This is a genomic window from Nostoc sp. LEGE 12447, from assembly GCF_015206985.1.
In the GTDB taxonomy this organism is placed as follows: domain Bacteria; phylum Cyanobacteriota; class Cyanobacteriia; order Cyanobacteriales; family Nostocaceae; genus Nostoc.
In genome coordinates this window covers 1-95,124 of record NZ_JADEXT010000031.1, presented here as the reverse complement: position 1 = coordinate 95,124, position 95,124 = coordinate 1, and the positions used below count along the sequence as shown (strand labels likewise).

The 95,124-nt window shown below is 41.7% G+C and carries 92 protein-coding genes and 3 pseudogenes; 42 read left to right on the top strand and 53 right to left on the bottom strand.

Features of this window, described 5'->3' with window-relative positions:
* Positions 1 to 61: 61 nt before the first annotated feature.
* The 3 genes and pseudogenes from IQ274_RS25770 to IQ274_RS25760 all read right to left on the bottom strand — a co-directional run bounded on the left by IQ274_RS25770 (position 62) and on the right by IQ274_RS25760 (position 3,573).
* Positions 62 to 289, bottom strand: a complete 228-nt coding sequence (locus tag IQ274_RS25770; protein ID WP_194143879.1) for a hypothetical protein — start codon at positions 287 to 289, stop codon at positions 62 to 64.
* A gap of 263 nt (positions 290 to 552) precedes the next feature.
* A pseudogene (locus IQ274_RS25765) lies at positions 553 to 3,105 on the bottom strand (CHAT domain-containing protein).
* 303 nt (positions 3,106 to 3,408) lie between these two features.
* Positions 3,409 to 3,573: a hypothetical protein gene (locus IQ274_RS25760; protein ID WP_194143877.1), complete on the bottom strand. Its 165-nt coding sequence runs from the start codon at positions 3,571 to 3,573 to the stop codon at positions 3,409 to 3,411.
* A 199-nt stretch (positions 3,574 to 3,772) separates the two neighbouring features.
* Here IQ274_RS25760 and IQ274_RS25755 point away from each other — a divergent pair, with 199 nt between their 5' ends.
* Positions 3,773 to 4,051 (top strand): hypothetical protein, encoded by a 279-nt coding sequence (locus IQ274_RS25755; protein WP_194143876.1) that lies wholly within the window; start codon positions 3,773 to 3,775, stop codon positions 4,049 to 4,051.
* Between the two features lie 190 nt (positions 4,052 to 4,241).
* On the opposite strand, the gene IQ274_RS38090 is transcribed toward IQ274_RS25755, so the two are convergent.
* The gene (locus tag IQ274_RS38090; RefSeq protein WP_202985788.1) at positions 4,242 to 4,451 is read right to left on the bottom strand and encodes a DUF547 domain-containing protein; all 210 of its coding nucleotides are present in this window, start codon (positions 4,449 to 4,451) and stop codon (positions 4,242 to 4,244) included.
* Positions 4,452 to 4,816: 365 nt separating this feature from the next.
* On the opposite strand from IQ274_RS38090, the gene IQ274_RS25745 reads away from it, so the two are divergent.
* From IQ274_RS25745 to IQ274_RS25730, 4 genes are all read left to right on the top strand, one after another.
* The gene (locus tag IQ274_RS25745) at positions 4,817 to 6,430 is read left to right on the top strand and encodes an NAD(P)H-quinone oxidoreductase subunit 4 (protein ID WP_194143875.1); all 1,614 of its coding nucleotides are present in this window, start codon (positions 4,817 to 4,819) and stop codon (positions 6,428 to 6,430) included.
* Between the two features lie 131 nt (positions 6,431 to 6,561).
* A complete protein-coding gene (locus IQ274_RS25740) occupies positions 6,562 to 7,167 on the top strand; it encodes a Uma2 family endonuclease (RefSeq protein WP_194143874.1) in 606 nt (201 codons plus the stop codon).
* A 46-nt stretch (positions 7,168 to 7,213) separates the two neighbouring features.
* The gene (locus IQ274_RS25735; RefSeq protein ID WP_100899418.1) at positions 7,214 to 7,630 is read left to right on the top strand and encodes a XisH family protein; all 417 of its coding nucleotides are present in this window, start codon (positions 7,214 to 7,216) and stop codon (positions 7,628 to 7,630) included.
* Complete coding sequence (locus IQ274_RS25730) at positions 7,618 to 7,953, top strand: XisI protein (protein WP_190913376.1); 336 nt, start codon at positions 7,618 to 7,620, stop codon at positions 7,951 to 7,953. The genes IQ274_RS25735 and IQ274_RS25730 overlap by 13 nt, the downstream gene beginning before the upstream one ends.
* Positions 7,954 to 7,967: 14 nt before the next feature.
* Here the strand turns inward: IQ274_RS25730 and IQ274_RS25725 are convergent, their stop codons facing one another.
* The 4 genes from IQ274_RS25725 to IQ274_RS25710 all read right to left on the bottom strand — a co-directional run bounded on the left by IQ274_RS25725 (position 7,968) and on the right by IQ274_RS25710 (position 11,142).
* On the bottom strand, positions 7,968 to 8,528 hold the full coding sequence (locus tag IQ274_RS25725; RefSeq protein WP_041565145.1) for an antibiotic biosynthesis monooxygenase: 561 nt from the start codon (positions 8,526 to 8,528) through the stop codon (positions 7,968 to 7,970).
* A gap of 143 nt (positions 8,529 to 8,671) precedes the next feature.
* Positions 8,672 to 9,610 carry an SMP-30/gluconolactonase/LRE family protein gene (locus tag IQ274_RS25720; protein WP_194143873.1) on the bottom strand — a complete coding sequence of 313 codons (939 nt, stop codon included), beginning with the start codon at positions 9,608 to 9,610 and terminating at the stop codon, positions 8,672 to 8,674.
* A gap of 6 nt (positions 9,611 to 9,616) precedes the next feature.
* Complete coding sequence (locus IQ274_RS25715) at positions 9,617 to 10,363, bottom strand: SDR family oxidoreductase (RefSeq protein ID WP_194143872.1); 747 nt, start codon at positions 10,361 to 10,363, stop codon at positions 9,617 to 9,619.
* Between the two features lie 98 nt (positions 10,364 to 10,461).
* Entirely contained in the window at positions 10,462 to 11,142 is a 681-nt protein-coding gene (locus tag IQ274_RS25710; RefSeq protein ID WP_194143871.1) for an NADPH-dependent F420 reductase, read from the bottom strand.
* A gap of 73 nt (positions 11,143 to 11,215) precedes the next feature.
* Here IQ274_RS25710 and IQ274_RS25705 point away from each other — a divergent pair.
* Positions 11,216 to 11,809 (top strand): annotated as a pseudogene (locus IQ274_RS25705) (Uma2 family endonuclease).
* A 94-nt stretch (positions 11,810 to 11,903) separates the two neighbouring features.
* Entirely contained in the window at positions 11,904 to 14,447 is a 2,544-nt protein-coding gene (locus IQ274_RS25700; protein ID WP_228058365.1) for a DEAD/DEAH box helicase family protein, read from the top strand.
* A gap of 140 nt (positions 14,448 to 14,587) precedes the next feature.
* On the opposite strand, the gene IQ274_RS25695 is transcribed toward IQ274_RS25700, so the two are convergent.
* The 4 genes from IQ274_RS25695 to IQ274_RS25680 all read right to left on the bottom strand — a co-directional run bounded on the left by IQ274_RS25695 (position 14,588) and on the right by IQ274_RS25680 (position 18,077).
* Positions 14,588 to 14,938, bottom strand: a complete 351-nt coding sequence (locus IQ274_RS25695; protein ID WP_012407317.1) for a DUF1257 domain-containing protein — start codon at positions 14,936 to 14,938, stop codon at positions 14,588 to 14,590.
* A 142-nt stretch (positions 14,939 to 15,080) separates the two neighbouring features.
* Complete coding sequence (locus tag IQ274_RS25690) at positions 15,081 to 16,592, bottom strand: AAA family ATPase (RefSeq protein WP_012407316.1); 1,512 nt, start codon at positions 16,590 to 16,592, stop codon at positions 15,081 to 15,083.
* Between the two features lie 96 nt (positions 16,593 to 16,688).
* Positions 16,689 to 17,042 carry a hypothetical protein gene (locus IQ274_RS25685; protein ID WP_163928726.1) on the bottom strand — a complete coding sequence of 118 codons (354 nt, stop codon included), beginning with the start codon at positions 17,040 to 17,042 and terminating at the stop codon, positions 16,689 to 16,691.
* 246 nt (positions 17,043 to 17,288) lie between these two features.
* Positions 17,289 to 18,077 carry an FHA domain-containing protein gene (locus tag IQ274_RS25680; RefSeq protein WP_194143870.1) on the bottom strand — a complete coding sequence of 263 codons (789 nt, stop codon included), beginning with the start codon at positions 18,075 to 18,077 and terminating at the stop codon, positions 17,289 to 17,291.
* Between the two features lie 174 nt (positions 18,078 to 18,251).
* Between IQ274_RS25680 and IQ274_RS25675 the strand changes: the two genes are divergently transcribed.
* From IQ274_RS25675 to IQ274_RS25645, 7 genes are all read left to right on the top strand, one after another.
* A complete protein-coding gene (locus IQ274_RS25675; protein WP_194143869.1) occupies positions 18,252 to 18,782 on the top strand; it encodes a hypothetical protein in 531 nt (176 codons plus the stop codon).
* 133 nt (positions 18,783 to 18,915) lie between these two features.
* Entirely contained in the window at positions 18,916 to 20,490 is a 1,575-nt protein-coding gene (locus IQ274_RS25670; RefSeq protein WP_194143868.1) for a CPBP family intramembrane glutamic endopeptidase, read from the top strand.
* A gap of 606 nt (positions 20,491 to 21,096) precedes the next feature.
* The gene (locus IQ274_RS25665; protein WP_114084755.1) at positions 21,097 to 21,372 is read left to right on the top strand and encodes a TM2 domain-containing protein; all 276 of its coding nucleotides are present in this window, start codon (positions 21,097 to 21,099) and stop codon (positions 21,370 to 21,372) included.
* A gap of 408 nt (positions 21,373 to 21,780) precedes the next feature.
* Positions 21,781 to 21,873, top strand: a complete 93-nt coding sequence (locus IQ274_RS37480) for a hypothetical protein (protein ID WP_322745331.1) — start codon at positions 21,781 to 21,783, stop codon at positions 21,871 to 21,873.
* A 74-nt stretch (positions 21,874 to 21,947) separates the two neighbouring features.
* The gene (locus IQ274_RS25655; protein WP_228058364.1) at positions 21,948 to 22,142 is read left to right on the top strand and encodes a hypothetical protein; all 195 of its coding nucleotides are present in this window, start codon (positions 21,948 to 21,950) and stop codon (positions 22,140 to 22,142) included.
* Between the two features lie 135 nt (positions 22,143 to 22,277).
* A complete protein-coding gene (locus IQ274_RS25650) occupies positions 22,278 to 24,737 on the top strand; it encodes a heavy metal translocating P-type ATPase (protein ID WP_194143867.1) in 2,460 nt (819 codons plus the stop codon).
* 325 nt (positions 24,738 to 25,062) lie between these two features.
* Positions 25,063 to 25,560, top strand: a complete 498-nt coding sequence (locus IQ274_RS25645; protein WP_163928721.1) for an FHA domain-containing protein — start codon at positions 25,063 to 25,065, stop codon at positions 25,558 to 25,560.
* 72 nt (positions 25,561 to 25,632) lie between these two features.
* Here IQ274_RS25645 and IQ274_RS25640 read toward each other — a convergent pair whose 3' ends face one another.
* Positions 25,633 to 25,980, bottom strand: coding sequence for a hypothetical protein (locus IQ274_RS25640; RefSeq protein ID WP_012407307.1), 348 nt, complete (start codon positions 25,978 to 25,980; stop codon positions 25,633 to 25,635).
* Positions 25,981 to 26,280: 300 nt separating this feature from the next.
* Here IQ274_RS25640 and IQ274_RS25635 point away from each other — a divergent pair, with 300 nt between their 5' ends.
* Positions 26,281 to 27,201 carry a TIGR01777 family oxidoreductase gene (locus IQ274_RS25635; protein ID WP_163928720.1) on the top strand — a complete coding sequence of 307 codons (921 nt, stop codon included), beginning with the start codon at positions 26,281 to 26,283 and terminating at the stop codon, positions 27,199 to 27,201.
* A 110-nt stretch (positions 27,202 to 27,311) separates the two neighbouring features.
* Here the strand turns inward: IQ274_RS25635 and IQ274_RS25630 are convergent, their stop codons facing one another.
* From IQ274_RS25630 to IQ274_RS25620, 3 genes are all read right to left on the bottom strand, one after another.
* Positions 27,312 to 27,560: a hypothetical protein gene (locus tag IQ274_RS25630; protein WP_012407305.1), complete on the bottom strand. Its 249-nt coding sequence runs from the start codon at positions 27,558 to 27,560 to the stop codon at positions 27,312 to 27,314.
* 138 nt (positions 27,561 to 27,698) lie between these two features.
* Positions 27,699 to 28,121, bottom strand: coding sequence for a tetratricopeptide repeat protein (locus IQ274_RS25625; protein ID WP_163928719.1), 423 nt, complete (start codon positions 28,119 to 28,121; stop codon positions 27,699 to 27,701).
* Positions 28,122 to 28,274: 153 nt separating this feature from the next.
* Complete coding sequence (locus IQ274_RS25620) at positions 28,275 to 28,631, bottom strand: iron-sulfur cluster assembly accessory protein (RefSeq protein WP_012407303.1); 357 nt, start codon at positions 28,629 to 28,631, stop codon at positions 28,275 to 28,277.
* A 325-nt stretch (positions 28,632 to 28,956) separates the two neighbouring features.
* Between IQ274_RS25620 and IQ274_RS25615 the strand changes: the two genes are divergently transcribed.
* The 4 genes from IQ274_RS25615 (at position 28,957) to IQ274_RS25600 (ending at position 34,710) form a co-directional block, all read left to right on the top strand.
* A complete protein-coding gene (locus IQ274_RS25615) occupies positions 28,957 to 30,600 on the top strand; it encodes a DUF6930 domain-containing protein (RefSeq protein ID WP_194143866.1) in 1,644 nt (547 codons plus the stop codon).
* 1,685 nt (positions 30,601 to 32,285) lie between these two features.
* Complete coding sequence (locus IQ274_RS25610) at positions 32,286 to 32,462, top strand: CopG family transcriptional regulator (protein WP_174710394.1); 177 nt, start codon at positions 32,286 to 32,288, stop codon at positions 32,460 to 32,462.
* 274 nt (positions 32,463 to 32,736) lie between these two features.
* Positions 32,737 to 34,176: a 9,9'-di-cis-zeta-carotene desaturase gene (gene zds, locus IQ274_RS25605; protein WP_194143865.1), complete on the top strand. Its 1,440-nt coding sequence runs from the start codon at positions 32,737 to 32,739 to the stop codon at positions 34,174 to 34,176.
* 90 nt (positions 34,177 to 34,266) lie between these two features.
* Positions 34,267 to 34,710, top strand: coding sequence for an SRPBCC family protein (locus tag IQ274_RS25600; protein ID WP_163938433.1), 444 nt, complete (start codon positions 34,267 to 34,269; stop codon positions 34,708 to 34,710).
* Positions 34,711 to 34,837: 127 nt separating this feature from the next.
* On the opposite strand, the gene IQ274_RS25595 is transcribed toward IQ274_RS25600, so the two are convergent.
* From IQ274_RS25595 to IQ274_RS25585, 3 genes are all read right to left on the bottom strand, one after another.
* Positions 34,838 to 35,074 (bottom strand): 2Fe-2S iron-sulfur cluster-binding protein, encoded by a 237-nt coding sequence (locus tag IQ274_RS25595; RefSeq protein ID WP_194143864.1) that lies wholly within the window; start codon positions 35,072 to 35,074, stop codon positions 34,838 to 34,840.
* Positions 35,075 to 35,295: 221 nt separating this feature from the next.
* Positions 35,296 to 36,780, bottom strand: coding sequence for a cobyric acid synthase CobQ (gene cobQ / locus IQ274_RS25590; protein ID WP_012407297.1), 1,485 nt, complete (start codon positions 36,778 to 36,780; stop codon positions 35,296 to 35,298).
* 233 nt (positions 36,781 to 37,013) lie between these two features.
* Positions 37,014 to 37,418 carry an Npun_F0494 family protein gene (locus IQ274_RS25585; RefSeq protein WP_114084742.1) on the bottom strand — a complete coding sequence of 135 codons (405 nt, stop codon included), beginning with the start codon at positions 37,416 to 37,418 and terminating at the stop codon, positions 37,014 to 37,016.
* 194 nt (positions 37,419 to 37,612) lie between these two features.
* On the opposite strand from IQ274_RS25585, the gene IQ274_RS25580 reads away from it, so the two are divergent.
* Positions 37,613 to 38,050: a peroxiredoxin gene (locus tag IQ274_RS25580; protein ID WP_114084741.1), complete on the top strand. Its 438-nt coding sequence runs from the start codon at positions 37,613 to 37,615 to the stop codon at positions 38,048 to 38,050.
* Positions 38,051 to 38,128: 78 nt separating this feature from the next.
* Here the strand turns inward: IQ274_RS25580 and IQ274_RS25575 are convergent, their stop codons facing one another.
* The 4 genes from IQ274_RS25575 to IQ274_RS25560 all read right to left on the bottom strand — a co-directional run bounded on the left by IQ274_RS25575 (position 38,129) and on the right by IQ274_RS25560 (position 42,290).
* Entirely contained in the window at positions 38,129 to 38,527 is a 399-nt protein-coding gene (locus IQ274_RS25575; RefSeq protein ID WP_194143863.1) for a hypothetical protein, read from the bottom strand.
* Positions 38,528 to 38,563: 36 nt separating this feature from the next.
* Positions 38,564 to 39,451: an ABC transporter permease gene (locus tag IQ274_RS25570; RefSeq protein ID WP_194143862.1), complete on the bottom strand. Its 888-nt coding sequence runs from the start codon at positions 39,449 to 39,451 to the stop codon at positions 38,564 to 38,566.
* A 144-nt stretch (positions 39,452 to 39,595) separates the two neighbouring features.
* Positions 39,596 to 40,615, bottom strand: coding sequence for an ABC transporter ATP-binding protein (locus IQ274_RS25565; RefSeq protein ID WP_163927024.1), 1,020 nt, complete (start codon positions 40,613 to 40,615; stop codon positions 39,596 to 39,598).
* A gap of 187 nt (positions 40,616 to 40,802) precedes the next feature.
* Entirely contained in the window at positions 40,803 to 42,290 is a 1,488-nt protein-coding gene (locus tag IQ274_RS25560) for an aminotransferase class I/II-fold pyridoxal phosphate-dependent enzyme (RefSeq protein WP_194143861.1), read from the bottom strand.
* Positions 42,291 to 42,353: 63 nt separating this feature from the next.
* On the opposite strand from IQ274_RS25560, the gene IQ274_RS25555 reads away from it, so the two are divergent.
* The 3 genes from IQ274_RS25555 (at position 42,354) to IQ274_RS25545 (ending at position 43,873) form a co-directional block, all read left to right on the top strand.
* On the top strand, positions 42,354 to 42,698 hold the full coding sequence (locus IQ274_RS25555; RefSeq protein WP_194143860.1) for a DUF6883 domain-containing protein: 345 nt from the start codon (positions 42,354 to 42,356) through the stop codon (positions 42,696 to 42,698).
* Positions 42,685 to 42,945: a DUF4926 domain-containing protein gene (locus IQ274_RS25550; protein WP_163927021.1), complete on the top strand. Its 261-nt coding sequence runs from the start codon at positions 42,685 to 42,687 to the stop codon at positions 42,943 to 42,945. The genes IQ274_RS25555 and IQ274_RS25550 overlap by 14 nt, the downstream gene beginning before the upstream one ends.
* 220 nt (positions 42,946 to 43,165) lie before the next feature.
* A complete protein-coding gene (locus IQ274_RS25545) occupies positions 43,166 to 43,873 on the top strand; it encodes a M15 family metallopeptidase (RefSeq protein ID WP_194143859.1) in 708 nt (235 codons plus the stop codon).
* A 5-nt stretch (positions 43,874 to 43,878) separates the two neighbouring features.
* Here IQ274_RS25545 and IQ274_RS25540 read toward each other — a convergent pair whose 3' ends face one another.
* Positions 43,879 to 44,352: a TspO/MBR family protein gene (locus IQ274_RS25540; RefSeq protein WP_163927019.1), complete on the bottom strand. Its 474-nt coding sequence runs from the start codon at positions 44,350 to 44,352 to the stop codon at positions 43,879 to 43,881.
* A 90-nt stretch (positions 44,353 to 44,442) separates the two neighbouring features.
* Positions 44,443 to 44,916, bottom strand: coding sequence for a TspO/MBR family protein (locus tag IQ274_RS25535; protein WP_012407288.1), 474 nt, complete (start codon positions 44,914 to 44,916; stop codon positions 44,443 to 44,445).
* A 292-nt stretch (positions 44,917 to 45,208) separates the two neighbouring features.
* Here IQ274_RS25535 and IQ274_RS25530 point away from each other — a divergent pair, with 292 nt between their 5' ends.
* Complete coding sequence (locus IQ274_RS25530; RefSeq protein WP_194143858.1) at positions 45,209 to 45,778, top strand: DUF3611 family protein; 570 nt, start codon at positions 45,209 to 45,211, stop codon at positions 45,776 to 45,778.
* A gap of 881 nt (positions 45,779 to 46,659) precedes the next feature.
* Here the strand turns inward: IQ274_RS25530 and IQ274_RS25525 are convergent.
* Both IQ274_RS25525 and era read right to left on the bottom strand, forming a co-directional pair.
* Positions 46,660 to 47,337, bottom strand: coding sequence for a response regulator (locus tag IQ274_RS25525; protein WP_114084732.1), 678 nt, complete (start codon positions 47,335 to 47,337; stop codon positions 46,660 to 46,662).
* A gap of 187 nt (positions 47,338 to 47,524) precedes the next feature.
* Positions 47,525 to 48,499 carry a GTPase Era gene (gene era, locus IQ274_RS25520; RefSeq protein ID WP_194143857.1) on the bottom strand — a complete coding sequence of 325 codons (975 nt, stop codon included), beginning with the start codon at positions 48,497 to 48,499 and terminating at the stop codon, positions 47,525 to 47,527.
* Positions 48,500 to 48,780: 281 nt separating this feature from the next.
* On the opposite strand from era, the gene IQ274_RS25515 reads away from it, so the two are divergent.
* Positions 48,781 to 49,863: an ATP-dependent 6-phosphofructokinase gene (locus IQ274_RS25515; RefSeq protein WP_163927016.1), complete on the top strand. Its 1,083-nt coding sequence runs from the start codon at positions 48,781 to 48,783 to the stop codon at positions 49,861 to 49,863.
* A gap of 173 nt (positions 49,864 to 50,036) precedes the next feature.
* Here IQ274_RS25515 and IQ274_RS25510 read toward each other — a convergent pair whose 3' ends face one another.
* The 7 genes from IQ274_RS25510 to IQ274_RS25480 form a co-directional block, all read right to left on the bottom strand.
* A complete protein-coding gene (locus IQ274_RS25510) occupies positions 50,037 to 51,164 on the bottom strand; it encodes a succinylglutamate desuccinylase/aspartoacylase family protein (RefSeq protein ID WP_194143856.1) in 1,128 nt (375 codons plus the stop codon).
* A 283-nt stretch (positions 51,165 to 51,447) separates the two neighbouring features.
* The gene (locus IQ274_RS25505; protein ID WP_194143855.1) at positions 51,448 to 52,086 is read right to left on the bottom strand and encodes a histidine phosphatase family protein; all 639 of its coding nucleotides are present in this window, start codon (positions 52,084 to 52,086) and stop codon (positions 51,448 to 51,450) included.
* Between the two features lie 258 nt (positions 52,087 to 52,344).
* Entirely contained in the window at positions 52,345 to 53,031 is a 687-nt protein-coding gene (locus IQ274_RS25500; RefSeq protein ID WP_194143854.1) for a PEP-CTERM sorting domain-containing protein, read from the bottom strand.
* 476 nt (positions 53,032 to 53,507) lie between these two features.
* Positions 53,508 to 54,029: a hypothetical protein gene (locus tag IQ274_RS25495; RefSeq protein WP_163927012.1), complete on the bottom strand. Its 522-nt coding sequence runs from the start codon at positions 54,027 to 54,029 to the stop codon at positions 53,508 to 53,510.
* Between the two features lie 112 nt (positions 54,030 to 54,141).
* Positions 54,142 to 54,585, bottom strand: coding sequence for a hypothetical protein (locus IQ274_RS25490; protein ID WP_163927011.1), 444 nt, complete (start codon positions 54,583 to 54,585; stop codon positions 54,142 to 54,144).
* A gap of 332 nt (positions 54,586 to 54,917) precedes the next feature.
* Entirely contained in the window at positions 54,918 to 55,100 is a 183-nt protein-coding gene (locus IQ274_RS25485) for a CsbD family protein (protein ID WP_069070399.1), read from the bottom strand.
* Positions 55,101 to 55,450: 350 nt separating this feature from the next.
* On the bottom strand, positions 55,451 to 55,915 hold the full coding sequence (locus IQ274_RS25480; RefSeq protein WP_190932692.1) for a hypothetical protein: 465 nt from the start codon (positions 55,913 to 55,915) through the stop codon (positions 55,451 to 55,453).
* 253 nt (positions 55,916 to 56,168) lie between these two features.
* On the opposite strand from IQ274_RS25480, the gene uvrB reads away from it, so the two are divergent.
* Positions 56,169 to 58,166, top strand: coding sequence for an excinuclease ABC subunit UvrB (gene uvrB / locus IQ274_RS25475; protein ID WP_194143853.1), 1,998 nt, complete (start codon positions 56,169 to 56,171; stop codon positions 58,164 to 58,166).
* A gap of 10 nt (positions 58,167 to 58,176) precedes the next feature.
* Positions 58,177 to 58,737, top strand: a complete 561-nt coding sequence (locus tag IQ274_RS25470; protein WP_194143852.1) for a Uma2 family endonuclease — start codon at positions 58,177 to 58,179, stop codon at positions 58,735 to 58,737.
* A gap of 124 nt (positions 58,738 to 58,861) precedes the next feature.
* Here the strand turns inward: IQ274_RS25470 and IQ274_RS25465 are convergent, their stop codons facing one another.
* The 3 genes from IQ274_RS25465 to IQ274_RS25455 form a co-directional block, all read right to left on the bottom strand.
* A complete protein-coding gene (locus IQ274_RS25465; protein ID WP_194143851.1) occupies positions 58,862 to 60,337 on the bottom strand; it encodes an ABC transporter ATP-binding protein/permease in 1,476 nt (491 codons plus the stop codon).
* Positions 60,338 to 60,373: 36 nt separating this feature from the next.
* Positions 60,374 to 60,802, bottom strand: a complete 429-nt coding sequence (locus IQ274_RS25460) for a hypothetical protein (protein WP_194143850.1) — start codon at positions 60,800 to 60,802, stop codon at positions 60,374 to 60,376.
* Positions 60,803 to 60,865: 63 nt separating this feature from the next.
* Positions 60,866 to 61,378: a hypothetical protein gene (locus tag IQ274_RS25455; RefSeq protein ID WP_194143849.1), complete on the bottom strand. Its 513-nt coding sequence runs from the start codon at positions 61,376 to 61,378 to the stop codon at positions 60,866 to 60,868.
* Positions 61,379 to 61,674: 296 nt separating this feature from the next.
* On the opposite strand from IQ274_RS25455, the gene IQ274_RS25450 reads away from it, so the two are divergent.
* Positions 61,675 to 62,277 (top strand): Uma2 family endonuclease, encoded by a 603-nt coding sequence (locus tag IQ274_RS25450; RefSeq protein WP_194143848.1) that lies wholly within the window; start codon positions 61,675 to 61,677, stop codon positions 62,275 to 62,277.
* 13 nt (positions 62,278 to 62,290) lie between these two features.
* Here IQ274_RS25450 and IQ274_RS25445 read toward each other — a convergent pair.
* Positions 62,291 to 62,911: pseudogene (locus IQ274_RS25445) on the bottom strand (tetratricopeptide repeat protein).
* Positions 62,912 to 63,063: 152 nt separating this feature from the next.
* Between IQ274_RS25445 and IQ274_RS25440 the strand changes: the two are divergent.
* The 3 genes from IQ274_RS25440 to IQ274_RS25430 all read left to right on the top strand — a co-directional run bounded on the left by IQ274_RS25440 (position 63,064) and on the right by IQ274_RS25430 (position 65,457).
* Positions 63,064 to 63,852 carry an SDR family oxidoreductase gene (locus IQ274_RS25440; protein WP_194143847.1) on the top strand — a complete coding sequence of 263 codons (789 nt, stop codon included), beginning with the start codon at positions 63,064 to 63,066 and terminating at the stop codon, positions 63,850 to 63,852.
* A gap of 94 nt (positions 63,853 to 63,946) precedes the next feature.
* On the top strand, positions 63,947 to 64,666 hold the full coding sequence (locus IQ274_RS25435) for a rhomboid family intramembrane serine protease (RefSeq protein WP_194143846.1): 720 nt from the start codon (positions 63,947 to 63,949) through the stop codon (positions 64,664 to 64,666).
* Positions 64,667 to 64,785: 119 nt separating this feature from the next.
* Positions 64,786 to 65,457 (top strand): rhomboid family intramembrane serine protease, encoded by a 672-nt coding sequence (locus IQ274_RS25430; protein ID WP_163927034.1) that lies wholly within the window; start codon positions 64,786 to 64,788, stop codon positions 65,455 to 65,457.
* A 172-nt stretch (positions 65,458 to 65,629) separates the two neighbouring features.
* Here the strand turns inward: IQ274_RS25430 and IQ274_RS25425 are convergent, their stop codons facing one another.
* The 5 genes from IQ274_RS25425 to IQ274_RS25405 form a co-directional block, all read right to left on the bottom strand.
* Positions 65,630 to 67,804 carry a GumC family protein gene (locus tag IQ274_RS25425; RefSeq protein ID WP_163927002.1) on the bottom strand — a complete coding sequence of 725 codons (2,175 nt, stop codon included), beginning with the start codon at positions 67,802 to 67,804 and terminating at the stop codon, positions 65,630 to 65,632.
* Positions 67,805 to 68,015: 211 nt separating this feature from the next.
* Positions 68,016 to 69,380 (bottom strand): polysaccharide biosynthesis/export family protein, encoded by a 1,365-nt coding sequence (locus IQ274_RS25420; protein WP_194143845.1) that lies wholly within the window; start codon positions 69,378 to 69,380, stop codon positions 68,016 to 68,018.
* Positions 69,381 to 69,740: 360 nt separating this feature from the next.
* Positions 69,741 to 70,466 (bottom strand): cyanoexosortase B system-associated protein, encoded by a 726-nt coding sequence (locus IQ274_RS25415; protein WP_194143844.1) that lies wholly within the window; start codon positions 70,464 to 70,466, stop codon positions 69,741 to 69,743.
* Between the two features lie 198 nt (positions 70,467 to 70,664).
* On the bottom strand, positions 70,665 to 71,558 hold the full coding sequence (gene crtB / locus IQ274_RS25410) for a cyanoexosortase B (protein WP_194143843.1): 894 nt from the start codon (positions 71,556 to 71,558) through the stop codon (positions 70,665 to 70,667).
* Between the two features lie 90 nt (positions 71,559 to 71,648).
* Entirely contained in the window at positions 71,649 to 72,833 is a 1,185-nt protein-coding gene (locus IQ274_RS25405) for a DegT/DnrJ/EryC1/StrS family aminotransferase (protein WP_416209852.1), read from the bottom strand.
* Between the two features lie 561 nt (positions 72,834 to 73,394).
* Between IQ274_RS25405 and IQ274_RS25400 the strand changes: the two genes are divergently transcribed.
* Both IQ274_RS25400 and IQ274_RS25395 read left to right on the top strand, forming a co-directional pair.
* Positions 73,395 to 74,948, top strand: a complete 1,554-nt coding sequence (locus IQ274_RS25400; protein ID WP_194143841.1) for a GAF domain-containing sensor histidine kinase — start codon at positions 73,395 to 73,397, stop codon at positions 74,946 to 74,948.
* 195 nt (positions 74,949 to 75,143) lie between these two features.
* Positions 75,144 to 76,562, top strand: a complete 1,419-nt coding sequence (locus tag IQ274_RS25395) for an IctB family putative bicarbonate transporter (RefSeq protein ID WP_163926998.1) — start codon at positions 75,144 to 75,146, stop codon at positions 76,560 to 76,562.
* Between the two features lie 63 nt (positions 76,563 to 76,625).
* Here IQ274_RS25395 and IQ274_RS25390 read toward each other — a convergent pair whose 3' ends face one another.
* Positions 76,626 to 76,904: a WGxxGxxG family protein gene (locus tag IQ274_RS25390; RefSeq protein WP_163926997.1), complete on the bottom strand. Its 279-nt coding sequence runs from the start codon at positions 76,902 to 76,904 to the stop codon at positions 76,626 to 76,628.
* Between the two features lie 182 nt (positions 76,905 to 77,086).
* Complete coding sequence (gene smpB / locus IQ274_RS25385; protein WP_012407256.1) at positions 77,087 to 77,554, bottom strand: SsrA-binding protein SmpB; 468 nt, start codon at positions 77,552 to 77,554, stop codon at positions 77,087 to 77,089.
* A 692-nt stretch (positions 77,555 to 78,246) separates the two neighbouring features.
* Between smpB and IQ274_RS25380 the strand changes: the two genes are divergently transcribed.
* A complete protein-coding gene (locus IQ274_RS25380; protein WP_163926996.1) occupies positions 78,247 to 78,930 on the top strand; it encodes a response regulator transcription factor in 684 nt (227 codons plus the stop codon).
* Positions 78,931 to 78,956: 26 nt separating this feature from the next.
* Here IQ274_RS25380 and IQ274_RS25375 read toward each other — a convergent pair whose 3' ends face one another.
* The 4 genes from IQ274_RS25375 to murC form a co-directional block, all read right to left on the bottom strand.
* The gene (locus IQ274_RS25375) at positions 78,957 to 79,436 is read right to left on the bottom strand and encodes a low molecular weight protein-tyrosine-phosphatase (RefSeq protein WP_083782455.1); all 480 of its coding nucleotides are present in this window, start codon (positions 79,434 to 79,436) and stop codon (positions 78,957 to 78,959) included.
* A 175-nt stretch (positions 79,437 to 79,611) separates the two neighbouring features.
* Positions 79,612 to 79,959, bottom strand: coding sequence for a YbaB/EbfC family nucleoid-associated protein (locus IQ274_RS25370; protein ID WP_163926995.1), 348 nt, complete (start codon positions 79,957 to 79,959; stop codon positions 79,612 to 79,614).
* Positions 79,960 to 80,138: 179 nt separating this feature from the next.
* The gene (gene murB / locus IQ274_RS25365) at positions 80,139 to 81,137 is read right to left on the bottom strand and encodes a UDP-N-acetylmuramate dehydrogenase (protein ID WP_114083710.1); all 999 of its coding nucleotides are present in this window, start codon (positions 81,135 to 81,137) and stop codon (positions 80,139 to 80,141) included.
* Between the two features lie 124 nt (positions 81,138 to 81,261).
* Positions 81,262 to 82,707 carry a UDP-N-acetylmuramate--L-alanine ligase gene (murC, locus tag IQ274_RS25360; protein WP_194143840.1) on the bottom strand — a complete coding sequence of 482 codons (1,446 nt, stop codon included), beginning with the start codon at positions 82,705 to 82,707 and terminating at the stop codon, positions 81,262 to 81,264.
* Positions 82,708 to 83,110: 403 nt separating this feature from the next.
* On the opposite strand from murC, the gene nadD reads away from it, so the two are divergent.
* Together nadD and IQ274_RS25350 are read left to right on the top strand one after the other, a co-directional pair.
* Complete coding sequence (gene nadD / locus IQ274_RS25355; protein ID WP_194143839.1) at positions 83,111 to 83,737, top strand: nicotinate (nicotinamide) nucleotide adenylyltransferase; 627 nt, start codon at positions 83,111 to 83,113, stop codon at positions 83,735 to 83,737.
* Between the two features lie 116 nt (positions 83,738 to 83,853).
* Positions 83,854 to 84,867, top strand: a complete 1,014-nt coding sequence (locus IQ274_RS25350; RefSeq protein ID WP_163926992.1) for a type I glyceraldehyde-3-phosphate dehydrogenase — start codon at positions 83,854 to 83,856, stop codon at positions 84,865 to 84,867.
* A 46-nt stretch (positions 84,868 to 84,913) separates the two neighbouring features.
* Here the strand turns inward: IQ274_RS25350 and thiL are convergent, their stop codons facing one another.
* Positions 84,914 to 85,936, bottom strand: coding sequence for a thiamine-phosphate kinase (gene thiL / locus IQ274_RS25345; RefSeq protein ID WP_194143838.1), 1,023 nt, complete (start codon positions 85,934 to 85,936; stop codon positions 84,914 to 84,916).
* Between the two features lie 89 nt (positions 85,937 to 86,025).
* Between thiL and IQ274_RS25340 the strand changes: the two genes are divergently transcribed.
* Positions 86,026 to 86,607, top strand: coding sequence for a Uma2 family endonuclease (locus IQ274_RS25340; protein WP_163926990.1), 582 nt, complete (start codon positions 86,026 to 86,028; stop codon positions 86,605 to 86,607).
* Positions 86,608 to 86,661: 54 nt separating this feature from the next.
* On the opposite strand, the gene IQ274_RS25335 is transcribed toward IQ274_RS25340, so the two are convergent.
* On the bottom strand, positions 86,662 to 87,768 hold the full coding sequence (locus IQ274_RS25335; RefSeq protein WP_163926989.1) for a peptidylprolyl isomerase: 1,107 nt from the start codon (positions 87,766 to 87,768) through the stop codon (positions 86,662 to 86,664).
* Between the two features lie 249 nt (positions 87,769 to 88,017).
* Between IQ274_RS25335 and efp the strand changes: the two genes are divergently transcribed.
* The 3 genes from efp (at position 88,018) to IQ274_RS25320 (ending at position 89,665) form a co-directional block, all read left to right on the top strand.
* Complete coding sequence (efp, locus tag IQ274_RS25330; protein ID WP_114083704.1) at positions 88,018 to 88,575, top strand: elongation factor P; 558 nt, start codon at positions 88,018 to 88,020, stop codon at positions 88,573 to 88,575.
* 109 nt (positions 88,576 to 88,684) lie between these two features.
* Positions 88,685 to 89,242 (top strand): acetyl-CoA carboxylase biotin carboxyl carrier protein, encoded by a 558-nt coding sequence (gene accB, locus IQ274_RS25325; protein WP_114083703.1) that lies wholly within the window; start codon positions 88,685 to 88,687, stop codon positions 89,240 to 89,242.
* A 75-nt stretch (positions 89,243 to 89,317) separates the two neighbouring features.
* Positions 89,318 to 89,665: an ArsR/SmtB family transcription factor gene (locus IQ274_RS25320; protein WP_012407243.1), complete on the top strand. Its 348-nt coding sequence runs from the start codon at positions 89,318 to 89,320 to the stop codon at positions 89,663 to 89,665.
* A gap of 71 nt (positions 89,666 to 89,736) precedes the next feature.
* Here IQ274_RS25320 and IQ274_RS25315 read toward each other — a convergent pair whose 3' ends face one another.
* Both IQ274_RS25315 and IQ274_RS25310 read right to left on the bottom strand, forming a co-directional pair.
* On the bottom strand, positions 89,737 to 90,348 hold the full coding sequence (locus tag IQ274_RS25315; protein ID WP_163926988.1) for a GerMN domain-containing protein: 612 nt from the start codon (positions 90,346 to 90,348) through the stop codon (positions 89,737 to 89,739).
* A 352-nt stretch (positions 90,349 to 90,700) separates the two neighbouring features.
* Positions 90,701 to 92,515, bottom strand: a complete 1,815-nt coding sequence (locus IQ274_RS25310) for a proline--tRNA ligase (RefSeq protein ID WP_163926987.1) — start codon at positions 92,513 to 92,515, stop codon at positions 90,701 to 90,703.
* Between the two features lie 215 nt (positions 92,516 to 92,730).
* Here IQ274_RS25310 and IQ274_RS25305 point away from each other — a divergent pair, with 215 nt between their 5' ends.
* Both IQ274_RS25305 and IQ274_RS25300 read left to right on the top strand, forming a co-directional pair.
* Entirely contained in the window at positions 92,731 to 93,300 is a 570-nt protein-coding gene (locus IQ274_RS25305) for a Uma2 family endonuclease (RefSeq protein WP_163926986.1), read from the top strand.
* A gap of 273 nt (positions 93,301 to 93,573) precedes the next feature.
* Positions 93,574 to 94,956, top strand: coding sequence for a 1-acyl-sn-glycerol-3-phosphate acyltransferase (locus tag IQ274_RS25300; protein ID WP_194143837.1), 1,383 nt, complete (start codon positions 93,574 to 93,576; stop codon positions 94,954 to 94,956).
* Positions 94,957 to 95,124 lie beyond the last annotated feature (168 nt).

The window sequence follows — 95,124 nt, the reverse complement described above, 5'->3', positions numbered from 1 at the left end:
CAAGCGTCATTATTTAAATTACTACAAAAGGGGAATGAAGGGGCTGCCGACGGCAGCCCCTTCATTCCCCTCTAAAATGATTATCATTATTGGTGATGGAATAGTTTATTTTCTGGAAGTCCCTAGAAGCAGGGATAAAGAAATTACCACGGGAAGCTCCTCCGGTTGCTTGGTTGGGAGCGCCATTGTTGATTGGTGGGGTAAATGTAACAGCATTGGCACTATTCAATGTAGTACTGGTGAATAGAGCGATGACGCTTAATGCACTAGCTAAATATCGACGTTTCATGATGTAGTACCTCATTTGAGAAAAGTAATACTAAATACATTGATTCTGATTGTGGGAGAAAGCTGGATAAATCTTTTCGGCTGAAATTTAAAGGTTTCAATACCTATTAAAAACATAAACGAAACCTAACTTTTATACCGTCAAAGTTTGTACAAATTACTAAAATTTGACTCAGTAAAGTTACTTAGCCCAAAATAAATGCAGAAAGTACAGCGAAGCTTGCGGTTTAAATCCCTCACTAAATCTCCTTCCTGCTACCTTCTTTACAGCCAGTTACCAACCAAGACAAAGGCAGACCAAAAGAAAGGATCGTGGAAATCAGTTTGACGGATTAAGTTGATTTGGGCTTGTCGCAGTGCTTAGGCTTTGGTAATTTTGGGCTGTCGCAATTGCTCATAAAAGCGCGTCATCAGCATCTCGGCTACTTTATCTTTGACGGGCCAGAGAGTGGCTATGGTTGAGCGGGCACCAGATTTTACAGCCAAGCCTGCTAGTCCAAGAACGGCGCGATCATCACCTGCTGCCGTATCGCAGGCACTCAGTACTAGCAACTCAATTGCTTTCGATGATTCACCGCCCCGATTTTTGAGAAGTTCTGACAATTCCTTAACGTTGACTTCTCCATCCCAAGTCAGTAGGAAGGTATCTTCAAGGCGGGAGCTAAATTGTCCGTGGGTTGCCAGATGGACAATATCGGCGCTACTAGATTTGACGCGACTGGCAAGGGCTTGACTAGTGAATTGCTGGTTGAGCAACATCGAAGATCGGACTGCCTTCGAGATTTGCTTAACTTCTAATTCTACAGCAGGCAAAGCACTGAAACCATTACGAGATTGGCTGATACCGCCGACGATCGCATTAATCTGATTTCCTTGGAGCGATCGCGCACTCATTAATTGCATTCCCGGTGAAAGGGCAACAGCATACTTTTCGATCAGATATTGCTTTCCGTCATACAAAGCTGATATGGGAATATTACGTAATCGACCATCCAAAACAAATACTAGTGTTTGGGTATCTTTAAAAGCTTGATCCATTTCGGCAGGACGAATTAACCAACTATAAATTTCTTGGGACAAGCGATCGCGCTCTTTGGAGTTGGAGACAGGATTTAGGGCAACTAATAATTTTTCTAGAGTTTGTTCGATGTCGGCAATAGATTTTTGTGTCACATAATAACGCAAGGGTTGTCCGGTTTTGGAAAGGATTACCGCTAGGCGATCTGGCAAGATAATCGGATAAACAACGGTTGCATTGGGATCAATTTGGTCAATCTGCTGAGATATATCTAAGCAAGCTTCCCGGAAAAAGTTATCGAGTTCTGCAACTTGGAGTGCCTCAATCAAGTCACGAGCTTCCATTAGTTCTGCTTGACTGGGTTGCTGATCTAGGAGTAAACCTACAAGTTCTCGGTAAACAGGCTCCACACTTTCACGAAAGGAGAACTGAACATCGGGGTTGACTGAAACTAAATCTCCCCTGATTGACTTTAAAGCTTTGACTGCTTCAGTATAAGCAGTAATTGCTTCTGGGCGATCGCCCTGTTCTTTATACAACTGTCCCACTTGCCAAGCAGATTGAGCAATGATATCCTCAGCTTGGAGTTGACGTGCAATGTTGAGAGATTTCTGAGTTAACTCCTGCGCTTGTGATAACTGCTGTGTACGACGATAGAGTTTTCCCCACTGATGCAGTGCGTAAGCTTCTGCTTGAGCATCCTGGAGCTGCTGTGCAGACTTGACTGTGACTGCCATGAGTTGCGCCAAGTCTTTCATCGGTATGATTTGGCTAGAAGTTGACTGCCGATTCAGTGAGGCAACAAAATTAATAGCTGCGTAAAGAGAGGTATGACTGGGGGGCAGCTCTGTGAGTTGTTTTAGTAATTGAGGCGCGAGTGGGGTAGCCAATTCAGGCTTGTCATAGTCGAGGAAAAGTTTGAAATGCCCTAAACGTGCCTGTAAGCGATCGCCTGGATTTGTTGCTACCTGTTCTGCTTGTTCAAAGTAATCCAATGCCGTCTTTGGATCTTTTAAGTCTACGGCGGTTTTTCCTAAGCTTAGTAGGATGGAACTCAACTGAGGTGTAGTTTCAATTTTACGAGCGATCGCTAAACTTTGCTCTAACACCTGTTGGCTCTTGCCAGAGTCACCAATCATCAACAGAGCTAAACCCAGCGATCTTAGCCCACTAACTTTAATTTCCGAATCTGGCATTGCTCCTAGCTTTTGATTTAGCTCTTCCAACTGCTGTTTAGAACGGCGATAAAATCCCAAACTTTGTAAAGCTTGTGCCTGGTTAATTTGACTACCCAAGCTGCCCATTTTATCGCCTGCTAGATCATAATATTTTTGAGCTTGTTGCCAACTTTCGAGAGCAGTTTCGGCTTTGCCATTGTGCAATTGCAAATTTGCTTTGGTATTGAGTGCCTGTGCCCAAAGAATCGCATCAGCAGAGGGAATAGAGGTTTGTAAGAGTTTTAAGCTTTGCTCAATAGACTCTTCGGCTGCTTTCCATTGGTTAAGTTCCTGTTGTGCCAGTGAAAGGTAACTTAAGCTTAGGGCTTCGTTAAGGCGATCGCCTTGAGTATGGTAATTTTGTGCTGCCGTTTGCCAAATCATCACGGCTTCTGCAAAGCGTCCTGAACGGTAGAGGTTTCGTCCCTGTTCTATCTGGTTAGTAGATGCTGGGACATTCAGAGTAGATTTTGCTGATACTTGCACAGATGCCTTAACAGGAGTAATAGTCACTGCCAAAGACAAGCTTAAAATACTCAGACAAATATATAGCCAACGACGTTCTTTGATTGGGAAAGCCATAAATAATTACTAATACTTTAAAGGATAGTCACACCAGTCACTTAAATATTGCCCAACAGATCGTGAAATCTATCACTTCTAGCTTTCACGGAACGTTATTTGTTGAGCGATAGCATAAAACTTAAATACTGTACTGTATCATTTTGAACGGAAATCGCCGCGTTCTTCAGACCTAAAAAAGCCGTGCTGTAATAGCTAGCATAAATTCAGCTATCATGTCAATTAACTAGACAAGTAGGGGCAATTCATGCATTGCTCCTACTTTGCAATTTCTTTGTTTTTATCTAAGGTCGAAATCTCTGACTAATCTGATTTTGCGATCGCTAGCGACAAGCTATTAGCCACGTGAATTAAACGTTTAACGACTCCGTAATCTGTTCTATCGTCACCATTACCTGCGGTATCTCGTACTTCCAAATAATCATGATGTGAGCATCCATAATCTTCACTGCTCCAAATTGCATTCATTCTTACGACAGATATCTTGTTAGTGTGATTATGTCTATTAACATAGTCATCATCTCAGCAATTAGATGCTTGGAAAAAGATTTCTCTACATGATTTAATATGATTAAGGTATTTACAACTCAATGTAATCCTATTCTCAATAGACCATGCAATAGTTTCTGTAAGTTAATCATTTGTAACTAGGTAGGAATTTTAAATAATGGAAAATACATTAATTGATAAAACCTTTCGTGATAGCGAGGGCAAAATTGTTTTAGCTCAGATGCCAAACCTACCACTGATTGTTTGGATAGTAACCACTTTACTCGCTCTAATTTTTACAAGTGGTAAAATCAATACAGTTTTAGACGTGGTAGCAAATGGCTCTTTGTTTACTTGGGCGTGGCTGGAATTATTTCAAGGAGTCAATTATTTTCGTAGAGCGTTAGGTCTTGCTGTATTGATTGGGATTATTACATTAAAAATTCAGTATTCATAACGGACTCAGCAATTTAAGATTTAGGACTTACGCAAAAATTGCCAAAAAGCTTAATTTCTCAGAGAGAAGAGAAGAATTAGTAGAGTGTGCGTAAGTCCTAATAATTAAGCAAAATTATGGTTCTTCAGTACGCTATTTCAGCTCAACTGAAACTTTCCCCAAACATATAATAAAGCCGACGTTGGAAGAATCACAAAAAAGCTAGCCAGTTGGAAATCCCTAAAATTCGCGGACGAATCGACTCTATCGGGTATCTCTCCAAAATTGTCGAAATGGTGAACGCATTGTAAAGGTTTATCCAGAATGCCAGTTGCTCGAAATTGTTGCAATTATATTTAAAAGCCAGATTTTTCCCCTCGAAAACCAATCTGCAACTGCTTAGGGCTGCTCTTTTTTCCACGCAACATAGTTTACACAACCCTGTTCATCAATATACTGACGCAGCTATAATCCTAGGTTTTGCAACTTGGCACTGTAGCTGCGTCGATATTTTATGTCAACCGACAATTAAATTTAACTAGAAAATGTAACCGTATTGTAACGGTGGCTTTAGTTGACGTTGCAAAAGTTTACATTTAGAATGGAAAGCGGCAAAATACGATAAGTATTTATTCTTATTTATCCTGATGATTTGAGATTCAATGAGTATATATTCCTGTAAATAGTTAAGATTAAATCTTCTAGAGTTCAAGATAGTTTACAAAAGTATAGATTCCTTAATATAATGAAATCAAAAGTGAGAAGCCAAATTGATTGTCAGAAGTGATGAATGCTATTGAATTTCCCTGGCTAACAGCCATAATCCTCTTACCCTTGGTGGCTGCCTTAGCCATCCCCCTGATCCCAGACAAAGAAGGTAGAACTGTGCGTTGGTATGGTCTGGGAGTTGCGATCGCTGACTTTGCACTGATGATTTATGCCTTTTGGTATAAATACGACTTTCAGAGTTCAAGACTCCAACTTGTAGAAAACTATCCTTGGATACCGCAATTAGGTTTGCATTGGGCTGTGGGGGTTGATGGTTTATCGATGCCCTTACTGCTTCTAACAGGCTTAATAAATACTCTCGCAATATTCGCGGCTTGGAAAGTAACTACCAAGCCGCGATTATTTTATGGTTTGATGCTAGCGATGTACAGCGCCCAGCTTGGCGTATTCGTCGCCCAAGACTTGCTGCTGTTCTTCCTAATGTGGGAAATCGAGTTAGTGCCGGTTTACCTGCTGATTTCCATCTGGGGAGGACAAAATCGCCGTTATGCGGCGACCAAATTCATTCTTTACACAGCCGCCGCATCAATATTTATCTTGATTGCTGGTTTTGCAATGGCATTCTCTGGAGATAACGTCACCTTCGATATGGCGACTCTGGGAATGAAAGAATACCCTAAAACCTTGGAATTGTTGGTTTATGCAGGTTTCTTGATTGCCTTCGGTGTGAAGTTACCAATTTTCCCTTTACACACTTGGCTACCTGATGCCCACGGTGAAGCATCTGCACCCGGTTCGATGATTTTGGCTGGTGTGTTGTTAAAAATGGGTGGTTATGCTCTGATCCGCTTCAATGTGGAAATATTGCCCAATGCCCATGTAACCTTTGCCCCAGTGTTAGCAATTTTGGGTGTAGTAAATATTGTCTACGGTGCTTGTTGTGCCTTTGCCCAAACCAATCTCAAACGCCGCTTGGCTTACTCTTCAATTGCCCACATGGGATTTGTGCTGATTGGGATTGCCTCCTACACAGAACTGGGTATAAGCGGTGCAGTGCTACAGATGGTTTCCCACGGATTGATTGCTGCTAGCTTGTTCTTCCTGTCTGGCGTAACTTACGATCGCACCCACACCTTGATGATGGATAAAATGGGTGGTATGGCCAAGGTAATGCCCAAAACCTTTGCTCTGTTTACCATTGGTTCAATGGCTTCTCTCGCCTTACCAGGAATGAGTGGCTTTGTGGGTGAGTTGATGGTATTTCTGGGTATCGCCACCAGTGATGTTTACAGTTCCAGCTTCAAAATTGTAGTCGTCCTGCTGTCAGCAGTTGGCGTGATTTTGACACCAATTTATTTACTGTCGATGCTGCGTCAAGTGTTCTACGGCGATCAAAGTCAAGAGTTGCACTTGGATGCGGTAATATCTGATGTCAAACCCCGCGAAATCTTTATTACCGCTTGTTTGTTGCTACCAATCATCGGTATTGGTTTTTATCCGAAATTAGCAACGCAGACTTATGATGTAAAGGCAATAGAATTAGCTGCTCATGCTCGTCAAGTTCTACCAGTCGTTGCTCATCAACAACCATCAAATCTGTACTCCCGGATTTTTACAGCACCAACATTGGCTACTTCTAAAGTTGAAAGTTCGATTAACATTTCTGAGTAAATTAACTTCCCATTAAGGGGACTGCAAGTAAATTCTAAATTATTAGGGCAATAAAGGGGTGGTTACGAAACCACCCTTAAAATTTTGCCAAGATATATCCTAAAGACAGGTGAAGCCCCAAAATATGAATTATGACCATTAACTTACCTATAGCCACAGAAATTATACCAATGGTCTTGCAATTGCAACCTGCGATCGCACTAACCGAAGATCAGTTTTACGAATTTTGTCAGCTAAACCGTGATTTTCGCATCGAACGCAATGCTGTGGGAGAATTAGTGATTATGCCCCCTACTGGTTCCGAAACTGATGAACGCAACTTTGACGTTATTGTTCAGTTGGGTATTTGGGTAAAGCAAGATGGTACAGGTGTAGGGTTTGGTTCCAGTGGTGGATTTACTTTGCCTAATGGTGCAGTGCGATCGCCAGATGCAGCGTGGATAAAACGCGATCGCTGGGAAGCTATACCAGCAGAACTGCGAAAAAAATTTGCACCGATTTGTCCTGAGTTTGTGATTGAATTGCGTTCTGAGAGCGATAACTTACGAATTTTGCAAGACAAGATGCAAGAGTATATTGATAATGGGACACAACTTGGTTGGTTAATTGATAGAAAACAGCGCCGAGTTTTTATTTATCGCCCTAATATAGCGGTTGAGGTATTAGATAATCCTAAGACACTTTCTGGTGAACCGTTGCTACCTGGGTTTGTTTTAGATTTAAGTCAGGTTTGGTAAAGAGTAAGCTAGTTTTATAGTACCGAAATCAAAATTCTAGGAATCTATGGCGGCGAAAGACATATTCCATGATGCAGTAAAACGCGCTTTGGAGAAAGAGGGCTGGCTCATCACTAATGACCCGCTTTTCCTGCGTTTTGGTGGTTTGGATATGTACATCGACCTTGGTGCAGAGAAAGTTTTAGCAGCTGAACGAAATCAAGAAAAAATTGCGGTTGAAGTTAAAAGCTTTGTTGCTCCATCTACTACAACTGAATTTAGTACTGCTTTAGGACAGTATCTCAAATATCAATTAGCACTTGAAGAAGAACAACCTGAGAGACTTCTATATTTAGCAGTTCCCTTAGACACCTATCGTTCTTTTTTTACTTTAGAACTGCCAGGCTTATTAATCCAACGTTACCAAGTTCGGTTGATTGTTTTCGATCCAGAAGAGGAGGCGATCATAAAATGGCAAAAGTAGAACAGTACCGTCAACTTATTCAAGAACTGCTGCTAGCTTATAGCGAAATCAAAGCCAGCAACGAAGAAGTCGAAGCAGAAGTTATTTTTGATAGAGAACGCGATCGCTACCAAGTTGTTCATGCGGGGTGGTCAAATAAGCGCCGTGTATATGGCTGTGTTTTACATTTAGATATTAAAAACGAAAAAATTTGGATTCAACACGATGGTACAGAAGGAGGTATTGCCAATGAACTTATTAGTCGAGGTATACCCAAAAAAGACATCGTTTTGGCTTTTCATTCACCCTTTAAACGACAATTTACCGAGTTTGCTGTTGGTTAAAGTAATTTAAATGGCTAAACTTTTCGTGATTTAGGATATAGCCAAAAGCTAAACAAACGGCTAACTCTAGGCATGACAATATATGTCAATAGCAAAACCATAGTAATCGTAACGATCAACGAAATAATCAAGGGTGGTAAACCACGAAGCAGGGGGACTATAAACGTACTCAACAAATTAATTAACACATATACGGCTCCCCAAGTTAGCAATGCTATTTTGTAGCGCGGTGGAGTTTTCAGTGGTTGACCGGGAAGAGAAAACCAAGCTTCTAATCCACAGATTTGTTGAACATAAGGATCAGATTCCACCAAATGCTTACCTTGATTCAGCCAATATTCGCGATCGCGCGATGTCATCCACACCTTTAAATTTTCATAACCGTCAAACCGGAAGATGATCGCATATTCATTTCGCACGCCAAGTTGGGGACGAATCACATTTGTTCCCAGATGACCTATATAGGTTCTGGAAACCCTGGTAATTTCTTTCAACCAAGCCTCGTAAGCACTTTCGCATCCTGGCTTTACAACTTGTGTAATGACCACGGTTACAAATTGATCGTCCTGTTCCATCTCCATTCGTTATGCCAATCAATTTTGGATTTTAGATTTTTTACGTAGCTTGATTTTTGCAGAGCAAGTATAAATTTGCTTGTTCTGAAACATTTTTCTTTCAATTGGGGATTTTCAATTGAAAATCACCAATTTGGTCATTCTCAACCCAAGGGATATCCAGGTTTTCCAACTTCAAGCCGAACAACATTAGCAGGAACAACACCTGTGGGTGGAGGTAAAAACATTCCACCATTCGTTACAACATAAATCGCAGTGCGATCACCCTTACTTTGACCAAAAGCCACTGCTGTGCTACCAATTACACCTGACTCGGCTTGAGCAATAATAGTAGTACTACCATCGGGTGCAATTCGTACCACACTGTTGTAAATGTGCGTTGCTCCATAAAGGTTGCCTTCTACATCAAAGGCAAAGTCATCAATATTGGTCTGCTCAACAAAAATTTCCGGCTCACCTGGTTTATCTGTGCTATCAACGGGAATCCGCAACAGCAACATTCTTTCTGTATTTGAAACGTAGAGGAAATCACCAAAACGCTTCAAGCCATTTGCAGCAGGAAACACGCTCTCCGAATTGCTACGAGCAAGCATTGGATGTTCTAGCCAAATTGATCCACTGGGTTGAGCAACATCAATCAGCCAGATTGCACCACGATAGGAATCTGCTGTCAAATACTGAGTGTCGGAAAGTGGTGTGATACCATTGAGAAACATTGCGTCTGGCAGTGTCAGCAACGTTTCCACCGTGCCATCACTATTAACTAGAGAAACCACAGGTATAGAATCAGCATTCCAGCCTGTTGCTACTAGATCGCCGTTGGTAGTGAAAGCAAGACCACTTACTTTGCCTTCAACAGTAGCATGAATTTGCTGATTGCCATTTGGGGTAATGCGAACAATCTTACCGACCTCATGATTGCTTACAAAAATTGTGCCATCTGGTGCGTAGGCGTAGCCCGCCGCAGGTATCGCTAGATTTTCCAAAAAAGTATTAACTGGGAACGAGGTAATAATTTTAGCAGGTGCTAATTTAATCGGCTTATCTGCGTAAATAGGCGGTAAACCTGCGGAATTTCCCATATTAACCTACCATTGTAATTGAATGGGGCCACCAAACTTTCGCATCTCTGCAAAAAACAGTCCTTGCGCTCCTCCATCGGGAAGTGTTGCTAAATAGACAGCAGTTTCGGCTCCTTCTTCTGCCGTGAACGGCGCATCATCTCCCCCCATATCTGTCTTCATCCAACCTGGAGAATAAGCATTTACGAGAATATTAGTACCTTGGAGTTCCTTGGCGAGAAGCACAGTTAGTCCATTTACTCCCACCTTCGAGAGCCGATAGGATGGTGCTAAAGGGTAGTAGTCAGTGGGAACTGATGTTAGAGATGCCATTTCCGTTGAGATATTGACAATGCGGCCGTAATTTTGCACCTTCATCAACGGAATTAATGCTTGAGAAATTCTGAGTACTGCTAGAACATTAGTTTCAAAGGTTGATCGCATCGTTTCCAGTTGCACAGTCAGTAAGCTGGACTCTTCCGGCTTAGTTGTGGGATTTACGCCTGCATTATTGACCAGAATATCTACTTTGCCGTAAGTTTCACGCAGCCACTCGGTAAACTGTTGCACACTCGCATCATTGGTGACATCCAGGGTGTGATAGTCAACATCAAACCCTTGATTGATAAGCTGGCCTTTAGCAGCAAGACCATCTGTTTCATTACGACTCGTCAGAATTACGCGGTTGCCAATTTGGGATAATTGACGGGAAATAGCATATCCTAGCCCTCGATTACTGCCTGTCACCACAGCAATCCTTTTTTGAGTCGTCATTTTTATGACCTTGAAACTGCTTTTGATTTTACTGTACTGAGATGCAATAAATTAAGCAAGTCGATTGCAGCAATGTATTCAATCAATGATCTGACTTCTTACTTCAAACTCGAAGCTTGCCGTCCACCTAAGCGTTGTCCTGACGCTGTAGGTAAGACATTGACAGAGATAGTTGCATAAACACCTTGTTTTTGACCACCTATAATCAGGCGAATAAAATCTCCCAAGCCTTCTATCAATCGAGCATTACGTAAAACACCAGAATCTACTGCTAAAAATCCGATTTCTTCAGCAAGCCCCATAACTGTTTTTCTGGCGTGTTCATCATCTCCTGCAACAAAAACAGAAACTCCATAATGCTTTAGTGGTTCAGGTGCTAATTCAAAGACTTCCTGCGCCATCGTATTAAAAGCTTTTACCACCCGCGCTTGAGGTACATCTTGAGCAAGCTTTTCAGCTAGAGATTCTACTATTGGTGGATAAGCAAATCCTTCAGGAATATCCTGATTATTACAATCAATAATAATTTTACTGTCGAGAACTTCAGGATCACAAAGCAACTCTTTTGGCATAATGTTGCGTACCGTCCACAAAATTACATCAGCAAACGCCGCCGCCTGATCATTTGTTCCACCTTGCGTTCCGCGTCCTGCGAACTCTGCCGTTGCTTTTCCTTTTTCGGCATCACGAGAGACAAAAAATACTTTATGCCCTTGCTCTGCCCAGAGTATACCTAGAGAGCGCCCCATGTTTCCACTGCCAATAATTCCAATCTTCATGAGTTAATCTTCATTTCACCGTAGATTGTGAAAAGATTAGAGTTAAAGCAGGTGAAGTAGCCACAAAGCAATTATGACCACCAACTTACCTGTAGCCACAGAAATTATACCAATGGTTTTGCAATTGCAACCTGCGATCGCACTAACCGAAGATCAGTTTTATGAGTTTTGTCAGCTAAACCGTGATTTTCGCATCAAACGCAATGCTGCTGGAGAATTAGTGATTATGCCCCCTACTGGTTCCGAAACTGATGAACGCATTTAGCAGTTGTGGGTATGAACAAAGCAAGATGGTACAGGTGTAGGGTTTGGTTCCAGTGGTGGATTTACTTTGCCGAATGGTGCAGTGCGATCACCAGATGCGGCGTGGATAAAACGCGATCGCTGGGAAGCGATACCAGCAGAACTGCGAAAAAAGTTTGCACCGATTTGTCCTGAGTTTGTAATTGAATTGCGTTCTGAAACTGATAACTTGCGAATTTTGCAAGACAAGATGCAAGAATATATTGATAATGGCACACAGCTTGGTTGGTTAATTGATAGAAAACAACGCCGAGTTTTTATTTATCGTCTTAATATTGCGGTTGAGATATTAGATAACCCTAAAACCCTTTATGGTGAAGCATTGCTACCTGGGTTTGTTTTAGATTTAAGTCAGATTTGGTAGAAAAAAATTTAAAGGCATGAGAGTTTGAAGCATACATTATGGGCAAACTAACCTAGTGTTCAAATAGTCTCTACATCACTAGGAAAATACTATAATGCACGAACCCATCAATTACAAATCTATCAATCTTGAGCAATTAAGAGATCAATCTACTAACCACCACTCTAAAATACCCTTCCAGCATCAAATTGAGGCATTTGAAGCTCTCAGTAAAACATTTAAATTTGGCAGTGAAAAACCGGGTAGTGGAATTTTAGTACTTCCTACAGGTGCTGGCAAGACATTTACGGCTACCAGATGGTTATCTGACCATGTAATCCCTAAAAATATTAAGATCCTTTGGTTAGCTCCTTCATTTTACCTGTTGGATCAAGCATTCGCTACCTTTTATAATAGTGCTAGGGATATTCCAGAGCCGAAGAAAACGTTAAATATTCGGTGCGTTTCTAGTAATCCTTCTCATGCCAAAGCCTCATCTATACAACTGACTGATGATATTGTCATAATGACAATACAAACAGCCATCAATAATTTACATACTAATGCTCTAGACAACTCTGGTAAAAACTTTGAGACAGCTTTCAGAAAATTTATTGATAGTTGTAGAGAAACAGGACTTTTTGTAGTAGTTGATGAAGCTCACCATTCACCAGCCTATGGTTGCAGAAACTTATTAATTGGTGAAAAAGATTCTGCTTTAGGACTTCGAGGTTTATTTCCACAATTAAATCTGCTTGGTCTAACAGCTACACCGACGTATAACGATAAAGCTAGGAGAGGTTGGCTTTGGAAAATATTTGAGAATGAAATTATTTATGAAGCTAAAAAAGAAAGTTTGATATCACAAGGAGTTTTGGCTAGACCTAACTATATTGAAGTGGCAACTGGAAAAGAATTAGAAGTTGATGATAAATTATACGATCGGCTAGTTAAGCAACATCAAGACCTCCCAGAATCAATTATTGAAAAACTTGCGAGTGATAAACAGAGAAACAATTTTATTGTACACACTTATGTATCAAATAAAGATACTTATGGGAAAACCATTATCTTTGCTGATCGTTGGTTTCAATGCGTCTATATCAAAGATAAGCTTCTTGAAAAGGGTATTAAAGTAGACGCAATTTATTCACATATAGATGCCGATCCCGGCTCTGCTGACGCACGAAACAAACGTACTCAAAGTGATAATCAAAGGATTCTGGATGAATTTAAGAATGGTAAGCTTGATGTTTTAATCAATGTAAGAATGTTAACAGAAGGGGCTGACGTTCCTAGCGTTCAGACTGTATTTATTACTCGCCAAACAACAAGCTCTATCTTGATGACTCAAATGATTGGTAGAGCATTACGGGGCGAAAAAGTAGGAGGTAGTGCTGAGGCGAATGTTGTTCTATTCTTCGATGACTGGAAACGTTTAGTTGATTGGGCTAACCCAAAAGATGGCGATACTATAGATAAACCAAAACTCTGTGTAAAAGGATATCATCCATTTGAATATATTTCTATTCGTCTAGTTGAGGAATTATCAAAGTCAATTGAGAGTGGTGGAGATTATCAAATAGTATTCTCAAAAATATGCCCTATTGGTTGGTATAAAACTGAAATTGTGTATGCTGACGTTGACAATAAACATGAATCAATGGAATCATTTACTGAATTTGTCATGGTATATGAACATACAAAATCAAAATTTGATTCATTTATTCTCTTTATTCGTTCTACAAACTTATTAGATGAATGGTCTAAAGAATATCTTGATGATAAATGGATGCAGTCTCAAGTCCAACAATGGATAAGTGACGGGTTTGAACGCAAAACTGACAATATTGGTGAAAAGCTTGATTCAGATTTAATTAAGATCGTTCGCCACATTGCTCAAAATCAATCTGTACCTATATACCATCCATTTGAGGAAAGAGAACTGTATGACTTAGATAAAATTGCTTATAAAGTAATTGATCTTCCATCTCGCTTAAAATACGAATATTTAAGCAAGGAGTTTTCTCAACCAGAAACATTGTGGAAAGTTTTTTACAAAAGCTTGATTCGATTTGAAACAGCCGTTGACGCAGCAATTAGAAACATTATTAATCCTAAGCCTGAAGGTGAAACAACTTCACATGTGATTCTTACACTAGAAAGAGGAGTCAAAGAACTAAACGAAGTAGAAAAAGAAGAAGTTAAAAAACGAGACGGGTATGCTTGTCTCTGTTGTGGAGTCAATACCAAAGGTAAATTACAAATCGATCATATTAAACCGTTTTCTATGGGTGGTGAAACATCTAAAGAAAACTCACAAACTCTGTGTGTTACTTGCAATAGATGTAAAGGCCAGAATGAAATTGATTTTCGGTGTAATACAACAAAATTGATTAATCCAAAAAATCTTGATTTATCATTTACATCAGAAGGTGAAAAGGCTATAAAAGCTCTAACAAGAGTAGTTAACTTCTTTTACCATTGCAAAGCAGTTTCCAAAATTGATTGGGAGGTATATACTTACACTTACAATATATATTTGTACCCTAGTAACAATCCTGAATGGTTGCTTCCACATAAAGCAGAACTTCTTAAATTAATTAAAAATAAGCTTGGTTGTCATGCTGAATACATCAATATTAGTACGATGAAATAAAATTACTAATTTGAAATTAGTATTGACTAGACTCATCAAAAATCGGGACTGAGATTTATTTCTCAGTCCCGATAAAAAAGCGGGCTAACCGCTATTTATATGGTTAACCCGTGCAGCTTTGGGAACGCGCAGAGAAATTGTTATTGCAATACCAACTTCACGTTGGCGTTTTGCAGACCGCGCTGTTTTACTTCAGCCAAAGTTTTGTTAACGGCATACTTTTGGTTGATTGAGTTGATCAACTCGGTTTGGTTGTGCTTCTTAGCAACGCCCCACAGGTCAGCAATTAGGTCAAAGGAACCATCGCTGTTGCGAGACCAGCCGAGGTCATATTCGCCATCTAACATAGCAACGATGTCAGAACGGACGCGCTGACCGTTATAACCACGGACATCAGCTTCAGTCTTTACGCTGATACCGAGGTCGCGCAAAGAAGCTTTGAGGATTTCGGCATCGGTGATCTTGGTACGCAGGGTGCTAAAGTGAGACATTTGGGTTTCCTCCAATGAGAAGATTGAGAAAAACGACAACGGTTTGTTTCGGGCGAAGCCGCTCTTAGCAGGATGCGGCTTTTTCTTATAACTGCTAGCATTCAGAGCTAGCCTTTCCCCCTGGGATGGCAGAGGAAAGCTTTTAAAACTCCATTCGCTGATATTCAGCTACGGAGGATGCTGCGGGGCGTGCGCGCTGTCTGGCCCAATCTCTCAGAGCCGTTACTTGTTCTTGCATCGTTCGAGACAGCGGCAATGTTGCCTTCAGTGCAGCAATAATATCTAGTTGGGTGAACTCCCGATCTTGGGCAAAAGCTTCATACATTGCCGCAACGATCGCTTGCTCAACTTCTGCCCCAGAAAAGCCATCAGACATCTTGGCTAGTTGCTCAAGATCGAATCTAGAGATGTCTTCACGGCGCTTGGTCAGATGAATATTAAAAATGTGTTGCCGTTCTTCCGGTGTTGGCAGATCGACAAAGAAAATTTCATCAAAGCGTCCTTTCCTCAAGAACTCCCCAGGTAAGCGTTCTACTCTGTTGGCAGTTGCCATCACGAACACTGGTGATTTCTTATCTTGCATCCATGTGAGGAAAGAGCCGAAGATTCTGCTTGATGTTCCCCCATCAGAATCAGAAGAACCTCCACTACCAGCAAAGGATTTATCCAATTCATCGATAAACAAAATCGCTGGGGAAATAGATTCTGCTGTTTTTAGGGCGTTCCGCAAGTTTGCTTCACTTCGTCCCACCATTGAGCCGTCGTAGACTCGGCCCATATCTAACCGCAGCAGTGGTAAACCCCACAGCCGGGAGGTAGTTTTAGCAATCAATGACTTACCGCAACCGGGAACACCGAGAATTAACATCCCCTTTGGTTGAGGCAAACCATACTCTCTTGCTCTTTCTGTGAAAGCGTTAGAGCGTTGCTTGAGCCATCTTTTTAACTCTTCTAAGCCACCTACTGCATCAATGGTTTCATCTTCTTCAATGTATTCTAAGATTCCATTGCGCCGAATTAGTTGCTTTTTCTCAGATAAAACGATATCTACTTCATCTTCCGTCAAACGACCTGTAGTTACCTGCGCCTTTCGGTAGACTTTCTCAGCTTCATCTTTAGTTAGACCTAAAGCTGCTCTGAGGAGCTTTTCTCTAGCCTCTGTTGTCAACCGCCGACCACGATTTTGGTCTACGTGCTGAGTCAGTACTTTATTTAACTCTGCCATATCTGGCAGTGTAAAATCTATAACAACAACTTCTTTTTCCAACTCTATAGGCACTTGTTGCATCGGGGACATCAAAATGATGTTCTTTTGCGTACCTTTAAAGCTAGCGATCGCATCACGTAACGATCTATTTGTTGCAGGCGCATCAATAAAGGGGTGTAAATCTTTAAGAATAAATATACTCGGTTCTTTCTGCCGGATTATCCACTCAATCGCCGCCTCTGGAGAAACGGTATTATGTTGGGTGACATTCCGGGGTTGACCATATTCCACAATCCCGTGGGTCACTGTCCAAACAAATACTCGGCGCTGGGGCTTCAACAACTGGGCGATTGTGGAAACTGCTTGCTCGGCCCGCTCTTCCTCGGAGGTCACAAGGTAGATTAAAGGGTATTGAGCTTGAATTAGGATATTGAGCTCTTCTTTCATACTTCGACCTACTTGAGACCTTATAGAGACAGTAGAGACATTGCTTCTGGTAAAGACAACCGAATCATGAATGAATAATCCATAATTCCTATCTATCTAGCAAGGAACTAACTCTTCCTCACCCTTGGGGTTGGTTTCATCTCCATCAATATCATCAATGGAAAGATGCTCTTGACCGACTACTCCTGGTTGATTGCCCAAAGTAACCAGTTCCCCATCACGTAAGACTAGCGAGCTATCACAAGTTGGGCATGAATAAACTCTATGAGTCCGCCCATAAGAAGAATCTTCTAACTCGTCAACCAATTCTTGATTAGATAGGTAAAAACCAAGGGCACGTTCGGCAAGTTCTGACATTGGTTCGGAATCAACTGCTGAACGAATCTTCAGTTTTCTGTGCAACTCTGGCGATAAATACAAAGTAACCTTTTGCTTAGTTTGCGTTTGCATATAACTCTTTAACGGTCTTACCCGGGTATGTATATCAACTTATCGGTTCTTCTATTGGTTGTCAAGACAGCAAAACGTTTTGACGCTACTTTTGTTACATTTATTCACATTAGGAGCTGAAATGCTATTTATTGAGTGATAAATCCCTCACGACAAACCTCTTCGAAGTTAATCATGGCTTAGGATTCAAATCCTGAAACCTCAATGGAAATTAGCGATCGCTAATTAATGATTCCCTAACTTGGCCTATTTTTTAACTATTTGGAGTGTAAGCGGATTAAAGTTGAACACCTTTCCGGTTGTAAACAACTGATATCCACAGGAGATGCCAGCGAATGACACTAGCATAGAGAAAAGAGACACAGAGCCGATTACAACACCACTGGCGATGAATAGAGCAATTCCGATTCCAATCAAAACCCATCCTAGCTTCCGATTATCGTGCCCACCCCAATTTAGAGCTACTACACCTCCCATACACAGCAAAATTCCAGGTGTGCTGCGTAAGTAAACGCTCACATAAATACTTGTACTTAAAAATGTAATGCCTGCTAGGATTAGCCCTAAGCCGATAAGCTTACTAGCAAAGATTACTTGTTCCTCTTCTTTGCCGATGTTAGGCGCTGTAATTTTCGTCGGCGCGGAATTTGGTGTAGGATTTTTTGCGGTAGATGCAGAGTGTTGCTGCACCCTAAGCATAAAAGTTATTTTGTCTCCCTGCCCAAAGGAAACTCTGTCTCCTACATGCAGTGGGCAAAAAACTTGAGGTTTAAGTTTCGCACCGTTAATGTATGTACCATTAGAACTGCCCAAATCGGTAATATGGTATTCGTCCCCATTCACCCAAATTTGTGCGTGGATGCGAGATGCCACATCCGAATCTGGTAAACCAGAGATATCAATATCTGGTATTTTTTGGTCGTTTGGCTTACCAATGCAAATTACAGAAAGATTTGGTGGAAATTGCAAAGATGTGTTGGTTTGGAAGTGAAAAAGCTCCAAAGTTAGCTCGGCTGTCTGAGATGCACTGTACATAAATTGTGTGATAAAGCACTCTTTATAAGCTTCTCTACCGAGGAGTCAAAAGAGAATGGTAAATATCCTGAAAGAATATTTAATTTTTAATGAGCGCTCTTTCAGTGCAAGGTATTGATCTGAGTTTCTGGTATTTCTATAAAATCAGTGACTTTGGCAAAATATGTAATGTAAATGGCTACTGCGAATAAAATCTGTAGTTTGGGACGAAGAATTTATCGGTTTGCTGCCAGCGTTAGCGGGGTTATTGCCCTGTTAATAATTTTGTGGGGTTGTACTGCAAACGATTTTAACGCTGGAGCGATCGCATGGAAAACTTATAGCAACTCCCGTTATGGCTTTGAATTTCCATATCCGAGTAACTGGAATTCTTCAGCAGGCCCAGCAAATGGTGATGGAATTGCCTTTATTTCGCCCCAAAACAAAACTGTGGAAATTCGAGGGTGGGCAAGTCAGCAGTTACTGAATTCGATTGTTGCAGAGCAAGAGCCAGTGAAAAAGATCAAACCCAACTTTCAAACCGCCCAAGGAGTATCTGGGGTGCTAGTTGTAGAAGTTGATCAAAGAGTAGGTTCTATGACACTGACACTAACTCAGGATCAAGTAAAATACTGTTGGCAGGGACGAAGCAAAAGCCAAGAATTTCAAGATTACTATCGTTTGTTTTATTACATTGCCCAGCAGTATCGAATTTCAAAGTCTTGAGTTAAGACTAGAGTTTCTTTAGCAATGGGAAACTTAAAACCTTTATATTGATGATATTTATCCACCTCTCACTTTTTCTTGCGATAATTCCCAAGGGGGACGCGCTCTCCACTGGTTAGTCAAAGGGGGATAGATGACATTCAAGCGGTTGGTTTTAATTTTTGTGCTAACGCCGATAGCAGTTCTGTTGGCAGTTTCGGCTTTATTTGGTAGTTGGCAAGAACCCCAGTTCCAAAGTCGCCTGGAACTGTACCAAACCAATATTGCTTTGCAGGCCCAAGCTTGGCAATCAGAAGATAGCGGTGATGATAATCTTCAAGGGATTCGGGAAGCGATACTTGGTGAGCAACCCCTAGAAAGCGCCACAAAGCAATATCAGGAGGCACGTCAGTCAGTTCAAGCGAATTTGGACAAAATTAACAATAAGCTTGCACAATTACGCTCTCAATCTGAAATAACTCCCACACCTCCTAAACCTCTACCTGAAGTTCCTCCGACTACTAAAACCTCTAAACAAGGAAAGCAACAGTTACAGCAGTCCCTAAAGCAATTACAAAAATTACTGGCTGAATTAGACCTGCGCCTGGGAATTTTACAAGCACAGCAAGGACAGACGGATACAGCCCTGAAAACTTGGAGCGAATTACAAAAACGCTCAGATGTCAATCCAGAGTTTGGAGAAACCGCAGCTGTATTGAGTGGACTGTGGAGCAATCCTCCCCGTCTGCTCCAAAATGCTCAAGAACGGATTCAAAAGAATTTAGAAGGTTGGTTTCGCTCTAGTGCTTTGGTTCAGCTATACCAACTCCAACAACGACAAGATGCTTTATTAGCAGTAAAAGCTGCACAAAAAGAAACTGCTGCTCAAGCGGTGTTGAAATTAGCGGTTATTGGTACTATTCCTACCTTGGCGGCTTTAATTGGTCTAATATTGCTGATTTTATTATTTGCTCAACGCTTGTTGAAAGGAAAAGCCTCGTTAGTAGCTCAAAATGCTGATATTCCTTGGTCAACGCCTTGGGATGGTGAAACGGTTTTGCAGGTTTTTATTGTCGGCTTTTTCTTTATGGGGCAAATTTTTGTGCCCTTGGTGATATCGGTGTTACCCATCCCGCGCCCTATTGTTGATGTGCGACTTCAGGCTTTTTCTGTTTTGGTTAGTTACCTATTGGTAGCATTCGGTGCGCTGTTAGTGCTGTATTTCTCTCTCAAGCCATTTTTTCCGTTACCGGAATTTTGGTTCCGCTTCCGTCTTAAAAATAACTGGTTTCTGTGGGGACTGGGCGGCTATTGTACGGCTTTACCTATAGTTGTGATGGTATCTTTAATCAATCAACAGCTATGGCAAGGGCAGGGTGGTAGTAACCCCCTGCTGCAACTGGCCCTAGAAAGCCAAGATGGGGTAGCACTTGGTATATTTTTCTTTACAGCAGCGATCGCTGCTCCATTTTTTGAAGAAATTCTGTTTCGCGGCTTTTTGTTACCTTCTCTAACTCGTTACTTACCCGTATGGGGATCGATTATAATCAGTAGTTTATTGTTTGCGATCGCTCACCTCAGCTTATCGGAAATTCTTCCCCTGACAGCATTAGGGATCGTTTTAGGGGTAGTTTACACGCGATCGCGCAACCTCCTTGCTCCTATGCTCTTACACAGCCTTTGGAATAGTGGTACATTATTAAGCCTATTTGTTTTAGGTAGTAATTAATACTTAAATATACTGTTGTCAAAAATGTAAATATCTGATTTTATCTCCTTATGTAAGAACAATTTACTGGTTATAATTGGCTTCAAGCATAAATACTAGCTGAAAAGCCAATTCAGATAATGCTGTTAACATAGACAACCAAATATCTAGTTAAGCATTTATTCTTATCCGGGTGATTTTAGCCAATAACTGAATTTTGTCATTGGTGCAATGGCGTTTTACTACCAGTAGAAGCGATCATAAAAAAACCCGGAAATAATACTGATGGACTTGTAAAAAGTGGTATTGCAGTTTTTGATGATTATTGAGATTTATTCTTCTCAAGACCAAATGTCTTACTTGAAAAGCTGCAAAACTTCTGCAACAGAGTTTGCAGTCATCCAATCCACCAAACCAAAATTTATTAAGGAGCGCTAGATTTTCAAGCTATGCCGTAAGATATTTTAGCGTCTCCTCTAAAATAGAAGCACGCTGATTTTAGTCATTTTGGGGCTTACTTGTACTGAAAAAATTAAAAATGTATTTATTAAGCAAGTAAATGTATTTGCTTTGATTACAATAAAGACTTTATTTTTATATCTTACTTATCAAGGAGCAGCATTTAATATGTCAAATCTCAACCCCAGTCACCCTACCAAACAACTTCTAGCTGGTTACTGTGGAATTATCCTTGGAGGATTTGGGGTTCATAAATTTATTCTAGGATACGCTCCAGAAGGCTTTATCATGTTGGTGGTTTCTGTAGTAGCGGGTTCTTTTACCTACGGTATTGCCTTGTTAATTATGCAACTTGTAGGTTTAATCGAAGGCATGATCTATTTGAATAAGTCCCCTGAAGAATTTGTAAATACCTACTTTGTGAATAAGCAGGGCTGGTTCTAAAAACTTAGATTTCCCATTTGGGTTGCTCTGTAAAGTTATATATCTTGAGTGTATCTTGGGAATAAGTTAGTGCTGACGCAAAACTACAAGTTTTAGGGGCAATACTCTGTAGGAAAAGTTTTGCATCTACATGAAAACAAGGGTTTCGGCTAATGTTTGCGTAAGTTATGTAAGTTTGTTAATACTGGATTTTCGAATTTGTTTCCAGTAACACTTAGTGCTTATTTATCTTCTGAACTAGATTAAATCTGATAATTTTGTCATACGAAGGGAAATTAGTTCGGTGGGGTTTACTAGGATTCTCCTGTACACCTACTTGGTACTTATTTTTATCACCAAGGTTATAGAGTAGGATTCTTAGTTTGTCCTATCCAGCATTTAACTGGAATTCCATTTCCAACTTGTGGGATGACTCGCTCTATGGCTATTTCCCAAGGCAATTTGGTTGCAGCACTGGCAGAAAATTTATTAACTCCCCCCTTGGGTAAACTTCTTTCTTGAGTAACTATTCATGAAAGCTATTGTGTATTCTGTGTAGATTTATAGGTATAACTAGAGCTTTTTGTTAAAAAATTATGAATCCTACTGCTATGCTAACCATCAAACGTAAACAGCTGATCTGGATACTGTTCTTGTTGTTGGGCTTTGGCTATTTTAGCGCCATGTCTAATTTGGAAATTCACAATTTTTGGAAAAGCCTGATTGTCCTCATGCCAATGCAGGTTGTAGCTATCATTTATGTGACTTATCTACGCTGGAGTCGTCAGTGACCCTTAGCGAAGTACGATAAATTAAGAAATTTAATAGGGTTGACATACAGTCGTAGTTCCATATTTAGCCTACGCTCAAATTAGAGACGCTTTTAGTCAGGCGTTGAATTTCTGTAGCGAATCTAAACACTTGCCATGCAACTTGTCCCAAAAACTAAGCTAGCCCCAGAACTTGACCCAATCTTAGAGAAAATTATTCTCGATGTTGGAGGTATGAAGTGTGCTGGGTGTGTGAACGCGGTAGAACGACAGCTAACCCAACATCCAGGAGTCAAGAGTGCCTGTGTGAACCTGGCCACAGAGGTAGCAGTTGTAGAGTCAGAAACTGGTGCGGTAGATGCAGATGCACTAGCAGAGAGATTAACAGCCGTTGGATTTCCAACTCAACCCCGAAAAGCTAGGGGCACAGTCGCAGGTGAAATATCTACCTTACCAGACCCAGCAGAACGACAACGCCGAGAAATGCGGTCTTCTGTTAGGCAGTTGGCGATCGCTGCAATGTTGCTGTTATTGTCGGGAAGTGGACATTTTGGTAATCTTGGTAGCTCAGTGCTGCCACTGTTAAATAACATCTGGTTTCACTGTGGATTGGCTACAGTGGCGCTATTAATTCCCGGTCGCTCGATTTTAGTAGATGGGTGGCTAGGCTGGCGGCGAAATGCGCCTAACATGAACACCCTGATAGGATTGGGAACGCTGACAGCCTACATTGCTAGTTTAGTAGCACTACTCTTTCCCCAAATGGGTTGGGAGTGCTTCTTTGACGAACCAGTCATGATGCTGGGCTTTATTCTTTTGGGAAGAACATTAGAGCAACAAGCTAGAGGTCGCGCTGCTGCTGCATTTAGGAAATTGCTAGCACTCCAGCCACAGGTAGCGCGATTGATTGCCAACCCAGAAAAAGGAGGAGTGGGATCTTCTAGTGTAGAGATTCCTGCCGAACAGGTGCGGGTTGGTGAATGGTTACAGGTGCTGCCAGGTGATAAAATCCCTGTCGATGGTGAAGTGGTGCTTGGTCAAACAACGGTCGATGAATCCATGTTGACTGGGGAAGCAGTGCCAGTAATTAAGCAACCGGGAGATTCGGTGACAGGGGGTACACTAAACCAGTCAGGAGCGATCGCTATTCAGACAACCCGGACTGGAAGTGATACAACTCTAGCTCAAATTGTTGCTTTAGTAGAAGCCGCACAAACTCGGAAAGCCCCAGTACAAAAATTAGCCGATACAGTAGCTGGTTACTTTACCTACGGAGTATTAACAGCATCTTTATTAACATTTGTCTTTTGGTACTTTTTCGGTACTCATCTTTGGACTGATATCACCATGTCTGGTGAGATGGAGATGATGAGCCACGCTACACATCAAGCTCCCCACTCCCCTTTATTAATTAGTTTAAAACTAGCGATCGCAGTTATGGTAGTCGCCTGTCCCTGTGCTTTAGGACTTGCTACCCCAACAGCTATTCTTGTTGGGACTGCTATGGGCGCAGAACGGGGTTTGTTAATCAAAGGCGGCGACGTTTTAGAAAAAGTACACCAGTTAGATACCGTGGTATTTGATAAAACTGGCACTCTGACCACAGGTCATCCCATCGTTACAGATTGTCTGTTAATCGAGCAATTGGGAACTGGGGAAGAGGCAGAGAATAACAGCCCAATTCTCAATGCCCAATCCTTAATTCAACTAGCAACAGCCGTAGAAAGCGGTACTCACCACCCCCTAGCAAAAGCGATTCAGCAAGAAGCACTGCGGCAACAGTTATCTATTCCAGAAGCTGTGGACTTTCACACGGAGCCAGGATTAGGAGTGTCTGCTGTGGTAGAGGACACAGTTGTACTTTTGGGTAACTGGGACTGGTTGAGTTGGCACGGTATTGCAATTAGTGAAACTGCACAACAGGTAGCACAGGATTTGGCAACAGATGGTAAAACAGTTGTTTGCGTAGCAGTTGGGGGAACTCTAGCCGGACTAATTGCTGTTTCTGATACCCTCAGACCAGATGCCCAATCCACTGTAGACAAATTGCGTCAGATGGGATTACGGGTAATGTTGCTCAGTGGCGATCGCCCAGAAGCAGCTAGCGCCATAGCCAAACAATTAGGATTAGATAGTGCTGATGTCATAGCAGGTGTTCCCCCAGCGAAAAAAGCAGCTGCAATCAAGTCTTTACAACAAGCAGGGACGACAAAAGGAACTCCTAACTCCTCACTCCTCACTCAGCACTCGGTAGTGGCAATGGTCGGAGATGGAATCAATGATGCTCCAGCTTTATCCCAAGCAGATGTAGGAATTGCTTTACACTCCGGGACAGATGTAGCGATGGAAACGGCTGAAATTGTCCTAATGCGCGATCGCTTAAACGATGTAGTCGAATCTATTCAGCTTAGTCGCGCCACCTTCAACAAAATCCGCCAAAATTTATTCTGGGCTTTTGCATATAATACAGTTGGCATTCCTTTAGCAGCAGGTGTTTTGTTCCCTAGTCTGGGTTTTGTCCTTAACCCATCTGGTGCTGCTGCATTAATGGCTTTTAGCTCTGTTAGCGTCGTCACAAACTCAATATTATTAAGGCGATTAGCTCGTCACTCGTAGAATACTTTGTTGAACCTAAAATTTCCCATAACAAATCTTAGTCATTCCCATCTCAACTTAACAATTTTTAATTCGTAATTACTAATGACGTTCTCTACGAGACGCTGTGCGTAGCTTGCTTCTTGTAGAGAACGTCATTACGAATTCGTAATTATTTGTTACACTGAGCCGATATTCAGGTTTTACGCAGATCGCAAAGCCTGTTAAGACACCTACAAAAGCTATCATAGCTACTGGAGTAGAACGACCAAGTTCTACTCTTTCAAGGTATTATGCAATTTTAAAGCTTATTTAGATTAGCACCACAGACTGACGGTGCCCGAAAATGGCAAAGTACGATACGAAACAAATCTTGTTAAACCACAGTTCCACCGATTTGTCAATGGCAGCAGAAACCAATGAAAACCATCTACTGATTATTGAAGACGATCAAGGTCGCAAAGAATTTTCTCTGGAGCAACCCGTCTACTCTATCGGTAGAGACCGCGAGTGTAATATCCGTTTGATGTCGCAGTTTGTCTCCCGCCGCCATGCCACATTAGTGAGATTGCCACGAGAGCATAATAGTCATAGCTACTATTACCGGATTGTGGATGGCGATGCCAAAGGTAAAGCTAGTTCCAACGGTTTGATGATTAATGGACGTAAAATACCAAACCACGATCTCAGAAATGAAGACGAGATCGTTTTTGGTCCTCAAGTCCGTGCCATTTATTACCTTTTAAAAAACACTCAGCGTTTGGGACAAACGGATTCGAGCGAGTACGACATTACACTAATAAACCCCGGTATGGCCGAGGATTTAGAGGATCTGGGAGATTGAATTATAACTACCAACCACAATTTGACACTCTCACGGCTTAAAGCCGTGGGATTGTCAATTCAATTACCAAAGCTATCCTGCAATACTTTCAATCAAATGCCAATGGCGGCTACTTTCAATAGCCTGCTTGATAAATTCAAACATTTGTCGGCAGTAATTATCTAGTTGGAGAGGTAGTTCTTCATTTTTAATCACAATACTCATCCGGGTTTCTGTTTCAGTAGATTTTGATTTATCAACCAGTACTTCTACTGTGATCAATTTAGGAAAAGGAACATTACCAGGAGTCTGACGAGCGATAATGTAATCGCCCGTATGGTATTGAATATCCAACTGACAGTCCTGTAGAAGTTCTACAAGTAACGGCAACAGATGGTCACTAGCAACAGAAACAATAAACGAACAGGTATAGCGAGCCATAATAGCCCCACGCCTTGCAACACTCCGTCCATCCTATAATACCGAAGCATCTAAACGGAAAGTCATTCAAAAAGCAAAGTTTTTGAGTTTTGAGATTAGGCATCACCAGATATACATCTGACTTACGCAAAACTACACGCTGTAAGCGTAATTAATGAATTGCCGCTACTTTAGAATCAGGGTTTTGGCTATTATTTGCATCTGATACAGTTGCATCTGTTCTATCCACAAAGAAAGTGCTGTCGGCTGAAAGGTCGATCAAAAACTTTACAATAAGAGTTTGGCTGAGGTAGAAAATGAATGAAAGTAGCAATTACTGGAGCAACAGGATTTGTCGGTAGTCTTTTGGTACAACAACTCCACGGAAAAGGTCATAAAATAGTAGTATTAACTCGGAACACCACTTTTGCTCAAAAGGTTTTTCCATCTGAGGCTTTCCCCAATGTAGAAATTGTTGCCTATACACCAAATACATCTGGTACTTGGCAAAGTGTCATAGCTAGTTGTGATGGCGTAGTTAATCTGGCAGGAGAACCTATTGGTGAAGGGCGTTGGACACCAGAACGCAAACAAGAAATCCTCAATAGCCGAAAGTTAGGCACACAAAAAATAGTTGAAGCAATAGCCAACGTTAACCCCAAGCCAACTGTGTTAATTAATGCTTCAGCTATTGGCTACTACGGCACTAGTGAAACGGCAAACTTTGATGAAACAAGCCAATCTGGTAACGATTTTCTTGCCCAGGTCTGCCAAGCCTGGGAAGCAGAGGCGACAAAGGTAAAAGATGCTGGTGTACGACTGGTAATTCTGCGTTTTGGGATTGTTCTGGGCAATGGTGGGGCTTTAGGTAAAATGATTCCGCCTTTCAAACTCTTCGCTGGTGGCCCCATTGGCAGTGGTCGGCAGTGGTTCTCATGGATTCACATAGACGATTTAGTTAACTTGATTATGCAAGCTTTAACTAAACCGGAAATAGAAGGCATATACAATGCTACTACCCCTAACCCAGTCCGAATGGCAGATTTAAGCCAAACTTTGGGACAAGTGATGAATCGCCCTTCTTGGTTGCCCGTTCCGGCTTTTGCGATCGAAGCTCTTTTAGGAGACGGGGCTATAGTAGTTTTAGAAGGTCAGAAAGTCCTTCCTAAGCGCACTGTGGAAACAGGATTTGAGTACAAATATCCTAATTTAGAGTCAGCACTAAGACAAATTCTTGCGTAGAGTCAAGGGGAATGGGGAAGAGGCAAGGGAGTAGGGAGCAAGGGAGAATAGTTTTCCCCTCAGTAAGAGCAGCACCCTGCCCCTCTGTCTCTTTTCAATCCCCAATTGCTTTATTCTTGACTAGAGAGAAATTTTTTGGAAACCCAACTGATAATACCACTGAGAATTGCACCGCCCATGAGGATGCCGATCGCTGGGTTAAATACGGGTTGCCAAAGTTGATGCCACAAATCTAAACCCAAATTTACTCCCACAGAATCACCGATCGCAGCGATCGCTAACCAGACAAAGCCAAACAAAACTAAAAAAACATCTGCGACTAAAACTGTGTTTAGCCAATTTAACAATTTATCTTTCATCTACCCTGTTGTCTAATTGCCCAAAATTTTATGACTGCTAACTAAGCTACGGATAAGTTAGAAGTGAGAGTTATCGACTTAAATTTAACTCCTCACTCCTCTACAGACGCGATTGCTCGCATCTGTATTCTTAACTTCTCACTCCTCCAACAGCCAATTTTTGACTTTTGTCAAACTCTGCCAATCTGGTTTTCTAGTTAAACCGTCTTCGATACTGCTTTTTATTTCATCGCGCCATTCTGGGTTGACAAAAATTAGCTGCTGTGCAATGTCAATATGTTCTCGTAAACCTTTTTGACCTGTTTCCAGCATTGCTAAAGCGATATTGACTCTAGCCTGTGGGTCTTGTGGATTTAACTTGACAGCCTTCTGTGCAGCTTTGTAAGCCAAGTTGGGCTTGTTATCGAGTAGATACAACCACGCCAAACAGATCCAAGCGGCACTCGTTTTAGGAGCGCGATCGCACACTTCTTTAAATACAGGGATTAAAGAATCTACTGCCTCTCCTGCTTTATAGCGTTCTAAACCTGTATCAAACAGGGATTCAACTGTTTGAGTCATAGTAAGTTTGTCAATAATCATTAGTTAATAGTCATTAGCCATGATTCAATAGTCATAGGCCAATAGTCAAGAGTTAGAAAACCTTGACTCTTGACTATTGAAGGCGAGTTCAATCAATATTGGAAAACCTCGCACGTGATCGGCTCCTCTTGGCTAAACCCCAAATGACTTGCCACAACCGCAAGTTTGGTTGGCATTGGGGTTAGTAAATTGAAAGCCACCGCCAATCATGGCATCGCTGTAATCGAGCATTAAACCGTAGAGATATAAGAGACTCTTGCGATCGCTGACAATTTTGAAGCCATCATAGTCAAAAACTTCATCCTGCGGGGTGATCTTGCTAGTGTCTTCAAAGTCCATCATGTAAGACATCCCAGAACAGCCACCCTGACGGACTCCTACCCGTAAGCAGAAGTCTGTGCCTTGCTTGTCCCGGAGGGATTTTACCTGGTGCAATGCGGCTTCACTCAACAGAATCCCGCGTTGTTGAGACTGAATTGCTTGTGTCATCTGCTTTTTTCACTCCTTAATTAGTCTAAGCTTTACCCGATATCGGCTTGTTAATGCCTCTGGGTTTCCCTTGGTGTTTTTGTATTCATTCTAGCGGCTTAGATGTCGTTAGATGCCAAATTGTAAACACTCCGTTAAAAGCAGCCAAAGGTTTTTATTCTAGAATTGAGAGACTCAGTGTGTTTAGAGATTCGGTATTTTTGGAGTTCAAGCATGGCTTGTCTGAGAAGCAACTATCTTTCAGGTGCAGCCATAAAAACCTAATCCGAGGCTAGCTATCCCCCAAAGTTTACTTTCAAATTGCTTCTTTTGATTAACTTACTCTATGACAAGTTTTAATCGCTCTACCAGTCGTCGCTTGAAGAAATTAACTCAAATTCCTTCTGTATGGGAGGGCGATCGCCGTCCGTTGTCATCACCAAACCAGCACTCAGACTCTGAGGAAAAGGGAGAATGCATTCTTTGGGTAGATTACTCCCAAGGTGTTGTCCGAGGAATGGACGTGGTAGCCTCAGATGTTGGACCAGAAGCAATCGTTCGTACCTTAATGCGAGCAATGGAGCATCCCCACAGTCCGGCAAGACCTGCTAGGCCCCAAAGAATTGTAGTCAAAGACCGCGAGATCCAATTTTACCTGCGGGGAGTGCTGCAAGATTTGGATATCGCCATTGACTACGCACCAGAACTGCCTTTAATTGACGAACTATTTCGCGGGTTCGCTGACATCCTCGATAGTCAAACCCCTGACTTACCCCCACAGTATGCACAAATCTTGCGAGAGAAAGCATTTGCAATTTGGCAAGCAGCACCTTGGGAATTTTTGGAAGAACAGCAAATTTTGTCAATCGAGATTAATAAGTGGGATGTTGGCACACTCTACGCCTCAGTCATGGGAATGCTGGGAATGGAGTATGGGATTTTGTTTTATCGCTCAGAAGAGTCTTTAAAACAGTTTCGCACCGCAGTTTTACAAGATGAAGACTCAACAGAGCATCTAGAAGAAGCGTTTCTCAAGCAAGATTGTCTGTTTCTTACCTTTGAGAGTGCTGATGAAGACGAAAATGAAGACGATGATGAAGAAAGTGATTTGGCGGATCTGCCATTATCAGAAATTGACCCTACTTTCGGTAATATCCACCCCTTAGAAGGACTGCGGTCTGTTTTGTATGACGAAGAAGCACTGGTAATCTTCGTTGCGATCGAAAGTCTGATCCGCTTTATTCGCGATCACCGCCGCCATTTGCATGAGGATATCTTCCCTACCCTCAGCCGTCGCTATCGCATATCTCTGCCGCAGTCGGAAGAATCAACTAAATCTGTTGCTGTGACAGTCTCTACAATGCCGCAGTTAGCAGCAGAATTAGAGGAAATGGCAGGCTTTGGTGAAGATGATCAGGAAATTGATAACCTTAACTCCTCAAACTTCCAATCATTGCAAGATGACTTGATACCGGAAGACTCCTTTCTCAGCTTAGGCGTAGTGTCCTGGGAAATGTTGGATCACCTCCGTAAGGGGGTAATCTACCATAAGGCTGGTGAAATTAAACAAGTGGGTGACGGTTTGCCGGTGATTTTAATTCAAACTTCTCGCCCCAAGGCTAAAACTGTAATTGAAAGAATTGAAGCAGCTGGTGGGCTGAGAGCAATTTGCTTTAATCCAGGTGCCGATCCTTTCGATGGCGATCGCTACGATCTGGGTTTATTGCAAACTCAAAATGGTGAATTGTTCCTATTTGGTGAATTTTTAGATGAAGATCCTATTCATGTAGAAGCTCGAAAAAAATGGAATCAGAGGTGTAAAAATACTAAGGGCTACTGTGGCTTAATCATTGCTAAAGGATTAACAGGAGCTTCCCGTGGCAATCCTCAGTTACGAGACATGATGGCTTTGTTTGAAACGCGATCGCTTTCACCGAAAGATTTAGGTATTGGCACTCTCCAACTCATGCCCCAACTCAAATTGGAATAGTTGCATTCATAGCTGTAATCTGACATTCAGGATTACGGCTATAAGAAATTAAGTTGAGATATATTTGATTTGCGTATTAACCAGATTCAGCGCTGAGAAGTTAGGGGTATTACTGAGTACTAAATAAACTAAAGAGTACATAGATTTGATGCACCTATTACGGCAATGCGGAAATTTATCTAACTTTGAAAAGAGGATTAATTTTTCTCCAAGTCTTGTTAATTGAGGTGTTAGGTGTATTTCTGCGAAGGTTTACTAGTAAATATCCCAGGATGACAGCTAACTTTACCTAAATTTCATGAAGTATCTATATTCTCATAGTTTTTCAGTAATTTTATTTGGATATTTATCAGTATAAAGAAGTACAAACTACTATTTAATCATTTACCAAGTTGGGTTTAATCAAATTTAGCCGACGCACTTCAATCTCAGAATCTTTTTTTTACAACTTTTTGAGCTTTAAAGGTTGTTATATATCAATATCATTAAGCAAAAGCTTATATTTATCTCTTTTTCTTTGTAATTTTTTTATAAAGTGTAAATATGAGTTGTTTTAGTGACTAAATAAAGTTTATTTAAAGGCCATAAATCATGGCTATAATGAATACACCAAACAAAAATATTGAAGTAAAAAATTGCTTTTATGCTTACATTTACTAATCAATAGGGATTTTAATGCAAGACTTTTTTAGCTGTAGTTTTTCTCTTAGCTTAGATATTAATAAGCAAGTTTTTTAGCGTATTAATTGGCTAAAAATAACTTTCATAACCTCGAAATAGGTGAATGCAAGGAATTGAAACAATACTGACTTTCAAACAAATTATATCGCTAGGGGGAAGAGAAAAAATATCTAGAATTTCATCATATATTTCCGGGGACTTAGTGTAAAAACATGAAACAAAAGTAAAATATTGTTATCGATGACAGTCAAGTAACATTCACGTCTATTTTTGGTTAATTTTTCTGGGTAAAATTACAGTCAATCTGTTAAATTTTACCAAAAGATTTGGTTTTTTATACCCAGTGAGCTTAATCTTATACCCTTGTTTATGACTACAACATTAGCACGGTGAAGTAATCATTTTAATTGCAGTGAGCCAAAAGCCTTAACTATTTAAGTCGCTCTTAGCTTATTGATTACAGCAATGGATACAGATGGATGTTTGCTCTAGAGCTATCGCTTATTTGCCTATTTGCCTACTTTTAAGTGATTATTTCCAAGCTGTATATCTCACCTGAAGCCGCCTGTAAGACGCAATTTTAGCCTGACAATGATTCTAAAGCTTTATTTTCATCTGTTATACCAGATGTTCTCACCAAGTGGGTTTGGCAAACTTGATTAAGATATATGGTCAAATTATTTCGATAGAGAATAATTTTGCAAATCTTGATTGAGTCAACATTCGGTATCTCAAATTTATTTATAGAAGTTCATTGCCAGGCTTTACTGATGCTGTTAGTAGGGTTATCCTCTTTAGAAGGAACTATGTGCTGTTTTTGCTGTCAAAATAGTAACAAATAAAGTGTAGTTTTTTGATTTCTTTAGAAAATTATGAATCCTTTGACAAAACGACAATTTTTAATATTAATGGTATTACTTGTTTCCTGAGACAAATTCTGATAATCTTATCGGTTCCCTCTTTAATTTAGACTCTTTCGACAATCTAGATATACAGCAGATAGCATGATAATGACAAATAAAAAATGGGCCGTTAAACGCATAACAGTTAATCTCGCAACGCAGGAAGCGGAAAAACTAGAAAAATATTGTCAACAAACAGGTAGACCCGCAACCGATGTGATTCGCGAACTGATTAGAAGTTTGCCTGTCTCCGACGATGGCAAAGATGTAAACAAGTAAGAACATACTTTCACTACTTACTAGATAACTGCTTTGCCACCAACAAAATAGCTCTGATACTTTTTTGGGTGCGCCGCAATGGACAATAATTTGTCTAGCTGATACAGGCGCGTTTTGCTCGCGTCTGGTCAATTACGGGGACTAAAAGAAGTAATTAAAGAGGTTTGAGTATCGACATTGCTTGCCTTAATATACTGGTAGAGTTGATATTAAGTAGCAAATTCCGACACCAACCCAGTTACAATCTGTAAAGAAACTGAAAAGGAACGACGGAATGCGTGTTGCAATCGTAGGTGCGGGACTTGCTGGACTAGCAACCGCAGTGGATCTAGCTGATGCTGGTTGTGAAATAGAGATTTTTGAGTCTCGTCCGTTTGTGGGTGGTAAAGTCGGCAGTTGGGTTGATGGGGATGGCAACCATCTAGAAATGGGGTTGCATGTATTTTTCGGGTGCTACTACCAACTATTTGACTTGATGAAGAAAGTGGGGGTGTTAGAGAACTTACGCCTCAAGGAACATACCCACACTTTTATTAATAAAGGGGGGCGCACTGGTGGTTTGGATTTTCGCTTCTTTACAGGTGCGCCTTTCAATGGCTTAAAGGCATTTTTCACGACTTCCCAACTATCGTTGCAGGATAAATTGCAAAATGCGATCGCTTTGGGTACTAGTCCCATAGTTCGCGGATTGGTAGACTTTAACGGGGCGATGAAAACCATCCGTAACTTGGATAAAATTAGCTTTGCCGATTGGTTTCGCAGTCATGGTGGGAGTAATGGCAGCATTAAGCGGTTATGGAACCCCATTGCTTACGCATTGGGATTTATTGATTGCGAAAATATGTCTGCCCGTTGTATGTTAACCATATTCCAGTTATTTGCAGTTAGAACTGAAGCTTCAGTTTTGCGAATGCTGGAAGGTTCTCCATCTGAATATTTGCACAAGCCCATTTTGGAATATTTAGAAGCCAGAGGCACTAAAGTTTATACGCGTCGGCAAGTGCGAGAAATTCAGTTTATAGAGTCAAACGAACAAACCCGTGTCACTGGTATAGCAGTTGCCCAAGGTGATGCAGTCGAAACTATTACTGCTGATGCTTACGTTTTTGCCTGTGATGTTCCAGGAATTCAACGTATCCTACCCCAGGAATGGCGTAAGTGGTCAGAATTTGACAATATTTACAAACTGGATGCAGTACCAGTGGCTACAGTGCAGTTACGCTTCGATGGTTGGGTAACAGAACTCAACGATAAAGAGCAACGTAAACAGCTAAATCACGCGGCTGGAATTGATAATTTACTGTACACAGCCGATGCTGATTTTTCGTGTTTTGCGGATTTAGCGTTAACTAGCCCTGCTGATTATTATCGCCCAGGACAGGGATCTTTGTTACAACTAGTGCTGACACCGGGAGATCCGTTTATTGCACAGGGTAATGAAGCGATCGCACAGCATGTCCTCAAGCAAGTCCATGAACTGTTTCCCTCGTCGCGGGAGCTAAATATGACTTGGTATAGTGTAGTAAAACTTGCTCAGTCTCTCTACCGAGAAGCGCCAGGGATGGATGCCTATCGTCCCAATCAAAAAACACCAGTAGATAATTTCTTCCTTGCAGGGAGTTATACTCAGCAAGATTATATTGACAGCATGGAAGGTGCTACTATTTCTGGACGGCGGGCGGCAAAAGTGATTTTGGAGAATTTAAAGAGATAACGTAGACACGCAGTGGCTTGCCGCAGGCTACCGCCAAGGACGCATTCGCATAGCGTCTCGTAGAGAAGAACGCAAAGGAAGAAGAGAGAAATGTCAGATTGGTTAGAGCATACTGTGCAGGTAGAAGTAGAGGCTCCCATAGATTTAGTATGGAGCCTCTGGTCTGATTTGGAGCAAATGCCCCGGTGGATGAAGTGGATTGATTCGGTGAAAATTCCGCCAGATAATCCAGATATATCTCTTTGGAAATTAAAAACCGGTAGTCTAGAATTTAATTGGCAATCCCGAATTCTCAAAGTTATTCCCAACCAAATTATCCAATGGGAATCGATTGATGGTTTGCCTAATCAGGGAGCGATTCGCTTTTACGATCGCCACAATAGTAGCATTGTTAAAATGAGTATTTCTTATGCTATCCCCGGCATTATTGGCAAAATTATGGATAACTTGTTTTTGGGACGGATAGTTGAATCGACGATTCAAGCTGATCTGGAAAGGTTTAAAGAATACGCGCTGAATGTTAAAGCTAATTGATATAGATAGTAAAAATAGGCAGTAGGGAACAATATGTGCGATCGCTCATATTATTCAACATTATTTACCACCTAGTAAATTTCTTCTCTACTTTTTATCTGAATTCTAAACTTAGAGGGTTAAAAAATTACCAAGTGGGATCGCTAAACAAATTAATCGTCAATTTCTCGCGTGGCGGTACTGCGGTGATACAAGCGCGGATGATCTCTCCATCCTCTAATTCGACGGTGCAAGCGTGACAAGACCCCATTAGACAACCGGTGGGAATAAATACTCCAGCCCGGTCTGCTACATCCAAAATGGCTTCTCCCACTTCGGCATCTACCGTCACATTATCTGGTAAAAAGTGGACACGAACAATCATGAATATTACGCTTTTGATTTGAAATTGATTCGTAAGAGTTGTTATTTGTCATTTGCCTTTTGTCTTTACAAATGACAAATAACCATCTTAACGAAAAAAAGTGCAATTTCTTTTATGCAACTTATATCAATTTGAAACATGATTGTGACAAATGAATTCACTACACCTAGATTTAGAAAGCTATTCTCAATCCAAAATCTAAAATTAAAAATGGTATCAGCTTAAGACAAAAATGGAGTTAAGTCTAAATGGCTTTCTACTTCAGTGGCTAAGGAATCCAAAATCTGCTCTCGCTGTTCTCGGTAGTTAGCAACACCAGTAGGCAAAGATTTTAAACCGCGCTGTTGACGGAGGCGATTTAACCAAGCGCGTCGCCAAGGACCGTTATCAAAAAGCCCGTGGAGGTAACTTCCCCATACCGATTGACAACTATCCACTAATCCTAAATTAATATCGTCAAATAGGGCATGGTAGGATTGAGGGTCTATTCCTTGCTGCTCGATGCGCGATCGCCCTTGATGAATTTCAAAGCCATTGACTGGCAAGCCCTGTTGTGGATAATTTGAGCTAACTTGGCGCTGGCGAGCGATTTTTTGTCCGGTAATTACGGTTCTAATTGGTAAAAGATTTAACCCTTGAAATCTGCCAGCTTGCCCTTCTATCCCTTCTGGATCGGCGATAATTTGACCGAGCATTTGATAGCCACCGCAGATACCTAAAACGGTTCCACCAGAAGCAGCATAGTGTTGAATAGCTTCTGCCATACCGCTTTTTTGCAGCAGTAGTAAATCAGCGATTGTGGTCTTTGTACCTGGGATAATTACGGCATCAGGATGTCCTAAATCTTGCTTGGGGCTTAAGTATTTTACTGAAACTGTGCTTTCTGATTCCAGTGGGTCAAAGTCGGTGAAATTGGCAATTCTGGGTAAGCGGATAACGGCAATGTTGAGGTCTGTTTGGGCTTTACTTGACGACGATTGACGCTCTAGCAAATCCAGGGAGTCTTCGGTTGAAAACACTTCTTGCAGGTAGGGTATAACACCGATAACAGGAATACCTGTACGTTCTTCTAACCATTTTATCCCCGGATCTAAGAGCGATCGCTGCCCTCGAAATTTGTTAATTACTACACCCTTAATTAGAGCGCGTTCATCTGGTTCCAATAACTCTAAGGTTCCTACCACATGGGCAAAAGCACCACCCCGATCGATATCAACTACTAACATCGTTGGTGCATTCAAATATTTTGCCACCCGCATATTAGTTAAATCGCGGTGTTTGAGGTTAATCTCTGCTGGACTACCGGCACCTTCACAAACCAGTAAGTCAAATTCTGTTCCTAAATGTTGTAGCGATTCTTCAATTGTCCGCCACCCCAGTTCAAAATATTGCTCGTAATAATCTGAGGCACTTACTTTCCCTACAGACCTACCTTTGATAATTACTTGAGAAGTCATATCCCCTTGAGGTTTGAGTAAAATTGGGTTCATTTCTACCCAAGGCACGACTCCCGCAGCCCAAGCTTGCACTGCTTGGGCATAGCCAATTTCTCCACCACTGGCAGTAACATAAGCATTTAAAGCCATATTTTGACCTTTAAAGGGAGCCACCCGCCAGCCACGCCGCGACAGAATGCGACAAATAGCTGTGGTTAAAAGTGATTTCCCTGCGTGGGATGTTGTCCCCACCACCATAATTGATTTCATAGTTGCTATTAGTTAGTTTTTCAAGATACTGAGTGAATTTTTAGGAGCGAACAATAAGCGAGCAGGAAGACATGAGGGAGTAGGGGAAGAAATAATACACCATACCCCACACCCACCATTAGCATCACAAATTTCAATTAGATGATTATGGTAAAGACTTCATGAATAAATGTGATGTTTCCGTATATATTATTCCCTTTGATTGCCTAATGCTAACTCTTTGGTTTTTTATTCTAAAAGGGTATCCGTAACCAACGAATCACAGCATCGAATAAACGATCGCGCCATGAAGGTGTCCGCCAGTTTTTTCCGTGGTATTGTTCCACCAACTGGCGACCCAAGGGAGTGAGGCGAAAACTATCTGTAATTCCCTGCCCATCGACTTCTCGCCGCAATACACCCACTTGGATTAGCCAGCCCAAGGCGTTATCACAGGCTAATTCTGATAAAGGGCGCTTAGTATAGCCCTGTTTGAGTCCATTTTCCAGAGCGATCGCAGTTACTGAAACACTCTGGTGTCCCATGACTTCAAATAAAGATAAATTGAAGGGCGAACACACTAGCGATCGCTCGGCTCTTTCTACTGTGCTTTGAGGATAGACAAAAATATTTGGGTTTTGGGAGTCAGCAGCAGCCATTTTGTTGGGGGTGAAATTTTTCTTCTGATAAAGATTAATTTAAGAATATATTTTTTCTTGTACTATATACCTCATTTAACCAAAATTAGTTACCTGAAGTATAGTTATGCTATTTTTTAGTAATTATATTTAATGATTATAAATTAATGTAAAATTTCAAGTGCATCAACAATCTGAAACAGGAAAGGTTAATTATGCCTCTAGCAGTTGGTACGGATGCACCTGCATTTACCGCCAAAGATACAAACGGCAACACAATCTCGTTATCTAATTTGAGGGGAAAGACAGTTGTTTTGTATTTTTACCCCAAAGATGACACGCCAGGCTGCACCAAACAAGCCTGTAGTTTTCGAGATGCCCAGGCTCAATATCAAGGTAAAGATATTGTAATCTTGGGAGTCAGTGCAGATGATGAAGTCTCCCATCAGGCATTCACCCAAAAATATAATTTGAATTTTCCTCTATTGGCTGACAGCGACAAATCCCTCATCAAAGCTTTCGATGTGGATGGTGGTGGTTATGCCAAGCGCGTCACCTACGTAATTGACCCCAACGGCAAAATTACCCATGTTGACACTAGTGTAAATACCACCACCCATGCTAGCGATGTTTTGGCTGTGCTTGGGCTGTAGTTTTTTACCTGATAACTAAGGATTTTTTAAATAGTCTCAGCCCCGAGCCTCTAGAGGCTCGGGGTTCTTTGCTTGAATTCAGTTACCTGATTGTGGTGTAACCGATGGCGGCGTAGCTGATGGTAGTGTAAACGATGGCAAACTGGGACTTGCTTGCTGTTGTTCACCTCGAATTAGTTTTTGTTGCCTTGCTTTAAAGGCTGCTGCGGCTGAGTCTAGTTGTTCGTTCTGTTGGTCAGAATTCCAGTTGAGAGTCCCAAAATTTGCCCGATGAATCAGGTCAAACATATTGAAATTATCTGCGTTTGTCCGGGAAAATGGATCGGTATTTTGGTCTGTTGTACTATTACTGGGAAAAGCATCGGTTGGGCTGACTTGTTGAGCCGAACTGGGTTGAGCCATGAGCAAGGAAGCAAAGCTAATGCCTGCTACGGTAGCTACAAAGAGTCTAGGAATTTGTAAAAATGATTTTTTCATGGGATTTTGACCCTAAAACTGCTCTATTTTATCTCTTTAAGCAAGAGTCCGCCGTAGTTGGGGTTGAATGCTCAGTAAGGCGACAACGGCAAAGCCAAACAATACCAGCAAGGCTCCCCCAAAGGTAACATCACCCCAAGGAGCCTGCATAACTACACTACCTAGTCCCCAACTACTGTGGAGATATAGATAGCGAATGGGTTCGATCGCATAGCTAAGAGGATTCAGGGTAGCGATAACCTGTAACCACTGAGGCATGAACGATAGAGGAGCCAAAGCAGTACTAGCGAACAATAATGGTAGATTAGTGACAAAAATCACTGCAATCAGTTCAATGTGCCCAGGTAGAGCGAAAGCTAAACCGAGGGAGATGGCTGTTACGCCTAAAGCTAATAAGAGGACAATTAGAGCGATCGCACTTAAACCAACTGCATCGGGTAGTCCAGCGCCTAAAAATGCTGCCGCCGCTACAATCACGGCTGCTTGCAGCAAACTTTGGCTGATGATAAAGATTGCTGAAGCAAAGACTATGGAAAACCGCGATGCTAACGGTGCTACCAGCAAACGATTCAAAAAGCCGAACTCACGGTCAAACATTACGGGTAAACCAGCATTCAGCGCCCCAGCAAAGGCTGTAAACACAATTATGCCGGCAGCTAAAAATTGTCCGTAATTTGTTGTATTACCAAATATCCCCTTGGGGGCATTTTGGAACAAAGCACCAAACAATATCAACCACATAACTGGCTGAATAATTCCGGCAACCAAAGATGAGGGACGGCGTTGCAACTGAATAAATAAGCGACGAGTTAAAGCCAACGTCTCTTGTACTAATTCACCGAAAAAGCTAGGTGCAGCATTAACATCTGCCGGTGGCGATGCTAATGACTGCCAATTGATATCAGATTTAGGAGTAACGCTCATAAATGGGGATTGGGGATTGGGGATTGGGGGTTGGGGATTGGGGATTGGGGGTTGGGGATTGGGGATTGGGGGTTGGGGATTGGGAATTGGGGATTAGCAAAACTCTTTCCCAGTAACCAGTCCCCAGTACCCAGTCCCCAGCGCCTATCTCATAAGCTGCTTTTTCTCAGCTTTTGGATCGCGAGTGGCAACGGCTGCCAGTTCTGCATCCATCAGGGTGCGTCCTGTAGCGGCGAGATAAACGTCATCGAGGCTGGGGCGAGATTGGGCAATACCAAATATGGGCAAGCCAGCAGTATTCAGCGCTTGCTGTATGTTAATGAGAACATCGTTTTGAGGTGTCACCACTAAGTTGAGGGAATTACCTTGAGCGCTGTTGATAATGACTTCTTGCACAAAGGGCAAAGATTGCAAGAGGTTTTTGGCAATTTCTGCTTCCTCACTGGGGGAAAACTCGCGGATTCGCAAGGTGATGCGATCGCCCCCGACTTGATCTTTTAATTGTGAAGGTGTCCCAGAGGCAATTACCACGCCCCGATCTATAATTGCCACGCGATCGGCTAAAGCGTCAATTTCTTCTAGGTAATGGCTGGTAATTACTACCGTCGTCCCAGAGGCGCGTAATTTTCGCAGGAAATCCCATACCACAAAGCGGGTTTCTATATCAAGTCCTACAGTTGGCTCATCCAATACCAGAACATCTGGTGCATGGAGCAACCCAGCAGCCAAGTCTAGGCGCTTGCGTAAACCGCCAGAATAGGTTCCTGTCTTTTTATTGGCGTATTCTTGCAAACCGAGTAAATCTAATACTATCTCAATGCGCTGTTTGGCTACTGCACGTGGAAGGTGATAAAGTGCTGCTTGCAATTGCAGCAGTTCTTTTCCAGTTAGCACCTTATCTATAGCTACTTCCTGAGCAACATAGCCTAGTCGTTGCCTTGCCACCCTCGGATTATCTAACACAGAGATGCCAGATACTTCGATTTTGCCAGCATCCGGTGTGGTCAACGTACACAAGGCACGCAAGGTAGTAGTTTTCCCAGCACCGTTGGGGCCAAGTAAACCAAAGATTTCTCCCGGCTCTACCTGAAATGAAACATCCTGGACGGCAACCACTGTACCGTAACGTTTTTGCAGATTCTGAATTAAAACGGCGGGAGCCATGACAGCTTTTCCCCAACTATACAAATCTCAATAAAGTCTATCCTTATTGTAGAAGCTAGAGAGCAAGGAAATAACAGATGAGCGAAAATCTCTAAACAAGTTCGCGTCATGCGCTATGCTGTCAAAAACTTCTGATTATTTCAGACAAGTTGCTTGATTGCGTTTGTGGCGAATTAATATTAGAACGTTATTTCACAACTTTCAAAGTTTTGAGGCTAGAGTCATTGCAACCACTGATAAATCCCCCCATTGCTTGGACTTGTTGCAGGTAATCAAGGACGGGTTTGGTGATGATTTCTCCCGGCATTAACACAGGAATTCCTGGGGGATAGGGACAGATAATTTCGGCACAGATGCGATCGCTTGTTTGTGCTAAAGGCAATGTTTCACTGACAGCAAAAAAGGCTTCACGGGGAGAAAAATGTAAAGCATGACCCTGTGTAGTTAAAAGATTCTGCAAATTAGGATTTGTAACATTCAAGTTGGTTCGGCGATATTCTTTAGCAAGAGTAGTAAAACCTTGCACTAATTGCTTGATATCGTCTGGGGTGTTGCCCAAACTAATGATAAAGGTAATATGTTGCAGTGAAGCGAATTCAGCAGTGACAGCAAACTTTTCATCTAGAATTTCATCTGCTTCAAATCCGGTTAAGCCTAAACCAGAAACAGTGACAGTTAGCCGTGTTTCGTCTAAAGCTACAAAGCCAGGAGATCCCCCCAACCCCCCTTGATAAGAGGGGCTAAGAATCTGTAAGACAGATAATCCAGGAATTTGACTTATTTTTGTTCTAGCTTCATTGGCAAGTTGCAATGTGCGAGACATCAGCATTTTTCCGTGGAGTGCCATTTGCTGACGCGCTGCATCTAAAGAAGCTAAAAGTAAATAACTAGGACTGGTAGATTGTACAAGTTGTAAAGCTTTACTGATGCGATCGCAATCTATCCTGTCTCCTTGAACGTGCAGCATTGATGCTTGTGTCATCGCACCGAGTACTTTGTGGATGGATTGTACAGTTAAATCTGCACCTGCGGCTAAAGCGGAAGTGGGTAATTCGGGATGAAAGGCAAAGTGTGCGCCGTGTGCCTCATCTACGAGTAAAGGGATATTGTATTGATGGGTAATATTGGCGATCGCACTCAAATCTCCACATACGCCGTAATATGTTGGATAAACTGTCAACACTGCTTTAGCGTCGGGATGTTGTTGGAGTGCAGATTCTACAGCATTGGGCGTGATGCTGTGGGCAATATCTAAAACTGGATCGTATTCAGGATTGAGAAAAATTGGTATTGCACCAGAGAGAATTAAACCAGCGATCGCAGAAGAATGCACATTCCGAGGCAAAATGATTTTATCGCCTGTACCACAGGTAGCGAGAATTGCCGCTTCAACACCACAGGTAGAACCATTGACAAGGAACCATGTTTGCGAAGCGCCATAAGCCTCAGCAGCTAGTTGTTGTGCTTCTTGAATAACGCCTTGGGGTGCAAAGAGATTATCTAAATCTGCTAATTCAGTTAAATCAGCGCGAAATACAGCTTTACCAAGTAAGTCAGCCAAAGGTTGATAAATTCCCTCACCTTGTTTATGTCCTGGGGTGTAAAAAGGTGTATGAGGTCTTGCTGCATTGGCTTTTAACGCATCTAATAATGGTGTTTGATTTTGATTGAGCATTTTGGAGAAACAATGAACCGTTAATGATAGAATATTGAGTCTGTTAGGGCATATTCATAGACAATGAAATTACCCAACGGCGAGCAAGCAGAAATTTCTACGCAAAAGCTCATAGGTTATTGTCTAAACCCAGAACATCCGAGTGGGAAACATAAAGCTAGAGTTTTCGCATCAATTCTAGGAATCACGCCAGAAAATCCCGATGTTTTGCGTGAATTGATTCAAACAGCAGCTGTTGCAGGTGAAGTTGTTCAGCAAAGTACTACACAATTTGGTGAACAGTTTAAGGTAGATTGGATAGTACCTGATACAGACGGAATCAGGCTGCGGACAATCTGGGAAACTACTGCTAATAATCCCTATCCACGTTTGATTACTGCATTTCTGAAGTTAAATGAAAAAAGTTAAACTTTTGGATACTATTGCTACACTCAAGCCTATTCCCACTGAGAGATTACAACTATTGGAAGAAGATTATACTTCTATCGAAAGCTTACCCAGTGGGCAAGTTGGAACAATTGTAGAAGTGTATGAGCAAGAAGAAGAATATCATTATTTAGTCGAGTTTGCTGATACCCAAGGCTGTGAATATGCAATGGCGACTTTGAGAGCAGATGAAATCTTAGTTTTACATTATGATTTGGCAGTTGCCTAAATTTTTACTCCCACAGGTAAAATACGAATTTTTGGCGTTGCTGATTGCGTTATTTCAAAATCCTTGTAGAGACGTTGCATTGCAACGTCTCTACATCCAAATTCATACCTCGATTCAACAACACCGAATTTTTTTAAGGGGGTTGGGGAATCTCTTCTGCGTAAGTCCTAAGAATGTTATGCTTGCGTTGAAATCCGTAATTTTTTGTGTGGCTGACTAGATGAGACCTTATCATCAAATCCCAATTTTCGAGTGTGGTGAACCGCTAATTGAGATTCCTTTAGAATTGTTTGCGGTAGAATCTCCTCATCCTTATGAAAAATTAGGTGCGCCCTATGGCGAACACTCTCCTTATTATCTCCGTCAAAGCGTTATTAAAAATTTGAGGCAAGCGCAAAATTATCTTGAATTGCTGCATCCTAATTGGCGGATTCAAATCTTTGATGCTTATCGCCCGATCGCAGTTCAGCAGTTTATGGTAGATTACAGCTTCACTCAAGCAGTGCAGGATAGGGGATTAACTAACGTGGAGTTATCCCCAAACCAACGTCAAGAAGTTTGGGAAGCGGTTTATGCAATTTGGGCTGCACCAAGTTTGGATGAAAAAACTCCGCCTCCTCACAGTACAGGTGCGGCGGTGGATGTGACGCTAGTAGATGATATTGGGCAAATAGTAAATATGGGTTCGGCGATTGATGAAATGTCAGAGCGATCGCATCCCGATTATTATGCCAATAATGACGACCCAGAAGCACAAAAGTATCATGCTAACCGCCAGCTATTACAAGATGTAATGTTAAAAGCAGGGTTTCAACGCAATCCCAGAGAGTGGTGGCATTTTTCTGTTGGCGATCAAATGTGGGCTTGGCTGAATAATCAATCCAATCCAGCCAATCCTGTCACAGCACGTTATGGCCGTATTGCATAGATGCGTTATGCATCTTGAGGATTCAGTTCCTTTAACTCGTCGGTAGTGTAAGTACCAATGGGAGTCCAAATTAGATAGGGAAGGAGTAACAGCGCCGCCATTAGAGAAATCGGCAAAACGCAGATTGCGAGGACAACGCCTGAAATCAAACCAACTAGCCCAAGAATTTCCCCAGCTTTGAGACTGCGAAACCTCAGCATTATAGGTATGTAGGCAACGGTGATAATTTCCACCAAAAGGTACAAAGCCATTATTAACCAAGTAATTGGGCTTCCGGGATTTTTTTCCCACACAACATAAGCTGAAGCTGCACCGCAAATAAAAATCACAGTCCAGATGAGTGGAATCAGAGGCTCAAAAACTAGCCAGCGAGGGCGACTTAATAGTGCAAACCATTTAACATCATGCGGCGTAATCAAGAAACTTCCAAGAGCGATTAAGAAAGTTACAGCCCCAATTATTAGCCAAGATGGAATCATAATGACCTCAAGCTTTGTGTATTTTGTCAAGTTATACACTGCAAGTTTGACAATTTAGGGCATAGCTTTAATCATTCGTTGGTGCGAATTTTAGGCATCTTGAGGATTGAGACCGATCATCTGCCAAGTGGTATAAGTACCAATGGGACTCCAAAGCAAATAAGGAACTAGTAGCAATGCTGCCCAACCAGAAATACCTAAGACCGCAAGTATCAATAAAGCACCAATGATAAAACCTGTGCCTCCAAGAATTGTACCCACTTTCAGACTGCGAAGCCTAAACATTACAGGCGTATAGGCGATAGTAATTATTTCTAACAGCAGATATAAACCCATGATTAACCAGGTTGAGGTGCTTCCTGGATCTTTTTCCCAGACAATATAAGCCGACCAAGCACCGCAAATAAATATTACAGTCCAGATAATTGGAATCGCGCCCTCAAAAGTTAGCCATCTTGGTCGTTGTAAGCGCTTGAACCATTGGCGATCGCTAGGCGTAATCACGTTAGCGGCTAAAGCAACCAAGAAAGCCACGCCCCCAATCACCATCCAAGATTTAATCATGCCCGTTAGTCCTTTACAAGCGCTATCTATCGCTTAATATCACTCTTTATAGTGTGATTTTGTCAATTTAATTGCTAATTCTTCATCGTCCCTGAGTTTGAAACCTTGATATCGTTTGGCTGGACTTTAAATTATGGTATTGCGAAGAGGCAGAAGGGAAAGAGGTAATTTTTCTCCCCCTTACTCCCCGCCTCATTTATTCCCCAGGATGTTGAAGTGATTATGTCTAAAGATGGGGGTATGGCGCGAACCGAGGAAATATTCTTGGCAGTAGGGGATTAAGGTAATTTTTATGCAAACAGAATCAGAAGTGCGCTCGCTACCGCCAGAGACTAGAGGAATTGGTAATACTATTCGCCTTACAGGTTGGATTTCTTTCTGGCTGCAATTGGCAATTGGAGTGGTTTCTGTCTTAGCTTTGTTGTTTGCCTTGACTGGTCGTGAATTTGTTCAGCAACAGAATGCTGGTCTTGGAATTGGCATATTTTGGGCTGTATGCGGAATTGTAGTGTTGTTATTTAGTCTCTATTGGGATTTTCGTTATACTCGCATAGGCAAAGCTCTAGAAAATTCCAATCCTGCTTTACATCCGAGTAAGCCAGATACAACTAAAATTCTCCGATTGGGAATAGTTATGAGTTTGCTGGGGATGTTATTAACTCTTTTTGGTGCTGGATCAACGGTGTTAGTGCTAGTGGCAAAATCTATATCGCAACCTCCAGGAGTGGCAATCACCAATCCCTATAATATTATTCGAGCAATGGATGTTTTTGTAGCTGTAGCAGACATCACTGGGATTGCTGCTCACTATGTGGGGACTGTCGCTTCGTTATGGTTGCTGGAGCGAGTGCATCAACACTAATGCAAGAAGGCACAAGGGAAGAAAGCCAATCTTAGTAACGACTACAGTAAAGGTGTTGACACACAATAAGTAGCTATGGCTGCGCCAACGTCTTCTCTACGAGACGCTACGCGAACGACGAACGCAATTTTGCACTAACTTCGCTAAACATTTGTTTCTCTGCGGTTATGAAGTCAGTTCTAATTATTCTAACGTTTACCTAAAGATGCAATTTAAAGGCAAATTCTTATTACTTATGATAGTTACTTTAAATCATCTTGATAGGTGAAAGTAAATATACTTAATAACTGAGGTTCAAAGCATGGACTCAACAGGTAAGGTTCAAACTGTGGACTCGTCCTGGTCTCTTCCAATGCCGTTGAAAGAGTATGCAATGAGCCGAGTAACTGTCTACTTTTTTAGCGACAGATGGGTTCCAATTAAATATTGTTCTTTGGAAAAGGCAATTTTGCTTTACCACAGGGCAAATTTAGAAGGCAAGGAAATTTTATTATTTCCTACTAATTTAGACCCTAATCAATTCTCAAACTCTTTTAACTAAAATGTATTGAGGTAGGCCATTTTTGAAAATATGAATTGGATATAGAGGCGTACATATATTTATATGTACGCCTCTACTTTTGATTGGGATTTAAATATTTACTCAAGTAATATTTTTGGATACATCAGTATTATTATCTTTGCTAACGTTTATTTCTCTATTTTGCTGCATTGGTCGGTTACTGCTTAGTACTACGATTACTAAGTTCTAATGTATACATAATAATTAGGGAGCGCTACTTACCCTCGATTACTAAGTTCTAATGTATACATAATAATTTGGGAGCGCTACTTACCCTTATCCAGATATTCAGTAGTAAAGATTTGAATGTATTCTGACATCAAACCAAACCTGAACGCAATGCAACGACTGCTGCTTGCACACGATCGTCAACTGCTAATTTATTCATAATCCCTCGGACGTGGGTTTTAATGGTGTTGGGACTGAGATAGAGTTTTTCGGCAATCTCTGGGTTACTCAACCCGTCTACCATGAGTTTCAACACTTCTAATTCACGCCCAGATAAATTGGCGTTGTTGCTGGTAGGTGTAGGTGGTTTGAGATTATCAATTACTCGCCGCGCAATTTGGGGATCGAGATAGGCTGCACCATCAACTGCGGCTGCGATCGCACTTAACAATCGTTCCACACTTGCACCTTTAATACAATATGCATCTGCACCGCTAGATAATGCGGCAATAATTTCTGTCTCCGTTTGATGAGATGTCAGCATCACTACATGAGTTGCTGGCAACGCCGCCTTAATTTGCTGTGTCGCTGCAATGCCATCCAATCTTGGCAACCCAATATCCATAACCACCAAATCAGGTTTCAGTTGCAGTGCGGCTTGAACTCCCAAATACCCATCTTCTGCTTGTCCAACAATTTCCAACTGAGGATGAGCCATTAATGATTGCTCTAATCCGAGTTGCATCATCGGATCGTCTTCGACAATTAACACCCGCAATGGCGGAGCATTGGCTGGCAAATTTAAGGGATAGCGAGTATCTAAAGACATTATTTATTTATTAAGAGTCATTTGTCATTTGTCCTTTATCCTTTGTCATTAGTCATTTGTCCTTTGCCTTTTTAACTTCTCTACGAGAGGGTGCGCCGTAAGCGTAGCTATGCCGCAGGCTTTACGACTACGCGGTAGTTGAGCGCAGTCGAAACTCAGTATAAGTGACCAATGACTAATGACTAATTTATTCTTCCACGCGATAGCCTAACTCTGCTAAACTAATGCGCGACTGTCGCCATTTTGGTTGGACTTTGACAAACAATTCCAGGTAAACTTTGCCAGCGATTAACTTTTGGATTTGTTCGCGGGCTTCACTACCAATTGCTTTGAGCATTGCTCCGCCTTTGCCAATGAGTATGCCTTTTTGAGAATCACGCTCAACGTTGATAGTAGCAAGTACACGAGTAATGCTGGGAGTTTCTTCTACTAAGTCAATAGCGATCGCTACTGAATGGGGTACTTCTTCACGAGTCAATAATAAAATTTGTTCTCGGATTAATTCGCCCATAATAAAGCGTTCTGGCTGGTCTGTTACCAAATCTGGCGGGTAGTATAACGGCCCAATTTCTAAATGTTCAATTAATAACTCTTGAAGTTGCGGTAATCCTGCACTCGTCTTGGCAGAAAATTTCACGATTTCCCATTCATGTAACTGGGCCATCTGAGCATAACTATCATCTAGATACTGAGAATCAGACGGTTGTTGGTCGCTTTTGTTCACGCCCAGAATCACCGGGGTTTTGCTACGACTGAGCAATTCGGCAATATAGCGATCGCCCGATCCACAAGCTACTGCTCCATCTACTACAAATAGGACTACATCTACCGATTCAATGGCAATTTTGGCATTTTGCACCAATACTTCGCCCAATTGATGATGGGGCTTATGAATTCCTGGCGTATCTACAAAAATTAATTGCGCCTCTGGCGTAGTTAATATACCGCGCAAACGGTTACGTGTAGTTTGTGCTATCGGTGAGGTAATGGCAATTTTTTGTCCTACTAATTGATTCATCAAAGTAGATTTACCGACATTTGGACGACCAACAATGCCGATAAAACCTGATTTAAAATCAGGAGGAGCCTGTGGGATTGTTACTTCTCCTGAAAAAGAGAAGTTGTAATTATCAATACTAGTCACCTTTGGCTCCACCCTCATATTTTACAGCTGGGATAACTTGGTTTTTTCTTAGACACAAAACAAGCATAAAATTACCCTGGCATTTTTAGGGATTGCTTTTGCCGAGGTTTAATCTACTACTGGCTCTACACCTATATTTTACAGCTGAGATAACTTTGTTTTGTTTTTAGATACAAAACAAACATAAAATTACTTTGGCATTACAAGGAGCGTATTAAATTAGGTTTAATCTGTTGCTAACTTTGGCTTAAGTTTCATCGACTACTCAATATATTTGGATCAAAATGTCAATAAAAAATATGGAAGAACCCAAACGCATTGGAATTCTTACCAGTGGAGGTGATTGTTCTGGCTTAAATGCTGTGATTAGGGCTGTAGTAAATTGTGCTGTGGATACTTACGGCTGGGAAGTTTTGGGAATTCGTCAAGCGACTCTAGGATTAATGGCACGTCCACAACAATTCACAAAACTGGAAGTTGATCAAGTTGACTCGCTGTTAACTGCGGGTGGCACAATGTTGGGGACAACCAATAAAGGCGACCCCTTTGCTTTTCCAATGGCGGATGGAAGTGTAAGCGATCGCTCCGAAGAAATCATTGCAGGTTATCATGAGCTAGGTTTAGACGCTTTGATAGGTATTGGCGGCGATGGTAGTTTGGCAATTCTCCGCCGCCTCGCTCAACAAGGTGGGATTAATTTAGTAGGTATTCCCAAAACCATCGATAACGATATTGGCGTTACTGAACACGCTATCGGTTTTGATACAGCAGTCAATATTGCCACGGAAGCATTAGATAGATTACATTTTACTGCTGCAAGTCATAGCCGAGTCATGATTTTAGAAGTAATGGGGCGTGATGCCGGACACATAGCAATAGCTGCGGGAATTGCGGGGGGAGCAAATGTAATTTTAATTCCCGAAATCCCTTACACCGTTGAGCATATTTGCCACAAAATCAAAGAACGCCAAGAGAAAGGCAAAAACTATTGTTTGATAATTGTTTCCGAAGCGGTTCGTACCCACGATGGGGAAAATGTGACGATTACAAATCGCTTAGGTCAATCTCGATATGGCGGAATTGGTGAATATTTGGCAGATAAAATTATTGAACACATCGGTGTAGAAACACGAGTTACAGTTTTAGGACACATTCAACGGGGTGGAACTGCTTCACCACTAGATAGATTAGTTGCAACAGCCTTTGGCGTAGCGGCGGTTAATCTTATTGCAGAGGGTAAATACGATCGCATGGTGACATGGCAAAATCGCCAAGTATTAAGTGTACCAATTACAGAAGCGATCGCTCAATATAGCGCTGTAGATCCCAATGGTACTTTAGTTAAAACCGCTCGTGGTATGGGTATTTATTTAGGCGACTAAACTCAATACTCTTCGGTTAAGGCAAGAGACGCGATGAATCGCCGTCTCTACAATAATTAGTCTTTTGTAGAGACGGCGATTTATCGCGTCTTTGTGATGATTTAGGGAAAAAAATTTTCATGTTTAGTATGTGATGAAAATTACATAAATATCTATGCCCAATGCCCCATGTCTTAACTAATAATCCCCAATACAAACTCGCCTTCATTTACAGCCTGATTGGTTGCGACATCATAAACTAATCCATCATGTTGAGCGCAGACATCAATTACAGTAGGTAGTTGACCTTCTTTATTAAAACTGAGAATCTGATACAGCTGTTCTCCAGTTTTGACTTTGCTACCTAATGCTATTCTCGATTGAATCATGCCACCTGCGATCGCATAATATTTTTCCCGGTTACTGCTAGATGCAAAAGTCATCTCATGAGTTTTGGTGTCTTCTGATAAATTAGAAACTTGTATTACACCTTTTTGCGCTAAATAGTTTTTCACACCCTGTATACCTTTGGCGACTGAATCAGAATTCATTTGCATTCCTGAGCCTAATTCCAGTGTCCAAGCTTCCACATCAAACTTGATTTCTCTACCAAACTCTTTAAAACAAGCTTCCAGTGCTAACCAAGGTTTGATAAAAGCTTCATCAAAAGCATCACCATCATATTTATTAAGTAAGATTCCGAAATCGAGTAGAAAGTATTTTGCACTGTCTTCTCGATTTTGGAAGTAATAAATATAGTCTAATGCTTGATTTGTAGAACTGTGTAAATCAATTAAGTAGTCTGCATCTAAACTCAAGTTTTGTAGCTTGTAGGCAAAAAGCTCAGTGTAGGGAACACCATTAGAAGAATTAATTTTTTCTAAAATTGTCGCAAAATTTTGCTTAATTATAGTTAGATAATTTTGTCGAACGACCTCTAGATCACTATGAAGTTGAGATTTAGTAAAAGCTACTAAATCATCAGCTTCTTTCTCGTAGTCCCAAAATATGCGATTCCAGTCTTTGGCTTCATAAATGCAGTATCGTCCAGGAGAGAAATGATGAGCGCGTTCATTTGTTCCCATTGGATTACATACGGGAACCAGCCAAATTTCCCCAGTTAAATCTGTATCATTTATTGTTAATAAAAACTCAATTAGCTGGTGAATAACGGCATTACCAGCAATTTCTGCACCGTGCAGATTAGATTGAATGTATACCTTTTTACCAGGTTTAGCGCCAATGAATTTGTATAATTGTAAGTATAGGCGATCGCCCGAAGCCATTTGACGTAATACAATGCTTTCAATAACTGGCAGCATGAAACAACTCGGTGATGATTTGAGTAAATTATCGCTGTATCTGTACTGAATTAAAATAGGACTTACACAAATTATCTCTCAAACTCTGATTTCTCCGTGCCCTCTGTGCCTCTGTGGTAGCTTGCGGCAAGCCACTTCTCTACGAGACGCTACGCGAACGTGTCTACGTTATTCCGTAACTCATGCGTAAGTCCGAAAAAGCTCTAACCCAATAGTGAGGCAGAGTAAGTCAAAAATAATATTATTGTACAGACGCGATTAATCGCCTCTCTCCTAACTCCTCTCATGAACCCGGTAAATTTCGCAACTGCTCATCCAAATGACTATGGTCTGCCAAAACCTTTAAGAGCGGTCCATGTGAGCTAAATTCTACAATACTGACCGAAGCAACAGGGCATCCCAAACGAAAACGGAAGCGTCCTACATCAATCCCTAATAAACTACACAGAATAATTCTGATAGTTGCCTTGTGTGAAACAACTAAAACATTACCACTACTGTAATTTTGTTTAATTTCTTCAATTACCTGCAAGGCGCGAGAAGCAATTGTAACCGCCATTTCTCCACCAGTTGGAGCATTCCAAGCGGGATCTGCTGACCAGCGAATATAATCATCGTGATATTCACGACTAATTACTTCTGGTGTTTTTCCTTCCCACTTACCATAGTTTATTTCCTTTAAACCATCTCTGAGTTGTGATTCTATATTTATTGCTTCACATAAAGGTTTTGCTGTCAATACAGTTCGTTGCATTGGACTACAAAATATTGCTGTCCAATCCATAGAACTATATGCGTCAGCAAAAGCCTTTGCCATCTCCAAACCTTCTGGGGTAAGCTCTGAATTTATTGAACCGCAAAAGGAATTATTGCGACTGCATTCTGTTTGTCCGTGACGGAGAAAATAAAGAGTTAGGCTCACGATATATTCTCATCGATTGTGAATTTAAGAGCGCTAACAATCAGATGTAGCTGAAGATAGTTAATGCCTGTGGTATATTACTACAATTTTTTGAGATTTGAAATAGTTTTCAGGACAGAGTTGCAGCAGCTACGCCCGTCTTAGAGATTGCTAAATCCATTAAACATAATTATAAAAATGGAGTTAAAATTTCATAACTCCACAATTAATACACTCTTTTTATCTGAATGCAATTATCTATTGGTTGAGTTTGTTAGCCTAAACTTTACTAGTGGCTTTTTGTTGCCACTTTTGTTTGCGGCTCAAAGCTATACCAAAACTAGTGACTGTCAATAAACCCAAGATAGTTGTAGGTTCGGGAACGGTCTTAGAATTATAGGTGAAGTTATCTAAAACAATTTGTGTGCCACTACCTCCATATCCTACATCAATGCCACCAGAGGAGGTAAATTTTAAACTGTCAATGTCAAGAAAGTCAAAGTTAAACTGGGTAGGGGATGTAGTATCAACAGTTACTGTCGTTGCATACTTAGTTATTCCATCTGAGAAGCCCTCTACTAGAATATCTAAGCCATTGCTCCAAGCGGCTGTGAGATAAGCACTGTTAAAGTCAAACTGACCATCGTCAATACTTACACTGCTTACCGTGCCAGGCTCACCAAATGAATTGTAAGCAACATTTGGTGATGAAACTGTTCCAAAGGTATAACCAGATGGGTTAACTTGGTAGGTTGGAGTAGTAAGATAATAAAAATTATCCCAATTTAATCCGCCATAGCCGTTTGGAATTTGATTGCCGTCAAATTCACTAGTCGCATCAAGATCATCAAACGTCAAAACAAGCCCTTGCGCCTCTCCTGTACTCAGTGCTCCTGCTGCAATAGTACTAAATACTGCTATGCTACAAACCTTCAGCAACTCTTTTCTGACAACTAATATGGTCATTAAACTAATTCCTGTGAAAAGGTAAGTGGTTAATGCTTGCGAGAACTCAATCAAAGAACACACAACTGACAAATAATTGCTCACCCTGTGGCAATTAAAAACAGCTATCAATATAACTTCAGTGTTAAATATCGCTTGCGTATTCGATATGCTAGGAATAATTACTTGTTTTCCGCAAAATCCACAGTGAATATAGCTGAACAAAAAAACATTTTCAACAAATCATTACCTAGATTTATGAAAACTTTAAGATATATTTTTTGATAAAAATCTTTTAAAAAGCAGTCAAAAGCAAGAAATAATCTAGTTGTTATTCACCTAAATCAAAAAAATATATAAGATTTATGTGAATTTTATTTAGCTAAAAATAATTTTTTCGTATTCTTAAATACATATTTTTTTGTTGAGAAGAAGCAAAAAATAAAGGTGAGCTATGCTCACCTGACTTTGTTACTTATACACTCAAAATTCAGAAATTACTTGCGACTACCCAACCACTTAGCCGCTGCAATGCCAAGAATACCTGCTACTACAGGATTACTGAGAAACTTGATAATCCCTGGTTGCTCTGCCAGCACTTCGCGGAAAATATCGGGGTGGTTATGATATGCGAAAGACGCGAGTTTGCTAACATCATCAGCAGTCATGCGGCTGGCGTGGTGTGTAGAAAGCCCCAACTGTTGCTCTAGATGCTTCTCGTCAAGCTTTCTTTCCTTCAAGTGTTTGAAAAAGGCTCTTGCTACATCATCCCGTTCATTGGGTTTAATTTGTGCGATCGCATTCTGTAATTCTGGCTCCATCTGGCTGGTTGGAATCCGATCTGGATGTAAAGATCGACCAAATAACTGCCGACGTTGATCTGGTGTTGTGCGTTGAGCGAAATCATCAAAATTTTGATATTCCGCCGTTGATTCGGCTGTAGTATCATCTAAAGATTCAACATCACCCTGAGCCAAATCTTTCATTATTTGACGTTTATACTGTTCGCTACTTGCCACTTTACTTATCTCCTTTTTTCGTCAAATTATTTTGATGGCTGGTATTTCCAAGCCATAACTCTAAATCCCAATTCATCAAACTCTCTTCAAGTTTTCATTGCAAATACAGCAATTAGCTATACTTAACTTGATTAGTCTGAACATCATACTCAGTAGTCAAAATCAATTTCTTATCAGGCGCATAAACCAAAACCTTTAAGTCTTGGTTGGGAAAGTTCTTCCGAAAACCTTGAACTAAGGATTTTGCTAGTGGTCGCACTTCGTTAGGACTAACTTTAGGGGAAATCACAACACCTAGTTTGTTGTTATCACGAACATAAGCGTCCTGAACTAATCCTTGAGATGTTTGCACAACCCAGTTACCAAAGGTTTGTCCGCTTGGAGTATTGCCTCGCTCCAACTCTGCATAAGTTACATCTCGGCCAATTGCTGAGGGAGTTGTTGGGCGGTCAACTTGTGACACAGTACCACCACCACCACAAGCGGTAGTTATCATCAATACTCCAATTAAAAGGAAAGTCGCCAATATTTTGCGACTTTGTTGAAGCAGAATCATTTTTTTACCTCCTGAAAAAACACTTTAAACAACAGATAGAATAAGTTGTACGTTTAAACTAATTGCTTACATTTAGCTGACATTTATAAAATTAGAATTTATAGAGGTTATTCCTCTGAATTAATAAAATTACTTTGTAATGCAGAGGAGTAATAAATTACGCCTCTGCAAAATTTATGCAAATCAAGCTAGTCCTTTATCTGTTCATGTTTGCTAAGATGAGAAGAAAGGTACATAGCATTGAATGAATCTTGAACACTTCACATTTTCTTGCAAAAATGGAATCCACCCCATTGATATCCCTAGAGTTTCTGCAAAAAAATTATGAATTGTTAGTCAATATTTTTCTTCACATTATCTTTTACATCTTCAATCCCGTGACGGACTTCGCTTTCAGCTTGTTTTGCTTTACCTTTGGCTTTATCTTCTGGATCTCCAGTGATATTTCCTAATGCTTCTTGGGCCTTACCTTCAACATTTTTAGCAGCAGCTTTAGCGCGATCTTCAATACTCATTTTGTACTCCTGATTTTGTAAAAAATTCTTTTCAAAGCTATAACTAAACTTTGAAATCTTTTGTGATTACTTTTACACAGTAGCTTAAAGTTTTTGCTAAAGCCTTCCACCACAAGACATATTAAAAAAATCGTAATTCCTAATGCTTATTTCGTAATTAAGAAAGGTAGTCATAGTAAGCGTTCTGGCTGTTGACTGAATGTAAATTAAAGCAATAACAGTTTAGTTACCTATGCTAAAAGACATAGAACAAGGGCGAATATCGTAATTTCTACTTTTGACTATTTAAATAAAAAACCCAGATTCGTATAGAAACTGGGTTAATAAAGTTATGGGGATATTTCTTTTGTCTAATCTAGAAAACCCATCAGGCTTTCAGAATTGTCAATCTCATTTGATGCTATTGGACGATTACCGAAGGTGGAATAGCTTTCATCAATTACCAATAAACTTGAGCCAATTGGACGAATCCCAGAGAGATTGATACTTTCAACAACTTGGAATGTATTAGCGCCAATTGGACGAATACCCATTGAGTTGTAGGTTTCAACTACTTCTAATGTACTGGTGCTAATAGGACGCACCCCAGCAATTGAAAGTTTTTCAGCAACTTCTAAGTCGCTAGGGCCTATGGGACGAATTCCAGAAATTGCAAGTGTTCCAGAAGCTCCCACTGGCAGTTCATTAACTTCCTCGACTTTATCTGCATTCAAGCTCTGGTCTGGTTGATTTTCAACTTCCTCTGTTGTTTCCCCTGGAGACTTAGCATTGTTTTGCCGAGAACTGATTGCTTTGCCAGCGTTGCTAATAGCCATAAACGAACACCTCTGGTTTGTTAATTGAATTTTACAATAATTAAGGAAAGATGAAATTTTTTCCCATATACTTTAGAGTTTAACCTTAAAAAACCTCACATAGATATAAGAATCTTTAAAACTGATACATAAGTAAATTTTAATTAATAAGTTTTGTAATAAATTATTACAATTTATTTAGTCTAATAAGCCAGCTACAATGGATACAGGGCGAAATCGTCACCATGAGATAGGGTATTTCCAGCAAAACTGTATGACAGAATTTTGTCTTCAAGCTCCCTTTAGTCCCACAGGCGATCAACCACAAGCGATCGCACAACTTACTGCTAATATCCAATCAGGTAATCGCTACCAAACTTTACTAGGAGCCACTGGAACTGGTAAGACATTTTCGGTAGCAGCAGTTATTGAGAAAATTGGCAAGCCAACCTTAGTTTTGGCGCATAACAAAACCTTGGCTGCACAGCTTTGTAACGAGTTGCGGGATTTCTTCCCCAACAACGCAGTCGAGTACTTTGTCAGCTACTACGATTATTATCAGCCAGAAGCGTATATTCCCGTTACCGATACTTATATTGAAAAAACGGCAGCGATTAATGATGAAATAGATATGTTGCGGCATTCAGCGACGCGATCACTGTTTGAACGCCGTGATGTCATTGTCGTTGCTTCCATCAGCTGCATCTACGGTTTGGGAATGCCAGCAGAATATCTCAAAGCTGCCATCCCTCTCCAAATAGGTATGGAAGTAAATCAACGCCAAATTTTACGGGATTTGGCAAATGTTCAATATAGCCGCAACGACATAGAAATGGGCCGAGGAAAATTTCGTGTCCGTGGTGATGTCTTAGAAATTGGCCCAGCCTATGAAGACCGAATTATCCGCGTCGAATTCTTTGGTGATGAAATTGACGCGATTCGCTATATTGACCCAGTGACAGGTGAAATTCTCAAGAGCTTAGAAGCGGTGAATATCTACCCAGCGCGTCACTTTGTCACCCCAGAAGAACGGTTAGAAGTAGCTTGTCATGACATTGCAGCAGAATTAAAACAGCAAAAACTGGACTTAGAACAAGCTGGGAAACTATTAGAAGCACAACGTATAGATCAACGTACACGCTATGACCTAGAAATGCTACGCGAAGTAGGTTACTGCAACGGCGTTGAAAACTATTCCCGTCACTTAGCAGGAAGACAAGCTGGAGATCCACCAGAATGTTTAATTGATTATTTTCCGAAAGATTGGCTATTAATTATCGATGAATCTCACGTTACCGTACCCCAAATTCGCGGTATGTATAACGGCGACCAAGCGAGAAAAAAAGTTTTAATTGAACATGGATTTCGGCTTCCTAGTGCTGCTGATAACCGTCCTTTGAAAGCAGAAGAATTTTGGCAAAAGGTTAATCAGTGTATTTTTGTTTCCGCCACTCCCGGAACTTGGGAAATAGAAGTTTCTGAAGACCATGTAGTTGAGCAAGTGATTAGACCAACTGGGGTGGTTGATCCAGAAATTTCTGTGCGTCCTACAGAAGGACAAATTGATGATTTGTTAGGCGAAATTAAAGATAGAGCTGACCGCCATGAACGAGTGTTAATTACCACATTAACCAAGCGGATGGCTGAAGACTTAACCGAATATTTGCAAGACCGCAGTATAAGGGTACGGTATTTACATTCCGAGATTACTTCTATTGAGCGCATTGAGATTTTGCAGAACTTGCGCGAGGGGAAATTTGATGTTTTGGTTGGGGTGAATTTGCTTCGGGAAGGCTTGGATTTACCTGAAGTTTCCTTAGTAGCAATTATGGATGCAGATAAAGAAGGTTTCTTACGAACCGAGCGTTCCTTAATTCAAACTATTGGTAGAGCCGCGCGTCACGTCCAGGGACAAGCGATTTTGTATGCCGATAATATGACAGGTAGCATGATTAAAGCTATTGATGAAACAGACAGGCGGCGTGGTATTCAAACAGCACATAATCGACTTCATGGAATTACACCACAACCAATTGTCAAAAAATCAAGTAATGCGATTTTGGCTTTTTTAGATGTATCTCGGCGGTTAAATGCAACTGATTTGAAAATTGTAGATGAACATATAGATGAACTGCCATTAGAACAGATTCCAGGGTTGATTACTCTTTTAGAAGCGCAGATGAAAGAGGCGGCGAAAAAACTGGAATTTGAAGAGGCGGGTAAATTGCGCGATCGCATTAAACATTTGCGGGATAAAATGCTAGGACGTTAACGTGAATCTTATGCTGACCAATATTCGCCTAATTAGCGTTCACGAATATCACAAAATGGCGGAAACGGGAATTTTTCATCCTGAAGAACGCTTAGAATTAATTGCGGGACAAATCATCAGAATGTCAGCAAAAGGAACTGCTCACGAATCAGCAATTACCCGCACAGAAAGGTTATTACGTCAACGTTTGGGTGACAAAGTTTTATTAAGAATTCAGTCACCAGTACAACTTGATGATTACTCGGAACCAGAGCCAGATATTTCAGTGGTGAAGCTAAATCCATTAGATTATGAGGATCACCATCCCAATGCTTCCGAAGTGTTTTTACTGATTGAAATAGCTGATTCTAGCCTCAAATATGATCGAGAAGTAAAAGCGATCGCATACTCTAAGTCAGGTATTATTGAGTACTGGATTTTAGATGTGAATGGACGCAAGTTGTATATGTATCGTCTCCCTAGTCCAGACGGATATCACAGTGAGAGCATACTTGCAGAGGATGTGACAATTTCACCTTTAGCTTTTCCTGATTGTGCGATCGCTATTCGGGAATTATTGCGAAAAATCTGAGAGGCGATCGCATTAAACATCTGCGGGATAAAATGCTAAGACGTTAACGTGAATATCATACTGACCAAATATTAGCCTAAATTGAAATAGCTGATTCCAGTCTCAAGTATGTCTGTTGAAGCTACTAAACGGTGCGATCGCGCTGATAAGACCAAGCCGCCAATAAACCAAAAGCACCACAAGCCCAAAGTAGCCAAAGTAAATGCAGAATTAGGTGGTTATCGTAGTTCAAGTTAACTGCCGATAGAATTAATTGCCGAAAGTGGTAGAACGGCGAGAATGCAATTAAATCTTGGAAGATTTGCGGTACTGGAAGTGGAATTGAACCACAAGCAACAGGAATAACAATTAGCGATAGGCTAAGAATAGAATCAGCACTTTTGGGGTTTAGCAAGTACCCCAATGCAAGACCGAGAATCGCAAAAGGTATAATTCCTAAAATTAGGCTTGATATCAGAGCTAACCCTTGAGTCAAATCCATTCTCATCTCAAGTTGCCAGCTTCCTAATCCGAAGATTAATAAAAGGCTAACTGTACAAATGAGAAGCGAGGTAGCAATCTTAGCCGCCATATATACTGCTGGTGGTAAAGGTGTGGCTCTCAAAAGCTTCAGCCATTTTTCCGCTCGCTCAACTGCAATTCTTTTACCCAGTCGGTCGATGACAATCGTGAAAAGTATGATACCAGAGAGGTAAACGACTGTTTCTGTTGCTCCTTCTCCTTTCAATCCTTGCAATTTTAACAACGGCACGAATCCCACCATTGCGAGTGTTGCAATTAAAAAGACTGGAGTGCGAAGTAGTTGAAGGATTTCAAACCAGAACTGTTGTTGAAAAATGTGTTGGATGTTCTGAGAAGAAGTTTCAGGTAAATTCTCTGTCTTTATAGTATTTTCCGGCTGATATAATAAAGCGTTATCTTCTAAATTTATTAGCTCCTCAGTTAACTGTCCTTCAGGGGGACTTTCAGTAATTTTATGGATAGTGACAAAGCGAGTTGCTAAGGTATTTAATCTATCCCAATCTGGTTTATAATGCGTCACCATTACAATAGTGACTCCTCGTTGACGGCAGAGTTTTATTTCCTGCCAAAATTTTTCATATCCTTTTTCATCTAGACCCATAGTTGGTTCATCAAGGACGAGCAGTTCGGGATTATCTGCTAGAGCAAGGGCAAAATTAAGCCTCTGTTGATGCCCACCATTTAATTTAATTGCCCAATCGTTTTCTTCATTTTTAAGATTAACTTTGTTCAATATTTCTTCAGTTGAAAGTGGATTAGGGTAGTAGCTTCTAAACAATTCAACAAGTTCCTTTACCTTAACATTTGTTGGAAACTGTACATCTTGGAAAGCTACTCCAACATGGATTTTTGAGTTAGCATTCTGTGGTGAAAGCCCCATTAGCTCAACTTCTCCACTACTGGGTTTGAGTAACCCTAAAATCAGATTCAGTAGAGTAGTCTTGCCAGCCCCATTTTCCCCGCGTAACCAGATGAATTCGCCTCGCTGCACAATCAGATTGATATCCTGTAAGATAGTTTTTTGCTGGAATCCTTCGGGAACTACTTTGGAAACGTGCTTGAGTTCGATAATGTTCATAGCTTGTCTGAGAGAAAATATAGATGAGATTTAGAGTTAATGGAGTGTCATTTGCATTAGAAACCAAACCGCAAAGGAAGCGGCAACAGCAGGCATTAACGAGACACCGAAAAAAGTGGTTAAAATTACGAGTGCTGCTGTTCCTCCTGCAAATCCCCAAAAGTTGATAGCAAGTGAGTTGCTAGAATCAATTGGTGGTATACAAGTGCTAAATAAGCAAAATTCACTTCCTTTCGTTATCAGAAAGAATGTGGCAAGCATTGCAACTCCTAAAACTCCTAAAACAACCCATTTATTCAGGTGTAATGAAAATCCTGAACCGAGAATTTTTAAGGAAACGGCTGGAGTTTCTATAGGATTGGAATGAGATTCTATTTGTCCATCTGAACTTGGAACGACTTGCGGGTTGTTGGAGGAGGATTGCACAAGGTCGGGAGATTGTTGAGGGTTGTTAGAAGGTTGCATTTTGGTTGATTACTCCTTTATTTCGTGAAATATTCGACAAAGTTGGAAATTAAGATAGTTTTGCTAAAGCACTGTCTTAATTGCAAGCCATACTACTGCACCAATTCCGACGGCCACAGCTAGGGGAACACCGCCAATAACAGCCATAAAACTTGCAACTCCAATTCCAATAACACCACCTGTGATGTCTGAATGCTCTTTTGCTATTTTGAGAACATCTTCTGTCTCTGGTGATTGAGATGGTGGAGATATGCTAGGTATTTGACGTTGAGGAGTGGACGAGGGTTTAGGTGATGGACTACGATCGCTCTTTGCTATTTGTTTTTGTTCTTGAGAGCGATCGCGCCGAGTTTTAGGTTTTTTAGATGAACTAGAATTAAGTTGCAGCGCTTTAGGTTGGCACTCTGCCGGCAGCGTACCAGACCAGTGAATCATGGGATGACAAGAATGTTGAATCTGCAAAGTTTCTATAACTAAAAGCGGTGTCCAAAGTAAAAAACATACAACTAAGATTGTTTGGAATTCATAGCGAAGCCATCGGTCGATTAAACTGGGAAAGTTTGTGAAATTTTGCATGATGTAATTTGCGATGTTTTGCTTAAAGTGCATTATTTAACTGCTCTACTGAAATATGCGATCGCATATCTTCTGTCTCACCTTTTTTATCTCTCCAGTTTCCTATATCTCCCTCTTCCTCAGTTGATTAAGAAATCTCAAGAGCCATATTTGTAGAATTCCCGAAAAACCTATCGAAGTAACAGTGTCAGATTCAAAATCAGATTAGTTCAGAGGATCGTGGGAATAGTTATACCAAAAGAGAACGCCCTTTTTTCGCTATCCTAAATCAAGTGAATCATTAAGAGATCGCGCCAATGGTTGCTTTACCCGACAACATTTTGATGAGTGCAGAAGAATATCTGGTTTGGGAACCTACCCAAGAGCAACGCTACGAGTATTGGGATGGCGAAGTTGTGGCCATGAGCGGTGGTACACGCAACCATAATCGGGTTTGTCTCAATTTCTTTAAGCTCTTAGATGATGCCTTAGCCGATGTCTACGACGGGCTACGCCTACGCACCTGTGAAGTGTACATTGTAGATGTAAAGGTGCAGATAGAACCGGAGCAAAAGTATTTTTATCCAGATGTGGTGGTGACTTGCGATGAGCGAGATACTGATCCACAATTAGTACAATTTCCCTGCTTAATTATCGAAGTGCTATCACCTTCAACAGAAGCAGCCGATAGGGGGAAAAAATTTGCTAAATATCGCCAATCTCCAAGCTTGCAAGAATATGTCCTAGTACAAGTAGCTCAACCGATTGTAGAAGTGTTTCGGCGCAACGAACAGGGGAAATGGGTGCTATCGGAGTATAATTTGGATGAAATATTACGGCTAGAATCGGTGGATGTAGAAATTGCGATAATCGATTTGTACAGACAAGTGCAGTTTGAAAGCGAAGCCACTGAAAATTGAGATCAACACTTTACTATATCCATCCTCGCAGTATTTTATGTACCTGCGCTAAATACCACATATAATCATCAATTTTGTAATTATCAGCAGCTTTAACTATATATTCCTGAGCTAAACCAATATTATTCTCGACTTCGTAATATAATCCCAAGTAAAGATGACTGTAAAAATTTCCCTTTATACCTTCTGATTGACCAACAGTTAAAACATCATCTGGTGTACAATCTCCCGCATATAAATCATATACGCGCTGCATAATGCGTCGAGGGTCATTTTTCACAGTTAGTAAAGATTTACGTGCCTCTTCAACACCTAATGAACGAGCTATGCAGAGATATCGCCATACTGTCTCTTCTACATCTTGAGCGTTTACAGTTAAATCTATTTCAAATTGTTCAGCGCCCTCAGCAAATCTTTCTGCGTAATAGTACGATCATCCCCGTTGCCAGAGGTAGGGTTTAATACTAGCATCCAATTGCTCTGCTATGTCAAAATCTTGAATAGATTCATCAATTTTTGCCAGTTGGAAGTTAATCATACCCCGGCGAACGTAAGTATTAGGATTTTTCGGCTGATTGCGAATGGTTTCGTTCCAGCGCTGGAGTTGATTTTCCAGAGAATTTGAAAAAAACATGAGTTTGATCAGCTACTGAATTGGAATCAGATGTTGTGAATGGTTTAAAGATTGCGATCGCCTACATTACTATAAAAAGCGATCGCATTGGGCACTTACAATATAAACTCTTAAATTGATACCTTGAAAATTAAAAATCCGCAAAATTACAAATGAGTGATGCCTACGGCGGGCTACGTCTACGCTGGACACTGACAGGAAAGAAAGCACTGATTACAGGTGCTACCAAAGGCATTGGACTAGCTATTGCCAATGAGTTCTTATCTCTAGGTGCAGAAGTCATAATTGTGGCACGGAATTCTCAAGATGTTGACCAACAACTAATTATCTGGCGAGAATTAGGATTACCTGCTTATGGAATTACGGCAGATGTTGCAACTGCTGAGGGGCGACAAGCCATTTTTGAGCAGGTTAGCAAAACCTGGGATAAATTAGACATCCTGGTTAATAATGTGGGAACCAATATCAGCAAAAAAGTACTAGACTACACAGCTGCTGAATATCAGTTCATCATCCAGACAAACCAGATATCAATTTTTGAGATGTGCCGTCTATTTTACCCTCTACTGCAAAATGGGGAAAATAGCAGCATTGTGAATATAAGTTCTGTGGCGGGTTTAGTCTCGAACCGTACAGGCGCTCCTTATGGTATGACTAAAGCGGCTATAAATCAACTGACGCGATCGCTATCAGTTGAATGGGCTTGCGATCATATTAGGGTAAATACCGTAGCACCTTGGGCTATTCGCACGCCTCTAACCGAGTCTGTACTCGATAACCAAGATTTTCTCAAATTAGTTCTGTCCCAAACACCTATGGGAAGAGTTGGTCAACCAGAAGAAGTAGCGGGTTTAGTAGCATTTCTTTGTATGCCTGCGGCATCTTTCATCACTGGACAATGTATCACTGTCGATGGTGGTTTTTTAGCTTTCGGTTTTTAAGTCTCAAAGCAAGATCCATCCACGAGGTAGAAGAAACTACTTACAAAATTCCGTATTGTAGAATTGCTGTCTTAAAATCAGGATAAAAACGCCCGTGGTTCCAATTAGCGATAATAATCCCACAAAAATCACACCTTATGTAACTTATGGGTTGATTGCTGCCAATGTCCTCGCTTTTCTTTATGAAGCAAGTCTTCCCCCACAAACATTAAATGGATTTTTACACCTTGCGGCTGTAGTTCCACGAGAACTCACCCTCAGCTTTGGTGGTATCTCTGTACATCAACCAGTACCAGAATGGGCAACTTTGATTACCTCGCAATTCTTGCATGGTGGTTTCTTACACTTAGCAGGTAATATGCTGTTCCTCTGGATTTTTGGTAACAACGTTGAAGATAAATTAGGTCATGCCAAATATTTACTGTTTTATTTATCTTGCGGTGTTTTGGCAGCATTAACACAGTGGTTCTTCGCTCAAGATTCTAGCATTCCATCTTTGGGTGCGAGTGGTGCGATCGCAGGCATTCTCGGAGCATATATTCTTCGCTTTCCCAACGCTGAAGTTCTCGGCATAGTGCCTTTAGGAATTTTCTTCCCAACTTTCCGTGTCCCGGCATATTTCTTTTTGGGATTCTGGTTTCTCGAACAAGCTTTCTACGGGCTTGCTAGTCTCGAAACACGTACCAATATAGGTATGGAAAGCGGTGGTATTGCCTACTGGGCCCATGCCGGTGGGTTTATCTTTGGGGCAATTCTCGGCCCTCTGTTAGGTTTGTTTAACGATAAATCACAGGAAGAATCTTGGTATAAGTGATTTTGTTATTGGAACTATCAATCAGACTGATTGATTTAATAGGCGACATTGCCTAAGCTTCGCAACTGCTAGCCTTACAAGCTATATTGCAATTAGCCAATAATTTAGGAAAAACACCTGTGTTTCCCCTCTACGACGAAAATCCGACGCGAATCACCCCGTATTTCACCTACGGTTTAATTGGCATAAATATTGTAGTTTTTCTTCACGAGGTGAGCCTGTCAAATGCACAATTGAGTCAGTTTTTAAGTCAGTATGCGGTAGTACCTCAAGAGTTAACAACCAATTTGAATGGAGAGTGGATAACATTATTTACGTCGCAATTTTTACACGGTGGTTGGTGGCACTTAATCTCAAATATGTTGTTCCTCTGGGTTTTTGGCAACAATATTGAAGATCGATTAGGTCATGCCAAATATCTAATTTTTTATTTGGCGTGTGGTGCTTTAGCTGCCTTATGCCAATGGTTTATTGGTATGAATTCTGAGATTCCTTCCTTGGGGGCAAGTGGTGCAATTTCTGGGGTTTTGGGTGCGTACATTATCCGCTTTCCCCATGCTAAAGTCATGACCTTAGTTTTTTTGGGGATTTTCATCACTACCATCAGAATTCCAGCACTAGTGATAATTGGACTTTTCTTTGTGCAGAATGTTATATCTGGTCTTGCTACCTTACAAACAGCCGCTCACATGACTGTACAAACCGGTGGAGTTGCTTACTGGGCGCATATCGGGGGTTTTGTTTTTGGGGTAATTCTTGCTCCCCTGTTTGGGTTGTTTAGGCAGGACTAAATACAGCATTTTCTGTCTAAATTCATAGCGAAAAAATTGCTAGCTATCAAACCTCTGCGTTAATCTTTGCTTACTTACCCAGTGAGAATGCGTACCACTTCGTGGAAGCAAGCTACGCGTAGCGTCTCGTAGAGAAGCGCCCATACAACATTGAAATTTACCTATTGGGATATCAGTTTTTGCTAGCAGCGGCTGAAACTTCTTCTGATTCTTCTACCTCAGATGTAAATGTTGATGATTGTGCAACTTCTTCAGGTACAGAAACAATGATATCAGCACCATTAATAATTGCTCCTAACAACCCCAGTTCAGCTTCTACCAATTGATCAACAGCTTCACCTAACATATTCTCTTGTGTGTAGTGTGGCCGTGTCACTAATACGATCCCATCACTGTAAGGTTGGATTAACAGAGGATCATTCGATATACTGAGTGGACTAGTGTCTAAAATAACTAAATCAAAGCGTTCGCGGACATCCTCAATCAGCCGCCGCATTTCGCTAGATTCCAGAATAGCAGCAGATTGGCGCACAGGGCCAGGACTTGGAAGAATGTATAAATTTTCTACATCAGGAACTAAACGGATACATTCACTTAAGTTAGCGTAATAACGTAGGGGTTCAATTGAGGCATCGGGGTCAGGAATTACTTTCAGAGATGTAGAACGGGAAGGCGATCGCAAATCTGTTTCGATAATCAAGGTTCTTTTACCAGCACGGGCAGAAGCTATACCTAAGTTATAAGCACTTGCCGTCTTACCCTCTAAGCTACTGGTGCTAGTAATCAACACCACTTTTAAGTTTTTACCACCTATCCGGCGCAGATTACTGCGGAATTTCTCATAAAATTCTAAATAAGGAGAATCAGCAGAAATGACCACCGGTACTGCCTCTTTATCCAAATCATCAACTGGCATTAAAGGCAATTCTCCCAATACTGCCACTTCCCGTTGCTTGAGGCTCTCGCGAATATCCTCTCTGGTTTTGAAAGTCCCTTCCAGCGCTCCCAACAAAAATATCACCCCACCACCAATCACCACACCTAAGAAACCGCCCACAGCAAGAGTAATAGGTACACTCTTCGGGGGTTTGATGTCGGCAGCAGCTGTAGGCCGTCTGGCAATACTGAGGCTGCTAGTAGTTTCTGCCTCTGCGGTTTTAGCATCGGTTAGCTTCACCTGCATTTGGTCGTAGATAGATTTTTTGAGGGCAACCTCCTGTTCTAAACGCGATCGCTCTAATTGCTTATTGGGTATCAGAGAATACTCTTGCCGTAGTCGCGCTTCTTGTTGGATCTCTTGAACTAATTGTTGTTGCAGTGTCTCCCGTTGGGTTTGCAAAGACACCATTTGGTTTGCCAATTGCTGGCGGGCTGGATCTAAGCTGCTTTGGGTGCGAATACCTGCAACGCTACCCTGAAGCGGAGCTGCCGTCCCATCACCACCTAATACCTCTGCCGCACGTTGTTGCAGCAATTCTTCAGCCGCTTGCTTCTGACGCATTAACTGAATCATCGTTGGGTGTTCCGGTCGCAAATCTTTTCTGAGTACGGCGATTTGCGACTCACTTTGATAAATTTGCGCTCGTAAGTTACCAATAATTGGATCGGCACTCAAAGCAGAAGAAACATAAGCCTGTCCGACTGTTAAGCCTAACTTATTTTGTAAACTGCGAATTTGACCATCAACCCCAGAAATAGTTAATTGCATCTGCCGTTGGAGATTTTGGCTAGCAGTAACAGCGCTTAACAAGCTGCCATTCTCGGCTGCTAATATTGCCGTTCGTTCGATGCGATCGTACTGTTCTAACTTCTTTTCAGCAACTTGCAACTCTCGTTTAGCTTGTGGTACGCGATCGTTAATCTTTTCAATAATTGCTTGTAATCGCCCAGTATTGATATCACTGCTCAACTTGATCATTGCTTGCATCAATTCCGCCAAGACCTGTATACCTCGTTTGGGATCAGTATCTACATATTTCAATTCCAAAATACTAGATTCCAATTCGCCAGTCCTGGGGTTTTTTTTAGGAACAGAAAGGACAACACTGTTACCCAGCTTTGTCGGTTTGACACCGACTTTTTCTGCCACTGCTGCAATTATCTGGTTGGAGAGTAAAACTTCCTGATTCAGTTCCTTTCCTTGCTGTTGGATTTCAGTACCAGTTGCAGAGAAAGAAACTGGTGGACCACTATAGGTAAGTGCGGCAGATGCTATATAGCTAGTAGGTGGCTCTGGTTGCATAGCTACCAAAGTCGACCCTACTATAACTAGACCAAAACTAGCTAGTCCAATCCACTTGTACTTATCAAAAGCAATAAGATAGCGCTTAACAATTGGTGGGGTCATGGTCGCTTCGCTCCAATTCAAAATTCAAAATTCAAAATTTAGGAAGCACCAAACTAAAGATAGTGGTTTTGATAAAAGAACGCTATCAACTTCATACTATATATTGGTTGATATGTTTAATATTTTTACATTCACGAATTCAAAGACCAGTTGGAGATGTGGCTTCCTACACTCCCAACTATTTCCAGATTGTATCCTTCTTTTAGAGTTACTAATTTGACCCGCCACCGAAGTTGTCAAAAAACCGGAGAAAGGATTGAACGTTGAAGAAAGGTTGGGTAATGGTAGTTAGGAAATTAGTAATTCTACCTATGAGGTTACGACCAACAACAATAACATCATTATCTTGAAGCGCCACATTTTGAGATGCATCGCCTCCTAGAGCTTTTTTAGCATCAAGTTTCTGGGTAACAGCTTTACCTTGTTCAGGATCAAAGCGAACGAGAGCGATATCTCGGAGATTAGCAGTATCAAGATTTACTCCTCCCAAAGCATCTACAAACGTACTGCCATTAGGCAGTGCTTGAATAGAGAGACCTCCCGCAGCGTAGTTTAAAACCCGGACTCTAATCTGTGGTGTGGCTAAGGATGAACGTGCTACCAAATTGCGGTCATAACCGTCATCATTACCAACTTCACGACGGGGGACGAGTATCGCATCTCCGTCTTGTAAGCGTAAATTAGGAATTGAACCGCCATTTTGCAGTGCTGCATATAAGTCAATAGTTTGTGAAATCACAGAACCATCAATTAACTTGCGGCGTACTTGTATTTGTCGCAGGTCTGCATTTAACGTTGAACCCCCAGATATTAGCAAGGCATCAGCAACGCGGGGTGTTGCTGAATTAATCGGATAAATTCCTGGTCTGAATATTTCTCCGCTAACGGTAACTTGAACTGGTCGCGTCCCTGCCAAAGATACTACTACGATTGGATCTGGGAAAAAACGACTTAAACCCAAGCGAATTTTTTCTTGAGCTTCTTCTAAAGTTAAACCTTGTAATGACACCGTTCCTACTTGCGGTACTACGATGTTGCCTTCGGGACTAATTACAGCTTGAAAACTTAAGTCTTGACGCTGCGCTGCTAAGGCTAAAACTATTACTGGATCGACAACATAACGATTTAAACCCAAGCGGATTTTTTCTTGAGCTTCTTCTAAAGTTAAACCTTGTAAAGAAACTGTTCCCAGTAGTGGCACTACAATGTTACCTTCTGGGTTGATTAAAGCTTGAAAACTCAAATCTGGAAAGCGCTGAACCGAAACGCTAATTCCATCTCCTATGCCTAAGCGGTATGGGCCAGGAGGACGCTGAAGTACAACGCCAATTATGTCTCCTGGCCCCAAGAGGTAGCGGCTGAGTTGGCTGGAAGTTTCGTCATTTGCACCTGTAGGTATAACCTCAGTCTCAGTACCTGGCACAGGCGAGGGGGGTTGCCTTGGTGATTGTCCTTGAGATGGAAAAGGCTGGGCAACAACAAGTTGGATAGGTGTTGTTAAAAAAACTCCTACTTGAAGACTAACAAGACACAGGGCGCTGAATGCACGCATATAAGAAGTGGGATCTATGAACATCGGTGCAGAAAAAATGATATGAGAATTATTCGCGCCGAGTCGTTATTTTACTCTATTAATGTCCCCAATGTCTCTGGAGTCTGCAAGTATTTACCAAGAAAAAGAGAAGAACTTTACTAAATTTAAATACTAACTTCATATTATTAACATCTTTTGTCTAAGTTTTAGGCTGAATGCAATTTATAAAGATAAGTAGGTTGGCGCAATTAAAGCTAACTAGTAAGGACTATCATTTGTCCTTTGTCATTGGTCATTAGTAGGGACTTTAAGACTATTTACGTTTCATAACATAATTTGGTTTATTTCTACCAACTTACTTACTTCTGATAAATCTCTGCACAAAGGCATTCATCAGATACTTTACAAAGGGCCTGCCATCAATGTACTTTGCACTGTTTCCCCTATAGACTTGGCTAAAGACCAAGATGTTTCTACCTTCCCTAAAGGTTCCATCGGGATCAGAATGCTCACGCTTACCCAGGGAATACGTTGCTTGCGCCACTGGGCCACTTGATCTGCCAAGAACCAATGGAAAGGTGATGGATTTCCTCCGTCTGGCATTGCGTACCATTGCAAGACAGCGAAGGTTTGCTGTGGTGTGGCGGCACGAAAAAACCTAGCTTCTACTTTAGTTTCAACAACATTAGAAGCCAACTTTTCAGACTGTTTCACGGTAAATTCGGCAGAACGAGATTGCGCTATATCCCACTTTCCCCAGCGTGATCTTCCCCAGCCGTTAACATCTGTCCACTCTACCTCTGGTTGATCCATAGGCCCATTTTGCGGCAGCAAAAGCAGGATTGCCTGGGATTGCGAACCTTCTTTTTTCATTACTTGCAAAGACCATTTATGTTCGCCAATTTGCTGTTCTGATTGTTCAATAGTTTGCCAACCAGGAAGGGCTAACCCAGTGTTGCGGATCTGTTTTAACTCGTGGAGATTGGTAACAGGTAGCGGCTGTTTCCATTGCCAATGTCCTGTTAGATATCCGGGAATCCCTCCTATTGCTAGCAGTAGTAGCAATAACAAAAGTGCTGCTACCTGACTAAATTGGTTTTCTTTGAAAAACTTGGAGAATGAAATCATCAGTAAAATTTGTGATACTTAGGCAAAATTTTACTTTATAAAATCACACCGTGAGTTCAGTAATATTTATGAGTAGATTAAGAGGGAGGGTAGCAGGGAGCAGGGGACAAGGGGACAAGAGGTGAGAACTTGAAACAAGTCTTTCCCATTGTCCCCAATTCTCCTTGTCCCCAAGTCCTCTTCCCAATGCCCATAGTTCTAACTTTCTGTTTCTTGCTCAGTTTCTAGAGATGCTGAAAAATAGCTATTAATCCAATTCAGTAGGGGTACTAATGACACCAGCATACAAGCAGAGTATAAGTCACCACCCCAACCTTCATGTAGCCATTTAAAAGCTGCTTCTTGACCTGTGCCGTGAAAGAAAGTCAGTAAAGTGTTACGAATGATATTGGCAGTAGTACTAACGATCGCAGCAAGAGATAAAAACGATATGGTTGTGCGCCGTGAAGATAAACCATCTGTCCAATAAAGCAGCATCAAGCCAACGTAGAGAGTCGTGAACAACATTTTCAACCCTGCACAATAGGGGGCAACTTCTACAATGCGTCCTCCCACGTAGAGATTGATTTCATTTACTGTTACGTCCATACCAAATTGATTCAATATGAAACCTGCCGTACCAGCGATGAAGCTTTGCAGAGGCAAGGTATAGGGGGCAATGAGATAGGGTGCTGCCGTCGGGGTGGCCAAAAATACCAATAACAGGGGGAATCCTTGCGATCGCAAACCTGCTATTCCTTTAAACCACAAACATAATCCTGCCAGGATAACGGGTAAGGAAAGGTTAACCCACTCTGTAACACCACTAAGATAAAACACTGCCCCTAGTAACAATAAAACAGCACTCAAAGGATGTGTGGTATCTGGTAAACGTGTCCACTTTTTTCGGTTTATCCAGGCCAGATAAGCCGCAAATGGTAAACCAATAATCCCGTGGCTGAAATATTCGTGTTCTGTACTGATATTTTTGTTCAGCCAACCATCCAACCAGTGTAGCAATATAGGCGCATAAAGCAGCAGCAAAACGCCTATAATAGCTAGATTCAATAAGTCTGAGGCGTTTCTTTTTTTAATCTGTTGCTGGAGTGCCATAATTTTTATTGGTCATTGGTCATTTGCAAAGAACAACTGACAAAGAACAAATGTCTAATTGTTGGATGCACATATAAGTATGAATTCAGTTCAGGCTACCACGCTGTCAAGGTCAGCATTGGAGGTTTCATCTACCTTAGAAGTTGTTGAGACTGCATGAGCGATCGCAGCTACAACTTCTTTAACTTGGCTACTGCTCAAACCAGGATACATTGGTAATGATAATATTTGCTGTGACAGTTTTTCTGCTTGGGGAAAATCTCCCGGCTGATAGCCTAAATTGCTGAATGCTGGCTGGAGATGACAAGGAATTGGGTAGTGAATGCCAGTTTGAATTCCCACGGCTGTGAGTTTTTCTTGGAGTTGCTGGCGTTCTATTGGGCAAGAATCATCAACTTTAATGACATAAAGATGATAAACGTGTCCTGTATCACTTTGGTTTTCCATAGGAATAATACCAGCAGTTGCCAAGGGTGCTAGTTCAAGATCATACTGCTGGGCAATAGTCAAGCGATCGCGATTCCACTGTGGCAAATATGGTAATTTTTGGTGCAAAATAGCTGCTTGTAAAGTATCCAAGCGGCTATTCGTACCGGGTTCAGTATGAAAATACTTTTGCGATGCACCATAATTTCGCAAACGCCCCATCTTCTGGGCGACATCTGAATCTCGTGTCAGCAGCATTCCCCCATCCCCAAATGCTCCCAAATTTTTGCTGGGATAGAAACTAAACGCTGCTGCTATGCCTACTGAACCAGCGTGATATCCGTCTCTTTGGGCAAGGTGTGCTTGGGCAGCATCTTCAAAAATTAGTAGTTTGTAGGTATCAGCAAACTTGATGAGTTCACGTGGCGATACCATTTGTCCATAGAGATGTACAGGAATAATTGCTTTAGTCTGAGGCGTAATTGCCTTTGCTGCGGCCTCTAAATCAATTAAAGCTGTTTGGCGATCGCAATCTACCAGAATTGGCTTCGCGCCAGCGCGGATAACTCCAATCAAGGTTGCGATAAAAGTGTTGGCTGGTAAAATTACCTCATCACCAGCACCAATATTACAAGCTTGCAATCCGAGAGCGATCGCATCTGTTCCTGATGCAACACCAACACCATAAGCTGCCCCCGATACTGCCGCAAATGCTGCTTCAAAATCTGAGAGTGCTTGCCCTAAAATAAAATCTCCCTGTTCCAATACAGATTGAATTGCATATTGCAATTGCATTTGAATTGGTTCGTGTTGCAATTTCAGGTCTACAAAAGGAACTCTAACAGCCATTTTATTCATTACTAGTTTTCCTCAAAAAATATTTCCTCAAATGGAAAAAATAAAAAAGCCCACACAATTTTCAACATGAAATTGTAATAGGTTCAATCTATTCGATTGAGACTTATATAAGTTATTTAGGATTATCAGCCATTAGTGCTAGCTTTTATAAGTAATAACTGCTATAAAAGTTACTCAAATATAATTTTTGTAAGTCATTTTACTTAGGGATTGCCAGTAATAATTTTTCCTTCTGTACATAAAGAATGACAGCTTCTTTGTATTGTATCCTTAGGATTAGCTTACCCTGGCTGAATCCAAATCTAACGCAATCGGACTGTAAAATCCCAAGCAATAAAGACTACACCAGTAGTAAATAAAGAATATCTAGCACCAGTAATTAGTAACTTGTGCATACTGCATCGCCGAGTTAATGGAAGGGAGAAAAAAATTTTGCCCTAAATTTGTTTGTCAGAGGCAAAATTAGGGAATGCTTAAAAATAGCAATTGATAACCTAGAAATAGGACTTGGATCAATTACACAATAGAGAAATTATTAAGGTAGCAGTGGCAATGATAGAGCCTGAAAACAAATTATTTGCCCTAAAGGATGGTTGGGATTCTCATGAATCAAGAGAACAGCAACGCCTAAAAGCTTTGTCGGATTTAGGTTTGCGGCAACCAGAAACGATTCCGGTTTTTGAAGAAGCCACACAGACTGCTGCCCACTTTTTGGAAGCACCAATTTCCATATTGGGATTTGTGGATCAAGAACGTCACTGGTTTAAGTCAGCAGTGGGCTTATCTAGGCTAGGACTAATGAATCATTTAGCACAAAGCCGCCAACTGTCACGCAGGGAATCGTTCTGCACTCAGGTTGTAGAGAGTCTTCAAATATTTGTAATTAATGATACACATAAACTTACAGACCCAGTACTTGTTAGCAGCAAGCTGGTGCAGGATTATGGTATTCGTGCTTACTTAGGAGCGCCACTCATTGATGCTGAGGGACATTGTTTAGGTGCGTTGGCAGTGATGGATTTAGTGCCACGCAATTTTACAACCCGAGACATTGAGTTTTTACAAATCATAGCTCGTTGGAGTATGAGTGAATTTGAGCGTAACCGACTTTTGCAAGGCAAACTCGAATCAACCGCTCTCAAGACCGCTCCTATATTTTCACTTAATGACGAACGTAACACTGAAATTAAAATCACCGCACCCACTCAAGATAGCGACTCTGTTTCTACCAAGCAACTGAAACTGGAACTTTTGGGTCAGTTAACTCAGGAGTTACGCACGCCTTTAACATCTGTACTTGGTATGGCTAGTGTTTTAGGACGTGAAATTTATGGGCCTTTGACGACTAAGCAAAGAGAATATTTAGAAATTATCCAACATAGTGGTCGGTACTTACTTTCTCTAGTAAACGAAATTACCGAACTAGGAGCTATGGATGACAACTCAACTGTACTGAATTTAGCTCCTGTGGATATTGAAATGCTATGTCAACAAGCTATCAATACCCTTGAAGAAGTGGCTAATCGCCGCGAGCAAGACATTCGCCTCTCTATAGAACCGGGACGTAATCGCATTTGGCCTTTAGATAAAGACAAGGTGCGGCAAATGTTATATCACCTGGTTTTCAGTGTGATTCAACTTTCGGCTACAGGTAGCATTGTTCGCATCCATGTTTCTTACAAGGAAGATACGCTCAACATTACTATTTGGGTTTCTCATCCCTGGTTAGGGGATGGCATTACTGAGGTTGACCCCTACTTCCGTCTCAATTCTTTGTCGCTGCTAGAGTTAACCGGTGAGGTAGCAACTTACAATACTCATATAGAAGGACAACAGCAACTAGAGACTTCATCAGTAGCAGTGGACAATTCAAAAAGCCTGAGTGATTCCCACTCCAATTTTCTTGCTGCGAGTTCCGGTCTAAATTTAGCTAAATTACATGGAAGCCTTTCTCGTGAAAGCTTGGGCCTATTGCTAAGTTGTCAACTGGCAGAGTTGCACGCTGGACAAATTTTGATTCAAGGTTCACCAGAATCAGGATATCGTTATGTGCTTTCTTTGCCACTGCAACTGGCAACTCCCTCGCAAGCAATTAGTGATGTCTAATCACAGCCGATAGAGAACAGATTACAGGTGATAGGGAATAGGGAAAGACAAATTCATACTTTGTTATGTAGTAAGTACATGAATTAAAAGCGTCATTACTAATTTACAAATTACGTTATTACCTTTTTATAGCCATAAGCATTATGATCAAATCCAAGTTCTGCGTCGGCAGGCTAATTGATCGCAATGTTTTTTATGAATTTAGTCTGGCAACTATTTACTTTATCATCTTTACCGCTCAAAGAATATCTTGCTACCAGTTACGTACACCGTTCTCTGGTGGGACTGTTAAGGTCTTGGCGGCAAACCAGCGTCTTGATTCAGTGGGGAGATGCGATCGCAGCTGTATTACTCAGCTCAATATATGCCCTTGCACCTTTTGCTTCGAGTACGTTGGTAGGTTTGTTATTGGTGGCTTGTGTGGGATTTTGGCTGTTGTTGACTTTATCTGATGAAGTCACACCTGCAAATGTCTCGTCAGTCACTCCCATTCACCTACTAGTATTGCTCTACTGGGGAGTTGCCGTAATCGCAACAGCATTATCACCAGTGAAAAAAGCGGCACTTAACGACTTGGGAACGTTGACCTTGTATTTGCTACTATTTGCCCTTTGTGCCAGGGTATTAAGGTCGCCTCGCCTCCGGTCTTGGATTCTCACCCTTTATCTGCACGTATCCTTAATTGTCAGTGTCTATGGATTGCGGCAATGGTTTTTTGGAGCCACAGCACTGGCAACTTGGGTTGATCCTGAATCTCCTCTGTCTAAGACTACAAGGGTCTACAGTTATTTAGGAAATCCCAACTTATTGGCTGGATACCTCTTACCAGCAGTAATTTTTAGCTTGGTGGCAATTTTTGCATGGCAAAGCTGGCTCAAAAAAGCTTTAGCATTAACAATGTTGATTGTCAATACTGCCTGCCTAATCCTGACTTTTAGTCGTGGCGGTTGGATTGGACTAGTGGTGGCAGTTTTGGCTGTGATGGCATTGCTAGTTTTTTGGAAGAGTGTGGAAATGCCTCCTTTTTGGCGTACTTGGTCGCTGCCCATTGTCTTAGGAGGTTTAATCGGGATATTACTGTTAGCAGTGATATTTGTAGAGCCAGTTCGCCTGCGGGTGTTCAGCATTTTTGCTGACCGTAAAGATAGCAGTAATAATTTTCGTCGAAATGTGTGGGATGCTGTCTTTGAAATGATTCGCGATCGCCCAATTTTCGGCATTGGGCCGGGTCACAACTCTTTTAATAAAGTTTATCCCCTTTACCAACGTCCTCGTTACACTGCTTTGAGTGCTTATTCGATTTTGTTTGAAGTGACTGTAGAAACTGGGTTTGTTGGTTTAGCCTGCTTTCTCTGGCTAATAATCGTTACATTTAATACGGCGCTTTTGCAAGTGCGACGATTGCGACGATTGAGAAGTGTAGAGGGATTTTGGTTAATTGGAGCGATCGCTATTTTGTTGGGTATGCTAGCTCACGGTACTGTAGATACTGTCTGGTATCGTCCTGAAGTCAATACCCTCTGGTGGCTCATCGTTGCTTTAATTGCCAGCTACTGGACACCTTTAACTCAAAACCAGACAAATTCATCTAATCCAGAGCCAGCAGTAAATTAACACGAACAAATTGTCAGTTGTTTTTCTACTGAACAACTGACAAATAAATGTATTTTGAATTGTCTAGTCCCTGTAAGTAGTGGCACCTGGGGCATTAGGGTCGCGATAAGCAGTCGGTTCGTGATCACGCTTTTTACCAGCCAAACCAGCTAGACCGAATAAACCAAGTAATCCTAGCCAACCCCAATCAAAATCGTTGCGATCGTAAGTGGTCGTTCTGGGAGCAGTATTGGCTCCGGGATCAGTTGTCGTCTGAGCTTGTGCGGATAGAGTCAAGGGTAAAATTCCCATACTCAAGGTGAGAACGCCTGCGCCAACAGCTGTAATGAAATTACTTTTCATAAGTTGTGACAATTCCTTATGCCATCCGAAGTTACTCACCACTGTATCGATTCCCAAACTTAATAAAATCAATCTGTGGCTATAAACTAGGGATTTTTACAACTCACGCTGTGGACATACAACATGGTTTTCACAGCAATCTGTTTCTCACTCTGGTGTGGTAGTTTGAACCACAATAACCCCTAATAGCTTTTCATTGCGCGTTGAATGTCACGCTGATCTTGCCGTCGTTTCAGGTCTTCTCGCTTATCGTGGAGCTTTTTACCTTTGCCAAGGGCTATACTCACTTTTACCCAGCCCCGTTTGAGATACATTTTCAAAGGGATTAAAGTTAGACCCTGCTGTTCTACTTTGCCAATTAGCTTGCGGAGTTCTTGACGATGCAACAGCAGCTTTCGTGTCCGCCGTGGTTCATGATTAAAATATTGTCCACTGGCGTTGTAGGGCGAGATATGAATATTGATCAACCATGCTTCGCCATTGCGAAGCAAAGCATAGCCATCTTGGAGATTTACTTTACCCGCACGAATTGACTTAACCTCGGTTCCTGTCAGCTCAATTCCGGCTTCGTAAGTTTCCAGAATTTCATACAAATAACGGGCTTGACGGTTGTCAGCAATAACTTTGTAACCTTCGTTCTTGTCGCTCATTGATAATTTTGTGCGTTTTAAATGTACCTAAAAAAATATTTGGATTGCCTGGCGAATTATAGGGTATTGATTATAACCGCTATAAATATTGAACTGTATATGACTAATTTAGCTTTTCTAAGTTCACAATTAAGAGTTTTCAGGTAACTTTAAGTTACCTGATATTGATTACATCTGAGGTTTATCCAGAACTTGGGGATTACACCTCAAGTTTCACCAAGCTCGATTTTGTGCAGTTTCACAAAGACTTGTAAGTAAATCGGCGTAAATAATTAAAGTTTTGTAGTATAGCTTGTTGGGTATCTTGCTACAAGACGCTACTCCAAGAGAGGGCTGAAGCCTTCTCTACAAACTTATTTCAATCATGCTTACTTAACTTATATTTTGGTACATTACTGATAAAATTAATAATAATTTATACTATAATGGAAATTTGCTCTGCCTTATTAATGAGTTGTTAAAAATTAAAAAGCTCTCTATGCTTCCCGATCTGAGGGAGTTAAAGGTGAGTTGCACTTCGTTAACCTTACAAGAGATTTAAGATTTTCTTTATAAATCAACCCTGAAGGCAGTCATTACCTGGTAATCCTGTCATAGTATGAAACATAAGAACACTATTCTTGCCAGTGTTCACCTATGAAGCGCGTAGAAGCAAATTTCTGAGTAAAAAAAATGCTAGGGGTGTATTGTCCATGCCCTTGACGATCCTTGTAGTGGATGATGATTTGGGCACTCGTCTGTCTGTTAGCGACTATCTTGAACTGTCTGGCTACTCAGTGATCACGGCTAATGACGGTCAAGAGGCTTTGTTTATGGTGGATGAGTATAATCCTGATTTGATTGTCACGGATATCATCATGCCACAGATGAATGGCTACGAACTGGTGCGTAGGGTGCGTCAACAACCAATGTTTCGCTTATTACCTGTAATCTTATTAACAGCCCGAACTAAGACCCAGGAAAGAATTCTGGGCTATCAGTCAGGGTGCGATTTGTACTTACCCAAACCATTTGAATTGGAAGAGTTAGCAGCAGCAATCCGCAATCTTTTGGAGCGATCGCAAATTATTCAATCGGAGTATCGCTTTTCTCATAAAGAGAGTTTGGGCATTTCCGGCTTGACAAAACCGGGGGATGCCCATAATTCTCTGTCTACTCAAATTCAGACATCCCACTTACACTCATCCCTAACTCATAGAGAACAAGAAGTCTTAGAGTTATTGACTCATGGTTTGTCTAATGCCGATATGGGTCATCAGCTACACCTGAGTCCCCGCACAGTGGAAAAGTACGTTAGCAGTTTATTGAGAAAAACTTCAACCAGCAACCGAGCAGAATTAGTGCGTTTTGCTATGAAGCATGGTTTAGTCGAATAAAAAAGTGAGGAGTTAGGAATTAAAACTCAGAACTCTTCACTTTTAACTTTTGTGAGCAGACCTTCACAAGCATCAATCAGTAAATCAATAACCTGATTAAATCCGTCTTGACCACCGTAGTAAGGATCTGGAACTTCCTTTAAGGTGTGTCGAGAGCAAAACTCACACATCAAACGCACTTTATGCTGATATTGCTCAGTGCGATCGAGAGTGAGGATATTCTCATAATTTTCTTGATCCATCGCCAAAATTAAATCAAAGTCTTGAAAGTCTGACTTTTGAAACTGGCGTGCTTGACCACGTAGTTTAATTCCCAACTTTGTAGCAGCCGCAGCACTCATGCGTCTGTCAGGTGGGCTACCCACGTGATAACTAGATGTACCAGCTGAATCACATATGATGGCATCGCTCAGGCCTGCCTGCTCAATTAGATGATTCATTATGTTTTCTGCCGATGGCGATCGGCAGATGTTACCTAAGCAGACAAATAGCAACTTGTAAGGCATAGATATTTTTTGTCCTCTGTCAATAGTCATTTGTCCTTTGTCTTTTGACTAATGACCCTTCGGGTGACGCTCCTGCGTCGCTAACACCAGTTGCTCATGGGGGAAACCCCCTTGGCGCTAGCCTCTTCCTTTGGGAGAAGACCGCACTGGCTCACCAATGACTAATGACCAATGACTAAAATCCAGGTAACTCCAACCCACTGGTTAATTCTTCCATGCGTTCCCGCATTGTTGCTGTGGACTTGTTGTAGGCTTCTTTCATTGCCACCGTCACGAGATCGGAAAGTACTTCTGCACCTTCTGCAAGAGCTTCTGGAGAGATTTCTACCCGCTTGGGTTCTTGGTTCCCACTGACAATCACCTTCACCAGACCACCGCCAGATTCTCCTAGAATCTCCATTTGCTCCAATTCTTCTTGGAGTCGCTTTGCACCTTCTTGAACTTGCTGTGCTTTCTTAAAAGCATCGGCTAGTTCCTTCATTTTTCCTAAGCCAAAGCCAAATCCCTGTCCTTTTCCTGTCATAATTATTTGTACGCTTGTGCGTTGAATAACAAATCAAATTCAATTATAGATGCGGTAAGTAATTTGCCTCTTTTTTTACCAATAATTAATGCATCTGGGAATTGGGCACTGAGCATTAGTTATGACACATCTTTACTGATATGCCTAGTTCCCAATCCCCATCCCCGGAATTGAAAGTTTCAGCAAGCACCTTGAAACTCTCCGAGCATTTTGACTTCTGGCTCTAAATTAATAGACCAACGTTCTTGCACCTGATGTTGGATGTGGCGAATGAGACAAAAAATGTCACTAGCTTTGGCCCCACCCCGGTTAACGATGAAATTAGCATGGAGTAGTGCTACTTGCGCTCCACCAATTTGGTAGCCTTTGAGACCAGTTTGCTCAATTAACCAGCCAGCACTGTAAGGTTTGGGATTGCGAAACACACTCCCACAGCTAGGGAAGTTGTACGGTTGGGTGCTTAAGCGATGCTTTTTGTGTTCTTTGGTGATTGCTACAACTTTTGCTGGGTCTGCACCTGGCGCGAGTTGTAAGGTGGCTTGGGTGACTATGCGATCGCCACCTTGCAATAAGGAAGTCCGATAGCTATAACCTAACTGTTCCGGGGTAAGAGTTTCTAGCGTGCCATTGGGTGAAAGTACCTCGGCACTAACTAACATATCTGCGATACAGCTATTATGTGCCCCTGCATTCATCACCACAGCACCTCCGGCTGTTCCAGGGATGCCAACAGCCCACTCCAATCCTTGCCATCCTAATTCTGCTGCGGCCCATGCCAAACTGGGAATTGATTCTCCAGCAGCAACGGTTAATTGACCAGTTTGGGGGTCAAAGTTGCTGAAGCGGAGGTGACGAGTTGCAATGACTAAGCCTGATATACCGCCATCGCTCACCAGGAGGTTAGAACCGGCTCCCAGTGTTGTCACCTTTAAATCACGTTCTTTTGCGTATTTAAGACTGGCTTGCAGTGCTTCTAAGTTTCGGGGGGCAACATACAAATCAGCTGCTCCTCCAACCCTATAGGAAGTAAAGGCTGACAAGCAAGCCTGGGGCTTGATTGCACAATCAGTATTTGGTAAGTAAATTACTTCACTATCCACCGAATTAGTTGTTTGATGTTTCTTTGTATTCAAAGCAGAAACTGTGCAGACGTTTCCAGCTGCCTGGGAAATGGTCATTTTTACTTTATATTGGTAAAATTTTTACATTAATTTACCGCAAAGATACGGTAATAGAGTTCATAGATGGAACCGTTGCTAGACGGGCGCTTTGCTCAGAAACGAAACTTTGCAAAGTCTCCACTTAAGATGTGGCTTTAGCAGGTTCGCAAAGTGCAGTAATTACTTCAGGAATCACCTGATTCAAGTTCCCAGCTCCTAAAAACAGCGCCAAGTCTCCTGGGCGTAATGTTTTTAACAAGTACTCACGCACTGAGGGTAAAGTTGGTTGATAAACTACCTGGGAATGCTGTTTAGCAATTTCCTCTGCTAGCTGTTCACCAGTAATTTGCCCTAAGTTGGGTTCGCCTGCACTGTAAATATCAGTCAGCACAACCAAATCAGCATGGGTAAAGGACTCGGCAAATTCTTCTAAAAAGGTCAGTGTTCGGCTATAGCGATGGGGTTGGAAGATAGCAACCACTCTTTGTCCTGGTCTTGCCTGTAAACGTGCGGCGGCGAGAGTAACGCGAATCTCGCTAGGATGATGAGCATAGTCATCAATGAAGGTAATACCATCAACTTCACCCCGCAGCTCAAAGCGTCGTCTTGCTCCTTCAAAGGTTGCAATACCTTTGGCGATCGCTCCAAATTCTAAGCCCAAGGCGCGACCAACAGCTACTGCTGCTAGAGCATTGCTGAGATTGTGCCGACTGAGCAGCCGCAACTTCAACACGCCCAAGGCTTTGCCTTTTTCCCAAACTAGAGCCGTGGTGCCATCAGCACGATAATCAATATTAGTAACGGTGTAGTCAGCGTTGGTATCTGAGTGTAAGCTGTAGCTGATTGTGGGTTGTAAGCGATCGCGCACTGTCGCACAGTCAATACTACCTATTAAAGTTTTACAACCCTTAGCAAATGTCTGGAAGATGTCAATTACTTCTTCTAATGTATCGTAATGGTCAGGATGATCAAGTTCAATATTGGTGATGATGCCAATTTCTGGAGCGTGTTTTACCAAAGAACCATCAGATTCGTCTGCTTCGGCTACCAAATATTGGCTTTGTCCCAATCGAGCATTACCTTCCCAAGCATTGACTTCGCCACCTACTAAAATCGTTGGGTCTAGACCTGCTTCCAGAAGCATATAACCAATCATGCTACTGGTTGTAGTTTTGCCGTGTGTTCCTGCCACTGCAATACTGTAGTAATCGGAAATTAAGGCGGCTAGTACATCTGATCGATGCAAAATTGGACAACCTAATTCCAACGCTGCTTTGTATTCTAAATTATTAGTGTTAATTGCTGTTGAACAAATGACTTGAGGTAATTTTGACTTAGTATCAGCAGGTAATTGTTCTTGTGAATTTAATACTTGAGGACGAAAGAATTCGAGATTACTTGCCTCTTGTCTACCAAAAATATGGGCACCGATAGATTCCAATTTGTGCGTCATGTGGTTTGGACGAAGATCCGAACCTGATACTGGAAATTGACGCTTGGCGAGAACGTATGCCAGAGCAGACATACCTATGCCGCCGATGCCAATAAAATGAAATGGTCTACCACTAAAATCTACAGAATTAGTCATTTATTGCTCCTCTTACACCACACCACACCATAATCACAAATGACACGCGTATCATAACAGGAATTTGATTTTTACCGTAACTACTCCTATATCGTATTTATGTTTAATGCCCAGATGTTGTTTCTGGTCTGGTTTTGCGTGTTCAGAATGATTTTACCTTGGTTGGAGGTTTTTACTATTTCTGAACTGTTGTTAAGATTATTCTGAAAATTTTGGCTACATCGGGAAAGAAATTCTTGTAATGTCAAATACATATTTTTGTCTACCTTACTGGAATTGGCTACATAATACATTGTTTAGTGAAACTGATTTGAAATTGCATCAAGTTTAGCCGTGAATTGACTACAATAGTACATTGGTAATGAAACTATTTTTCAATTGCATAAAACCCAGGCATAACTGGATGCAGCAACTAGCAATTTTTGGTGGCACATTTGATCCAATTCACTGGGGACACCTGCTCGTAGCCGAGACAGCAATGCAAGAAGTATCTCTTGAAAAGGTAATTTGGGTGCCATCCCTAAATCCTCCTCATAAAGAAGCAGCTTTGTTTGAGCATCGCGTGGAAATGCTGCAATTAGCCATAAAAGATAACCCAGCGTTTACTGTCTCCCTAGTGGAGGCAAATCACTCTGGGACTTCTTATGCCATTAACACTCTGATTGACTTATCTGCTTGTTACCCAAATACTCACTGGTACTGGATTGTGGGCTTGGATACTTTCCAAACCTTACCTCGTTGGTACCGTGGACACGAACTAGCACAAATGTGTGATTGGTTAATCGCACCCCGACTGCTAGGTGGTGAGACTATAACTCAAAGCAAATTAATCTGCAAGCAAGTGGAGCAACAACTGAGGGAGCAGTCATATACCATTTACTGGCAACTCCTGAATATACCTTTAGTAGGAGTTTCGTCAAGTCTAATTCGCAAATTGTGTCGCGAACGCCAGTCAATTCGTTATTTAGTACCGGAAGCGGTCAGATCATATATCACTAACAACAGTTTGTACTCGAACAAATCTGAATAAATTATGTGTTTTTTTATTGACCTAACACTTTATGGTTATGAGTGCCCCCCCCCTTTGCGATATGATTGGGGTCAACGATATCAACATATAAGCATAAATACAGAGGGCAAGACACTGTGATTAGAGTTGCAATCAACGGTTTCGGGCGGATTGGACGTAACTTTGCGCGTTGCTGGGTGGGTAGAGAGAATAGCAAAATTGATCTTGTCGCTATTAATGACACGTCAGACCCTAGAACCAATGCTCACCTGCTGAAGTATGACTCGATGCTAGGTAAGATCAAAGGTGCTGAGATTAGTGCCGATGATAACTCTATCATCGTTAACGGTAAGACCATTAAGTGCGTATCCGATCGCAACCCAGAAAAGTTGCCCTGGAGAGATTGGGGAATTGACCTAATTATCGAAGCAACAGGCGTATTTACTAGCAAAGAAGGAGCGCTAAAGCATGTGAATGCTGGAGCCAAGAAAGTTCTGATTACCGCTCCTGGTAAAAACGAGGATGGCACTTTTGTGGTTGGTGTGAATCATCATGATTATGACCACAACATACACAACATTATCAGTAACGCTAGTTGTACTACCAACTGTTTGGCACCAATTGCCAAGGTGTTGAACGATAAGTTCGGCATCATCAAAGGTACGATGACCACCACCCACAGCTATACAGGCGACCAGCGTTTGCTAGACGCTTCTCACCGGGATTTGCGACGGGCGAGGGCCGCAGCGATAAACATTGTACCCACCTCCACTGGTGCAGCAAAAGCAGTGGCGCTGGTTATCCCAGACCTGAAAGGCAAGCTAAATGGCGTTGCCTTGCGCGTACCAACCCCGAACGTCTCAATGGTAGATTTCGTAGTTCAGGTTGAGAAGCGTACTATTACTGAAGAAGTTAACCAAGCTCTCAAAGATGCTGCTGAAGGCCCACTTAAAGGCATTTTGGACTATAGCGAACTAGAACTGGTATCTTCCGATTATCAAGGTAGCGATGCTTCTTCGATTGTTGATTCTAGCTTGACTTTGGTTATGGGCAATGACTTAGTAAAAGTTATGGCGTGGTATGACAACGAGTGGGGTTACAGCCAACGAGTTTTGGATTTGGCAGAATTGGTCGCTGAGAAGTGGCAATAATTTGTCATTAGTCATTGGTTATTAGTTTTTCACAAAAGACAAAGGACTATTGACTAAAATGCTGAAATCCCTGGCTAAGGCTCAGAACTTGGTCAGGGAATTTTTTTTGTTCGTCGTGCAATAGTACTGTTGATCCGGGTGTAATCTTGCCGACGATCGCAGCACCTTGACCAAGATTTCGTACTAAGGCTAATGCTGACTCTTGTGGCAAGCAAAGCACTAATTCAAAGTCTTCACCACCGTATAGAGCATAAGCTAGTGCTTGCTCTTCTGTTAGCCAATGGTCAAAAGCTGCTGGCATGGAAATTTGTCTGCGTTCTAGGATAGCGCCAACACCACTAGCGCGGCAGATTTGGATAATTGCATCTGCCAAACCATCGCTGCTATCCATACCGGCAATGGGTATGGGAGATGGGGATGCTAAAATTTTCCAGAGGATTGGTAAGACATCTAATCGTGGCTGTGGGCGCTGGTGTGCGCGGATTAGTGCCGTGCGTTCTACATCTTTGAGGTTTTGTCCTGATTGGGGATGTAAAAGCAGTTCTAAGCCAGCTTGGGAGGCTCCATGAACGCCTGTAACAACGATCGCATCTCCCACTACAGCAGCAGAACGACGGATAATTTGATTAGGGTTAACTTGACCAAAAGCGGTAATTGCCAAAGTCGTCACAGGCGATCGCACCACATCGCCCCCGACAATTGGGGTATTGTATTTTTGCAGGCATTCTGTCATTCCTTGGTATAAGCGTTCTACCCAACTCACCCTAAGTTCACCGGGGAGTCCCAACCCGACAGTGATTCCCAATGGAGAAGCACCCATTGCAGCTAAATCTGATAAATTGGCAGCAGCAGCTCGCCAACCAGCATCTTCTGGGGAAGTGGTGAGGTTGCTAAAATGTACGCCATCAACCAGTACATCTGTAGTCACTACCAAAGATTTGCCTGGTGCAGTTTCAAGTACTGCGGCATCATCACCGATAATTTCTGGAGGACAGAAGCGCTGTAATCTTTCTAAAAGACCTTGTTCGCCAATATCTTTGACTTGTTGAGAAGATAACTCACTGTTCACAATCGGTTTTCCGTGTTGCAAAATTACTAAGAAAACTGATGATTTGCTTTACTGTTTAATATAAAAATATCGTCTAGGGGTCACTTGGGATGGTAACAACACCAGTAACCAGCATCACGTTTGAGGAGTACTTAACTTATGATGATGGCAACGGTTTTCATTACGAACTGGTGGATGGCAAGCTAGAGCTAATGAACCCACCTACTATTGAACATTTTCTGATTGTCGATTTTTTGGATACTGCTTTCAAAGCAGAAATAAAACGTTGTAGCTCACCTTGGCTGTGTTTTAGAGAAAGTGGAGTGAGAACGGGGAGAAATAAATCTAGGTTGACTGATTTGTGTGTGGTGACGCTTGAGCAAGCCAGGGAATTGTTGAATGCCTCAGCAGTATTTCAGTCACCGCCGTTACTAATTGTTGAGGTGGTCAGTCCAGAGTCGGTTAAACGGGATTATCGTCATAAGCGTTCTGAATATGCGGCCTTAGAGGTTTCTGAATATTGGATTGTAGACCCACTGGAAGCAAAAGTTTCAGTGTTACTACTGGAAGATGGATTTTACGAAGAAACAGTTTTTACTGGTACTCAAGAAATTGTATCACGGACTTTTCCAGAATTAGCGATCGCAGTTGATCAAGTATTCAGCGCCGGGAATCTAAATCAGGGGAGTTAGGAGAGACGCGATTAATCGCGTCTGTACAGGAATTATTCTCCCCCTGCTCTCTTCTTATGCTGCTTGCGGTTCAACCAGATTTTCTATTCCTTGAACGACTTTTGCCGATTCAATTTTGTCACCCGCCTTCAGTTTATCCAAAACTTCCTTGCCTTCGGTGAGATAGCCAAAAACGGCATAGCGACCATCTAATAGGTTGCGTCCGGCGGGGGTAAGTTCTGGTTCAAACAAAAAGAAGAAGAATTGCGAAGAACCACCATTCACTTCACTTTCAGGGCGAGCCATGACTACTGCACCAAAAGCAGAAAAAGGTAGAACTGGCATATCAACGTAACGACCAGCTTCTTCTAGCGTAATCCCATAAGTAGGTGCTTTATCACCCTGAACTAGAACTTCTAAGGGAATAGCGCGATATTCGCCCGTCTTGGGATCAATGAAACCTACATCTTTACCTGCGGGATCTCCAGTTTGCAGAAAGTAAGATTCTTCAGAACGGGTAAACTCTAAGCCATTGTAAAAACCCCTCTGCACTAAATCTACAAAATTACCAGCAGTAATAGGGGCGCTATAACCATCTACCACAACGGTCAAATCGCCTTTGTTAGTTTTAAATTCTACAGTAGCACGACCTTTAAGTTGTGGCAGATTACTGTATTGGGCAGGTACTTCAAAGGGGAATTCTTTCACCATTGACTCTTCTATCTGAGTCACAAGATTTAGAAGTTTGCCTCTCTCTTGCAGAATTTGTTCTTTATCTTTGTTCTTCGCCAATTCTTCTAATTTACCCACCCCAGATTTCAACTCGGTAATCCAAGCTTCTGCTTGGGGTTGGCGTTCTGTGGGAACGCTTGTTAAGATTTGGGAGGGTTTATCGAGAATTCGGGATGCTTTGCTGATGTCTTTGGAAATAGCACCCCATCGCCGATTAGCCCGCAGTTGGGCAGAGATGTCCTCTAAACTGGCTTGTAGTTGCCGTACAGGTTTGTTATCTATCGGGAGTGCATACCGCAACAAAGCCTTGCCGTCGGTAATTGCGTTGCCGGCTGGCAGCGCGGCGCTACTGGAGGGAGTCCACCCAGCTGTAGTTATGCCTAAAAATATTGTTACCAGCAGTATTGCCATTAGGCTGTTCTTCAGCCAGGATTTTAATAAGTTAAGCATGGGATAACTCAAATGCAGCATTAAATTGTTGACTGGACGTAACCCATCAATAATCTTCCCACGTTAAGGGCGGAGGATAAATGACAAATACTTCGACAACTCTTGGAGACGCTACGCGTTAGCGAAGCTTTCGCTTTAGCGATACGCTCAGTACAAATGACAAATGATAAATGACTAATGACAAATGCCCAATGACGACTCTAGAAGGGTACAATAAATGCCGATTGTCTTCCAAAATTTGAAAGTTTCATGATCTCCAGTAACGACTTTCGACCCGGTGTTTCAATTGTATTAGATGGGTCTGTATGGCGAGTGCTTGAATTCCTGCACGTCAAACCAGGCAAAGGTTCCGCCTTTGTCCGAACTAAGTTAAAAAATGTCCAAAGTGGGAGCGTGATGGAAAAAACGTTCCGAGCTGGGGAAACTGTGCCCCAAGCTACTTTAGAAAAAAGCACGATGCAGCATACCTATAAAGAGGGCGATGAGTTCGTCTTTATGGATATGGAAACCTACGAAGAAGGCAGATTGACCCGCGCACAAATTGGCGATCGCGTCAAATACCTGAAGGAAGGTATGGAAGCTGAAGTTATTAAGTGGGGCGACCAGGTGCTGGGAGTAGAATTGCCTAAGTCTGTGGTTCTGGAAATTGTACAAACAGATCCAGGCTTAAAAGGTGACACTGCTACCGGTGGCTCAAAACCAGCAACTTTGGAAACCGGTGCAATTGTGATGGTTCCTTTGTTTATTTCCCAAGGAGAACGCATCAAAGTTGATACCCAGGAAGATAAATATATCAGCAGGGAATAACTTTCATCTCTATGGAGATGTTTGCTCCCGATTGAAATCCCTACATCTGGATTTAATCCCTGCCACACTTAAGATGCTAATTTACGGATAGGTCGAGGTAATAAAAACTGTGCCATTGGACTTTAATGAAATCCGCCAACTATTGGCAACTATCGCACAAACAGATATTGCAGAAGTCACGCTCAAAAGCGATGATTTTGAACTAACAGTCCGTAAGGCTGTGAGCGTCAGCAATCAGATGTTGTCGGTAGGTCAAGCAACCTTCGGCGGTGTGGTAGGTTCTGGCTTGACATCGGGTTCATCTGGAGGAAACCAGGTGAACGCGAGTCAGGTAACGGAGGTGTCCACATCTCGCGTGTTTGAGAATACTGGTACTAGCACACAATTGCAGTTGTCAGTAAATGCTCCCTCAATCATTGATCAGAGATTAGTAGAAGTGCCTTCCCCAATGGTAGGAACGTTTTATCGCGCTCCTGCACCTGGGGAAGCGGCATTTGTGGAAGTTGGCGATCGCGTCCGCAAGGGCCAAACCGTCTGTATCATTGAAGCCATGAAGCTGATGAATGAAATCGAAGCCGAAGTCTCTGGACAGGTGATGGAAATTCTTCTCCAAAATGGTGACGCTGTAGAATATGGTCAACCTTTGATGCGAATTAACCCCGATTAAGTATTAATCTATATATCAAATGAGTCATCTGAAATGAGTCATCGTTAAAACTTCAGTCCTTGCGGGTTAATCCTGATGAAACAAACGTTGCCTTTACCGCCAGAAGTGGTGCAACAAGTAGCTGAATACTTCAGCCTGTTAAGTGAGCCGATGCGCTTGCGGCTGCTCCACTTATTACGGGATGAAGAAAAATGCGTGCAAGAGTTGGTAGAGGCAACACAGACTTCTCAGGCAAATGTGTCAAAACACCTGAAGGTAATGTGGCAAGCAGGTATCCTTAGCCGCCGCAGTGAAGGAACTTGCGCCTATTACCGGGTGGAAGATGAAATGATTTTTGATTTGTGTAATCGGGTTTGCGATCGCCTGGCCACAAGGTTAGAGGAGCAAGCCCGTAATTTTCGTGTGTTAAATAGCAAACGTTAGGTCAGTTGTCATTTGTCCTTTGTCATTTGTCCTTTGCTAATGACCAATGACCAATGACCAATGACCAAGAACTAAAGCTGATAATTTTTCTCAAAGCTTTCACGAGTTAGTGGCTGTTGTAACTCTACGCCTTCACCCCCTAAAACATCCAATGGTTTGCCGTTCACGTCAATGTAAACCTTGGCTTTAGGATTTAAACTTGTCGCAGTATAAACAACTTGTCCGACGCGACCCATCATTGATGTGCTACCACCACCACTGGTAAAGTCTTCAGATAAATTAACGTGAACTTCGTCATTGTCTGATTTCAGTCCCAACAGCTTAGTTCCTTTGGGGATAGTTGTGGAATCTGTTCCTTCTGTCGGCCCTGCCAATAAACTTTGGAAAGCTGCTTCTAAAGGCTGGTTGGCTCGTATAGAAGCGACTTTAACAGGTTGGGGAACCAAAGCAACACTTTTGTCTTTTGGTCTGAGCCAATAAACATTAGGGGTTTGCTCGTTAGCTGGCTGCCTAGTTGATGGCTGTGCTGGTTGAGCGATGCGCCCAGAGGGGTTTGACGGTGTGGGAGGATTGCTGGAGTGTGTAGTAAACCAAGCCACACCGCCACCCACCGCTACAACCACTGCTGAAACAGCTGCAATTGCGCCTGAAGAAATACGATTAGATCCTTGTTGGTCTTTCATGTTCAAAACCTTCCTAACTGAGGGCTGATATGGTAGTTATGTGAGGAGCAGCCTGGTTAAAGACGATACTTACAAGTAGAGAGTTTCCCGAAACCTGGAGGAGACTTTATGCCTCAAAAGGCGATTATTTTAATTCTGTAAGTCCCTGGTTCAATTTTAGAATTTCTATTTCTAATCCGTCACCTACCAAATTATGTAAATCTCATTCTTTTTGGAGATGATTGAAGATTAAATTTACAAAGCAGAGGAACGCAAAGTCAAGTATTTATTCCTCTGCGTCCCTTCCCTGCGGGACGCTACGCGAACGTGGAAGCAAGCTACGCGTAGCGTCTCGTAGAGAAGCGCCTATGGTTTAATTTTTTACCTCAATTGCGGCGGTAATCCATTGTTGGAGTGTAGTGGTAACTTCATCAATGACTATTTCTTGAGATTTACGGGTGGCTCTTTCTACAACTTCGACTTTGCCATTAGCGATCGCCCGCCCGGTTACAATTCTGTAAGGGATGCCAATCAAGTCAGCATCTTTAAATTTCACTCCAGCCCGTTCATCGCGGTCATCGAGTAGGGTTTCAATTCCTGCTTGATTGAGTTCTGTGTAAAGTTTTTGAGCGATTTCGACTTGTTGAGCATCCTTAATGTTAGGAATTGTGACGATCGCGTGGTAGGGTGCGATCGCAACTGGCCAAATAATCCCATCTTTATCATAAGATTGCTCTACGGCAGCTTGGGCTAGTCGTGATACGCCTACACCAAAACAACCCATAAATAACGGCTTTTCTTCACCCTGTTCATTGGTATAAGTTGCTCCCATAGCTTGGGAATATTTAGTGCCTAATTGGAAAATGTGACCTGCTTCGATTCCACGGGCGCTTTGTAAGGTTTGTTCTGGGTTATGGATGGCGCGATCGCCTGGTCTTGACTTACGAATATCTACTACTCGCTCTGGTAACTTAAATTGCTCACCCCAATTAGCACCAACTACGTGATAACCAGCTTCATTCGCACCTGTAACAAAGTTTTTTAAATCAACGGCTGTTTGATCCACCAAGCGCAAAAACTTCGGATGGATCTGTTTATTAGCAGCAATATACTCATCTGCGATATCAGGCGCAATGTAGCCTAAAGGTAGAGATTTAGCTGTCCATGTTTGCTGGGCTTCTACATTTGGTACATTCAAACTAATAATAGTTTTAGCGCCATATTCAGAAGCTAATTTAGTCAATTCATTTTGCAACTTGACCTCATTAACTTCCTGATCGCCTCGGATGTTCACCAGAACTAACACCGTTGTACCATTATCATAAACTGTCTGATAAAGGACATTTTTCACCAATTGAGTAGGAGAACAGTTGAGGAGTTGACACACCTTTTCAATCGTTTCTGTTCCAGGTGTATCGCGTTTCTCATAAGTTGTAAACCGTGAGGTTTCGGCATCAATTGGTAAAGAAACAGCCTTTTCTACGTTAGCAGCGTATTTACCATCCTCAGTGTAGAGAACTTCGTCTTCACCAGCTTCCGCCAAAATCATAAATTCTGTGGAACCAGAACCACCAATTGCACCAGAATCGGCTTCCACTGCCCGAAAAGCTAAACCAGAACGTCGCAGGATATTGCTGTAGGCTTTATACATATCCTGGTAAGTTTCTTTGAGGCTGGCTTCATCGGTATGGAAGGAGTAGCCGTCCTTCATGATAAATTCCCGTCCGCGCATCAAACCAAAGCGGGGACGAATTTCGTCGCGGAATTTAGTTTGAATTTGGTAGAGGTGTAGGGGTAACTGGCGATAAGAGCGAATCATATCACGAGCGATCGCTGTGATTACTTCCTCATGAGTTGGGCCTAATCCTAATTGTTGCTCGCGGCGGTCAATTAGGGAAAACATGATCCCCTCAGCTTTGGTGTAAGTGTCCCAGCGTCCCGATTCCTTCCATAAATCAGCAGGTTGTAATTGTGGTAAGAGACATTCTTGTGCGCCTGTAGCGTTCATTTCTTCCCGCACAATCTGGGAAACTTTTTGCAGTACCCGCCACATTAACGGCAAATAAGCATAAAGACCACTACCGATGCGACGAATGTAACCTGCACGGAGTAATAATTTATGACTGGGAATCTCAGCATCAGCTGGATCATCCCGGAGTGTAACGAATAACATTTGTGATAGTCGCATCGTTTATTCCCTTTCCAGAATCTCTAATTTGTTTATAAACCACCTGGCGATTATAAATCGCGGCCACACAAACCCTCATCCGCCTGGGTGCATTCAGAAGGTATCCTAGTTTTTGAACCTGCGAGGTACGCAAAGCGCAAGCGCGATCGGCATCTTACAGCCGTTAAGATATGGCATGATATAATCTTTGCAACTATTTAATCTAGGTCTAGGTTATGAGTCATTTGACATTAAAACTAGACACTGTTCACCTGAGTGACGAACAATTTTATCACTTATGTCAAAATAACCGCGAATTGAAATTTGAACGCACTACCAAGGGAGAATTAATCATCATGTCCCCCGTTGGAGGTGAAAGCGGCAATCGAGAAGCAGATTTAATTATTGATTTGGGAATCTGGAATCGGCAAACTGGCCTTGGATTTACCTTCAGTTCTTCTACTATATTCAAATTACCCAATGGTGCTGACCGTTCCCCAGATGCCGCTTGGATTCAACGAGAACGTTGGCAAGTACTTACACCTGAACAAAGACGTAAATTTCCCCCCATTGCACCCGATTTTGTCATTGAATTAAGGTCAGCAACGGATGATTTGGAAATGTTGCGTTCCAAAATGCAGGAATATATAGATGCAGGCGTGCAATTGGCATGGTTAATTAACCCTCAACAGCAGCAAGTAGAAATTTATCGCCAAAAACAAGATACGGAAGTGCGAAATCTACCCACACAATTATCGGGTGAAAATGTATTGCCAGGATTTAGCTTGAGTCTTTCTTGTTATTAAGTTTGTAAGTGTTGCAAAACCTCCACTATCTGCCAACACGTTCCATTGCAGCAGAAAATACTTTATAAGTCTGCGTAAGTACGCTTCATTAAAATAATCTGCGTAGACTAAGAAGGTATCCTAGTTTTCTAACCTGAGTAATGTACCAAGCACAGCGCAAGAGGCAGGTTTTACCTCGACTTCATTACTCAGGGCATATTACAGCCGTTAAGATATCTTAAAAGAAATAACCATCAGGCGATTAAAATCAGGGAATCTTTAGGAGAAACTACTTTGGCAGATGTAATTTATCAAGCACAAGCACCCTTAGAATTTATTCCCCCCGCGTTTAACCCTTTATTGCTACGAGTTGTCCAGCTGTTGCTACCTAGTTGGATAAACTGGCAAACACCTATTACCCAAATTGAAGCAGACAACGTAGAGGTGCTGGTGGATCTCTATCGCCAGTTTCAGGAGGATAAGATCCGTTTTATGCTGGCATTTCGCCATCCGAAAACAGACGATCCGTTTTGTTTGGGTTACTTGCTGTCTCAAATTGTACCAAAGACAGCGCGATCGCAAGGTACAACACTACAACATCCCATTCACGCTCATTTTATCTATGATCGCGGCATTCCTCTCTGGGCTGGTTCCCACGTTGGCTGGATTGCTTCTCATTTAGGTGGTACTCCGATTCAGCGAGGTAAAGCTGACTGGACGGGATTACGTTCGGCGCGTGACTTGTTTGCTAATGGGAAATTCCCAATGGCTGCTGCGCCAGAGGGTGCAACCAATGGTTTATCGGAGAATATTAGCCCTCTAGAACCTGGTATTGCCCAATTAGGCTTTTGGTGTGCTGAAGATTTGCAAAAAGCTGAACGCCCTGAACACGTTCTAATTGTACCAGTTGGGATTAAATATAGTTACGTAGATGCTCCTTGGGGTGCGATCGCAAATCTTTTAAGTGAATTGGAAGCGGCTAGTGGTTTACCTGTGAATTCAGCAGAAAATGCTTCTATAGAGTCGCTTTATCCTCGGTTGTTGGCTTTGGCAGAACATTTACTTTTGCTCATGGAAGAATTTTACACCCGGTTTTATCATCAGAAACTGCCAGATTCCAAGATTGTCAACGGGCAAATTACAGATAGAAATGAAGCGTTAGCAGTTCGTTTACAAGCGTTGTTGAATGCAGCGTTGTTAATATCAGAACAGTATTTTAATTTGCAGTCAAAAGGTAGTTTGAGCGATCGTTGTCGGCGGGTAGAACAAGCAGGTTGGAATTATATATTTAGAGAAGAATTTAAGGATGTCAAAGGAGTCTCTGCTGTAGAAAGAGCTTTAGGCGATCGCGTTGCTGAAGAAGCGAATGCGCGGATGTGGCACATGCGTTTAGTAGAAAGTTTTGTGGCAGTTTCTGGTAATTATATTCGGGAAAATCCAACAGTAGAAAGGTTTGCTGAGACGACTTTAATTTTATGGCAAATGATTGCTAAAATCAAAGGCGATAAAAGTGTACAGCGTCCGCAATTGGGTAAGCAAAAAGTAAAAATTACTGTGGGTGAACCCATATCTATTTCTGAGCGTTACCCAACGTATAAGGAAAATCGTTTGGGTGCTAGGCAAGCTGTTGCTGATGTGACAAACGATTTGCAACACGCCTTGGAAGGATTGATTTAAATTGGTGTCCAGCGTAGACGCACAGTGACTTGTCATTAGACATATAGGAATCATATTTGATTTCTGAAAAGGACTGCGAGATAATACGGGTAAAAATATCTGTCTAATAACGAACAATGATAACCCAGCGTCTAGAAATGGCGATCGCAGAATTACAAGAATTTATAG

Coding starts and splice junctions, on each gene's coding strand:
- IQ274_RS25565 (WP_163927024.1), bottom strand. CDS start 40,615: ATGGCTCCCGCCGTTTTAATTCAGAATCTGCAAAAACGTTACGGTACA.
- IQ274_RS25375 (WP_083782455.1), bottom strand. CDS start 79,436: ATGCCTTACAAGTTGCTATTTGTCTGCTTAGGTAACATCTGCCGATCG.
- IQ274_RS25340 (WP_163926990.1), top strand. CDS start 86,026: ATGGTAACAACACCAGTAACCAGCATCACGTTTGAGGAGTACTTAACT.
- IQ274_RS25310 (WP_163926987.1), bottom strand. CDS start 92,515: ATGCGACTATCACAAATGTTATTCGTTACACTCCGGGATGATCCAGCT.
- IQ274_RS25540 (WP_163927019.1), bottom strand. CDS start 44,352: ATGATTCCATCTTGGCTAATAATTGGGGCTGTAACTTTCTTAATCGCT.
- IQ274_RS25655 (WP_228058364.1), top strand. CDS start 21,948: ATGAATCCTACTGCTATGCTAACCATCAAACGTAAACAGCTGATCTGG.
- IQ274_RS25550 (WP_163927021.1), top strand. CDS start 42,685: ATGAAAAAAGTTAAACTTTTGGATACTATTGCTACACTCAAGCCTATT.
- IQ274_RS25400 (WP_194143841.1), top strand. CDS start 73,395: ATGATAGAGCCTGAAAACAAATTATTTGCCCTAAAGGATGGTTGGGAT.
- IQ274_RS25515 (WP_163927016.1), top strand. CDS start 48,781: ATGGAAGAACCCAAACGCATTGGAATTCTTACCAGTGGAGGTGATTGT.
- IQ274_RS25390 (WP_163926997.1), bottom strand. CDS start 76,904: ATGAAAAGTAATTTCATTACAGCTGTTGGCGCAGGCGTTCTCACCTTG.
- IQ274_RS25580 (WP_114084741.1), top strand. CDS start 37,613: ATGCCTCTAGCAGTTGGTACGGATGCACCTGCATTTACCGCCAAAGAT.
- IQ274_RS25305 (WP_163926986.1), top strand. CDS start 92,731: ATGAGTCATTTGACATTAAAACTAGACACTGTTCACCTGAGTGACGAA.
- IQ274_RS25485 (WP_069070399.1), bottom strand. CDS start 55,100: ATGAGTATTGAAGATCGCGCTAAAGCTGCTGCTAAAAATGTTGAAGGT.
- cobQ (WP_012407297.1), bottom strand. CDS start 36,780: ATGAAATCAATTATGGTGGTGGGGACAACATCCCACGCAGGGAAATCA.
- IQ274_RS25420 (WP_194143845.1), bottom strand. CDS start 69,380: ATGTTCATAGATCCCACTTCTTATATGCGTGCATTCAGCGCCCTGTGT.
- IQ274_RS25630 (WP_012407305.1), bottom strand. CDS start 27,560: ATGAAAGATAAATTGTTAAATTGGCTAAACACAGTTTTAGTCGCAGAT.
- IQ274_RS25700 (WP_228058365.1), top strand. CDS start 11,904: ATGCACGAACCCATCAATTACAAATCTATCAATCTTGAGCAATTAAGA.
- IQ274_RS25405 (WP_416209852.1), bottom strand. CDS start 72,833: ATGGCTGTTAGAGTTCCTTTTGTAGACCTGAAATTGCAACACGAACCA.
- IQ274_RS25535 (WP_012407288.1), bottom strand. CDS start 44,916: ATGATTAAATCTTGGATGGTGATTGGGGGCGTGGCTTTCTTGGTTGCT.
- IQ274_RS25545 (WP_194143859.1), top strand. CDS start 43,166: ATGAGACCTTATCATCAAATCCCAATTTTCGAGTGTGGTGAACCGCTA.
- IQ274_RS25680 (WP_194143870.1), bottom strand. CDS start 18,077: ATGTACAGTGCATCTCAGACAGCCGAGCTAACTTTGGAGCTTTTTCAC.
- smpB (WP_012407256.1), bottom strand. CDS start 77,554: ATGAGCGACAAGAACGAAGGTTACAAAGTTATTGCTGACAACCGTCAA.
- IQ274_RS25675 (WP_194143869.1), top strand. CDS start 18,252: ATGGCTACTGCGAATAAAATCTGTAGTTTGGGACGAAGAATTTATCGG.
- IQ274_RS25315 (WP_163926988.1), bottom strand. CDS start 90,348: ATGAAAGACCAACAAGGATCTAATCGTATTTCTTCAGGCGCAATTGCA.
- IQ274_RS25455 (WP_194143849.1), bottom strand. CDS start 61,378: ATGCAAAATTTCACAAACTTTCCCAGTTTAATCGACCGATGGCTTCGC.
- IQ274_RS25380 (WP_163926996.1), top strand. CDS start 78,247: ATGCCCTTGACGATCCTTGTAGTGGATGATGATTTGGGCACTCGTCTG.
- IQ274_RS25320 (WP_012407243.1), top strand. CDS start 89,318: ATGAAACAAACGTTGCCTTTACCGCCAGAAGTGGTGCAACAAGTAGCT.
- IQ274_RS25735 (WP_100899418.1), top strand. CDS start 7,214: ATGGCGGCGAAAGACATATTCCATGATGCAGTAAAACGCGCTTTGGAG.
- IQ274_RS25440 (WP_194143847.1), top strand. CDS start 63,064: ATGAGTGATGCCTACGGCGGGCTACGTCTACGCTGGACACTGACAGGA.
- IQ274_RS25595 (WP_194143864.1), bottom strand. CDS start 35,074: ATGATTGTTCGTGTCCACTTTTTACCAGATAATGTGACGGTAGATGCC.
- IQ274_RS25555 (WP_194143860.1), top strand. CDS start 42,354: ATGAAATTACCCAACGGCGAGCAAGCAGAAATTTCTACGCAAAAGCTC.
- murC (WP_194143840.1), bottom strand. CDS start 82,707: ATGACTAATTCTGTAGATTTTAGTGGTAGACCATTTCATTTTATTGGC.
- IQ274_RS25745 (WP_194143875.1), top strand. CDS start 4,817: ATGAATGCTATTGAATTTCCCTGGCTAACAGCCATAATCCTCTTACCC.
- uvrB (WP_194143853.1), top strand. CDS start 56,169: ATGACAGAATTTTGTCTTCAAGCTCCCTTTAGTCCCACAGGCGATCAA.
- IQ274_RS25490 (WP_163927011.1), bottom strand. CDS start 54,585: ATGATTCTGCTTCAACAAAGTCGCAAAATATTGGCGACTTTCCTTTTA.
- IQ274_RS25395 (WP_163926998.1), top strand. CDS start 75,144: ATGAATTTAGTCTGGCAACTATTTACTTTATCATCTTTACCGCTCAAA.
- IQ274_RS25755 (WP_194143876.1), top strand. CDS start 3,773: ATGGAAAATACATTAATTGATAAAACCTTTCGTGATAGCGAGGGCAAA.
- IQ274_RS25715 (WP_194143872.1), bottom strand. CDS start 10,363: ATGACGACTCAAAAAAGGATTGCTGTGGTGACAGGCAGTAATCGAGGG.
- IQ274_RS25710 (WP_194143871.1), bottom strand. CDS start 11,142: ATGAAGATTGGAATTATTGGCAGTGGAAACATGGGGCGCTCTCTAGGT.
- IQ274_RS25425 (WP_163927002.1), bottom strand. CDS start 67,804: ATGACCCCACCAATTGTTAAGCGCTATCTTATTGCTTTTGATAAGTAC.
- IQ274_RS25670 (WP_194143868.1), top strand. CDS start 18,916: ATGACATTCAAGCGGTTGGTTTTAATTTTTGTGCTAACGCCGATAGCA.
- IQ274_RS25740 (WP_194143874.1), top strand. CDS start 6,562: ATGACCATTAACTTACCTATAGCCACAGAAATTATACCAATGGTCTTG.
- IQ274_RS25760 (WP_194143877.1), bottom strand. CDS start 3,573: ATGAATGCAATTTGGAGCAGTGAAGATTATGGATGCTCACATCATGAT.
- IQ274_RS25510 (WP_194143856.1), bottom strand. CDS start 51,164: ATGCTGCCAGTTATTGAAAGCATTGTATTACGTCAAATGGCTTCGGGC.
- IQ274_RS25725 (WP_041565145.1), bottom strand. CDS start 8,528: ATGGAACAGGACGATCAATTTGTAACCGTGGTCATTACACAAGTTGTA.
- IQ274_RS25575 (WP_194143863.1), bottom strand. CDS start 38,527: ATGAAAAAATCATTTTTACAAATTCCTAGACTCTTTGTAGCTACCGTA.
- efp (WP_114083704.1), top strand. CDS start 88,018: ATGATCTCCAGTAACGACTTTCGACCCGGTGTTTCAATTGTATTAGAT.
- IQ274_RS25530 (WP_194143858.1), top strand. CDS start 45,209: ATGCAAACAGAATCAGAAGTGCGCTCGCTACCGCCAGAGACTAGAGGA.
- IQ274_RS25460 (WP_194143850.1), bottom strand. CDS start 60,802: ATGCAACCTTCTAACAACCCTCAACAATCTCCCGACCTTGTGCAATCC.
- murB (WP_114083710.1), bottom strand. CDS start 81,137: ATGACCATTTCCCAGGCAGCTGGAAACGTCTGCACAGTTTCTGCTTTG.
- IQ274_RS25730 (WP_190913376.1), top strand. CDS start 7,618: ATGGCAAAAGTAGAACAGTACCGTCAACTTATTCAAGAACTGCTGCTA.
- IQ274_RS25615 (WP_194143866.1), top strand. CDS start 28,957: ATGACAAGTTTTAATCGCTCTACCAGTCGTCGCTTGAAGAAATTAACT.
- IQ274_RS25415 (WP_194143844.1), bottom strand. CDS start 70,466: ATGATTTCATTCTCCAAGTTTTTCAAAGAAAACCAATTTAGTCAGGTA.
- IQ274_RS25645 (WP_163928721.1), top strand. CDS start 25,063: ATGGCAAAGTACGATACGAAACAAATCTTGTTAAACCACAGTTCCACC.
- IQ274_RS25585 (WP_114084742.1), bottom strand. CDS start 37,418: ATGGCTGCTGCTGACTCCCAAAACCCAAATATTTTTGTCTATCCTCAA.
- IQ274_RS25335 (WP_163926989.1), bottom strand. CDS start 87,768: ATGCTTAACTTATTAAAATCCTGGCTGAAGAACAGCCTAATGGCAATA.
- IQ274_RS25600 (WP_163938433.1), top strand. CDS start 34,267: ATGTCAGATTGGTTAGAGCATACTGTGCAGGTAGAAGTAGAGGCTCCC.
- crtB (WP_194143843.1), bottom strand. CDS start 71,558: ATGGCACTCCAGCAACAGATTAAAAAAAGAAACGCCTCAGACTTATTG.
- IQ274_RS25640 (WP_012407307.1), bottom strand. CDS start 25,980: ATGGCTCGCTATACCTGTTCGTTTATTGTTTCTGTTGCTAGTGACCAT.
- IQ274_RS25665 (WP_114084755.1), top strand. CDS start 21,097: ATGTCAAATCTCAACCCCAGTCACCCTACCAAACAACTTCTAGCTGGT.
- IQ274_RS25525 (WP_114084732.1), bottom strand. CDS start 47,337: ATGTCTTTAGATACTCGCTATCCCTTAAATTTGCCAGCCAATGCTCCG.
- nadD (WP_194143839.1), top strand. CDS start 83,111: ATGCAGCAACTAGCAATTTTTGGTGGCACATTTGATCCAATTCACTGG.
- IQ274_RS25470 (WP_194143852.1), top strand. CDS start 58,177: ATGCTGACCAATATTCGCCTAATTAGCGTTCACGAATATCACAAAATG.
- IQ274_RS25695 (WP_012407317.1), bottom strand. CDS start 14,938: ATGTCTCACTTTAGCACCCTGCGTACCAAGATCACCGATGCCGAAATC.
- IQ274_RS25500 (WP_194143854.1), bottom strand. CDS start 53,031: ATGACCATATTAGTTGTCAGAAAAGAGTTGCTGAAGGTTTGTAGCATA.
- IQ274_RS25570 (WP_194143862.1), bottom strand. CDS start 39,451: ATGAGCGTTACTCCTAAATCTGATATCAATTGGCAGTCATTAGCATCG.
- IQ274_RS25690 (WP_012407316.1), bottom strand. CDS start 16,592: ATGAAAGAAGAGCTCAATATCCTAATTCAAGCTCAATACCCTTTAATC.
- IQ274_RS25685 (WP_163928726.1), bottom strand. CDS start 17,042: ATGCAAACGCAAACTAAGCAAAAGGTTACTTTGTATTTATCGCCAGAG.
- IQ274_RS25450 (WP_194143848.1), top strand. CDS start 61,675: ATGGTTGCTTTACCCGACAACATTTTGATGAGTGCAGAAGAATATCTG.
- IQ274_RS25720 (WP_194143873.1), bottom strand. CDS start 9,610: ATGGGAAATTCCGCAGGTTTACCGCCTATTTACGCAGATAAGCCGATT.
- IQ274_RS25625 (WP_163928719.1), bottom strand. CDS start 28,121: ATGACTCAAACAGTTGAATCCCTGTTTGATACAGGTTTAGAACGCTAT.
- IQ274_RS25620 (WP_012407303.1), bottom strand. CDS start 28,631: ATGACACAAGCAATTCAGTCTCAACAACGCGGGATTCTGTTGAGTGAA.
- zds (WP_194143865.1), top strand. CDS start 32,737: ATGCGTGTTGCAATCGTAGGTGCGGGACTTGCTGGACTAGCAACCGCA.
- IQ274_RS25770 (WP_194143879.1), bottom strand. CDS start 289: ATGAAACGTCGATATTTAGCTAGTGCATTAAGCGTCATCGCTCTATTC.
- IQ274_RS25650 (WP_194143867.1), top strand. CDS start 22,278: ATGCAACTTGTCCCAAAAACTAAGCTAGCCCCAGAACTTGACCCAATC.
- IQ274_RS25635 (WP_163928720.1), top strand. CDS start 26,281: ATGAAAGTAGCAATTACTGGAGCAACAGGATTTGTCGGTAGTCTTTTG.
- IQ274_RS25465 (WP_194143851.1), bottom strand. CDS start 60,337: ATGAACATTATCGAACTCAAGCACGTTTCCAAAGTAGTTCCCGAAGGA.
- IQ274_RS25560 (WP_194143861.1), bottom strand. CDS start 42,290: ATGCTCAATCAAAATCAAACACCATTATTAGATGCGTTAAAAGCCAAT.
- IQ274_RS37480 (WP_322745331.1), top strand. CDS start 21,781: ATGACTCGCTCTATGGCTATTTCCCAAGGCAATTTGGTTGCAGCACTG.
- IQ274_RS25480 (WP_190932692.1), bottom strand. CDS start 55,915: ATGGCTATTAGCAACGCTGGCAAAGCAATCAGTTCTCGGCAAAACAAT.
- era (WP_194143857.1), bottom strand. CDS start 48,499: ATGAGGGTGGAGCCAAAGGTGACTAGTATTGATAATTACAACTTCTCT.
- IQ274_RS25610 (WP_174710394.1), top strand. CDS start 32,286: ATGATAATGACAAATAAAAAATGGGCCGTTAAACGCATAACAGTTAAT.
- IQ274_RS25370 (WP_163926995.1), bottom strand. CDS start 79,959: ATGACAGGAAAAGGACAGGGATTTGGCTTTGGCTTAGGAAAAATGAAG.